This window comes from Flavobacterium gillisiae, from assembly GCF_900107635.1.
Classification (GTDB): Bacteria; Bacteroidota; Bacteroidia; order Flavobacteriales; family Flavobacteriaceae; genus Flavobacterium; species Flavobacterium gillisiae.
Map to the genome: position 1 here is coordinate 57,672 of NZ_FNRD01000010.1, position 113,841 is coordinate 171,512.

The 113,841-nt window shown below is 34.5% G+C and carries 104 protein-coding genes and 1 pseudogene (1 of these 105 cut by a window edge); 91 read left to right on the forward strand and 14 right to left on the reverse strand.

The features are described 5' to 3' along the window. Positions 1-5,194: the 5' portion of an alpha-2-macroglobulin family protein gene (locus BLV35_RS13895; protein ID WP_091091533.1), read on the reverse strand. It extends 1,319 nt beyond the left edge of the window; only the first 5,194 of its 6,513 coding nucleotides appear in the window; its start codon is at positions 5,192-5,194; its stop codon lies beyond the left edge, outside the window. A 283-nt stretch (positions 5,195-5,477) separates the two neighbouring features. On the opposite strand from BLV35_RS13895, the gene BLV35_RS13900 reads away from it, so the two are divergent. From BLV35_RS13900 to BLV35_RS13925, 6 genes are all read left to right on the forward strand, one after another. Continuing rightward, positions 5,478-6,182 (forward strand): tetratricopeptide repeat protein, encoded by a 705-nt coding sequence (locus BLV35_RS13900; protein WP_091091537.1) that lies wholly within the window; start codon positions 5,478-5,480, stop codon positions 6,180-6,182. 50 nt (positions 6,183-6,232) lie between these two features. Next, positions 6,233-7,588, forward strand: coding sequence for a UDP-N-acetylmuramate--L-alanine ligase (locus BLV35_RS13905; protein ID WP_091091540.1), 1,356 nt, complete (start codon positions 6,233-6,235; stop codon positions 7,586-7,588). A gap of 18 nt (positions 7,589-7,606) precedes the next feature. Further along, on the forward strand, positions 7,607-7,957 hold the full coding sequence (locus BLV35_RS13910; RefSeq protein WP_245712063.1) for a GNAT family N-acetyltransferase: 351 nt from the start codon (positions 7,607-7,609) through the stop codon (positions 7,955-7,957). 120 nt (positions 7,958-8,077) lie between these two features. Then, a complete protein-coding gene (gene radC / locus BLV35_RS13915) occupies positions 8,078-8,773 on the forward strand; it encodes a RadC family protein (RefSeq protein WP_091091544.1) in 696 nt (231 codons plus the stop codon). Between the two features lie 11 nt (positions 8,774-8,784). After that, positions 8,785-9,474 (forward strand): YjjG family noncanonical pyrimidine nucleotidase, encoded by a 690-nt coding sequence (locus BLV35_RS13920; protein WP_091091549.1) that lies wholly within the window; start codon positions 8,785-8,787, stop codon positions 9,472-9,474. 80 nt (positions 9,475-9,554) lie between these two features. Then, on the forward strand, positions 9,555-10,223 hold the full coding sequence (locus BLV35_RS13925; RefSeq protein WP_245712064.1) for a hypothetical protein: 669 nt from the start codon (positions 9,555-9,557) through the stop codon (positions 10,221-10,223). 74 nt (positions 10,224-10,297) lie between these two features. Here the strand turns inward: BLV35_RS13925 and BLV35_RS13930 are convergent, their stop codons facing one another. Next, on the reverse strand, positions 10,298-11,575 hold the full coding sequence (locus BLV35_RS13930; RefSeq protein ID WP_091091558.1) for a replication-associated recombination protein A: 1,278 nt from the start codon (positions 11,573-11,575) through the stop codon (positions 10,298-10,300). 224 nt (positions 11,576-11,799) lie between these two features. Between BLV35_RS13930 and BLV35_RS13935 the strand changes: the two genes are divergently transcribed. Continuing rightward, a complete protein-coding gene (locus BLV35_RS13935; protein WP_091091562.1) occupies positions 11,800-12,576 on the forward strand; it encodes a rhomboid family intramembrane serine protease in 777 nt (258 codons plus the stop codon). 36 nt (positions 12,577-12,612) lie between these two features. On the opposite strand, the gene rlmB is transcribed toward BLV35_RS13935, so the two are convergent. The 4 genes from rlmB to BLV35_RS13955 all read right to left on the reverse strand — a co-directional run bounded on the left by rlmB (position 12,613) and on the right by BLV35_RS13955 (position 20,152). Next, the gene (gene rlmB, locus BLV35_RS13940) at positions 12,613-13,347 is read right to left on the reverse strand and encodes a 23S rRNA (guanosine(2251)-2'-O)-methyltransferase RlmB (RefSeq protein WP_091091565.1); all 735 of its coding nucleotides are present in this window, start codon (positions 13,345-13,347) and stop codon (positions 12,613-12,615) included. Between the two features lie 304 nt (positions 13,348-13,651). Further along, complete coding sequence (locus BLV35_RS13945; protein ID WP_091091568.1) at positions 13,652-15,097, reverse strand: SusD/RagB family nutrient-binding outer membrane lipoprotein; 1,446 nt, start codon at positions 15,095-15,097, stop codon at positions 13,652-13,654. Between the two features lie 11 nt (positions 15,098-15,108). Beyond that, on the reverse strand, positions 15,109-18,366 hold the full coding sequence (locus tag BLV35_RS13950; protein WP_091091572.1) for a SusC/RagA family TonB-linked outer membrane protein: 3,258 nt from the start codon (positions 18,364-18,366) through the stop codon (positions 15,109-15,111). 85 nt (positions 18,367-18,451) lie between these two features. After that, positions 18,452-20,152: a BamA/TamA family outer membrane protein gene (locus BLV35_RS13955; RefSeq protein WP_091091576.1), complete on the reverse strand. Its 1,701-nt coding sequence runs from the start codon at positions 20,150-20,152 to the stop codon at positions 18,452-18,454. A 274-nt stretch (positions 20,153-20,426) separates the two neighbouring features. Here BLV35_RS13955 and rpsL point away from each other — a divergent pair, with 274 nt between their 5' ends. From rpsL to ctlX, 37 genes are all read left to right on the forward strand, one after another. Then, positions 20,427-20,810: a 30S ribosomal protein S12 gene (rpsL, locus tag BLV35_RS13960; RefSeq protein WP_022828353.1), complete on the forward strand. Its 384-nt coding sequence runs from the start codon at positions 20,427-20,429 to the stop codon at positions 20,808-20,810. A gap of 73 nt (positions 20,811-20,883) precedes the next feature. After that, complete coding sequence (rpsG, locus tag BLV35_RS13965; protein ID WP_091091578.1) at positions 20,884-21,360, forward strand: 30S ribosomal protein S7; 477 nt, start codon at positions 20,884-20,886, stop codon at positions 21,358-21,360. A gap of 10 nt (positions 21,361-21,370) precedes the next feature. Continuing rightward, a complete protein-coding gene (gene fusA / locus BLV35_RS13970; RefSeq protein ID WP_091091581.1) occupies positions 21,371-23,527 on the forward strand; it encodes an elongation factor G in 2,157 nt (718 codons plus the stop codon). Positions 23,528-23,538: 11 nt separating this feature from the next. Further along, complete coding sequence (gene rpsJ, locus BLV35_RS13975; protein ID WP_011963470.1) at positions 23,539-23,844, forward strand: 30S ribosomal protein S10; 306 nt, start codon at positions 23,539-23,541, stop codon at positions 23,842-23,844. A gap of 153 nt (positions 23,845-23,997) precedes the next feature. After that, the gene (gene rplC, locus BLV35_RS13980) at positions 23,998-24,615 is read left to right on the forward strand and encodes a 50S ribosomal protein L3 (RefSeq protein ID WP_074724346.1); all 618 of its coding nucleotides are present in this window, start codon (positions 23,998-24,000) and stop codon (positions 24,613-24,615) included. Next, entirely contained in the window at positions 24,615-25,244 is a 630-nt protein-coding gene (gene rplD, locus BLV35_RS13985; protein ID WP_091091583.1) for a 50S ribosomal protein L4, read from the forward strand. The genes rplC and rplD overlap by 1 nt, the downstream gene beginning before the upstream one ends. Before the next feature lie 6 nt (positions 25,245-25,250). After that, positions 25,251-25,541, forward strand: coding sequence for a 50S ribosomal protein L23 (gene rplW, locus BLV35_RS13990; protein WP_074724344.1), 291 nt, complete (start codon positions 25,251-25,253; stop codon positions 25,539-25,541). Between the two features lie 9 nt (positions 25,542-25,550). Continuing rightward, complete coding sequence (rplB, locus tag BLV35_RS13995; protein WP_091091587.1) at positions 25,551-26,375, forward strand: 50S ribosomal protein L2; 825 nt, start codon at positions 25,551-25,553, stop codon at positions 26,373-26,375. Positions 26,376-26,381: 6 nt separating this feature from the next. Next, on the forward strand, positions 26,382-26,660 hold the full coding sequence (rpsS, locus tag BLV35_RS14000; protein WP_007136562.1) for a 30S ribosomal protein S19: 279 nt from the start codon (positions 26,382-26,384) through the stop codon (positions 26,658-26,660). A 6-nt stretch (positions 26,661-26,666) separates the two neighbouring features. Beyond that, positions 26,667-27,077, forward strand: a complete 411-nt coding sequence (rplV, locus tag BLV35_RS14005) for a 50S ribosomal protein L22 (RefSeq protein ID WP_007136561.1) — start codon at positions 26,667-26,669, stop codon at positions 27,075-27,077. Positions 27,078-27,083: 6 nt separating this feature from the next. Beyond that, positions 27,084-27,833, forward strand: coding sequence for a 30S ribosomal protein S3 (gene rpsC / locus BLV35_RS14010; RefSeq protein ID WP_026707012.1), 750 nt, complete (start codon positions 27,084-27,086; stop codon positions 27,831-27,833). Between the two features lie 18 nt (positions 27,834-27,851). Continuing rightward, a complete protein-coding gene (gene rplP / locus BLV35_RS14015; RefSeq protein WP_016989325.1) occupies positions 27,852-28,277 on the forward strand; it encodes a 50S ribosomal protein L16 in 426 nt (141 codons plus the stop codon). A 13-nt stretch (positions 28,278-28,290) separates the two neighbouring features. Beyond that, positions 28,291-28,488: a 50S ribosomal protein L29 gene (rpmC, locus tag BLV35_RS14020; RefSeq protein WP_091091590.1), complete on the forward strand. Its 198-nt coding sequence runs from the start codon at positions 28,291-28,293 to the stop codon at positions 28,486-28,488. A gap of 11 nt (positions 28,489-28,499) precedes the next feature. Then, positions 28,500-28,760, forward strand: a complete 261-nt coding sequence (rpsQ, locus tag BLV35_RS14025) for a 30S ribosomal protein S17 (RefSeq protein ID WP_091091594.1) — start codon at positions 28,500-28,502, stop codon at positions 28,758-28,760. 2 nt (positions 28,761-28,762) lie between these two features. After that, on the forward strand, positions 28,763-29,131 hold the full coding sequence (rplN, locus tag BLV35_RS14030) for a 50S ribosomal protein L14 (RefSeq protein ID WP_007136556.1): 369 nt from the start codon (positions 28,763-28,765) through the stop codon (positions 29,129-29,131). An 11-nt stretch (positions 29,132-29,142) separates the two neighbouring features. Then, positions 29,143-29,457, forward strand: coding sequence for a 50S ribosomal protein L24 (rplX, locus tag BLV35_RS14035; RefSeq protein ID WP_091091597.1), 315 nt, complete (start codon positions 29,143-29,145; stop codon positions 29,455-29,457). Positions 29,458-29,459: 2 nt separating this feature from the next. After that, positions 29,460-30,011 carry a 50S ribosomal protein L5 gene (gene rplE, locus BLV35_RS14040; RefSeq protein WP_074724339.1) on the forward strand — a complete coding sequence of 184 codons (552 nt, stop codon included), beginning with the start codon at positions 29,460-29,462 and terminating at the stop codon, positions 30,009-30,011. A gap of 3 nt (positions 30,012-30,014) precedes the next feature. Continuing rightward, a complete protein-coding gene (gene rpsN / locus BLV35_RS14045; RefSeq protein WP_074724338.1) occupies positions 30,015-30,284 on the forward strand; it encodes a 30S ribosomal protein S14 in 270 nt (89 codons plus the stop codon). Between the two features lie 70 nt (positions 30,285-30,354). Then, entirely contained in the window at positions 30,355-30,753 is a 399-nt protein-coding gene (rpsH, locus tag BLV35_RS14050) for a 30S ribosomal protein S8 (protein WP_066081018.1), read from the forward strand. A gap of 15 nt (positions 30,754-30,768) precedes the next feature. Continuing rightward, positions 30,769-31,311, forward strand: coding sequence for a 50S ribosomal protein L6 (gene rplF / locus BLV35_RS14055; RefSeq protein ID WP_091091600.1), 543 nt, complete (start codon positions 30,769-30,771; stop codon positions 31,309-31,311). Between the two features lie 11 nt (positions 31,312-31,322). Further along, positions 31,323-31,673 (forward strand): 50S ribosomal protein L18, encoded by a 351-nt coding sequence (gene rplR, locus BLV35_RS14060; protein ID WP_091091603.1) that lies wholly within the window; start codon positions 31,323-31,325, stop codon positions 31,671-31,673. A 6-nt stretch (positions 31,674-31,679) separates the two neighbouring features. Beyond that, positions 31,680-32,204, forward strand: a complete 525-nt coding sequence (gene rpsE, locus BLV35_RS14065; protein WP_091091607.1) for a 30S ribosomal protein S5 — start codon at positions 31,680-31,682, stop codon at positions 32,202-32,204. Positions 32,205-32,216: 12 nt separating this feature from the next. Further along, the gene (gene rpmD / locus BLV35_RS14070) at positions 32,217-32,399 is read left to right on the forward strand and encodes a 50S ribosomal protein L30 (RefSeq protein WP_073210382.1); all 183 of its coding nucleotides are present in this window, start codon (positions 32,217-32,219) and stop codon (positions 32,397-32,399) included. A gap of 11 nt (positions 32,400-32,410) precedes the next feature. Continuing rightward, positions 32,411-32,863 carry a 50S ribosomal protein L15 gene (rplO, locus tag BLV35_RS14075; protein ID WP_091091611.1) on the forward strand — a complete coding sequence of 151 codons (453 nt, stop codon included), beginning with the start codon at positions 32,411-32,413 and terminating at the stop codon, positions 32,861-32,863. Between the two features lie 13 nt (positions 32,864-32,876). Continuing rightward, positions 32,877-34,223: a preprotein translocase subunit SecY gene (gene secY, locus BLV35_RS14080; protein ID WP_074724334.1), complete on the forward strand. Its 1,347-nt coding sequence runs from the start codon at positions 32,877-32,879 to the stop codon at positions 34,221-34,223. 4 nt (positions 34,224-34,227) lie between these two features. Continuing rightward, the gene (gene infA, locus BLV35_RS14085) at positions 34,228-34,443 is read left to right on the forward strand and encodes a translation initiation factor IF-1 (protein WP_007136545.1); all 216 of its coding nucleotides are present in this window, start codon (positions 34,228-34,230) and stop codon (positions 34,441-34,443) included. Positions 34,444-34,455: 12 nt separating this feature from the next. Further along, positions 34,456-34,572, forward strand: a complete 117-nt coding sequence (gene ykgO, locus BLV35_RS14090) for a type B 50S ribosomal protein L36 (RefSeq protein WP_074724333.1) — start codon at positions 34,456-34,458, stop codon at positions 34,570-34,572. A gap of 2 nt (positions 34,573-34,574) precedes the next feature. After that, a complete protein-coding gene (gene rpsM, locus BLV35_RS14095; RefSeq protein ID WP_074724332.1) occupies positions 34,575-34,949 on the forward strand; it encodes a 30S ribosomal protein S13 in 375 nt (124 codons plus the stop codon). A gap of 8 nt (positions 34,950-34,957) precedes the next feature. Next, a complete protein-coding gene (rpsK, locus tag BLV35_RS14100; RefSeq protein ID WP_007136543.1) occupies positions 34,958-35,341 on the forward strand; it encodes a 30S ribosomal protein S11 in 384 nt (127 codons plus the stop codon). 90 nt (positions 35,342-35,431) lie between these two features. Further along, positions 35,432-36,037 (forward strand): 30S ribosomal protein S4, encoded by a 606-nt coding sequence (gene rpsD / locus BLV35_RS14105; RefSeq protein ID WP_074724331.1) that lies wholly within the window; start codon positions 35,432-35,434, stop codon positions 36,035-36,037. Positions 36,038-36,058: 21 nt separating this feature from the next. Next, positions 36,059-37,051 (forward strand): DNA-directed RNA polymerase subunit alpha, encoded by a 993-nt coding sequence (locus BLV35_RS14110; RefSeq protein ID WP_074724330.1) that lies wholly within the window; start codon positions 36,059-36,061, stop codon positions 37,049-37,051. A gap of 63 nt (positions 37,052-37,114) precedes the next feature. After that, positions 37,115-37,606: a 50S ribosomal protein L17 gene (gene rplQ, locus BLV35_RS14115; RefSeq protein WP_091091615.1), complete on the forward strand. Its 492-nt coding sequence runs from the start codon at positions 37,115-37,117 to the stop codon at positions 37,604-37,606. A gap of 243 nt (positions 37,607-37,849) precedes the next feature. Further along, positions 37,850-38,950, forward strand: coding sequence for a glutamine-hydrolyzing carbamoyl-phosphate synthase small subunit (gene carA / locus BLV35_RS14120; protein WP_091091618.1), 1,101 nt, complete (start codon positions 37,850-37,852; stop codon positions 38,948-38,950). Between the two features lie 349 nt (positions 38,951-39,299). After that, positions 39,300-40,592, forward strand: coding sequence for a phosphopyruvate hydratase (eno, locus tag BLV35_RS14125; RefSeq protein ID WP_091091622.1), 1,293 nt, complete (start codon positions 39,300-39,302; stop codon positions 40,590-40,592). Between the two features lie 154 nt (positions 40,593-40,746). After that, positions 40,747-42,030, forward strand: a complete 1,284-nt coding sequence (locus BLV35_RS14130) for a citrate synthase (RefSeq protein ID WP_091091626.1) — start codon at positions 40,747-40,749, stop codon at positions 42,028-42,030. Between the two features lie 67 nt (positions 42,031-42,097). After that, complete coding sequence (locus tag BLV35_RS14135; protein WP_091091629.1) at positions 42,098-43,012, forward strand: dimethylarginine dimethylaminohydrolase family protein; 915 nt, start codon at positions 42,098-42,100, stop codon at positions 43,010-43,012. 108 nt (positions 43,013-43,120) lie between these two features. Next, entirely contained in the window at positions 43,121-44,056 is a 936-nt protein-coding gene (ctlX, locus tag BLV35_RS14140) for a citrulline utilization hydrolase CtlX (RefSeq protein ID WP_091091813.1), read from the forward strand. Positions 44,057-44,116: 60 nt separating this feature from the next. On the opposite strand, the gene BLV35_RS14145 is transcribed toward ctlX, so the two are convergent. Next, positions 44,117-44,746, reverse strand: coding sequence for a MarC family NAAT transporter (locus BLV35_RS14145; RefSeq protein WP_091091632.1), 630 nt, complete (start codon positions 44,744-44,746; stop codon positions 44,117-44,119). 174 nt (positions 44,747-44,920) lie between these two features. Here BLV35_RS14145 and BLV35_RS14150 point away from each other — a divergent pair, with 174 nt between their 5' ends. Then, positions 44,921-45,286, forward strand: coding sequence for a CoA-binding protein (locus tag BLV35_RS14150; protein WP_091091637.1), 366 nt, complete (start codon positions 44,921-44,923; stop codon positions 45,284-45,286). A 126-nt stretch (positions 45,287-45,412) separates the two neighbouring features. Here the strand turns inward: BLV35_RS14150 and BLV35_RS14155 are convergent, their stop codons facing one another. Next, complete coding sequence (locus BLV35_RS14155) at positions 45,413-46,921, reverse strand: sodium:solute symporter (RefSeq protein ID WP_091091639.1); 1,509 nt, start codon at positions 46,919-46,921, stop codon at positions 45,413-45,415. 143 nt (positions 46,922-47,064) lie between these two features. Here BLV35_RS14155 and recR point away from each other — a divergent pair, with 143 nt between their 5' ends. The 36 genes and pseudogenes from recR (at position 47,065) to BLV35_RS14340 (ending at position 91,887) form a co-directional block, all read left to right on the forward strand. After that, positions 47,065-47,685: a recombination mediator RecR gene (gene recR, locus BLV35_RS14160; RefSeq protein ID WP_091091643.1), complete on the forward strand. Its 621-nt coding sequence runs from the start codon at positions 47,065-47,067 to the stop codon at positions 47,683-47,685. A 70-nt stretch (positions 47,686-47,755) separates the two neighbouring features. Further along, complete coding sequence (locus BLV35_RS14165; RefSeq protein ID WP_091091647.1) at positions 47,756-48,547, forward strand: polysaccharide biosynthesis/export family protein; 792 nt, start codon at positions 47,756-47,758, stop codon at positions 48,545-48,547. 15 nt (positions 48,548-48,562) lie between these two features. Further along, positions 48,563-51,031 (forward strand): polysaccharide biosynthesis tyrosine autokinase, encoded by a 2,469-nt coding sequence (locus BLV35_RS14170; protein WP_091091650.1) that lies wholly within the window; start codon positions 48,563-48,565, stop codon positions 51,029-51,031. A gap of 25 nt (positions 51,032-51,056) precedes the next feature. Further along, positions 51,057-52,040 (forward strand): SDR family oxidoreductase, encoded by a 984-nt coding sequence (locus BLV35_RS14175; protein ID WP_091091654.1) that lies wholly within the window; start codon positions 51,057-51,059, stop codon positions 52,038-52,040. Between the two features lie 432 nt (positions 52,041-52,472). Continuing rightward, entirely contained in the window at positions 52,473-53,864 is a 1,392-nt protein-coding gene (locus BLV35_RS14180; RefSeq protein ID WP_091091658.1) for a UDP-glucose 6-dehydrogenase, read from the forward strand. 573 nt (positions 53,865-54,437) lie between these two features. Beyond that, a complete protein-coding gene (locus BLV35_RS14185; protein ID WP_091091661.1) occupies positions 54,438-54,905 on the forward strand; it encodes a UpxY family transcription antiterminator in 468 nt (155 codons plus the stop codon). Positions 54,906-54,949: 44 nt separating this feature from the next. Continuing rightward, positions 54,950-56,233 (forward strand): nucleotide sugar dehydrogenase, encoded by a 1,284-nt coding sequence (locus BLV35_RS14190; RefSeq protein ID WP_176980627.1) that lies wholly within the window; start codon positions 54,950-54,952, stop codon positions 56,231-56,233. 1,685 nt (positions 56,234-57,918) lie between these two features. Then, positions 57,919-58,330: pseudogene (locus BLV35_RS19515) on the forward strand (adenylyltransferase/cytidyltransferase family protein). Positions 58,331-58,373: 43 nt separating this feature from the next. Next, the gene (locus BLV35_RS14200) at positions 58,374-59,378 is read left to right on the forward strand and encodes a mannose-1-phosphate guanylyltransferase (protein ID WP_091091664.1); all 1,005 of its coding nucleotides are present in this window, start codon (positions 58,374-58,376) and stop codon (positions 59,376-59,378) included. Positions 59,379-60,674: 1,296 nt separating this feature from the next. Next, positions 60,675-63,089 carry an SLBB domain-containing protein gene (locus BLV35_RS14210; RefSeq protein ID WP_091091670.1) on the forward strand — a complete coding sequence of 805 codons (2,415 nt, stop codon included), beginning with the start codon at positions 60,675-60,677 and terminating at the stop codon, positions 63,087-63,089. A 252-nt stretch (positions 63,090-63,341) separates the two neighbouring features. Further along, complete coding sequence (locus tag BLV35_RS14215; RefSeq protein ID WP_091091674.1) at positions 63,342-64,415, forward strand: Wzz/FepE/Etk N-terminal domain-containing protein; 1,074 nt, start codon at positions 63,342-63,344, stop codon at positions 64,413-64,415. A gap of 3 nt (positions 64,416-64,418) precedes the next feature. After that, positions 64,419-65,444 (forward strand): polysaccharide biosynthesis protein, encoded by a 1,026-nt coding sequence (locus tag BLV35_RS14220; RefSeq protein WP_091091678.1) that lies wholly within the window; start codon positions 64,419-64,421, stop codon positions 65,442-65,444. 48 nt (positions 65,445-65,492) lie between these two features. Next, positions 65,493-66,536, forward strand: coding sequence for a DegT/DnrJ/EryC1/StrS family aminotransferase (locus BLV35_RS14225; protein WP_245712065.1), 1,044 nt, complete (start codon positions 65,493-65,495; stop codon positions 66,534-66,536). Then, positions 66,536-67,600, forward strand: coding sequence for a DegT/DnrJ/EryC1/StrS family aminotransferase (locus BLV35_RS14230; protein WP_091091685.1), 1,065 nt, complete (start codon positions 66,536-66,538; stop codon positions 67,598-67,600). Before BLV35_RS14225 ends, BLV35_RS14230 begins: the two co-directional genes overlap by 1 nt. A gap of 3 nt (positions 67,601-67,603) precedes the next feature. Next, the gene (locus BLV35_RS14235) at positions 67,604-68,101 is read left to right on the forward strand and encodes a GNAT family N-acetyltransferase (RefSeq protein WP_091091689.1); all 498 of its coding nucleotides are present in this window, start codon (positions 67,604-67,606) and stop codon (positions 68,099-68,101) included. Positions 68,102-68,439: 338 nt separating this feature from the next. Beyond that, a complete protein-coding gene (locus BLV35_RS14240; RefSeq protein WP_091091693.1) occupies positions 68,440-69,930 on the forward strand; it encodes an O-antigen translocase in 1,491 nt (496 codons plus the stop codon). After that, the gene (locus tag BLV35_RS14245; protein WP_091091697.1) at positions 69,923-70,744 is read left to right on the forward strand and encodes an LbetaH domain-containing protein; all 822 of its coding nucleotides are present in this window, start codon (positions 69,923-69,925) and stop codon (positions 70,742-70,744) included. Before BLV35_RS14240 ends, BLV35_RS14245 begins: the two co-directional genes overlap by 8 nt. An 11-nt stretch (positions 70,745-70,755) precedes the next feature. Next, positions 70,756-71,835 carry an alpha/beta hydrolase family protein gene (locus BLV35_RS14250; protein WP_091091701.1) on the forward strand — a complete coding sequence of 360 codons (1,080 nt, stop codon included), beginning with the start codon at positions 70,756-70,758 and terminating at the stop codon, positions 71,833-71,835. A 156-nt stretch (positions 71,836-71,991) separates the two neighbouring features. Next, positions 71,992-73,248: a glycosyltransferase family 2 protein gene (locus BLV35_RS14255; RefSeq protein WP_091091704.1), complete on the forward strand. Its 1,257-nt coding sequence runs from the start codon at positions 71,992-71,994 to the stop codon at positions 73,246-73,248. Between the two features lie 3 nt (positions 73,249-73,251). Then, positions 73,252-74,298, forward strand: a complete 1,047-nt coding sequence (locus BLV35_RS14260) for an EpsG family protein (RefSeq protein ID WP_091091710.1) — start codon at positions 73,252-73,254, stop codon at positions 74,296-74,298. Next, positions 74,298-75,383 carry a glycosyltransferase gene (locus BLV35_RS14265; RefSeq protein WP_091091714.1) on the forward strand — a complete coding sequence of 362 codons (1,086 nt, stop codon included), beginning with the start codon at positions 74,298-74,300 and terminating at the stop codon, positions 75,381-75,383. The genes BLV35_RS14260 and BLV35_RS14265 overlap by 1 nt, the downstream gene beginning before the upstream one ends. A gap of 4 nt (positions 75,384-75,387) precedes the next feature. Continuing rightward, positions 75,388-76,161, forward strand: coding sequence for a glycosyltransferase family 2 protein (locus BLV35_RS14270; protein ID WP_091091717.1), 774 nt, complete (start codon positions 75,388-75,390; stop codon positions 76,159-76,161). Position 76,162: 1 nt separating this feature from the next. After that, the gene (locus BLV35_RS14275; protein ID WP_091091720.1) at positions 76,163-76,759 is read left to right on the forward strand and encodes a DapH/DapD/GlmU-related protein; all 597 of its coding nucleotides are present in this window, start codon (positions 76,163-76,165) and stop codon (positions 76,757-76,759) included. Positions 76,760-76,761: 2 nt separating this feature from the next. Continuing rightward, a complete protein-coding gene (locus BLV35_RS14280; protein WP_091091817.1) occupies positions 76,762-77,895 on the forward strand; it encodes an NAD-dependent epimerase/dehydratase family protein in 1,134 nt (377 codons plus the stop codon). Continuing rightward, complete coding sequence (locus tag BLV35_RS14285; RefSeq protein WP_091091724.1) at positions 77,895-78,938, forward strand: WaaS/CpsH family glycosyltransferase; 1,044 nt, start codon at positions 77,895-77,897, stop codon at positions 78,936-78,938. The genes BLV35_RS14280 and BLV35_RS14285 overlap by 1 nt, the downstream gene beginning before the upstream one ends. A 5-nt stretch (positions 78,939-78,943) precedes the next feature. Continuing rightward, positions 78,944-79,837: an NAD-dependent epimerase/dehydratase family protein gene (locus BLV35_RS14290; protein ID WP_091091728.1), complete on the forward strand. Its 894-nt coding sequence runs from the start codon at positions 78,944-78,946 to the stop codon at positions 79,835-79,837. After that, positions 79,837-81,030, forward strand: a complete 1,194-nt coding sequence (locus tag BLV35_RS14295; protein WP_091091733.1) for a hypothetical protein — start codon at positions 79,837-79,839, stop codon at positions 81,028-81,030. The genes BLV35_RS14290 and BLV35_RS14295 overlap by 1 nt, the downstream gene beginning before the upstream one ends. A gap of 135 nt (positions 81,031-81,165) precedes the next feature. Beyond that, positions 81,166-81,585 carry a cupin domain-containing protein gene (locus BLV35_RS14300; RefSeq protein WP_091091735.1) on the forward strand — a complete coding sequence of 140 codons (420 nt, stop codon included), beginning with the start codon at positions 81,166-81,168 and terminating at the stop codon, positions 81,583-81,585. A gap of 23 nt (positions 81,586-81,608) precedes the next feature. Beyond that, on the forward strand, positions 81,609-82,157 hold the full coding sequence (rfbC, locus tag BLV35_RS14305) for a dTDP-4-dehydrorhamnose 3,5-epimerase (RefSeq protein WP_091091738.1): 549 nt from the start codon (positions 81,609-81,611) through the stop codon (positions 82,155-82,157). Beyond that, complete coding sequence (gene rfbD, locus BLV35_RS14310; RefSeq protein WP_091091741.1) at positions 82,157-83,014, forward strand: dTDP-4-dehydrorhamnose reductase; 858 nt, start codon at positions 82,157-82,159, stop codon at positions 83,012-83,014. Before rfbC ends, rfbD begins: the two co-directional genes overlap by 1 nt. A 413-nt stretch (positions 83,015-83,427) precedes the next feature. After that, complete coding sequence (gene rfbB, locus BLV35_RS14315) at positions 83,428-84,477, forward strand: dTDP-glucose 4,6-dehydratase (RefSeq protein WP_091091744.1); 1,050 nt, start codon at positions 83,428-83,430, stop codon at positions 84,475-84,477. Positions 84,478-85,136: 659 nt separating this feature from the next. Next, positions 85,137-85,307 carry a GxxExxY protein gene (locus BLV35_RS19745; RefSeq protein WP_091091748.1) on the forward strand — a complete coding sequence of 57 codons (171 nt, stop codon included), beginning with the start codon at positions 85,137-85,139 and terminating at the stop codon, positions 85,305-85,307. Positions 85,308-85,358: 51 nt separating this feature from the next. Continuing rightward, on the forward strand, positions 85,359-86,225 hold the full coding sequence (rfbA, locus tag BLV35_RS14325) for a glucose-1-phosphate thymidylyltransferase RfbA (protein ID WP_091091751.1): 867 nt from the start codon (positions 85,359-85,361) through the stop codon (positions 86,223-86,225). A 45-nt stretch (positions 86,226-86,270) separates the two neighbouring features. Continuing rightward, positions 86,271-87,239 (forward strand): MraY family glycosyltransferase, encoded by a 969-nt coding sequence (locus BLV35_RS14330; protein ID WP_091091754.1) that lies wholly within the window; start codon positions 86,271-86,273, stop codon positions 87,237-87,239. A 1,436-nt stretch (positions 87,240-88,675) separates the two neighbouring features. Continuing rightward, the gene (locus BLV35_RS14335; protein WP_091091758.1) at positions 88,676-89,821 is read left to right on the forward strand and encodes a DegT/DnrJ/EryC1/StrS family aminotransferase; all 1,146 of its coding nucleotides are present in this window, start codon (positions 88,676-88,678) and stop codon (positions 89,819-89,821) included. Between the two features lie 95 nt (positions 89,822-89,916). Further along, positions 89,917-91,887, forward strand: a complete 1,971-nt coding sequence (locus BLV35_RS14340) for a polysaccharide biosynthesis protein (RefSeq protein ID WP_091091761.1) — start codon at positions 89,917-89,919, stop codon at positions 91,885-91,887. A gap of 2,273 nt (positions 91,888-94,160) precedes the next feature. Here the strand turns inward: BLV35_RS14340 and BLV35_RS14350 are convergent. From BLV35_RS14350 to BLV35_RS14360, 3 genes are all read right to left on the reverse strand, one after another. Beyond that, entirely contained in the window at positions 94,161-94,931 is a 771-nt protein-coding gene (locus BLV35_RS14350; protein ID WP_091091764.1) for a hypothetical protein, read from the reverse strand. Between the two features lie 63 nt (positions 94,932-94,994). Continuing rightward, positions 94,995-95,603 carry a hypothetical protein gene (locus tag BLV35_RS19520; RefSeq protein ID WP_245712066.1) on the reverse strand — a complete coding sequence of 203 codons (609 nt, stop codon included), beginning with the start codon at positions 95,601-95,603 and terminating at the stop codon, positions 94,995-94,997. 43 nt (positions 95,604-95,646) lie between these two features. Beyond that, positions 95,647-98,079 (reverse strand): aminotransferase class I/II-fold pyridoxal phosphate-dependent enzyme, encoded by a 2,433-nt coding sequence (locus BLV35_RS14360; RefSeq protein ID WP_091091819.1) that lies wholly within the window; start codon positions 98,077-98,079, stop codon positions 95,647-95,649. 214 nt (positions 98,080-98,293) lie between these two features. Between BLV35_RS14360 and BLV35_RS14365 the strand changes: the two genes are divergently transcribed. The 4 genes from BLV35_RS14365 (at position 98,294) to BLV35_RS14380 (ending at position 101,749) form a co-directional block, all read left to right on the forward strand. Then, positions 98,294-98,683, forward strand: coding sequence for a DUF7793 family protein (locus BLV35_RS14365; RefSeq protein WP_091091767.1), 390 nt, complete (start codon positions 98,294-98,296; stop codon positions 98,681-98,683). Positions 98,684-98,793: 110 nt separating this feature from the next. Next, on the forward strand, positions 98,794-99,723 hold the full coding sequence (locus BLV35_RS14370; RefSeq protein ID WP_091091770.1) for a helix-turn-helix transcriptional regulator: 930 nt from the start codon (positions 98,794-98,796) through the stop codon (positions 99,721-99,723). Between the two features lie 190 nt (positions 99,724-99,913). After that, positions 99,914-101,383 (forward strand): MauE/DoxX family redox-associated membrane protein, encoded by a 1,470-nt coding sequence (locus tag BLV35_RS14375; RefSeq protein ID WP_091091773.1) that lies wholly within the window; start codon positions 99,914-99,916, stop codon positions 101,381-101,383. A 108-nt stretch (positions 101,384-101,491) separates the two neighbouring features. Continuing rightward, positions 101,492-101,749, forward strand: a complete 258-nt coding sequence (locus BLV35_RS14380; protein ID WP_091091777.1) for a hypothetical protein — start codon at positions 101,492-101,494, stop codon at positions 101,747-101,749. A 51-nt stretch (positions 101,750-101,800) separates the two neighbouring features. Here the strand turns inward: BLV35_RS14380 and BLV35_RS14385 are convergent, their stop codons facing one another. From BLV35_RS14385 to BLV35_RS14395, 3 genes are read right to left on the reverse strand one after another with little or no spacing between them, the layout of a single operon-like run. Then, positions 101,801-104,356: an alpha/beta hydrolase family protein gene (locus BLV35_RS14385; protein WP_176980628.1), complete on the reverse strand. Its 2,556-nt coding sequence runs from the start codon at positions 104,354-104,356 to the stop codon at positions 101,801-101,803. 11 nt (positions 104,357-104,367) lie between these two features. Continuing rightward, positions 104,368-105,771 (reverse strand): RagB/SusD family nutrient uptake outer membrane protein, encoded by a 1,404-nt coding sequence (locus BLV35_RS14390; protein ID WP_091091783.1) that lies wholly within the window; start codon positions 105,769-105,771, stop codon positions 104,368-104,370. A 9-nt stretch (positions 105,772-105,780) separates the two neighbouring features. Then, positions 105,781-108,801 carry a SusC/RagA family TonB-linked outer membrane protein gene (locus tag BLV35_RS14395; protein WP_091091785.1) on the reverse strand — a complete coding sequence of 1,007 codons (3,021 nt, stop codon included), beginning with the start codon at positions 108,799-108,801 and terminating at the stop codon, positions 105,781-105,783. A 1,095-nt stretch (positions 108,802-109,896) separates the two neighbouring features. Here BLV35_RS14395 and BLV35_RS14400 point away from each other — a divergent pair. From BLV35_RS14400 to BLV35_RS19750, 6 genes are all read left to right on the forward strand, one after another. Then, positions 109,897-110,175, forward strand: coding sequence for a helix-turn-helix domain-containing protein (locus tag BLV35_RS14400; protein WP_091091789.1), 279 nt, complete (start codon positions 109,897-109,899; stop codon positions 110,173-110,175). A gap of 365 nt (positions 110,176-110,540) precedes the next feature. Next, positions 110,541-110,999, forward strand: a complete 459-nt coding sequence (locus tag BLV35_RS14405; RefSeq protein WP_091091793.1) for a hypothetical protein — start codon at positions 110,541-110,543, stop codon at positions 110,997-110,999. An 831-nt stretch (positions 111,000-111,830) separates the two neighbouring features. Further along, positions 111,831-112,094 carry a hypothetical protein gene (locus BLV35_RS14410; protein ID WP_091091800.1) on the forward strand — a complete coding sequence of 88 codons (264 nt, stop codon included), beginning with the start codon at positions 111,831-111,833 and terminating at the stop codon, positions 112,092-112,094. A gap of 18 nt (positions 112,095-112,112) precedes the next feature. Continuing rightward, positions 112,113-112,529 (forward strand): protein-export chaperone SecB, encoded by a 417-nt coding sequence (locus BLV35_RS14415; protein WP_091091805.1) that lies wholly within the window; start codon positions 112,113-112,115, stop codon positions 112,527-112,529. Between the two features lie 100 nt (positions 112,530-112,629). After that, entirely contained in the window at positions 112,630-113,097 is a 468-nt protein-coding gene (locus BLV35_RS14420) for a hypothetical protein (protein ID WP_143031864.1), read from the forward strand. A 116-nt stretch (positions 113,098-113,213) separates the two neighbouring features. Continuing rightward, positions 113,214-113,348 (forward strand): helix-turn-helix domain-containing protein, encoded by a 135-nt coding sequence (locus BLV35_RS19750; protein WP_394331047.1) that lies wholly within the window; start codon positions 113,214-113,216, stop codon positions 113,346-113,348. Positions 113,349-113,841: the final 493 nt, after the last annotated feature.

Consider the following 113,841-nt stretch of genomic DNA (forward strand, 5'->3'; position numbering starts at 1 on the left):
CTTCATTACCGCCATACCACGGAAATCCTCCTGATGCTTTTTGCTTTTGTTTTAATTTGTCGAAAGTAGCTTCTTGAGCATTTTTCATTTTTTCTAAGTCAAAAAGTGTTGCCAATTGCTGTTTCTTTTCTTCTTCGCTTTGCGCATCATTTACCCATGGGGTTTCAGCAAGAAGTATCGATTTTAGTTCTTCGTTTTCTTCCAGTTTTGAATTGTGTTTTTCGTTTTTTCTCCAAGTTTCAAAAACAACGGCGATTTTAGGATTGCTATTGATGACTTCTCCAGCCAAAGCATTGGCATAGAAACGAGCAAAGGTTTGCTCAGCACCTTCGTGCTCGTATTCCATCAAGTAAGGCAAGGATTGTAATGCAAGCCAAGTTGGATTTGAAGTGTATTCTAGCGTGAATTGATGATTGCGTAAGCTTGTGGATGCATTGTTTCTTAAGTTCTCAAAAGTGTATTCTTTCTTTGAGTTTTCGCGAACCCATAAAGGAATACTCTCCGTAACGAGTATATTGTTAGTCAAAACGGGTATGATGTTTTCTTCCCCATCAGAATAGTTGTCGGCTTTAGCTAAAACCTTGTACTGTACTCCTTGTATTCCTTGCGGAATATAGATGTTCCAACTTACAGTCGTATTTCCAAACGCAGGTATTGAATAATTTTTCAAACTTTTTGTGTTCAGCATCTTGGTGTCTACTGATTCCATTGTGGTAGCGTCAAAAAGTTGCAAAACAGCAATTCCTATTTTGGGTTCGCTGGTCATATTTACAATTTTACTAATAATTTGAATACTGTCTTTTTCTCTAAAGAAACGAGGGAAATTGGGTATTACCATTAGGTCTTTTTGGGTAACAATAATTTTTTCCAGATAACCAGAAACTGCTTTTTTATTGTGGGCGAATAGGCGTAATTTCCAAGCTGTTAATGCCTCAGGGGAGGTAAAATTGAAACTAATTTTTCCTGATTTATCCGTTTTTAAATTTGGATAGAAAAAGGCAGTTTCTGATAGATTAGTTCGGCTTTTAATTTCAGAAAGGGCTTTTAATGCCTTGTTAGTAGTGATTATTACTGCTCCATTTTCTCCTTTTGTTCCATATCTTGTCGTTGCTTGGTCTTTCTCTAGAACTTCGATGGAAAGAATGTTTAAATAGTCTAGCATGATAGCTTGGTTTTTAGACGCAAAGTTTCCATCAATAATATAGATAGCATTTGCAATATCTTTATTTTTTGCAGCACTTTTTATCATTTTTCCCGCAGCACTTCCTTCTAAAGATATTTCTATCCCTGCGGTATTGTATATTTGATTGTCTTCCTCAACAATTCTTTCGCCGGCAGCGCCTCTAATTGTTTCAGCGCTTACTTTTCGATCAAGTGTTTGAGTAGCATAACTTAGTGCTTTTTTTTCTTTATTAATACCGTAGGCTGTCACTACAACTTCTTCTAGACTTCCAGATTCTGGTTGTAAATTAATATTCATTTCGTTATTCTTATCAATTAGAATTGTCTGAGTCTGGTACCCAATATAAGCAATAACTAAGGTTTCTGATTGTGAAGCATTGATTTCAAAATAGCCTTCGTAGTCACTAGTTGTAGCTGTTTGAGTTCCTTTTAGTGTAATACTGGCGCCGGGCAATGGATCTCCGTTTTCATCCGTAATAATACCAGAAATCGAGCTTGTGGTTTGCGGATTTTTATTTTGTTTCGAAAGGAATTTTTGATACTTGGAAATTGTTGCATAGTCTTTGGGGTCAGCGAAATTAAATCCAAACCACAGTAGTTGGGTTCTTTTATCAATAAAAACCGGGCTGTATAAAGTGGTGTTTAGATTGCGTAAAGTGGCGGACGTTTTATTAAAACCAAGTTTGTTTCTATAGGAAATACTATTGTATACATATCGGTCGAGAGTTAGCGGATTCCAAAACCCTTTAGCAAATTGATCTAATGAACTATCGTACATGGAAGCTAATACTTCAGCCTCTAGCACAGTATTGGTTGGAGCTAATTTAAAAGACCAATTTTCAGTGCTTCCTGGTTGTATTTTGTTTCTAAAGCTTTCAACAGTAAAATCTAAGCTGGTTTCTTCCGCTTTTAAGACTACCTCCAGTTCCTGAGTAAAGGATTGGTTTTCAAATATGGATTCTAGGCCAATTTTTATTGATTTTTCAAATTGTCTTTGTAAAGGGATTTTAAGTAGGAGCTCGTTGTTTTCTAATGTTTTGTTTTCATCATAAAAGAGCTTATTCGCATAAGATGCCATTATTTTGAAATAGTGGTTAGGAATGACAGACTTGATGTTAAGTAATACAAAGCCGTCTTTTTTTGGGTTCTTATTAAGTTGCTCAATCGAAAGTAGTTTGTTAAAGTCTAATTTTTCTGAACTTTGATTGATTTTAAATAATACTTGTTTTTCTAACGGAAGCTCATTGATATCTGTTGCCGTAAAAACAAATTTATAATATCCTGATTGGTAATTTGAAATAAAATCAAGCGCAATAGCTTTGTCTTTTTCTGTATCAACCTTTTTAGAATAGACTAATGTTCCCAGCTCTTTTTCGTCTACTGGTTTTTCATTATTTTCGAAGGGGAATAAGCTTTCAAAATCCTGTTTTGAAATGGCTTCAATTTCAGGAATGGGCCATACTCTTGGCTTAATTTTATTTGGAAAACTCTTAAGAAAGTAGAGGTTGACTTCACCCTTAATTGCTGCAAACTGCTCGTTAAGGTTTTTACTGTTAATCTCGACTGCGTTTTTATCTTTGGTGTTGATTTCTTTGGGAATAGTTATGTCAAGATTCATGGTATGATATCCTACGTTGATTGTTTGTGTTGCCGTATGTGTTTCACCGTTACTATCTGTTACATCGGCATCAATATAGAATTTATAAATAGGGCGGTCTTCTTTTGGAAAACGTTGGTTAGCATTGGCTATAAAATCAATATTGAACTTGCCATAGGCATCGGTGGTTGTCTCCCCGCTGCCAGTTGCTCCTCCTTGTCCTTTATATCTATAAGAATTGTCATAGACACTATAAACCATATAGGAAATTCTGTATTTTACCTTTGAATCAGATATAGTCGCTCCCGAAAATGATTTAGCGAAACCTTCAACTCGAATTTTTTGATTGACTTCGTAGCTCTCTTTTATAGGGTCAAAAGCAACTTCAAATTTGGGGCGTTTGTATTCTTCCACCCTAAAGCGAGTACCTGAATTTTCAAAATTCACCGTATCCCAAAATGGATGTTCACCTTTTTTACTGCTGTCCGGCTCCTCTGCTTGAAATGTGAAATTACCGGTTAGCCCATTCTGTGGAAGCTGAAATTCCCCAGAAAAAGAACCAAAGGAATTGGTGGTCACTTCAAAATTTTGGATGTTTTTATTATTGTTGTCTTTAACGATAATTTTCATCAAAATATTGGGGACGATTCTAGTTTCATTTGCTTTTTTTTGGAAAACAATTCCTTTATAATAAACGGTTTGTCCGGGTCGATAAATGGCTCGATCTAGATAAAACTCAATTTTAGCATCAGTACTTTTTTTATAGAAAGTATTGTTTTCATAGCGATTTCTATTAGAAACAGTTAAGGTGTCATTCTCCTTTGTTACTATTATATCAAAGTAGTTTTGAATATTGTCATCCCGTTTAGAACCAGCGTAACCATTTTTGTCAGTGACTATTTCTGTGTTATTAAATTTTATAGAAGCTTTCTCTATCGGTTTTCCCGTTTTTCGATCCAATATTTGATAATAGTTGGTTTCATTTTTATAATCAGTCAGTACGGTAAGGTTAGTTACTGTAATCGTTTCGTATGCAAATGCTTTAGTGTTTTTTATATCTGAATCACTTTCAAAATAAACTAAATAACAGCCGGTTTCAAGTTGGGGCAGTAGGATTTCAGTAGAATAACTGAAGTAGTCATTCTTATTTGGTAATGCTTTTGTAATGCTTTTTACTAAGGTGTTTTTCTCGATTATAGTTGCGGCAATACTATCTTTTTTCATGTGCATTCTCCAGTCTTTGAGTTTTGAGATCGTTTTCTGATCAATTTTGAAGTAAGAAATGCTAAGTGTATTTATGTTTTTATAATTTACGAAAGCTCTTGTGTTTTCGTTATTATAACTTTTCTCTAAAAGTCGAATGTCTAGATTTTTCTTTTCTAATTCATGTTTTCTTTGAAAGGCTCGTTTGTAAGCATTAGATCTGCTTTTTGTAGACAAGATAGTGTCGAATAATGCGATTGCTTTTAGGTTGTAATCAGGATGGCTGTCTTTTGACGCAAGCGTCGTGTATAGATTTGCCTTTTCAATTTGGATATCTTGTAAGAGTAAAAGAGGAATATCCTTGTCTTGTATTTGATCTAAAGCATTTAAATAATCGGTAGCATTTTTGTTTAAATACTTGTAGCAGAATTGCATGCGCGAGAAGCGATTGTCTAAAGAGTTGTTGTTATTTTCTTTTTTTTGATATAGAGTGATAAGCTTTTTTAAATGGTCATCCTTTACTAAATCAAGGTTTAAGGATTGAAAGGTATTTGAATCACCGTATAAAGTATCTTTTGACTTTGCGAAAATGGAGGTTTCTATATTCCAAGAATATAGAGTTTTAGTGAAGTAATTAATGTTTTCATTCAATAGGAACTCATATAAATTTTGTTCGTTTAGTTTTTCTGGAGAATAATAGTCAAATAGAGATTGATAGGACTTCAGAGAAGCTTTTTTTAAAATTGCTTCGTTTGCGATGCTTTTGGCGAATGCAAGGCTAATTTGCTTTTTAAAATTTTTATTTGACCATAATAGAAAATCAGTATCTAAGCTGTCTGTAGTGGTTCTATTGTATATTTTACCGTTGTTCTCTGAATAATAGTCATTCAAGCATTTTGCATAAATCAAATTCAAAATTGCTTTTGACGGCTCTGAAACGGTTTTTATTTGGTGTTTTAGATTGTTTAAAATTTTGGTTTGGGAGTCTTCTTCTACTGTTTGAATGTATTTTGAATTATAAAAGAAACATCGTATCAGCTGTTCTTCATTATTACTGGAAACGGCTTTGTTGTATATTTTATCTACGAGAGTATGTGCTGATTTAATTTTGCCTGCTTTTTCTAATGCGATAACGGCATCCCATTTTTTGTCAAATTGTTGGGCTATTACGGGCAGAGATGTCAAAAGGAAGAATAAGAATAATTTTTTCATGCAGCTTTATAAAAATTAAAATATTTTATCACGTGAATATAAGACTATTTATTGTAAGTTTTTATTTATTTTTCTGTTGCGATTAGTATAACCAGCATTTTTAATAATGAGTAGAATTCTATTTCTTTTAAGTTTTTGGCAAAAATTATTGGAGAGACTACTACCTGTTCTTGAAGAATTAAATCGCATCTCTGTAATAAATGAGGTAGATTTTTTAGTTTAAAATGTCAAAGCTTTCATAATGATACCGGATTACAATTATAAATTTCCTTATTTTTGAGGAATGAAACAAATTGTATATCTCTTTTTATTCTTACCAATGATGATTTGGTCCCAATCCAGTTTTGACAAAGCAGAGAAACTATTCAAAGAGGAGAAGTACGAACAAGCGCAACCTATCTTTGAAGCATTGTTGAAAACAGATCCATCAAATTTAAAAATAATTGAGTATTTAGGTGATATTGCAGGTAGTCGCAAGTCATGGGAAGAAGCTATAGGTTATTATGAAAAACTGAAGGACTTAAAGCCATCAGAGGCCGATTATTTTTACAAATTTGGAGGAGCAACTGGGATGCGCGCTTTGGAAGTAAATAAATTTAGAGCTCTTGGAATGATAGATGATATTAGAGAATCATTCGAAAAAGCAATTAAACTTGATCCAGGACATATTGATTCGAGATGGGCTTTGATAGAGTTAAATATTCAGTTGCCAAGGATTGTAGGTGGCAGTGAAGGTAAAGCAATACGATACTCGAATGAATTGTTGAAATTATCTCCAGTTGATGGTTATATGTCAAGAGGTCGTATCGAAGAATATTATAAAAGGTATAAGGCTGCAGAGCTTCAGTACAAAAAAGCAATTGCGGTAGGCAGTTCGGTAGAGAGTTATAAAATGCTCGCCGACTTATATAAAAATAAGATGAATCAGCCTGAGAGAGCCAGAGTAACCTTGGAAGAATACAAGAAGAAGAATCAGGTCAATAAGTAATAATTTGTCTGGTTAATTTAACATACAAACGCATAATCGAATAAACATAAATGAGAACACATTTCATCGCCATAGGAGGGAGTGCTATGCACAACCTAGCATTAGCATTACATAACAAAGGATATAAAGTAACGGGAAGTGACGATGCAATCTTTGAGCCTTCTAAGTCGCGTTTAGATAAAAAAGGAATTCTACCTGCAGAATTGGGCTGGTTCCCAGAAAAAATCACAAATGATATTGAAGCAGTAATTTTGGGAATGCACGCTAAAGCGGATAACCCCGAATTATTGAAAGCACAGGAATTAGGGTTGAAAATTTATTCCTATCCAGAGTTCTTGTATGAGCAATCAAAAAATAAAACACGTGTAGTTATAGGTGGTTCTCATGGGAAAACAACTATAACATCCATGATTCTTCATGTGATGCATTACCACGATATCGCTGTCGACTATATGGTAGGGGCACAATTAGATGGTTTTGATACTATGGTTCATCTTACCGAAGAAAATGATTTTATCGTTTTAGAAGGAGATGAGTATTTGTCTTCGCCAATTGATAGAAGGCCCAAATTCCATTTGTATCAACCTAATATTGCTTTGATATCAGGAATCGCTTGGGATCATATCAATGTCTTTCCTACCTATGAGAATTATGTGGAACAGTTTGAGATTTTTGTCGAAAAAATTACTCGTGGCGGAATTTTAGTTTACAATGAAGATGATGCAGAAGTGAAACGTGTGTCAGAAGCAGCGATAAATCCAACCCGTAGATTACCCTATACTACTCCAAATTATAAAGTAGAGAACGGAACGACTCTGTTAGAAACTCCTGAGGGCGATATGCCTATTGAGGTGTTTGGTGCTCATAATCTAAATAATTTGGCTGGAGCCAAATGGATTTGCCAAAACATGGGCGTTGACGAAGCTGATTTCTATGAAGCGATAGCTAGTTTTAAAGGAGCTTCAAAACGATTAGAAAAAATTGCGGAAAGTAAAAATAAAGTAGCTTATAAAGATTTTGCGCACTCACCAAGTAAGGTGGCTGCGACGACCAAAGCCGTCAAAGAACAATATCCAGATAGAACTTTAGTTGCTTGTTTAGAATTGCATACGTACAGTAGTTTGAATTCGGAATTTTTGAAAGAATACGAAGGAGCGTTGGAATATGCAGATATTGCGGTTGTTTTCTATTCTCCAGATGCGGTAAAAATCAAACAATTGGAAGAGGTTACCTACGATCAGATTGCTCAAGCTTTTAATAGAAAAGACTTGATTATCTATACAAATCCAAAAGACTTTAAAGAGTACCTGTTTAATTTAAATCTAGAAAACTCAGCATTACTGTTGATGAGTTCAGGAAATTATGGTGGATTAAATTTTGATGAGGTAAAAGGATTGATTGAGTAATTGTTCAATGGATTAAAAATGGATGATAACATAAGGTTCAGTAAAACGACTAGCAAAAATGAAGATTTTATAACTTTGGTAGCAGCATTAGATCAAAGTCTATGGGAAAGTTATCCAGAACTGAAATCTGATTATTGGGGAAATAATATTTTAGAAATAAACCCTAATGTTGTGGTTATGTATCGAGATAACAAGGCGGTTGCTTGTGGGTGCTTTAAGAAAAAGGGAAAAGATGCGATTGAAATAAAGCGTATGTTTGTTTTACCTGAAGCTAGAGGTAATGGTTTTGCACAAAATATTTTACAGGAACTAGAACAATGGGGTGTAGAGTTAGGGTTTTCGTTTTCAGTTTTGGAAACCTTGTATTAGACAGACAGAGGCTATTGGTATGTATCAGAAATGTGGCTACGCGATAGTTGAGAATTATGAGCCCTACCTGGGTTTGAAAAATAGTATTTGCATGCGGAAACAAATTTAAAGAATTAGCCAATGTCTGAAAACGCTTTTTTCCCTATTACTAATTGGTCCGAAGACGATAAACCACGTGAAAAGCTAATGCTTAAAGGCAAAAGTGCGCTGAGTGATGCTGAATTAATTGCTATTTTAATTGGCTCTGGAAGTCGAAATGAATCGGCGGTAGATTTAAGTAAAAGGATTTTAAAGAGTGTCGATAATAACCTCAATGCCTTAGGGAAGTTGTCTATTTCACAGTTAATGGTTTTTAAAGGAATAGGCGAGGCCAAAGCAATTTCCATTATCGCCGCATTAGAATTAGGGAGACGAAGAAGATCTGAAGATGCGGTAGAATTGGTTAAAATCACTTCGAGTAAAATGATTTTCGAGATTATGCAACCTATAATTGGTGAATTGCCGCATGAAGAGTTTTGGATCGTTTATTTGAATAATTCAAACAAGATTCTGTCAAAATCGCAATTGAGTAAGGGCGGAATTACTGGAACTTTAGTAGATGTGAGATTGGTTTTTAAAATGGCACTTGAAATGGGAGCAACTGGATTGATACTATGTCACAACCATCCTTCAGGAACATTAGTCCCAAGTGAAGCCGATAAACAAATAACCAAGAAATTAAGAACTGCCGGAGACAGCCTAGAAATAAAAGTGTTAGATCATTTAATTGTGACCGAATTTGGTTATTTTAGTTTTGTTGACGAAGGAATATTTTAAAAAGAATTAAAATGAAAATTGAGAATATAAAAGATGTCTTTTTTGACTTAGATCATACGCTTTGGGATTTTGATAAAAATTCAGAGATGACTTTTGAAGGGATCTTTCAAAGAAGTCACCCCGAAGTAGAAATTAAGATTTTCATCGAAAAATACGTGCCCATAAATCAGGCGTGCTGGAAATTGTATCAATACGATAAGATTTCACATGAGGAATTGCGATACAATAGGTTGAAACATTCTTTTGATGCAATCAATTATTTCGTTTCTGATGAGCAAATTGAAAGCATAGCGCAGGAATACATCCAATTATTACCAGATAATAACCATCTTTTTGATGGGACTTTTGAGATTTTGGATTATTTAAATGAAAATTATAAGCTGCACATCATTACTAATGGTTTTGCGGACGTCCAACAAAGGAAAATTAAAAATTCTAAGTTGCATGACTATTTTCATACCATTACAAATTCTGATATGGCAGGGGTAAAGAAGCCCAATCCCATTATTTTTGAATATGCGTTAGATTTGGCTAAAGCCAAAAAAGAAAACAGTATCATGATAGGAGATTCTCTTGATGCTGATGTACAAGGAGCTCTAGATATGGGGCTGGACGCCATTTTTTTTAATGAAAACAAAACCCAGATTGGGAATCATATCAAACAAGTAAACCATTTATTAGAATTAAAAAATTACCTTTAAATTATGAGAAAATATATTTTGTTACTGCAGGAAATAGTTACTCGCAGTCTGTAAATGATTATAAAGCGGTGATTGTTCCCGTGAAATTTGATTTCCTGAAAGAGGAAAATCAATACCGTCTTACGACCTTGTCAAAATTCAATTTAAAGAAGGCCGGTTTTGAGGCTTTTTATAACAATGAAACGACGCCAATGGGGTTTGGCGAAAGATGTGATTTGTTGTATTTTGATTTGCAAAAAGAAGGTGGTTTTTTGATTACTAAACTATTCATTACTTTAAAAGACTGCAATGGAAAGATTGTTTTTCAATCAGCTACTGGAAGAAGTAAAGAAAAAGATTATGAAGCGGCTTATACAGAATGCTTGAGTCAAGCTTTCGAATCGGTAGAAGCTTTAAACTATAAGTATAATGGAGCTAAAGCTGAATCTAATATTGGCATGAAGTCAATCAAAGAAGAGATAGTTGAAGTAAGGGAAGTGGTAGTAGAGAAAGTTGCTGTACCTGTGAAGGAAATCAACTCAGAAACATCTGTTAAATTCCTTTATGCACAGCCGGTAGCCAATGGATATCAATTAGTAGATACTACGCCAAAAGTGGTGATGAAAGTATTTAAAACATCTAGCCCTAGTTGTTTCATAGCAATAAAAGGGGATAATCAAGGAGTTTTAATTGCTAAAGGAGCAGATTGGTTTTTTCAATACTATAAAAACGAAAATTTAATTTCAGAAAAAATCGAAGTTAAGTTTTAAATAGATTTATAATTCCGAAAATTAAAAAGGTTCTAAGAAGTACAGCTAAGCGTTACTTCTTAGAACCTCTTTCGTTAATAACCGTATTTTCCTTTCCAACGATTTTTTAAAAAATCTCTGGTTGTATTTTCTCTGGAATTATTTCCAGGAACATATAGCGGTGTGTTTTTGACTGCGTCAGGCAAAAATTCCTGGTCGGCAAAATTATTGGCAAAGTCATGCGAGTATTTATATTCGTCACCGTAACCTAATTCTTTCATTAGTTTAGTAGGTGCATTTCGCAAATGGATAGGGACGGGTAGGTCACCAGTTTGCTTTACTAACTGTTGGGCTGTGCCAATTGCTAAATAGGAGGCATTGCTTTTTGGAGACGTAGCTAAATAGATGGCACATTGACTTAAGATTATCCGACTTTCTGGATAGCCGATTGTTGCAACTGCTTGAAAAGTGTTGTTAGCCATTATGAAAGCTGTAGGGTTCGCATTTCCAATATCTTCACTTGATAGAATAAGCATTCTTCGAGCAATAAATTTGACGTCTTCTCCACCTTCAATCATTCTGGCAAGCCAGTAAACAGCTCCATTAGGATCGCTGCCACGAATTGACTTTATAAATGCCGAAACGATGTCATAATGTTGTTCACCACTTTTGTCATATAATACTGTGTTTTGCTGTACCAATGCAAAAACCCTATCGTTGGTGATGGTGATTTCAGTTTCAGCGGATGCATTTACGACTAGTTCAAATATATTTAATAGCTTACGTCCGTCGCCGCCAGAAAGTCGCAATAACGCCTCTGTTTCCTTTAATTCAATGTTTTTTGAGGCGAGAAGCTCGTCCGTTTTCAAAGCGCGTTGTAATAAGGACTCTAAATCGTCTTTTGTGAACGCATTTAGGATATAAACTTGACAGCGGGACAATAAGGCGGGAATAACTTCAAAGCTGGGGTTTTCGGTTGTGGCACCTATTAAAGTGATCCATCCTTTTTCAACTGCGGCTAATAAAGAATCCTGCTGTGATTTACTAAAACGATGAATTTCATCTATAAATAAAATCGGATTCTTAGTAGTAAAAAGGCCTCCGCTTTGTTTTGCTTTTTCAATTACATCCCTGATGTCTTTCACGCCTGAATTGATGGCGCTTAAAATATAAAAAGGACGTTTTGATTCTTGCGCAATGATTTGTGCTAATGTCGTTTTGCCCGTTCCCGGCGGGCCCCATAGTATTAGTGAAGGGATAATTCCTTTTGCTATTTGTTGGGTTAAAGAACCATTTGGTCCCACAAGATGGGATTGACTTATGTAGTCGTCTAGTTTTTGTGGGCGTATTCTTTCTGCTAAAGGTGCTTCCATTTGTCTTTTTAAATCTGAAATCTAAATTCGTTAATCTTCAATCGTAAATCAAAATAACTTTGAATATTCAAATTTATGATATTGCAACCACCAAATCAACAAATATTCTAATTACCTAGTTAACTTTATGACAAAATAGCACTAGATTTACTTTGGTTCTGTTTTTGAAATCAATAGTTCAGTGTCAATATCAATTCCGATTTCTATAACTCAAAATCTAAAAAATGAACGACAATCAATTCAAGTTTACCAATGCTGTTGTAGGAGTGCCACTTTTTTTCGTGTTGTTCCTTTGGTTTATCTATTGGATGGAAATTCGATTTGGTTTTGATTTTGATAGAAACGGAATCTATCCTCGTACATTCTCTGGTTTACAAGGAGTTGTTTTTAGTCCTTTCATTCATTCAGATTTGAATCATCTTTACAATAATTCGATGCCTTTGCTAGTTTTGTTAGCGGCTTTACAGTTTTTTTATGCAAAACAATCGTACGCAGTTATAGGATATGGTATTTTGTTTTCTGGGATTTTGACCTGGTTAATTGGTAGGTCAAACTATCATATTGGAGCCAGTGGGTTAATCTATGTTCTAGTCGCCTTCATCTTTTTTAAAGGAATATTGACCAGATATTATCGTTTAGTTGCTTTATCCCTTGCTGTGATAATCATATATGGAGGAATGCTTTGGTATGTTTTTCCAAAGGTAGATGATACCATTTCCTGGGAAGGGCATTTGGCAGGTTTGATAAGTGGTTTTGTGCTTTCTTTCGTTTATAAGACACCAGAGTATAAAAAGCCAGTCAAATACGATTGGGAACAGCCTGATTATGATTCCACAGATGATAAATTTATGCAACGTTTTGACGAGAACGGGAATTTTGTGAATAGTCCAGTAGTAGAAGAGGAAGAGGCTGGATTAATGTCAGGTTATTTCACCTCAAATGTAGCCGTGGATTATGAGATTGTTGTAAATAAAAAAAATGAATCAAAACCGGAGTCTTGATTCATTTTTTTTATCTAGAATTCCCTTTAATAAGGCTTAGCTTCTTTGTCTTAGTACTTCGTATAAAAAAGCACCACAAGCAACAGATACATTTAAAGATCCAATAGTTCCAAACATAGGCAGTTTAGCTTTTTCGTCTACAATCTTCAATACTGATGGGTTTACACCACGATCTTCAGATCCCATTATAATTGCTACGGGCTCGTTTAAGGAAACGTTATAAATAGTAGTGTCTGTCTTTTCGGTGGCAGCAATAGTTTTAATTCCGCTCGCTTGCAAAAGAAAGATAGCGTCTTTGATATGTTCTACTTTACAAATAGGTATATTAAATACTGCTCCTGCTGATGTTTTTACAGTATCGCCATTTACTGGAGCTGAACCTGCTTTTTGAACTATAATACCGTTTACTCCAGTACATTCAGCAGTTCTGATGATAGCACCAAAATTACGTGCGTCAGAAATCTGATCTAGTATAAGAAATAATGGTTTTTTTCCGTTTTCAACCACGGTTTCAATCAAGGTCTCTAAATCAAAAAAGGAAATAGGAGAGATACTTGCTACAGCACCTTGGTGATTGTTTGGCGTTAATCGATTTAATTTTTCTACAGGAACATAAGAGAAGTTTACATTGGCACGCTTCATCACTTTCATTAAGTCTTTCATTAATTCGCTGCTCGCTTCTTTCTGAATATAGACTTTGTCTACTGTAGTACCTGCTTGAATAGCTTCGATTATTGCTCTAATCCCAAATATTTGATGTTCTTTTTCCATGGCGCAAAGATATAAAAAAAAAGCACGAGTTTTTGAATGGAAATTTTAATAATATTTAATCGGATAATGTTGTTCTTTTTTTGGTCGTGGCTACTGTAGATAATGGATTGACGTAAGCATATGGACAATGTAGGATAATAGTATGGACACTATTAACAAGTTATTAGATGAGCAACATTTGAAGAAAGGAAGTTGTGTTTTATTCAATTGATAGTGATTTAATATTACATTTTATTCAGATTTGGCAATAAAAAAGGCTACCCATTGGGTAGCCTTTAATAGATTTTAATCTAACAATAGTTTCTTAGTTTTTATCCCAGAAAAGTTTTGTTGTTTGTTTATCACCACCTATTGCTGTAGAAGCAGCAGTATAGTTAGTTTTATTTAAGTTTTGTTCGCTAATTGGATATGTATATCTTGTAGGAACAGGTAGTCCAGATACAGCAGGTAGGTTGAAACCTGGCATGTCATAAGTTCTCCAAGCAGTCCATGCTTCAAAACCTCTGTTGTACATTGCTAACCAAAGTTGATTTCCAATTTTTACTTTCCATGTTCCTGGTGCAGTAGCATAAGCTACTTTAGGATTAAGTAAGTAAGCTGCTAAACCTGTAGCTCCCCATTGTTCAAATGAAGCTGTGATACCTTTAGTGTAAAAACCTGGTGCTGAAACAGGAGTTCCTGAAATAGAACGTTCAGCTGCATCTGCTAAATAGAAGTTTACTTCTGCGTAGTCTAATAAAGAGGCAGGGTTTGTAGGGTCAGTAACGATACTACTTACGTGAGTGTAAGATGAAAAGCTATTGTTTTCACCGTAAGGTCCACCTTTGTATATTCCTGTACCTAAATTTTGATCAAAGTAAACTGATCTCCTTGGATCATCAAGATTGTTCATGAAGTCAACTAATGTGTTAGCTATGACGAAATCAGATCTTCCAGATTGTACTAAGTCAACCCATACTGGATTAGTATTAGGAGCAGCGCTCTCGTATTTCAAAGTTGCATTGTCTGCATTTGAAGTGAAAACTCCACCACTAACGGCAGTTGTGATTGCTGATTGTGCTTTAGCTGACATTGCAGGAACGTCTACGATACGGATACCCATTCTTAATTTTAATGAATTACCAAACTTTTTCCAAGAAGCTGCGTTTCCAGCGTAAATTGGATCTGAAGCACCAAAACCACTATTAGTTAGATTTGGAATTGCAGCATTTAAACGTGTAAGTAGGTCAGAGTAAATAGTAGCTGCATCATCATAAACAGGTAAAACATAAGTACCTGGGTTTAATGATTGAGAATAAGGAATATCTCCAAAAGTCTCAACTAAGTTAGCCCAAGCATAAACACTTAAGATTTCGATTTGTGCTAGTCTTGATTCTTTAGTTGCTTGAGTAAAACTAGGACTGATAGCAGTTGCTTCAGTATTAGTTTTTGCAGTAGATAAATCTAGAATCACATCTCTGTACATTTCAGACCAGTGTGCATTCGTGATGTTACGTGTATTGAAGTCATAATTTGCTTCATCTACGTACGTTGTTTCAGTCCAGTGTTGTCCTAACATTCTAAAAATGTTAGTGTTTACATTGGTACTTGTCATTTGGTCAACTAAACTTTTGGTTGCATTGTTGTATAAAAACGCTGCATCAACCTTAGTTGGATTCTTGGGATCTCTATTTAAGTCTTCGTATGCGTCATTAGATTGACACGATACTAATGCTAGAATAGATAACGCTGTTAATATTATTTTTTTCATAATTTTTTTTTTTAAAACTGTAATTTAAGACTTGCTCCAATTTCTCTAATAGAAGGGTAAGCACCAGATTGGTAACCTTGAACGTTTCCAGAACTTAAACCTGCTTCAGGATCTGAATATGGGGTATTTTTGTCGATAATCCATAAGTTTCTTCCGATGATTGAAAGCGAAGCTGTAGTGAAAGGCAATCTGTCTAATGTTTTAGCACCAAAGTTGTAAGTTAAACTTGCTTCACGCAATTTAATATACCCAGCATCATAAACATGCAGTTTATTAGGAGCTCTTGCGTAACCCCATGCGTTTGCATAGATATTAGCATTAGCTCTTACTGTATTTGTTGTTCCATCAGGAGCAACACCAGGTAAGATTACACCACCTGAATTAGCACCGTAGTTACCAGGAGTACCTGTAACGATGTCTCTTACTGGATTTCCTAGTTCGTTATTTGCAGCAGAGAAATCATACATCCCTGTAGCGTAACCATACCATGTATCAAGAGAGAAAACATCTCCACCTTTTTGCATGTCGATTAAGAAACTTAAATTTAAGTTTTTGTATGTAAAGCTGTTGTTTAGACCAGCTTTCCAGTCAGCATTAATATCTCCAATTACGTTATTACTCTCACCAGTTCTTTGGTATGTACCAATTCTACTAGCAGATCCTGTTTGGTTGATAATAGGTTGACCATTGTCAGCGTAAATAAAATCACTACCTCTTATTGTTCCGTATGGTTGTCCTGGAGTTGCATTGATTGAAATTCCACCTTGTAAACTAGCTAATTGCAAGTTTTCAATTCCGTTTAATAATTCAACAACTAAACTTTTGTTTTGTGTCCAGTTTAAGTTTAAATCCCATCTGAAATCAGTAGTTTTAAATGGAGTAGCATTAAATTGTACTTCAATTCCTTTATTTTCGATAGTTCCAGCATTTAATAAAGCTTGAGAGTATCCAGTTGAAGTAGATAATGGAATAGCTGTAATTTGGTTGATGTTTTGATTATTGTAATATGATACGTCAAAACCAACACGTCTATTTAAGAAAGACATTTCTAGTCCAAGTTCATAACTTTCTTGTCTCTCAGGTAAAAGATTCAAGTTAGCTTGAGCACCAGGATTCGATGCGATTCCAGTTCCGTTAAATGGAGTTCCAATATTGAATGTATTAAATACATTGTAAGGATCTGTAGCACTACCAACTTCAGCGTAATTTGCTCTTACTTTACCAAATGATAACCATGGAGCGTCAACTAGTTGAGAGAAAACTAAACTTCCAGAAACTGAGAAATAATCAAATCTGTTGTTAGCTTTTGGTAATGTAGAAGAACGGTCAGATCTGTATGACCCTTCTAAGAAAGCAAAACCATCATATCCTAAACTTGCTCTAATGTATTCACCGTCAACCATGCTGCTTGAATCATATTCTAACGGAGCATTAATAGGTGTTACACTATTTGAAAGAGAATATAAACTTCTTAAGTTTAAACCACCATTAGTTTGAGCAGCGATACTGTTTCTTACATTGTTTCTTAAGTTGAAACCAATGTTTCCTTCTAAGTTTAATTTTTCAGTTAAATCTTTATTGAAATTTAACATTGCATCATAATTATATTCAGAAACATTACTGTTACGTCTGTAGTATGAAGATACATCAGAACTTCCAACATTGATTCTTTCTTCTTGTAATTCACTGTATGTGTCAAAAGAGAAACGTACCATAGCACTTAACCAATCAGTAATTTTGTTGTCTAATGCAACATTACCAAAATATCTTGATCTTGTATCAGTCTCGTAGTTTTCGTAGAAAGTCCAGTATGGATTGTCTGAATAGATAGGTTTTAGGTTGCTTGGACCATTAGGGTTCCATGTGATGTTATCTCCTGTAAGGAAGTAAGCATCTTTTTGCGCTCCAAAATCAACGTTCATTTGATTCCATTGTCTAAATTGTTGCATTACGTTACCAGCAGAATAACCAGTACCGTTTCTACCTTTACCGTCAGCTTTTATGAAGTTGAAGCTAGCAGAAGCAGTTAATTTATCAGAAAGATCTTGTGATCCAGAAAAAGTGATTGTGTTTCTTTTAATATTACTGTTTGGTAAGTTACCTTCAGCTAATAAGTTAGTAAAACCTAATCTAAATGAGCTCTTGTCTGTACCACCATCTAATGAAACAGAGTTAACAGCAGTACTACTTGTACCCCAAACTGAATTTGGATTGTTTTTACCAGCTACCCATGGAGTTGCTTTTCCAAAAGTTTCAGTTAATTGTGGGTAAATTGAGTTCCATTGGTAAACCATTAAACTCGGGTCGAATGCAGCTCCGTATGAAGCATCTTCAGTAAATGGAGTTGTTAAATCATCAATACCATCTCCGTTGATATCAGCTAAGTTAAAGTAACCATCAGCAGAATCATAATAAGGACCATAACCTGCTCCGTATTTGTTTTGATACTTAGGTAAAGTTTCTTTGTCAGCATTTCCTAAAGTTAAACTAGAAGATATAGTTACACCTAGACCTTTACGACTTCTTCCTTTTTTAAGGACAATCATAACTACACCATTAGAAGCACGAGAACCGTAAAGTGCGGTTGCAGCTGCTCCTTTTAGAACGTTAATAGACTCAATGTCATCTGGATTGATATCAGACGCGGCATTACCGTAGTCATAACCACCTCTACCAGCTTGTTGAGATGCACCGTTTGAATTACCGTTGTCGATTGGCACTCCATCAACAACAAATAAAGCTTGGTTATTACCAGCGATTGAGTTGTTACCTCTAATAACCACTTGAGTAGACCCACCGAAATTCCCCGATGTTTTAATGTCTAAACCAGCAATTTTACCAGAAAGTGAGTTTACAAAATTCGAGCTTTTTACATTAGATACTTCTTCACCACTAACTTGTTGTGTTGCGTATCCAAGTGCTTTTTTCTCTCTTTTAATACCTAAAGCAGTTACTACAACTCCTTCAAGTTCTACTGCAGTTCCAATCATTGTAACATTTACAACCGTTGAAGTAGCAGAAAGGGATTGGGTTTTCATCCCAATGTAGCTAAAAAGTAAAATTTGACTTGGAGCAGCTTTAATTGCATATTTCCCGTCAAAATCAGTTTGTGCGCCAGATTTAGTTCCTTTAACTAATACACTTACACCTGGTATAGGCATTCCTGCATCGTCAGAAACAACACCTGTCACGGTTCTCTCTTGCGCAAAAGTTAGTTGCGCCATCAGTACTACAAGTAGTACTAAGATTCCATTGAACTTTAGTTTCATTTTTAATTATTTTGAATTAGTGACACAAAACTCTTAATAATTTGTTAACATTCCTAATAAAAGAAAAGCTTTTTTATGCGCGCATCTAAAATTTAACATTGTAACTTATATGGACGATTGTGTTATAAAAATTTATTTTTTGACTTTGAGCGCCTCCATTGGCCATTGATATTTTTAGTATTCCGCTAGGTGTTTGTACGCCAAGTCCTATTCCGATACCTAATAAACTTGTCGTTTTTTTGGTTGTTGTAGTGTCTTGAAGCCAGCAGTAGTCTAGGATTGTGTGAAAGAAGACGCTAGGAGAAACGATGTAGCGGTACTCTGTAATGATAGCGGTCATTAGGTTTGCTGACAAGCTGTTTTCTATAAATCCTCTGATGGAATTTACGCCGCCAAAGCGGTATAATTCATTGTTTAGGTAGTTTGAGCTATGTAAATAATAATTCTGAGTTTTCAGGTTAATATTATGTTTCGAGTTCAAGTATAAATTATGCATAGCCTCTAGCTCGATGAAAAATTGCTTTTGTTTTTCGCTGGATTCTGTTTGATTATTTGATTCTCTTTTTCCTAGTCCTGTTTTAATGAAGAGTGCGGATTTTTCGGAAAAAAGGGTGTTACTAATATCTATTTTTGAATAGTCTAAAGTAGCAGTTGTAAATGTATTGTTGTAATCTGTTATTATGGAGTTATTGACGTTTTGTATGTCGCTAGATGTAGTTGATTGATATCCTAAATAGGATCGGGTATTATGATCAATAAAATAACTAATGTCGATTGCGGTTTTAGTGTTTTGGAAAAGGCTGTCTTGTTTGAAAATGTTTAATTGTGCTTTTAATCCAATCGGAGTTTTGAATAAGTAGGGTAGTTCTAAGGAGGTGTTGAAAATTCTTTGTTTGTTTCCGTCGGTTTTCCAGTAGAGTGAAAATTTTTCACCTACTTGTAAGGTGTTTTCTAAAGTTAGATCGAGGTAGCCATTGAGGATTATTTTTTTATTCTCATTATTGCTGAATCCTAGGTAGCCATCAAAAGTGTTTGATTTTTTGTTTTCTAGATATAGGTAAACTTTAGTAGAATCTTTTGTGAATAAAATTTCAGGATATTTTGTTTGAGATACAAAAGTAAATTTTTGAAATTCATTGTAGATTTTAGTTACGATATCTTGATTAAAGGTTTTGTTTTGGTATTTGCGATTAATTTGTGTTAGATAGCCAGCGGGGAAGTTTTTGTTTTGTTCCTTATTTTTATGTTTAATGACAATAGCGTTTAATTGTCGTGCTTTTTCTGATTCGAATTGTAGATCAGTAAAGAGGGTATTTCTTTTCTTGTGAATATTGGTTAGTTTAAGTTTAGCGAGTGAATAGCCTTTTCTTTCTAGGGCAGCGGTGTTTTCGTTTAAAAAGCGTTCAATATCGGTGTATGGTAGAAAAATGCTGTCTTGTGTTGGGGCGGGTGTTAGTAGTTTAGTGATTATGGGATCAGTCCCTACATATATATGTAGGAGTTCTATTTTAACTCCTAGGCTAAACCATGTTATATAGGTAGAGTCATTTTGTCTGAGTTGATCTATTATTCTGTTTTCAATGTATCCTAGTTTTGAAAGTTTCTGAGAGGTGGCCTCGATTTCTTCGGTTATTGATTTTATATTTTTGTGCTTGGAAATGTAGTTTAAGGACTCAATTGTTTTATTTTCTAATAAGGAGTTGGCTTTTAATTGCAGTTCAAAGTTTTGAGCGTAACAATTTATGCTAAAAGTCAGTAGTAAAATAAGAAGTAGGGAATATTTCAATTTATTTCTAAGTTTTCATAAAAGTAGTGCAAATATCGAAGGTTTGTAGTAAAAATCAAATTACGGAGTGGGTGCAGGTGAAATAGCTTCAAAATTGGGAGTGCGTTGCTGCTTCGTAGTGGATAAGCGAGATTCTTTATAACGTTAAATGACAAATGTTTACTTGAAATTAAATTTAATGAATTAACGTTTGTAGAGTGAAAAAGATTTCATACATTTGCAACCCCGTAAAAAGCGGGAATTAAATATACATAATAAATTTTTAGTATTAATTATGCCAACAATTCAACAATTAGTAAGAACAGGAAGAACTCAGATGACTAAGAAGAGTAAATCGGTTGCTTTAGATTCTTGTCCTCAAAGAAGAGGGGTTTGTACGCGTGTTTACACTACAACACCAAAAAAACCAAACTCTGCAATGCGTAAAGTAGCGCGTGTACGTTTGACAAATGGTAATGAAGTAAATGCATACATCCCTGGTGAAGGACACAATTTACAAGAGCACTCGATAGTATTAGTTAGGGGTGGAAGGGTAAAAGATTTGCCAGGAGTTAGATATCACATCGTTCGTGGTGCGCTTGATACGTCAGGAGTAGCAGGAAGAACGCAAAGAAGATCTAAGTACGGAGCAAAACGCCCAAAAGAAGCAAAAAAGTAATTTAAAACGTTATTCTTGTAGTGACACGATTTTTCGTGCTCGTATAGGTGTAGCATTTTATTAAAAAAAAGACATGAGAAAAAGAGCGGCAAAGAAAAGACCACTTTTACCAGATCCAAGGTTTAACGACCAATTGGTAACACGTTTTGTGAACAACTTAATGTGGGACGGTAAGAAATCAACAGCTTTTAAAGTATTTTATGATGCAATTGACATTATAGAGGCTAAAAAGCAAGATGCAGAAAAACCATCATTAGACATCTGGAAAGATGCTTTAGCGAACGTTATGCCTCACGTAGAAGTACGTAGTCGTAGAGTTGGTGGAGCTACATTTCAAATTCCAATGCAAATTAGACCAGACAGAAAAATTTCTATGGCAATGAAGTGGTTAATACTTTATGCAAGAAGAAGAAATGAAAAATCGATGGCTCAAAGGTTAGCTTCAGAATGTTTAGCTGCGGCTAAAGAAGAAGGAGCTGCTGTTAAGAAAAGAATGGATACTCACAAAATGGCAGAAGCTAATAAAGCGTTCTCTCACTTTAGATTTTAATTCATAAGAAATGGCTAGAGACTTAAAATATACAAGAAATATAGGAATTGCTGCTCACATTGATGCTGGTAAAACAACAACAACAGAGCGTATTCTTTTTTATACTGGTAAATCACACAAAATTGGTGAAGTACACGATGGTGCTGCAACAATGGACTGGATGGCTCAAGAGCAAGAAAGAGGTATTACAATTACTTCTGCTGCTACAACTTGTGAGTGGAATTTTCCAACTACACAAGGAAAGCCGTTGCCGGAGACGTTACCTTACCACTTTAATATTATTGATACTCCAGGACACGTTGATTTCACTGTAGAAGTGAATCGTTCATTACGTGTATTGGATGGATTAGTTTTCTTGTTTAGTGCTGTTGATGGTGTTGAGCCTCAATCAGAAACTAACTGGAGATTAGCGGATCAATATAGAGTTCCTCGTATTGGTTTTGTTAATAAAATGGATAGACAAGGATCTAACTTTTTGATGGTATGTCAACAAGTAAGAGATATGTTAAAATCAAACGCAGTTGCGATCACTTTGCCAATTGGTGAAGAGAATGATTTCAGAGGTGTTGTGGATTTGGTAAAAAACCAAGCTATTGTATGGCATGAAGAAGGTTTAGGAGCAACTTATGATATTGTGCCTATTCCTGAAGATATGCTTGAAGAAGTTAAGGAATACAGATCGATTCTTATTGAAGCAGTAGCTGATTATGATGAGAATTTGCTTGAAAAATTCATGGAAGATGAAAACTCTATTACAGAGGAAGAAATCAACATTGCATTAAGAGCAGCTGTTATGGACATGGCTATCATCCCGATGATTGCTGGTTCTTCTTTTAAAAACAAAGGTGTTCAATTTATGTTGGATGCAGTTTGTAAATACTTGCCTTCTCCAATGGATAAAGATGGTATCGAAGGGATTCATCCTGATGATGCTGAATTATTAGAAGAAGATCAAACTAAAATATTGCGTAAGCCAGATGTTAAAGAGCCATTCGCTGCTTTAGCATTTAAGATTGCTACAGATCCTTTCGTAGGACGTTTAGCTTTCTTCCGTGCTTATTCAGGACGTTTAGATGCAGGTTCTTATGTATTGAACACACGTTCAGGAAATAAAGAAAGAATCTCAAGAATATACCAAATGCATGCTAACAAGCAAAACCCAATCGATTATATCGAAGCAGGTGATATTGGAGCAGCAGTAGGATTTAAGGATATCAAAACTGGAGATACATTGTGTGATGAAAAACACCCAATTATTCTTGAGTCTATGAAATTCCCTGCGCCGGTAATTGGTATTGCAATTGAGCCTAAAACTAAGGCTGACGTAGATAAAATGGGTATGGCTTTGGCTAAATTAGCTGAAGAAGATCCTACGTTTACAGTTAGAACAGATGAGGCTTCAGGGCAAACTATTATCTCTGGTATGGGTGAGCTTCACTTAGATATCTTAGTAGATAGAATGCGTCGTGAATTCAAAGTTGAAGTGAACCAAGGTGAGCCTCAAGTTGAATACAAGGAAGCTTTTACAAAAACTGCTATTCATAGAGAAACATACAAGAAACAATCAGGAGGTCGTGGTAAATTCGGTGATATCGTATTTAAACTTGAGCCAGCTGATGAAGTTGACGGTAAAGTTCCTGTTGGTTTACAGTTTGTTAACGCTGTAAAAGGTGGTAACGTACCTAAGGAATATATTCCTTCTGTAGAAAAAGGTTTTAGAGAAGCTATGAAAACGGGTCCTTTGGCTGGTTATCAAGTGGATAGTTTAAAAGTAACTTTAACTGACGGATCTTTTCACCCTGTCGATTCTGATGCACTCTCTTTTGAGTTAGCAGCAAGAATGGGGTATAGAGAAGTTGCTAAGGCTGCAGGTGCTGTTATTCTTGAGCCAATCATGAAAATGGAAGTTATTACACCAGAAGAAAACATGGGAGATATCGTAGGTGATATCAACCGTCGTAGAGGTCAGGTTAATGATATGGGTGATAGAGCTGGTGCTAAAACTATTAAGGCAGATGTGCCGTTATCAGAAATGTTTGGTTATGTTACGACATTAAGAACATTATCATCTGGTAGAGCAACATCTACTATGGAATTTTCACATTACGCGGAAACTCCTTCTAATATTTCAGAAGCAGTAATCAAAAAAGCAAAAGGAAACGCTTAATCTTTAAGAAAATGAGTCAAAAAATCAGAATAAAACTAAAATCTTACGATCACATGTTGGTAGACAAGTCTGCTGAGAAGATTGTAAAAACGGTTAAGAGTACCGGTGCAGTAGTAACAGGACCAATTCCATTACCAACTCACAAAAAACTTTTTACAGTGCTACGTTCTCCGCACGTTAACAAAAAAGCGAGAGAGCAATTTGAAGTAATGTCATACAAGAGATTGATTGATATTTATTCATCTTCATCTAAAACTATTGATGCTTTAATGAAATTAGAATTGCCTAGTGGAGTTGAAGTAGAGATCAAAGTTTAAGGATTTACTTAAGAGTAAAAAGGGCACTTTGTTTAAGTGGAAATTTTTTTTGGATTGTGTGTAAATAAGTTATACTTTTGCACCACTTTAAAAATGAGTTCCACTTAAATGATGTGTTCTATTTTTATATTTAATAATTAATAATTAATATTTATGTCTGGGTTAATTGGTAGAAAAATCGGCATGACTAGTATTTTCGATGAAAACGGGAAGAATATTCCTTGTACAGTAATTGAAGCTGGTCCTTGTGTTGTTACCCAAGTCAGAACCATTGGTGTTGACGGGTACGAAGCGTTGCAACTAGGTTTCGATGACAAAAACGAGAAACATTCCACAAAAGCGGCTTTAGGTCACTTTAAAAAAGCGGGAACTGTAGCTAAGAAAAAAGTCGTTGAATTCCAGAATTTTGCAACAGAACAAAAACTAGGAGATCTTATAGATGTTTCTATGTTTGTTGAAGGAGAATTTGTAGATGTACAAGGTGTATCTAAAGGTAAAGGTTTTCAAGGGGTTGTAAAACGTCACGGTTTTGGTGGTGTTGGTCAAGCAACTCACGGTCAACATAACCGTTTAAGAGCCCCAGGTTCTGTAGGAGCTTCTTCTTATCCATCTAGAGTATTCAAAGGAATGCGTATGGCTGGAAGAATGGGAGGAGAAAATGTAAACGTTCAAAACCTTAGAGTTTTAAAAGTAGTGACTGAAAAGAACCTACTTGTTATAAAAGGATGTGTTCCTGGATGTAACAACTCTTATGTAATCATTCACAAGTAATGGAAGTAAAAGTATTAGATTTCAACGGAAAAGATACTGGAAGAAAGGTTGAACTTTCTGATTCAGTATTCGCAATTGAACCAAATAATCACGCTGTATACCTTGATGTTAAGCAATATTTAGCTAATCAAAGACAAGGAACGCACAAAGCTAAAGAAAGAGCTGAAGTAGCGGGAAGTACACGTAAGATTAAAAAACAAAAAGGAACTGGTACTGCTCGTGCGGGTAGTGCAAAGAATCCATTGTTTAAAGGTGGGGGAACAGTTTTTGGACCTAGACCAAGAAGTTATTCATTCAAATTGAATAAAAACTTGAAACGTTTAGCAAGAAAATCTGCATTCTCAATGAAAGCAAAAGAATCAAATATTATCGTTCTTGAAGACTTTAAATTTGAAACACCAAACACTAAAAATTTCATTAATGTTTTGAAAGCTTTAGAGTTAGAAAATAAAAAATCTCTATTTGTGTTGGGCGATACGAATAAAAATGTATATTTGTCGTCACGCAATTTAAAGGCATCTAATGTTGTAAGTAGCTTAGAATTAAGTACTTATGCTATATTAAATGCTAATAACCTAGTTCTTTTAGAAAGCTCTTTGGAGATAATTGAAGAAAATTTAAGTAAATAATAGGATATGAGTATCATAATTAAACCTATAGTAACGGAAAAAGTAACCAAAGAAAGTGAAGTTTTAAACCGCTTCGGATTCGTTGTTAACAAAAAAGCAAATAAAGTTGAGATTAAGAAAGCTATTGAAGCTGCTTATGGTGTGACTATTTTGAGTGTTAACACGATGAACGTAAGACCGGATAGAACTACAAAATACACTAAAAGTGGTTTAATCAGTGGAAAGACTAATGCAATTAAAAAAGCAATTGTTCAAGTACAAGACGGAGAAACAATTGATTTTTACAACAATATCTAAGATAGAAAAATGTCAGTAAGAAAATTAAAACCTATTACCCCAGGTCAGCGATTTAGAGTTGTGAATGGTTATGACGCCATTACAACTGATAAGCCGGAACGCTCTTTGATAGCGCCGATAAAAAACTCTGGAGGTAGAAATAGTCAAGGAAAGATGACCATGCGTTATACGGGTGGTGGTCACAAGCAGAGATATCGTATCATTGATTTCAAAAGAACAAAGGAAGGAATTCCTGCGACAGTGAAGTCAATTGAATATGATCCAAATCGTACTGCATTTATCGCATTGTTAGCTTATGCTGATGGTGAGAAAACTTATGTTATTGCTCAAAACGGATTGAAAGTTGGTCAGAAATTAGTTTCTGGTCCAGATTCTCAACCGGAAATTGGTAATGCATTGCCGTTAAGCAGAATTCCGTTAGGAACTGTGATTTCTTGTATTGAGTTAAGACCAGGTCAAGGAGCAGTAATTGCTCGTTCTGCTGGAACTTTTGCTCAATTAATGGCAAGAGACGGGAAATACGCAACAATCAAAATGCCTTCAGGTGAAACAAGATTAATCTTGTTAACTTGTGCTGCTACAATTGGAGCTGTTTCTAATTCAGACCACCAATTAGTTGTATCTGGTAAAGCAGGTAGAACAAGATGGTTAGGTAGAAGACCTAGAACAAGACCTGTTGCAATGAACCCTGTCGATCACCCAATGGGTGGTGGTGAAGGACGTTCTTCTGGTGGACATCCACGTTCAAGAAATGGAATACCAGCAAAAGGTTATAGAACTCGTTCTAAGAAAAACCCGAGTAACAAGTATATCGTAGAACGTAGAAAGAAATAATAAGATATGGCACGTTCATTAAAAAAAGGACCTTTCGTTCATTATAAGTTAGACAAGAAAGTTCAAGAAAACATCGCAGGTGGAAATAAAGGAGTTGTAAAGACATGGTCTAGAGCTTCAATGATTACTCCAGACTTTGTTGGGCAAACTATCGCAGTTCATAACGGTCGTCAATTTGTACCAGTTTACGTAACAGAAAACATGGTAGGTCACAAATTAGGAGAGTTTTCACCAACTAGATCTTTTAGAGGTCATGCTGGAGCAAAAAATAAAGGTAAAAAATAAGAAGCAATGGGAGTTCGTAAAAGAGAAACAGCAGATGCGAGAAAAGAGGCTAATAAGTCTATTGCTTTCGCAAAATTGAATAACTGCCCTACTTCACCTAGAAAAATGCGCTTAGTAGCGGACTTGGTAAGAGGTCAGAAGGTAGAGAGAGCATTAAACATCTTAAGATTTAGTTCTAAAGAAGCTTCAAGAAAATTAGAGAAATTGGTTTTATCTGTTATTGCCAACTGGCAAGCAAAAAACCCTGATGCTAATATGGAAGAAGCAGGTTTATTTGTTAAAACGATTACAGTAGATGGTGGAATGATGTTGAAAAGACTTCGTCCAGCTCCACAGGGTCGTGCACACAGAATAAGAAAACGTTCTAACCACGTTACAATCGTGTTAGGATCTATTAATAACACACAAGCAATTTAATACAAGATGGGACAAAAGACAAATCCAATTGGAAATAGACTTGGTATCATCAGAGGATGGGACTCAAACTGGTATGGTGGAAATGATTATGGTGATAAACTTGCCGAAGATCACAAAATCAGAAAGTATATCCATGCTCGTTTATCAAAAGCTAGTGTATCAAAAGTAATCATCGAGAGAACTTTGAAACTTGTAACCGTTACTATCACTACTGCTAGACCTGGTATCATTATCGGAAAAGGTGGACAAGAGGTAGACAAGTTAAAAGAAGAACTTAAGAAAATTACTGACAAAGAGGTTCAAATCAACATCTTTGAAATCAAAAGACCTGAACTTGACGCGTATCTAGTTGCTACAAGCATCTGTCGTCAAATCGAAAGCCGTATTTCTTACAGACGTGCAATCAAAATGGCTATTGCTGCTTCTATGCGTATGAACGCTGAAGGTATCAAAGTTTTGATTTCTGGTCGTTTGAATGGTGCTGAGATGGCACGTTCAGAAGGTTTCAAAGAAGGAAGAGTTCCTTTATCAACTTTCAGAGCCGATATTGATTATGCATTAGCTGAAGCGCATACTACTTACGGTAGAATGGGTATCAAAGTGTGGATCATGAAAGGTGAAGTTTACGGAAAGAGAGATCTTTCTCCGCTTGCTGGAATGGACAAGAAACAATCTGGCGGAAAAGGTGGAGATTCTCCTCGTGGGAAATCTAACTTTAATAAAGGTGGAAAACCAGACGCTCGTAAAAGAAAGTAATTTTTAAATTAAAGAAAAATGTTACAGCCTAAAAGAACAAAATACCGTAAGGTACAAAAAGGTAAAATGAAAGGGAACTCTGGAAGAGGGCATGAACTTTCTAATGGAATGTTTGGTATTAAATCTGTACATGAAGATGGAATGTTTCTAACTTCTCGTCAAATTGAAGCTGCGCGTATCGCTGCAACTCGTTTCATGAAAAGAGAGGGACAATTATGGATCAAAATATTTCCAGACAAACCAATTACTAAGAAACCTCTTGAGGTACGTATGGGTAAAGGTAAAGGTGCAGTTGAGTATTGGGCTGCCGTTGTTAAACCCGGAAGAATTATGTTTGAAGTTGGAGGAGTTCCTTTGTCAGTTGCAAAAGAGGCGTTACGTCTTGCAGCTCAAAAGCTTCCAGTAAAAACTAAATTCGTAGTTGCTAGAGATTTCGAAGCATAATCTATATTATATTATGAAACAATCAGAAATAAAAGATCTTTCTGCAGCGGAGTTGCAAGAGAAGCTTAGTTTGACTAAGAAAACATATGCTGACCTAAAAATGGCTCATGCTATATCGCCAATTGAGAACCCACTTCAAATTAGAGGTGTAAGAAGAACAATTGCAAGATTAGCTACAGAGCTAACTAAAAGAGAATTGCAACAATTGTAATCTGCTGAAAGATGGAAGAAAAAAGAAATTTAAGAAAAGAAAGAGTTGGTGTTGTAACTTCGGACAAAATGGATAAATCTATTGTTGTTGCAGAAGTGCGTAAAGTAAAACACCCGTTATACGGTAAGTTCGTGTTGAAAACTAAAAAGTATCATGCACACGACGAAACGAACGACTGTAACGTTGGGGATACTGTAAGGATTAGCGAAACGCGTCCTTTAAGTAAAACTAAATGTTGGAGGTTAGTTGAAATCCTAGAAAGAGCTAAATAATTATGGTACAACAAGAATCAAGACTAAAAGTAGCAGATAACACAGGAGCTAAAGAAGTTTTAACTATCCGTGTTTTAGGAGGTACCAAAAGAAGGTATGCTTCTGTTGGTGACAAGATTGTAGTTTCTATCAAAGATACAACTCCTAACGGAAGCGTTAAAAAAGGAGCTGTTTCAACTGCAGTTGTTGTACGTACCAGAAAAGAAGTGAGAAGAGCCGATGGTTCTTATATCCGTTTCGATGACAATGCATGTGTTCTTTTGAACGCTGCAGGGGAAATGAGAGGAACTCGTGTTTTTGGACCGGTAGCAAGAGAACTTCGTGAAAAACAATTCATGAAAATTGTATCATTAGCACCTGAAGTGCTTTAATTCGTTTTAAGATGATAAAGCTAAAAATAAAAACTGGAGACATTGTAAGAGTAATTGCTGGTGACCATAAAGGTTCAGAAGGTAAAGTATTACGTGTTGACCGCGAGAAAAACAAAGCTATTGTTGAAGGTGTAAACATGGTTTCAAAACACACGAAACCAAGTGCAAAAAGCCCTCAAGGTGGTATTGTAAAAAAAGAAGCTGCTATTCAAATATCTAATATATCTCTAATTGATCCTAAAACTAAGGAAGCAACTAGAGTTGGAATTAGAGTTGAAGGAGATAAGAAAGTAAGATTTTCGAAAAAATCTAATCAAGTACTATAGTAATGGAGTATACACCTAGACTAAAAGAAGAATATAAGAACAGAGTAATATCTGCTCTTAAAGAGGAGTACGGATACACAAACGTAATGCAAGTTCCAAAATTGGAAAAAATCGTTTTGAGCCGTGGAGTTGGAGCAGCAGTTTCTGATAAAAAATTAATCGACTATGCAGTTGATGAATTAACAAAGATAACTGGACAAAAAGCTATATCTACAATTTCAAAGAAAGATGTTGCATCTTTCAAATTGAGAAAAGGAATGCCGATTGGTGCTAAAGTTACTTTACGTGGAGAAAGAATGTATGAGTTTTTAGATAGACTTATTACTTCTGCTTTGCCACGTGTTAGAGATTTCAGTGGTATAAAAGCTACAGGTTTTGACGGAAGAGGAAACTATAACCTTGGGGTTTTAGAACAAATCATTTTCCCAGAAATTGACATTGATAAAGTAAACAAAATATCAGGTATGGATATCTCTTTTGTAACTACTGCAAAAACAGATAAGGAAGCAAAGTCATTATTGGCTGAATTAGGATTACCTTTTAAAAAGAATTAAGATATGGCTAAAGAATCAATGAAAGCCCGTGAGGTGAAGAGAGAAAAAACGGTAGCTAAGTATGCTGAGAAAAGAAAAGCTTTGTTAGAGGCTGGAGATTTCGTAGGTTTGCAGAAATTACCTAAAAACGCTTCACCTGTTCGTTTACACAACAGATGTAAAATTACAGGTAGACCTAGAGGTTATATGCGTCAATTTGGTGTTTCACGTGTTACATTTCGTGAAATGGCAAATAACGGATTGATACCAGGGGTTAAAAAAGCCAGTTGGTAAAAAATTAATTTTAATTGGTTAAAGGTTCTTCAGAAGGTCTGAAGAAAACCATAACCGCAAATTTATACATATGTATACAGATCCTATTGCAGATTATTTAACAAGGGTTAGAAACGCTGTGGCTGCAAACCACAAAGTTGTTGAGATCCCTGCATCTAATCTAAAAAAAGAAATAACTAAGATCTTATTTGATCAAGGTTATATCTTAAGTTACAAATTTGAAGACAACGCTGTTCAGGGTTCAATCAAAATTGCTTTGAAGTATGATAAAGATACTAAAGAGTCAGTAATAAAAGATATCCAAAGAATTAGTAAACCAGGTTTACGTAAATATTCAAGTTCTTCAACCATTCCAAGAATCCTTAACGGATTAGGTATTGCTATTGTTTCTACATCAAAAGGATTGATGACAGGAAAAAAAGCAAAACAATTGAATGTTGGTGGTGAAGTAATTTGTTACGTATACTAATAAATAGACTATAAGATGTCAAGAATAGGTAAAAGCCCAATTGTAATCCCTGCTGGAGTAACTGTAGAAGTTAAAGATGGTATTATTACAGTAAAAGGAAAAAATGGTCAACTTACACAGGAGTTTTCGGACGTAACTGTTACAGTTGAAGACGGTCAAGTTCAAGTAGACAGATCGTCTGATCACAAAGACCAAAGAGCAAAACACGGTTTGTACAGATCTTTAATCAATAACATGATTATCGGTGTAACAGATGGTTTTACAAAATCGTTGGAATTGGTAGGAGTTGGTTATAGAGCTTCGAATCAAGGACAAAAATTAGATTTAGCTCTTGGATATTCTCACAATATCGTTTTGCAAGTTGCTGCTGAAGTAACTTTAGAAACTATATCTGAAAAAGGTAAAAACCCAATTGTTAAACTTACATCGTTTGACAAACAACTTTTAGGTCAAGTTGCGGCAAAAATTAGAGCTTTTCGTAAGCCTGAGCCGTACAAAGGAAAAGGAGTTAAATTTGTGGGTGAAGTATTAAGAAGAAAAGCAGGTAAATCAGCTTAAAAAATAAGATTATGTCATTATCAAAACCTGAAAGAAGACAGAGAATTAGATTCAGAATTAGAAAGACGATTAGTGGTTCTGCTACAAATCCAAGACTATCTGTATTTAGAAGTAACAAAGAAATTTATGCTCAACTTATTGATGACGTAAACGGAGTTACTATTTTGGCTGCTTCTTCAAGAGAAAAAGAAATAGGAAAAGGTACTAACGTAGAGGTTGCTATTGCAGTTGGAAAACTTGTAGCAGAGAAAGCGTTAAAAGCTGGGATAGAAGTTGTAACATTCGATAGAGGAGGTTACTTGTATCACGGTCGTATTAAATCATTAGCAGAAGGCGCGAGAGCGGCTGGACTTAAATTCTAATATATTATGTCTAATAAATACAAGAATGTAGAGTTGGTAAAACCAAGTGGTCTTGAATTAAAAGATCGTTTGGTGAGTGTTAATCGTGTTACTAAAGTTACAAAGGGTGGTAGAGCTTTCGGTTTTTCTGCTATTGTAGTTGTAGGTGATGAAAATGGTGTTGTAGGTCATGGATTAGGGAAATCTAAAGATGTTTCTGAAGCAATTGCGAAAGCAGTAGAAGATGCTAAGAAAAATCTAGTAAAAATTCCTTTGAATGGACAATCAGTACCACACGAACAAAAAGGTAAGTTTGGTGGAGCTCGTGTATTTTTAATTCCTGCCTCTCATGGTACAGGAGTTATTGCAGGTGGAGCTGTTCGTTCAGTTCTTGAGTCAGTTGGGATTCACGATGTATTATCGAAATCTCAAGGATCATCAAACCCTCACAACGTAGTTAAGGCAACTTTTGATGCGTTGTTACAAATGAGAAGCGCCTATAGTGTTGCAAAACAAAGAGGAGTTTCTTTAGAAAAAGTTTTTAAAGGTTAATTCAAGGAAATTATGGCTAAATTATTAGTAAAACAAGTTAGAAGTAAAATCAACTGTCCTCTTACTCAAAAAAGAGGATTGGAAGCTTTAGGTCTACGTAAAATGGGACAAATTGTAGAGCATGATTCAAACCCTACAATCCTTGGGATGATAAACAAAGTTAAACACTTAGTTTCTGTAGAGGAAACTAAATAACAAATACTGTTATGAATTTAAGTAACTTACAACCAGCTGAGGGTTCAACACACAGTCAAAATAAGAGATTAGGTAGAGGAGAAGGTTCTGGAAAAGGTGGTACTTCGTCAAGAGGTCACAACGGACAAAAATCTCGTTCTGGTTATTCTAAAAAGATTGGTTTTGAAGGAGGGCAAATGCCACTTCAAAGACGTGTGCCTAAGTTTGGTTTTACAAACATCAATCGTAAAGAATACGAAGGTGTGAATCTTGATACACTTCAATTGTTAGTAGATAATGGAATTGTAACTGATGCTGTCGATATGACAACTTATGTTGCAAACCGTTTAGCTACTAAGAATGAAATCGTTAAGATTTTAGGAAGAGGAGAATTGAAAGCAAAATTAAAAGTAACTGCTCACAAATTTACTGCTACTGCAAAAGCTGCTATTGAAGCTGCTGGAGGAGAAGCTGTAACAATGTAATTTTTCAATTAATATGAAGAAATTTATTGAATCAATAAGTAATGTTTGGAAAATCGAGGAACTAAAAAACAGAATCCTAATTACGTTAGGTCTGCTTTTAGTTTATCGTTTTGGAGCACATGTTACGCTTCCGGGAATTGATGCAACACAATTAAATAGTTTAGCGGGACAAACCAAAAGTGGTATTGGATCTATCCTAGATATGTTTACTGGTGGTGCATTCTCTAAAGCGTCAGTTTTTGCTTTAGGAATTATGCCTTACATTTCGGCTTCTATTGTTGTTCAGCTTATGGGAATTGCTATTCCTTATTTGCAAAAGCTTCAAAACGATGGTGAGAGTGGTAGAAAAAAGATTAATCAGATAACTCGTTGGTTGACTATTGTTATTACACTAGTACAAGGGCCAACTTACATCTACAATCTATATAGAACTTTACCTAGTAGTGCATTTTTATTAGGGTTTAATTCTTTTGAATTCTTATTTTCTTCAGTGATTATCTTAGTTACAGGTACAATATTTGCCATGTGGTTAGGAGAAAAAATAACTGATAAAGGAATTGGAAATGGTATTTCGCTTTTAATTATGGTAGGTATACTTGCTAGATTTCCTCAAGCATTTATACAGGAATTTACTACTAGAGTTACGAATAACAACGGTGGACCAATGTTATTGGTTATCGAAATTATTATATGGCTTTTAGTTATTGTTGCCTGTGTTTTATTAACTATGGCAATTAGAAAGATACCAGTACAGTACGCTCGTCGTACTACGTCAGGTGATTTTGAACAAGATATGATGGGTGGTAATAGACAATGGATTCCATTAAAGCTTAATGCTTCTGGAGTTATGCCTATTATCTTTGCTCAAGCTATCATGTTCATTCCTGCTGCTGTGGCTGGGTTGTCTAAATCAGATGCATCGCAATCAGTTGTTGGCGCTTTTAGTAATATGTTCGGTTTTTGGTATAACCTTGTTTTTGCAACTTTAATAGTTGTATTTACTTTCTTTTATACTGCAATTACAGTTCCTACTAATAAGATGTCAGATGATTTGAAAAGAAGTGGAGGATTTATTCCAGGTATTAGACCAGGTGTAGAGACTTCAGATTTTCTTGACAAAGTGATGTCTTTGATAACTTTCCCAGGATCTTTATTTCTAGCTCTAATAGCTGTGTTCCCAGCGATTATTGTAAGTCTTATGGATGTTCAACAATCTTGGGCAATGTTTTTTGGGGGTACCTCATTAATAATTATGGTTGGTGTTGCCATAGATACAATTCAACAAATTAATTCATACTTGTTAAACAAACATTATGACGGTTTAATGAAGAGTGGAAAAAATAGAAAAGCAGTAGCTTAATCTTATGGCAAAACAATCAGCAATAGAACAAGACGGATCCATAATTGAAGCATTATCAAATGCGATGTTCCGTGTAGAGTTAGAAAATGGACATATCGTAATTGCTCATATATCTGGAAAGATGCGTATGCATTATATCAAATTATTACCTGGTGATAAAGTGAAACTAGAAATGAGCCCATACGATTTGTCAAAAGCAAGAATTACTTATAGATATTAAAGGATATTCACAATGAAAGTTAGAGCATCAGTAAAAAAGAGAAGTCCCGAGTGCAAGATTGTGCGTAGAAAAGGGATATTGTACGTTATAAACAAAAAGAATCCTAGATTTAAACAAAGACAAGGATAATTATGGCAAGAATAGCAGGGGTAGATATCCCGAAAAACAAGAGAGGTGTTATAGCACTTACCTATATCTTCGGATTAGGAAATAGTAGAGCTATTGAGATTTTAGAAAAAGCTCAAGTTAGCCAAGATAAAAAAGTTCAAGATTGGAATGATGATGAGATCGGAGCAATTCGTGAAGCAGTATCAGAATTCAAAATTGAAGGAGAATTGCGTTCTGAAGTTTCTTTGAACATCAAACGTTTAATGGATATTGGTTGTTACAGAGGTATCCGTCATAGAACTGGTCTTCCTTTAAGAGGACAAAGAACTAAAAACAACTCTAGAACAAGAAAAGGTAAAAGAAAAACTGTTGCCAACAAGAAAAAAGCAACTAAATAATAAGTAATATGGCTAAAGCAACTGCAAAAAAACGTAAAGTTATCGTTGAATCAACGGGAGAAGCTCATATTTCTGCTACCTTCAATAACATCATTATTTCTTTGACAAACAAAAAAGGTGAAGTTATTTCTTGGTCTTCAGCTGGTAAAATGGGTTTTAGAGGTTCTAAAAAGAACACTCCATACGCAGCCCAAATGGCAGCAGAAGATTGTAGTAAAGTAGCTATTGAAGCAGGACTTAAAAAAGTGAAAGTTTATGTAAAAGGACCAGGAAACGGACGTGAGTCTGCGATTCGTTCTTTGCATAACGGTGGAATCGAAGTAACTGAGATTATCGATGTTACTCCAATGCCTCACAATGGATGTCGTCCTCCTAAAAGACGTAGAGTTTAATAATATATTTAAGTATAACTAGGTAGAATAAACGATTATCGAAGGATATGACCTGAATTCATAATCTCTACCTTAATAAAATTTTTAGAAATGGCAAGATATACTGGTCCAAAAACTAGAATTGCTCGTAAATTTGGCGAAGCAATATTCGGAGATGACAAAGCATTCGAAAGAAGAAGTTACCCACCTGGGCAACACGGAATGGCTAAAAAAAGAGGTAAAAAATCTGAATATGCAATCCAGTTAATGGAGAAGCAAAAGGCTAAATATTCTTATGGAATTTTAGAAAAACAATTCAGAGGTTTATTTAAAAAAGCATCAGCTACTAAAGGTGTTACTGGTGAAGTTCTTTTACAATTATGTGAAGCAAGATTAGATAACGTAGTATTTAGAATGGGTATCGCTCCTTCTAGAAGAGGCGCTAGACAACTTGTATCTCACAGACACGTTACCGTTAATGGTGATGTTGTAAATATCGCTTCTTACCACCTTAAACCTGGTGATAAAGTAGGAGTTCGTGAAAAATCTAAATCATTAGAGGCTATCGAACGTTCTTTATCTAATTCAAGTCATGTTTATGAATGGATTACTTGGAATAATGACGTTAAAGAAGGTACTTTCGTTTCTGTACCGGCTAGACTTCAAATTCCAGAAAACATTAAAGAACAGTTAATCGTAGAGTTGTACAACAAATAATAATTGACTTAGTCGAAATTTATGGCAATATTTAATTTTCAGAAGCCCGATAAAGTTATCATGATCGATTCAACCGATTTTGAAGGTAAATTTGAATTTAGACCTTTAGAACCAGGATACGGATTGACCGTTGGTAATGCACTTAGAAGAGTTTTGCTTTCAGCATTAGAAGGTTATGCAATTACATCCGTTCGCATTGAAGGTGTAGATCATGAGTTTTCTACTATCTCAGGAGTTGTTGAAGATGTTACCGAAATTATTCTTAATCTTAAACAAGTACGTTTCAAACGTCAAATTGAAGATATAGATAATGAGGCAGTTACTATTTCTGTTTCAGGTAAAGATCAATTGACAGCTGGTGATTTTCAAAAATTCATTTCAGGTTTCCAAGTTTTGAATCCAGAACTTGTTATCTGTAATCTAGATCCAAAAATCAAACTGAACTTCGATTTAACAATCGAAAAAGGTAGAGGATATGTTCCTGCAGAGGAGAACAAAAAACAGAACGCTGCAATTGGAACCATTTTTACGGATTCTATTTTTACTCCGGTAAAAAACGTAAAATATTCAATTGAAAATTTCCGTGTAGAGCAAAAAACAGATTATGAGAAATTAGTTTTTGAAATAAAAACTGATGGTTCTATCAATCCAAAAGATGCGCTTACTGAAGCTGCTAAAGTTTTAATTCACCATTTCATGTTGTTTTCTGACGAAAGGATTACACTCGAGGCTGATGAGATCGCACAAACAGAATCGTATGATGAGGAATCATTACATATGAGACAATTGCTTAAAACTAAGCTTGTTGATATGGACTTATCTGTAAGAGCATTAAATTGTTTGAAAGCGGCTGAAGTTGATACACTTGGAGATTTAGTATCGTTCAATAAAAATGACCTAATGAAATTCCGTAATTTTGGTAAAAAATCTTTAACTGAGCTAGATGAACTAGTGGCTATTAAAAATTTGAACTTCGGAATGGATTTAGCGAAATACAAACTAGATAAAGAATAAATTACTTCATATTTTGATCTCCAAAACGGATAGTATCAAGATGAAAGTATAAAAAAACACGTCATGAGACACGGAAAAAAATTCAACCACTTAAGCAGACAAACAGCGCATAGAAAATCTATGTTAGCTAATATGGCTTGTTCTCTTATTGAGCACAAACGTATTAACACTACTGTTGCTAAAGCGAAAGCGCTTAAACAATTTGTTGAGCCTTTAATAACAAAATCAAAAACTGATACGACTCATAACCGTCGTATTTGTTTCGCTTACTTACGTAGTAAATATGCGGTAACTGACTTGTTCAGAGACGTAGCTGCTAAAGTAGGAGACCGTCCAGGTGGATACACTCGTATCATTAAAGTTGGAAATCGTTTGGGAGATAATGCTGATATGGCAATGATCGAACTTGTAGATTTCAATGAACTTTACAATGGTGGTAAAAAAGAAGTTAAAAAAGCAAAAAGCCGTCGTGGTGGAAAAGCTAAAAAAGCAGATGAAGCTACTGAAGAAGCTCCAGTTGCTGAAGCTGACACAACTACAGACGCAGCTGAGTAATTATGAAGATAATTATTCAATAAAATTTAAGGATAAACTAGTAATAGTTTATCCTTTTTTTTTGCTTTTTTTCGAACAAATGAATGTAGGGCTTTACATTTTTCTGCTATTCTGTTTGTTTTGTTACATTCTATTAAGTAAAAGCGCCCATAAGGACGAGCTTTTCCTTTTATTTTATAAAAAATTTTAAAAGTTTGCATCCATTGTATTAATGGATTAAATTTGCACAATATTTAACTACTCATGAAATATACAACACGACAAAGCGCCATACTTTTACTAAGTGATGGAACCATTTTTCACGGAAAATCAATAGGGATCAGTGGAACAACTTTTGGAGAAGTATGCTTTAATACCGGAATGACCGGTTATCAAGAAATTTTTACGGATCCGTCTTATTTTGGGCAGATAATGGTAGCCACTAATGCTCATATTGGGAATTATGGCGTAAATGAAAATGAAGTAGAATCTGATGGTATAAAAATATCAGGTTTAGTTTGTAAAAACTTTAGTTTCAATTATTCTAGAGCAGATGCTTCAGAGAGCTTAGAGGATTACTTCATTAAACAAAACCTTATTTGTATCTCTGATGTGGATACTAGAGCGCTTGTAAGTTACATTAGAGATAATGGGGCTATGAATGCTGTTATTTGTACTGACGGGACTGCTGTAGAGGATTTAAAGAAGTCTTTGGTAAATGTTCCTGATATGAAAGGATTAGAACTAGCGTCAAAAGTTTCTACTAAGGAGGCATATTACTATGGTGATGAAAATGCTACCTACAAAATTGCAGCATTAGACTTAGGTATTAAAACAAATATCCTACGTAACCTTGCTAAAAGAGATTGTTATATTAAGGTTTTTCCTTTTGACTCAACATATAGTGATTTAGCTTCTTTTAGTCCTGATGGTTTTTTCTTATCTAATGGTCCTGGTGATCCAGAACCTCTTTCAGGAGCTATTCAAGTGGCAAAAGAAATTCTGGAGAATAACAAACCATTATTTGGAATTTGTTTAGGTCATCAAGTAATTGGTTTAGCTAATGGAATTTCGACATATAAAATGTTTAATGGGCACAGAGGAATAAATCATCCGGTAAAGAATTTGATTTCTGGCAAAGGTGAAATTACTTCTCAGAATCATGGTTTTGCAGTGAACAAAGAAGAGTTGGAAAACAATTCTGATATGGAAATTACGCATGTTCATTTAAATGACGGAACTGTTGCAGGAATGAAAATGAAACATAAAAATTGTTTTTCAGTTCAGTACCATCCTGAAGCAAGTCCTGGACCTCATGATTCCTCTTATTTATTCGATCAATTTATTGAAAATATTAAAGGATAATATAAATATTTTTTTTTGATAAAAACTATAGGGATACTTTCTTTTTAATTAAAGTTAGTATCCTTTTTTAGTTAATATTGGTTTTGGATAAGGCGATTTAAATCATTGATGATAAATATTGGTAGCATTGTTAATTTATTTTATTCGGTGATTTTGGAATGATTGAGTCAAATTTTTTCTTTTTTACTTAAAAAAGAAGCACGAGTTCTATATTATTTCTATAAAAACAAGGGTAGAATTTTTATTTATATATAATTATAACGTTTTCGTTAATAAGATTCATTATTTTCATATTATCATTAGAAAAGATAGAATATATTTGTGTTATTAAAATTTAAAATAAAGTAATATGAGTATTATTATCAAAATTCACGCAAGACAAATTTTCGATTCAAGAGGGAATCCTACAATAGAAGTAGATGTAGTTACTGAACATGGTGTTTTGGGTAGAGCGGCAGTTCCATCTGGAGCTTCAACTGGAGAACATGAAGCAGTGGAATTACGTGACGGAGGGAAAGCCTATTTAGGAAAAGGAGTTTTGAATGCAGTGAAAAATGTTAATACCATTATTGCTGAAGAACTGTTAGGTACGTCTGTTTTTGAACAAAATGTAATTGATCAAATGATGATTGATTTGGATGGTACGCCAAACAAATCTAAGTTAGGAGCAAATGCTATTTTAGGTGTTTCTCTTGCAGTAGCAAAAGCAGCCGCTAATGAATTAGGTTTGCCATTATATAGATATGTAGGAGGTGTTTCTGCAAATACATTGCCTGTGCCAATGATGAATATCATCAACGGTGGTTCACATTCTGATGCACCGATTGCTTTTCAAGAATTCATGATTTTTCCTGTTAAGGCAACTTCATTTACTCATGCAATGCAAATGGGAACAGAGATTTTTCATAGTTTGAAAAAAGTATTACATGATAGAGGTTTGAGTACGGCTGTAGGTGATGAAGGTGGTTTCGCGCCAACATTAGCTGGTGGTACGGAAGATGCTTTGGATACAATTAAATTAGCAGTTGAAAATGCAGGATATACGTTTGGTGACGAAATCATGATCGCTTTAGATTGTGCTGCTGCTGAATTTTATGTAAACGGTAAATACGATTACTCTAAATTTGAAGGTGAAACTGGTAAAATTAGATCTTCTGCTGAACAAGTTGACTATTTAGCGGAATTGGTTGCTAAATACCCAATTATCTCTATCGAAGACGGTATGGATGAAAATGACTGGGATGGATGGAAATTACTTACAGATAAAATTGGAGATAAAGTTCAGTTAGTTGGAGATGATTTGTTCGTGACCAATGTAGAGCGTTTGTCTACAGGTATCGAAAGAGGTATTGCTAATTCAATTTTGATAAAAGTGAACCAAATTGGTACATTAACAGAGACTATTGCTGCTGTTAATATGGCTAAAAATGCAGGTTATACTTCTGTAATGTCACATCGTTCTGGAGAAACAGAAGACAATACAATTGCTGATTTAGCAGTTGCGTTAAATTGTGGTCAAATTAAGACAGGTTCTGCTTCCCGTTCTGATCGTATGGCAAAATACAATCAATTATTAAGAATAGAAGAAGAGCTTGGTGATACAGCGTATTTCCCTGGAAAGAAAGCATTCAAGATAAAATAATAGTATTATTTTTATTTATATAAAGCCATTCGAGTTATTCGGGTGGCTTTTTTGTTGAATTTAACAATAACATTATCGATTTCGCTTTTTATTTAATGTTATTATCCTTAGATTTGGTAGATTATTAAATATAAAGTTTTATTTTCAAAATATTATGTCAAAAACAGCTATAGTAGAAATTGATGGTAAGAGGTATGAGTTTCCAGTTGTAGAAGGAAGCGAAAACGAAGAAGCTATCGATATTAACAAATTACGAGATTTAACTGGGGTAATCACTCTTGACCCAGGGTATAAAAATTCAGGTTCTTGTACCAGTAAAATCACTTTCTTAGATGGTGAACTAGGAATACTTCGTTACAGAGGGTATTCAATTGAAGAATTAGCTGATAAAGCTGATTTTTTAGAAGTATCTTTTCTTTTAATTTTTGGAGAGTTGCCTACTGCAGTTCAGTTGCAGCAATTTGAAGACGATATTAGAAGACATACATTAGTTAATGAAGAAATGAAAAGCATCATTGATGGTTTTCCAAGAACGGCGCATCCAATGGGTGTTTTAGCTGCTTTAACTAGTGCTTTAACAGCATTTAACCCTAAATCGGTAAATGTTGATAATGAAAAAGAAATGTATCACGCCGTTTGTAAGACGATGGGGAAATTCCTAGTAATTGCAACATGGACGTACAGAAAAAGCATGGGTTATCCTTTAAACTATTATGATAACACAAAAGGATATGTAGAGAATTTCATGAAATTAATGTTTGAAATACCAACAGGACCTTATAAAGCAAGTCCAATTGTTATCGATGCATTAAATAAATTGTTTATCCTTCATGCAGATCATGAACAAAACTGTTCTACATCTACTGTAAGAATGGTTGGTTCTTCTCATGCGGGATTATTCGCGTCAATTTCAGCAGGTGTTTCTGCGCTTTGGGGACCTCTACATGGAGGAGCAAATCAAGCGGTTCTTGAAATGCTAGAAGAAATCCATAACAATGGAGGAGACACGGATAAATATATGGCTAAGGCCAAAGATAAAAACGATCCTTTTAGACTGATGGGTTTTGGTCATAGAGTTTATAAAAACTTTGATCCACGTGCTAAAATTATCAAAAAAGCGGCAGATGAAGTTTTAGAAACTTTAGGTGTTGATGATCCAATTCTTGCAATTGCAAAGAAATTAGAAGCATTGGCTCTAGAGGATGAATATTTCAAATCAAGAAGCTTATATCCAAATGTAGATTTCTATTCTGGAATCATTTATAGAGCATTAGGAATTCCTACTGATATGTTTACCGTGATGTTCGCTATTGGGCGTTTACCGGGTTGGATTGCACAATGGAAAGAAATGCGTGAAAACAAAGAGCCTATCGGAAGACCAAGGCAAATATATACTGGATCTCCTTTGAGAGATTTTAAAACAGTAGATAAACGATAAATTCAATTTTAAAAAGCTTCACTTTCTAGTGAGGCTTTTTTTACCTTTGTCCAAATTGAAATACTATATGTTAAATTTAAATGTAAAGAACGAGAGTTCAAGATTACGAGCAGTAGTTTTGGGAACAGCAATTAGTAATGGTCAAATGCCGTCAGTAGATGAAGCATATGATCCAAAATCATTAGAGCATATATTAGCAGGGACTTATCCGGTTGAAAAGGATATGGTGGCTGAGATGGAAGCTTTTAATAAAGTGCTTCATAAATATGATGTCACAATTTATAGACCCGAGTTAATTGCTGATTATAATCAGATATTTACAAGAGATATTGGTTTTGTAATTGATGGAGTTTTCATCAAATCAAATATATTACCGGAACGCGAGAGAGAGCTAGATGCTATTCAATATGTAATTGATCAGATGGATCCTAAAAAAGTAGTTCGTCCTCCTGAAGAGGTGCATATCGAAGGTGGGGATGTCATGCTTTGGGACGACCATATATTTATCGGTACTTATAAAGGAAGTGATTATAAAGATTATATTACTGCAAGAACAAATAAAGAGGGAGTACAATTTATAAAAGACTTGTTTCCTAATAAAATCGTTAAAGAATTTGATTTGGTGAAATCTAAAATTGAAGCCAGGGATAATGCTTTACATCTTGATTGTTGTTTCCAGCCGGTAGGCCCTAATAAGGGAATTATCTATAAGAGCGGATTTCGTGAAGAAGCGGATTATATGTATCTGGTGAACCTTTTTGGCAAAGAAAACTTATTTCATATCACTAGAGATGAGATGTACACTATGAATTCTAATGTGTTTTCTATTGACTCTAATGTTGTGGTTTCCGAAAAGAATTTTACAAGATTAAATAATTGGTTGCGATCTGAAGGTTTTACAGTGGAAGAAGTTCCTTATGCCGAGATTTCCAAACAAGAAGGACTATTACGTTGTTCTACACTACCTTTAATAAGAGACTAAAAATTTTGTTTCACGATTAAGGTCTTAATTTTGGCTGTTCGCAACTTGATTCGAGTAAGTGAACTAGCTGAGCAAATCTTAAACTTGAAACTTTTAAACAAAAAAAGCATGAAACAAACAACAAATTCTATATTGATGATTCGTCCGGTGGCGTTTAGAATGAACGAACAAACGGCAGTTAATAATTATTATCAAAAAGTATTAGACGACCTTTTACCGGCAACAGTAAATGCAAAGGCACAACAAGAATTTGACGCTTTTGTTGAAAAACTAAGAGCTGTGGGTGTTGATGTCACTGTAGTAGATGACACATTAGATCCAGATACTCCAGACAGTGTTTTTCCAAACAACTGGGTTTCTTTTCATGAAAATGGAGATGTGGCATTGTACCCTATGTTTGCGGAGAATCGCCGTCAGGAACGTCGTGAGGAAATTTTGGATATGTTAGAAGAGAAAGGATTCAAGATTGAAAATATTGTAGATTATACTTCTGCAGAGGAAGATGGTTTTTTCTTAGAAGGTACTGGAAGTTTACTTCTTGATAGAGCGAATGAAAAAGCCTATTGTGCTTTATCTCCAAGAGCTGATGAAGAATTGTTTATTGAGTTCTGTGAAGATTTTGACTATGCACCAGTATTGTTTGAAGCTTTTCAAACTGTAAATGGAGAACGAAAATTGATTTATCACACTAACGTTATGATGTGTTTGGGTGAAACTTTTGCGGTAATTTGTGCTGATTGCATCGATGATAGAAAAGAACGCAAAATGGTTTTGGATAATCTTAAAAAGGATAATAAAGAGGTGATTTTAATCACAGAAGACCAAGTTAATACTTTCGCTGGAAACATGCTGGAAGTGCGAGGTGCAGATGATAAAAGGTATTTGGTAATGAGTGCGGCTGCACATCAGAGCTTAAAGCCAAAACAAATAGAGCAATTAGAAAAACATGCTACGATTCTTAGTTCAAGTTTAGATACTATTGAAGCTTGTGGCGGTGGAAGTGCCAGATGTATGATGGCAGAAATTTTCTTACCGAAAGCATAAAAAAAAAGACCTTCAAATATTTTTGAAGGTCTTTTTTTTTGAATTATCGCGATCTTTTTTTTACATCAAATTTGTTTTGACTATTGTTATTATAGAGCTGATAATATATTGAACTCCTATAGCAATTACAATAAAACCTACAATTCTGGAAATAGCTACAATTCCGGAAGCTCCAAGTATTTTAGCCAGATAATGTGCACTTCTCAAGGTGACAAAAATAGCGATGGCTACGGCTATCATTGCTAAAACTGAAATTATAATTTCGGATGTTTGATGATGTTCACTATAAAATGCAATTAGCAGCGACATAGATCCCGGCCCAGCAAGCATGGGGATTGCTAATGGAGTTAAAGCAATATCATTTCGCTTTTGTGCATCACTTTCTACCTTTTTGCTCACACCTCTTTTTTTGTTAAATTGGCCTGAGAGCAGAGAAAACCCTGAAGTGGCTATAACAATTCCTCCTGCTATACGTAGAGCTTCCATACTAATTCCGAAAAAGGATAAAACATACTCCCCTAAAAAAAAGGAGATAATCATAATCACAAAAACATTGATTGCCGTCCACAGTGAAATACGGGAGCGTTCTTTTTTGTCATCATCCTGTGTGAGTCCAACAAAAATGGGAACTGTACCAATAGGGTTGATAACTGAAAAAAGGGCAGCAAACAAATAAATAAAAAGTTCCATGTTTTTTCGCGAAATTAGTTGTTGTATTGCCTGTTAAAGCATCTTTAGGATTAAGAAAAGGTTATAATATGAAGAATAGAATTGTAATATAATACAATTAGAAATCGAAAGATATTAATTTTAATTAAAACGGACTATAGTATTTTAGTACTTTTACCAAAAAATAATAAAATAATGAAAAATAAAAAAACTTTAGTTCTTGGTGCATCAGCAAAACCAGAGAAATATGCATACAAAGCGATTACTATGCTTGTTGAGAAAGGGCATTCTGTTCTTGCTATTGGTCAAAATGCGGGAGAAGTGGCTGGAATAAAAATTCAGACTAAAGCGATTCCTTTAAAAAACATCGATACCATTACCTTATATTTAAACCCAGCGCGTCAAAAAGATTATTATAATTATATCGTAGAAACTAAACCAAAACGTGTGCTTTTTAATCCAGGGACTGAAAACCCAGAATTTTATCAGCTTTTGGAATTGAATAACATAAAATCAGAAGTTGCTTGTACATTGGTTTTATTGACTACAAATAGGTATTAAGCACCTAAATTTGTTTGTGAATTATCCTAATACTTCATGAAATTACATTATTGTGTTCATTCCGTCTCGTTTTAACAAAGAGACGGAATGCAATTACAAACACTTTCTTAAGACTCTGTATGGAAATTAAAAACGAGTTTCTTCTAAAGCTGGTTTGCTAATCAATAGCAATCCTATGAAAGTGATTAGTCCGTTTATGATAATCAGTTCGTTATCGAATACATATCCAAAAAATAATACTTTTGAATTTTCGCTAAGTAAAAAAGTTAGGGCAGGAGATAATAAACAGATAAACGGTACAAATTGATCCTTAACTGTTTTTGTTTTCATAAATAAACCGAAACTGTACAATCCTAGTAATGGGCCGTAGGTATAAGAAGCAATTCTGAAAATCATCCCCACTACAGAGCTGTCGTTTACAGAATTGAAAAACACAATCACTAAAAACATTAGAAAGCAAAAGGCAAGATGAGTGAAATGCCTTGCTCTTACAGCAGTGGGCTTGTTCCTGTTTTCAGTTTTATCCATTCCAAGGAAATCGACACAAAAGGAAGTGGTTAGGGCAGTTAAGGCTGAGTCTGTTGTTGCAAATGTCGCCGCCGTTAATCCGAGTAAGAATATAACTGACGGAATCAAAGTTAAGTGATGAAAGGCAATTTCAGGAAAAAGCAAATCGGTTCGTGGTTTTCCGGTAACCAAATCCGTTGGGACTTCAATTCCGTTTTTTGCTGCATAAATATAAAGTAAGGCACCTACACTTAAGAAGAATATATTGATCAGTACAAATATTCCGGTGAAAGTAAACATGTTTTTTTGGGCTTCGCCAATGGTTGCGCAACTTAAATTTTTCTGCATTAGATCCTGATCTAATCCTACCATAGCGATCGTTACAAAAATTCCGCCCAGGATTTGTTTTACAAAGTGAAATTTACTGCCTAGAAAATCTTCGAAGAAAAATACTTTAGAATAATTACTATTTTTAACTTCTTCAAAAGCTTCGATAACATTAAGGTTTAAGCTTTGGCAAATAAAATAAATAGTCATAAAAACAGAGGTGACTAAGAAAAACGTTTGCAGGGTATCAGTGATGATAATAGTTTTTAAACCGCCTCGATAGGTATATGCAAATATTAGAGCTAATGAAATCAGTACAGTAACTGCGAATGGGATTCCATAAAAATCAAATACAAATCGTTGCAATACAATGACAACAAGATACAATCTAAATGCAGATCCAATGGTGCGGCTTATTAAGAATATTGTAGCGGCAGTTTTATAAGAATAGGTTCCGAGACGACGTTCTATATATCCATAAATAGAAGTCAAGTTCATTCGGTAGTATAATGGTAATAGTACTTTAGCAATGAATATAAAACCTATTGCGTTTCCAAGAACAAACTGAAAATACTTGAATTGTTCTCCGCTTGGAGCTCCCACTTCTCCAGGAACGGAAATAAAAGTCACTCCGGAAAGCGCTGTTCCTATCATCCCGAAAGCGACCAAATACCATTTAGAGTTTTTATTTGCTTTAAAGAAAGCATCATTTCCGCTGTCTTTTTTACTAGTGAAATGTGAAATAGCAAATAATATTCCGAAATAGATAACGATAAGGGATAGAATGGCGAAGGGTGTCATTTTTTGTATTTTGAAAAGCCAAAATACAAATTTTTAGTTAATCCCTTAATCGATACTTCCTTTATTTATTCGAGCATGAATTTAAAGAAGGGATTAGCTAAATAACCATTTAAACAATTAAACAAATTGCTACATTTGCAGTTATGGAATTTTCTTCAAAATTAATAGAAAAAGCAGTTAACGAAATATCTCAATTACCGGGTATAGGAAAGAGAACTGCCTTGCGTTTGGTGTTGCATTTATTGAAACAACCCAAAGAGCAAACTGGTTTTTTGGCTCAAGCATTGGTAAACATGCGAGAAGATATTAAGTATTGTACAAATTGTCACAATATTTCAGACAGTGCTATTTGTGAGATCTGCGCTAATAAAAATCGGAATCATCAAATTGTTTGTGTTGTGGAAGATATTCGTGATGTCATGGCAATCGAGAATACGGGACAATTTAGAGGAATTTATCACGTTTTAGGGGGTAAAATATCTCCTATTGATGGAGTGGGGCCTAGTCAGTTAAGAATTACAACATTGGTGGAAAAGGTAAAGGCAGGCAGTGTAAATGAAGTTATTTTTGCTTTAAGCTCAACAATGGAAGGCGATACTACTAATTTTTACATCTATAAGCAGATTGCAGATGCTGCTATTGTGATTTCTACCATCGCACGCGGAATTGCCGTAGGAGATGAATTAGAATATGCAGATGAAGTTACTTTAGGAAGAAGCATATTGCAGCGCGTACCTTTTGAAAAGTCATTCAAAAATAATTAATTGTCTTAATAAATAACTAAACTTTTGATATAGTAAATGAAAAGCTATATTTGTTATATAAAACATAAAAATGAACAAACATATATTCTATTTATTACTAGGTATTAGTGTGTTATTTACTTCATGTATTCCAACTCAGGATTTAATTTACTTGCAAAAAAAGGATAATTCTGAAACAGAAATAGGAATTTCTGCTATTGTCGCAAAACCATATCGATTGCAAACTAACGATGTGTTGAGTATCAGTATCAAGGCGATTGATCCAAAATTAGTTGCTATTTTTAGTACCACAAACGAAGGAGTCGCTGGAAAATCAGAATCGGGATTGTATTTCGACGGTTTTACGGTTGATGATCATGGGAATATTAGAATGCCTGTTTTAGGAGAACTTAATGTAATTGGTTTTACTTTGGATGAAATAAGAGTTAAAATTGAAAAGCAGTTGTTATCTGAATATTTTAAAAAGGAAGCTAATATTTTTGTTATTGTAAAATTAGCAGGCTTCAAGTATACTATTAATGGGGAAATAGGAAGTACGGGAACCAAGACTTTATTTCAAGAAAACGTGAATATTATGGAGGCTATCGCAAACGCGGGAGACATTACTATAACAGGGAATAGGAAAGCGGTTACAATTATTAGAAATTCGCCAACAGGTGTACAAATGCATGATCTCGATCTTACAGATATCAATGTAATGAATTCGCCTTATTTTTATTTACAGCCTAATGATTATATTTATGTCAAACCACTCAAACAAAAAACTTGGGGAACTGGAAAAACGGGAATAGAATCGATGGGAACAATTATTACTTTGCTTTCATTGGCCACAACGACCTTTTTCTTGCTATTTAAAAATTAAAACAGAGATCAAAAAATGTTAGATATAAAAGATTTTTCGATTTTTGAAGACCAGGTTAGTTTTGACTTTAAAGGGTTTTTAATAAAAATTGGAAGTTACTGGAAATGGTTCTTATTAAGCTTAATTATCACCTTTACCATAGCGTATCAGGTGAATATTCGTAAAAGCAAAGTGTATAGTATGGAGACGCTTATTTCTGTAAAGGAAGAAAGTAATCCGTTGTTTACTTCTAATACCAGTCTTGTTTTTAATTGGGGTGGTACTTCGGATCAGGTTCAAACTATTTCGACAACAATACAGTCCAGGTCACATAACGAATTGGTAGTAGACAAGCTTCAATACTACATTAATTATTTAGTTCAGGGTAAATATGCGCTTGAGGATGCCTATGGTGCAGTTCCTTTTTATGTAGAGATTGATAAATCAAAAGGACAGCTATCAGGAAGTCTCATAGGAATTACGTTTGTAAGTGAAAATGTTTATGAAATTCGAATCCCATTTGCAAGTCAAAATGTTTCGTTAATTACTTATTCAGATAATTCATATAGTAACACGGCTGTTGCTACAGTGGATTTTGTTAAGAGATACAAGGTTGGTGAACGGGTTTCTTTGCCTTTTTTGAATTGGAAACTGCAAATAAATGATAACCCAGGATTTTATAAAGGCAATGAGTATTTTGTTTCGTTTAGCGATTTTAATGGAACAGTTGCGGGGTATAAAGGAATAAATGTTCGTTCAGATGACAAAGGAGGTTCTATAATTACACTTGGAATGCAAGGGGGAAATAAGGCAAGGATGGTTAAATACCTGAATTCGACCGTAGAAATGCTTATCAAAAGACAATTGGACAGCAAGAACCAATTTGCTACAAACACAATCGCTTTTATTGATAGTACATTAATTGCGATGGAATCTCAGTTGAAAGAAACGGGAAATGAACTAAAATCATTTAGAAAAGGCAAGAATATCTACGATATTGAAGAAGGAGGGGCTAAGTTTTCTGATAAGATGCTTGAATTTGATGTGAAGAAAGATGAAGTAAACCGTAAAATCACGTATTATAACACCTTAAAGTCGTATCTAAAAAATAGTGTGGACTACTCAAAACTCCCGGCGCCATCAGTAGCGGGTATTGACGATCCAAATGTGGTGACTAATGTTTCCAAATTGATTTCGCTTTCAGGTCAAAGATCAGAAATGGCTTATGCTGTAAAAAGCGATAAGATATTTAAAGATTTTGACAATCAGATGGCGGCTATTAAAAATGTATTGTTAGAAAATATTGCGTCTGCAAAATCGTCTTTGCAATATGATTTGGCATTGGTCAATAATAAAATTAGTCAAACAGAAAGTACAATAAAGACGCTTCCGGATGACCAGCAGGAACTAATTAAAATAAAAAGGAAGTATGATTTAAGTGATAATATTTATAGTACTTTTCTTCAAAAAAGAAGTGAAGCGGATATTGTAAAAGCGGCAAATTTGTCTGACATTCATTTTATCGACCCAGCAAAAGATGTAGGTGGGGGGCAAATAGGTCCAAGGACATCCGCTAACTATGTGTTAGCACTGTTTCTGGGGATACTGTTTCCGTTGTTGTTTGTGTTTTTTATTTTCTTCATTAATAATTCGATTCAAAATACAGATGATATTGGAAAACTGACAAAAATTCCTTTAATCGGAGTGGTAGGTCTAAACAAAGAAATTTCTGATTTGGCGGTTTATGACAGACCTAAATCAGCATTGTCAGAATCCTTTAGGGCGATACGTTCTTCACTTCAGTATTTGTATAAAAAACAAAATGTGGATGGTGCGAAAACATTGATGATTACATCCTCTGTCAGTGGGGAAGGAAAAACATTCTGTTCTATAAATATCGCTACCGTTTTTGCGTTAAGCGGAAAAAAAACTGTGATTATTGGATTAGATTTAAGAAAGCCCAAATTATTTGATGAGTTCAATTTATCAAATGAAGTTGGAATTGTTAACTATTTAATTAAGCAAAAAAGTGTTGATGAGATTATCAACCATACTCAGATTCCTTATCTTGATGTAATTCTTTCAGGCCCTATTCCTCCAAATCCGTCAGAAATGATTATGAGTGATGGAATGGGAGAATTGATTGAAGAATTAAAGAAAACCTACGATTATATCATTTTAGATACACCACCAGTTGGACTAGTTTCCGATGCTCTGGAATTATCCCAATACTCTGATGTCACCTTATATATTGTGAGACAGAATTTTTCCAAAAAGGAAATGATTACGTTGTTGAATAATAGAGTGAAACGAGGAGAACTTGACAATGCCAGTATTATTTTTAATGGTTTTGAAAATAAGGCTAAATATGGTGCAGGTTATGGCTATGGTTACGGCTATGGTTATGGATACGGTCCGTATTCAAACGGATACACGGATGAAGGTAAACCACGGAATTTCTTTGATGCAATCAGTAGAAAATTGGGGTTAAAACGAAAAAAATAATGGTAGCATTTTTAAATTAATATAAATGAAAGAGGGAGTGAAAAGCAGAATATTAATTACGGGCGGAGCTGGATTTATTGGCTCTAATCTGTGTGAGTATTTTTTATCCAAAGGGCAGGAAGTAACATGCTTGGATAATTTTGCTACGGGACACCGACATAATTTAAAAGACTTTATCGATAATCCAAACTTTCGGTTAATTGAAGGTGACATACGAAATGCTATTGATTGTCAGAATGCGGTGAAAGGGATAGATTATGTCTTGCATCAGGCAGCGCTAGGTTCCGTACCGCGATCTATTAATGACCCGGTTACTACTAATGACGTAAATGTGTCCGGTTTTTTGAATATGTTGGTAGCGTCTACGGATGCTAAAGTGAAGCGATTTATGTATGCGGCCAGCTCTTCTACTTATGGAGATTCGGCTGGATTGCCTAAAGTAGAGGATGTGATAGGAAAACCGCTCTCTCCTTATGCAATAACTAAATATGTAAACGAACTGTATGCTGATATTTTTAGCAAAACCTATGGTTTGGAAACAATAGGACTACGTTATTTTAATGTTTTTGGTCGGAAACAGGATCCTAATGGAGCCTATGCTGCGGTAATTCCGAAGTTTGTAATGCAATTGATGAATCATGAAACGATTACCATCAATGGCGACGGAAATTATTCACGCGATTTCACTTATATTGATAATGTCATTCAAATGAATGAATTGGCAATGACTACAGACAATCCGGCTGCGGTAAATACGGTGTATAACACGGCTTTTGGAGATAGAAATACATTAAATGATTTGGTGAATTATTTGAAAGAATATTTAGCAAAATATGATCCAGCTATAGCTGATGTAGAGGTAAGCTATGGACCCAATAGAGCGGGGGATATACCGCATTCTTTGGCTAGTATCGCTAAAGCAAAAGAATTGTTAGGCTATAATCCACAATACTCGTTACAGCAAGGACTAAAAGAGGCGATTGATTGGTATTGGAATAATTTGAAGTAGGCGGTTAGTGGTTGTCGATTGTCATAGGATTTGTTTTATGAGTAGTGGATTGTAACTTTTAGGTTTGTAGTGATTAGCAGGGACAATATTTGAATAAAATAATTATGTTTTTACTTTTTTTCTTGATAAAAAAAGTAACAAAAAATTATTCACGCTTTAATATTGTTTTTTTGTATTCATGAATCTTCGATTTCACTACCTGAAAACTCATAACTTAAAAACTACCTCAAAACTATGTTCCGCAGCCCGAGCCGTTCGCCTTTCAGACTCAACTCGCGGACTGCTGCCACTCCGTTTTGTTGTCGTTTTTTGACGTTATTAATTTAAGGGTGGGTTTCGGTTTTGAGTAGTTAGAATTGAGCTGTTTTTGATAGCGATTCACTACTAGTATTTTACGAAAATAAAATATGATAAAGAATTAAAATTAAAGAAATGAAAATTACAAAAATTTGTTGCATTGGAGCCGGATATGTAGGAGGACCTACAATGGCAGTTATAGCACAGAAATGTCCACAGATACAAGTTACAGTTGTTGACTTGAATGAAGAACGAATTGCGGCTTGGAATGACGAGAATTTAGATAATATCCCGATTTACGAACCGGGATTGGATAAAATTGTTGGAGAAGCTCGGGGAAGAAACTTATTCTTTTCTACGGATGTTGAAAAAGCAATCGACGAGGCACAGGTTATTTTTATCTCGGTGAATACTCCTACCAAAACCTTTGGAAAGGGGAAAGGTATGGCAGCCGATTTAAAATATATTGAATTGTGTGCTAGACAAATTGCTAAAATAGCCAAGGATGATAAAATAGTCGTAGAGAAATCAACACTACCCGTTCGAACGGCAGAAGCCATCAAAAGTATTTTGGACAATACCGGTAATGGGGTGCAATTTCAGATTTTATCTAATCCAGAGTTTCTGGCGGAGGGAACAGCGGTTCAGGATTTGTTGAATCCAGATCGTATATTAATAGGAGGAGATTCAACGGAAGAAGGTGCAAAAGCGATACAATCTCTTGTTGACGTTTATTCTAACTGGGTGTCAATCGATAAAATTCTGACTACCAATGTTTGGTCATCAGAGTTGTCTAAGTTGACCGCTAATGCATTTTTGGCACAAAGAATTTCATCAATCAATGCCATGTCTGAGCTTTGTGAGAAGACGGGTGCTGATGTGAATGAAGTGGCAAAAGCCATAGGAATGGACAGCCGAATAGGAGCAAAATTCCTGAAAGCATCGGTTGGTTTTGGAGGTTCTTGTTTCCAGAAAGACATTCTGAATTTGGTTTACATTGCAAAATCCTATGGGTTGAACGAAGTTGCTGATTATTGGGAGCAAGTCATCATAATGAACGATCATCAAAAAAGACGTTTTTCTAGTAAGATCGTACAAACACTTTACAATACCGTTTCCGATAAAAAAATCACATTCTTAGGATGGGCTTTCAAAAAAGACACGAATGATACTAGGGAGTCTGCTGCGATTTATGTGGCAGATGATCTGATTAATGAAAACGCAAAAATTGCCGTTTTCGATCCTAAGGTTTCCAGAAAGAAAATCTTAGCTGATTTGGATTATTTGGAATCTAGAAATGCAGAGAATAATGCAAATGCAATTCTATCATTTGAAGATCCTTATGAAGCTTGCAAAAATGCACATGCTATTGCAGTACTTACTGAATGGGACGAATTTGCTCAGTACGATTGGCAACGAATTTATGACTCCATGCAAAAGCCTGCTTTTGTTTTCGATGGAAGAAATATATTGAATCGTCCAGCTCTGGAGAAAATAGGATTTGTGTATCAGGGTATAGGGTCGTAAGTCCTCAGCCCGGCCCTCTCCAAAGGAGAGGGAGACTAAGCGAAGTTTGTTTATTAAATAAATTGGTACAAGTTAGATGGCTAATAAAATTTGTTTTCGGCTGCGATTCTCGATACATTTTTATAAAAATGCTTTCGCTATTTTATAAAAAAATTCCTGATAGCTATCCGGATCAGATAGTGAAATAGAAGATTAACTAATACCAAAAAAATAATTTTACAAACATGAATATTTGATTGTTATGCCAAGGTGTTTTGCTTCTTATTGCTACGCATTGCGTTATTTTTTTTTTTGATCATGACAAATCATAGATTTAGTGAATACTGCTTAAAATAAAAGTAATTGAGCTAAAAAAGGGAAAGCGTACCATTATAATAAAAATGCAATCAGTACTGAAAGTTGTTTAAATATTAATTTGCTACTTTGCGATTAAAACGGTCATGGGGTAAGTCGAGTAGCTCTAATAATACATGAATTTGTGTAATTCGAGACTAAAAACAAGTAGGGAACAACAAATAGATATTTATATAAAATAAAGGAATAGCACCAAGATGTTATTTCAAAACAAAGCAAATGAAGAACTGGTACGTAGTATATACAAAACCTAAATGGGAGAAGAAAGTAGCGGAGCAATTGACAAAAATAGGAATAGAATGCTATTGCCCTCTGATTACTCAGGTGCGACAATGGTCAGATAGAAAGAAGAAGGTTATAGTGCCACTTTTTAATTCCTATATTTTTGTGCAATTAGCAGACTCTGATCGTAATTTAGTGTTTCAGTCAGCAGGTGCAGTTCGGTATTTATTTTGGTTGGGAAAGCCTGCTATTGTTCGTGATGAAGAGATTGGTACCATTAAAAAATGGTTGGAAACTCCAGATGCTTATGATTTTTCGATAGATTCCATACAAGTGGGCGATAAAATCACTTTAGAGTCTGGTCCGTTCTCTGCTCAAGAGGCCGTTGTTAGGGAAGTAAATAAAACGCATTATGTTCTTGTTTTAGAAAGCTTAGGTTGTGTTTTGAAAATGAAGCATGTATAATAAGATTATTGAAATAGGATTAGATTATAAATAACAGAAAAAGAATGAGCTCTAGCATAAAAATAGCAATTATCGGATTAGGTTATGTAGGTTTGCCTTTGGCGCGTTTATTTGCAACGAAGTATCCTGTTGTCGGATTTGATATAAATCAAAGTAGAATTGACGGGTTACGTTCAGGTACAGATAGTACTTTAGAGGTGTCTGAAGCTGTATTGAAGCAAGTTTTAGTTGCCAATCCTACGGATCTAAATGGGTTGTTCTGCTCTACAGACTTAGATGATATCAAGAATTGCAATTATTACATTGTCACCGTTCCTACTCCAGTCGATAAAAATAACCGTCCTGATTTAACTCCTTTGTATAAATCATCTGAAACAGTAGGGAAGGTCTTGAAAAAAGGTGATGTTGTCATTTATGAGTCTACAGTGTATCCGGGTGTGACCGAAGAGGAGTGTGTGCCGGTATTGGAAAGAGTTTCAGGACTACGATTTAATATTGATTTTTTTGTGGGTTATTCTCCGGAGCGAATCAATCCCGGTGATAAAGAACATACCGTAGATAAAATTTTGAAAGTGACCGCTGGCTCCACAGCTGAAACAGGTCAAAAGGTGGATCAGTTATACCGATCTGTAATTACTGCCGGAACACATTTAGCACCCTCCATTAAAGTAGCCGAAGCAGCCAAAGTAATTGAAAATTCGCAGCGTGATATCAATATTGCATTTGTCAATGAATTGGCTAAAATCTTCAATATATTAAATATTGATACCCATGCGGTTTTAGAAGCAGCAGGAACCAAATGGAATTTTTTGCCTTTTAAACCAGGATTGGTTGGAGGACATTGCATCGGAGTTGATCCTTATTATTTGGCTCAAAAAGCGCAGGAAATGGGGTATCATCCTGAAATCATTTTGGCAGGAAGACGATTGAATGATAGTATGGGGGAGTATGTAGCGGCGCAAATCGTGAAACTAATGATTAAGAAAGGGATTTCGGTTAATGGCGCTACGCTTTTAATGTTAGGAATTACTTTTAAAGAAAACTGTCCTGATGTGCGTAATACAAAAATTGTAGATGTAATTGCTGCTTTGACGGACTACGGAATTACTGTTACGATATATGATCCTTTGGCTAATCCGGCGGAGGTAAATCACGAGTATAAATTAAAAACTACTGCGGTAGTACCAAATCAAAAATTTGATGCCGTAGTTCTTGGTGTTGCGCATACCGAATTTCTGGACTTGGATTTTTCACATTTACAAAACACAAAAAGCGTCTTGTATGATGTGAAAGGTGTTTTAGGAGATGTTGTGGATGGAAGGTTGTAGAAATTCCTCACCCCGGCCCTCTCCGAAGGAGAGGGAGACTGTGTGTGAAGTATTTCTTTGTAAAAAGCATAAAATTAAAATAGGGTGACTTGTAAATTACAAGGTATTATTTTAGTCCCACTAGCTATCGGGACTTTCCCCAAGGAGAGGGAGGCTGTGTGTGAAGTATTTCTTTGTAAAAAGCATAAAATTAAAATAGGGTGACTTGTAAATTACAAGGTATTATTTTAGTCCCACTAGCTATCGGGACTTTTCCGAAGGAGAGGGAGGCTGTGTGTGAAGTATTTCTTTGTAAAAAGCATAAAATTAAAATAGGATGACTTGTAAATTACAAGGTATTATTTCAGTCCCACTAGCTATCGGGACTTTCCCCAAGGAGAGGGAGACTGTGTGTAAAGCATTTCTTTGTAAAAAGCATAAAATTAAAATAGGATGACTTGTAAATTACAAGGTATTATTTCAGTCCCACTAGCTATAGGGACTTTTCCGAAGGAGAGGGAGGCTGTGTGTGAAGTATTTCTTTGTAAAAAGAATGAAATTAAAATAGGAAGACTTTAAATTATAGGGTAATATTTCAGCCCCACTAGCTATAGGGACTTTCCCCAAGGAGAGGAAGACTGCGTGTAAAGCATTTCTTGGTAAAGGGATAAATATAAAATAGGATGACTTTAAATTACAAGGTAATATTTTAGTCCCACTAGCTATCGGGACTTTTCCCAAGGAGAGGGAGGCTGTGTGTGAAGTATTTCTTTGTAAAAAGCATAAAATTAAAATAGGATGACTTGTAAATTACAAGGTAATATTTTAGTCCCACTAGCTATCGGGACTTTTCCCAAGGAGAGAGAGGCTGTGTGTGAAGTATTTCTTTGTAAAAAGCATAAAATTAAAATAGGATGACTTGTAAATTACAAGGTATTATTTCAGTCCCACTAGCTATCGGGATTTTCCCCAAGGAGAGGGAGGCTGTGTGTGAAGTATTTCTTTGTAAAAAGAATGAAATTAAAATAGGATGACTTTAAATTACAGGGTAATATTTCAGCCCCACTAGCTATAGGGACTTTCCCCAAGGAGAGGAAGACTGCGTGTAAAGCATTTCTTGGTAAAGGGATAAATATAAAATAGGATGACTTTAAATTATAAGGTAATATTTTAGTCCCACTAGCTATCGGGACTTTTCCCAAGGAGAGGGAGACTGTGTGTAAAGCATTTCTTTGTAAAAAGCATAAAATTAAAATAGGATGACTTGTAAATTACAAGGTATTATTCCAGTCCCACTAGCTATCGGGACTTTTCCCAAGGAGAGGGAGGCTGTGTGTGAAGTATTTCTTTGTAAAAAGCATAAAATTAAAATAGGATGACTTGTAAATTACAAGGTATTATTTCAGTCCCACTAGCTATCGGGACTTTTCCCAAGGAGAGGGAGGCTGTGTGTAAAGCATTTCTTTGTAAAAAGAATAAAATTAAAATAGGATGACTTTAAATTATAAGGTAATATTTTAGTCCCACTAGCTATCGGGACTTTTCCCAAGGAGAGGGAGGCTGTGTGTGAAGTATTTCTTTGTAAAGGGATAAATATAAAAATGGGGCTTTTTAAATTACTAAGTATTAACCCAGAATGCTTTCGGGCTAAAATTTAAGTTCGTTTGGTGCTCGATATAATTGGTTAATATAAAATAGACAAACAAGTGAAAGTAGGAATAACCTTTAGTGAGTTCTATTTGCTTCATGCGGGTCCTATTATAATGTTAGAAGAAGCCAAAAGGCAATGTGATTATTTAGTATCTACTGTGTAAACAGATTGGACAATTGATCGTCCAAAAAAGGACAGGCCTACACAATCTGCCGTTGGTCGTTATATGCAGTTAAAGGGATGTAGATAGGTAGATGAAATTGTTCCTTATGCAACTTAACAAGATTTAGAGGGCATTTTGCGCTCTTTTAAAATAGATGTACGTATTATAGGTAAAATATATAGAGGCTGATTGTACTGGTCGCGGTCATTGTGAGGAGAAAGGAACTATACTTTATTTCAATGTGCGGGACCATCGTTTTTTAGGTAGTAGTCTCCGTAAAGAAGGAGCTGAGAAAGAATTGTAGAATAATAATAATATAGATGTTTAAATCCCCTAAAAATTACTTTATGGAAAACAATTCAATTACACATGTCATTCTTACCGGTGGGGTAGGAAGTAGATTATGGCCTTTATCACGTAAAAGTAGACCTAAACAGTATCTTGATATTTTTGACGGAAAATCATTATTTGAAATGACCGTGGATCGTAATAAAGATATTGCAACTAAAATAATGGTTGTAGGGAATATTGATAATTGTCACTTAAGTAAGGCTATTTTGGCTAAAACTGCTACAGATTATGTTGACATCATCGAGTCTACACCCAGGAATACGGCAGCAGCTATAGCCTTTGCAGCCTTTGCCTCTGATGATGATGCAATTTTAATTGTTACTCCTTCTGATCATATTATTGGCAATATGGAAAGCTATGAGCGAGCCATGGGAGAAGCGATTGATAAGGCTTCTAAGGGTTGTATAGTGACTTTTGGAATCATTCCTACAAAACCAGAAATCGGGTATGGGTACATAGAGAGAAATGGGGATGATGTTGTTTCTTTTCGAGAAAAACCAAATCAAGTAACCGCTGCCGACTTTATTGCAAAAGGGAATTTTTTATGGAATAGTGGTATGTTTTGTTTTAAAGCATCCGTATTTTTAGAAGAATTGAAATTATATGCGCCAAAAGTATATGAGAAATCCAAAATAGCGTGGGAGAAAAGTGTGGCAGGCGTAATTGATTTTGAGGCTTCGATGCAAATCCCTTCCATTAGTGTTGATTATGCTGTAATGGAAAAAAGTAAAAAAATAAAAGTTGTTTCTTCTGAGTTTATCTGGTCAGATTTGGGTTCTTTTGAATCGGTGTATGAATATTTAGTTTCTATTGGGCATCCAGTAGACAAGCATAGAAATATGGTTATTGGTACGGAAAAATACACGGCATTTATTGGTATGAAAGACACTATTTTTATTTATACTGATTCAGCACATTTAATTCTCCAAAAGGAATTTTCTCAGGATGTAAAGAGTCTGTATGGAACTTTAGAAAGAGAAAATCCAGGGTTGTTAGAATAAGAAATAATTTGTTTTGCCCTCTAGCAGAGTCAAAGCTAAAGGGGAAATAACGTTGAATATTTTAAAAATAATATGTTTTTCCCCTACCCTAAAGGGAGCCAAATGATTTCTAAAAGGGAACATCTCGGTGTATTTGAAGTTTTTCATTTCACCCTTTAGGGAGGGGGAAAAATGAAAAACGGTGTTGTTGCCCTATTTCTAACTGTATGAAATATTTTAAAAATAATTCGTTTTGCCCCGACCCTAAAGGGAGCCAAATTATTTTTAAACGAGAACATCTTGTTGATTGGAAAGTTTTTCATTTCACCCTTTAGGGCGGGGGAAAAATGAAAAACGGTGTGTGGAGAGAATACGACTAAAGAGAATTTAGAAATCATTTGTTTTTCCCCGACCCTAAAGGGAGCCAAATTATTTTTAAACGAGAACATCTCGGTGTATTTGAAGTTTTTCATTTCAGCTGTCATTGCGAAGAATGAAGCAATCTGGCGGGGAAAAAATGAAAAACGGTGTGTGGAGAGAATACGACTAAAGAGAATTTAGAAATCATTTGTTTTTCCCCTACCCTAAAGGGAGCCAAATGATTTTTAAACGATAACCTTTCGGTGTATTTAAAGTTTTTCATTTCATCTGTCATTGCGAAGAATGAAGCAATCTGGCGGGGAAAAAATGAAAAACGACGTGTGGAGAGGATACGACTAAAGTGAATTTAAAAATAATTTGTTTTGCCCCAACCTTAAAGGGAGCCAAATTATTTTTAAAAAGAGAGCATCTCGCTGACTTCCAGGTTTTTTATTTTCCCCTGTGATTAGAAAGAATGAGGTACTAGTGCGGAAAAAAATAAAAAGCGAAATTGAGGAGAGGACAAGCCTTGCTAGATTTTAAATAAAACGCTATAAACTGTTAAATAAACTATTTACCGGCATCACTAAATTAGGTGATTTTTATAGGGATTAATTCTTGGCAAGTAGTTTTTAATTTACTGGTTAACAGTTGTTTGTTTTGGATTTTTTCTTGAGATAGTTTTTAAGTGTGACAATTAGTAAAACAAAATTTAGAATTCAGTTTTTTAAAAGCTATATTTGCCGACTCAAATTCAGTATTGATTTTTAATTAATTTACTGGAATTGGAATAGTAAAGTTTAATAAGAATTAGTGAGCCAGAAATGGGAGTCACGAGGGCTAAGCCATTTATATACTATTACTTTTTCCTGTTTTTATAGGTTTATTCACTCTCCAAAATACTTTTTGATTATTTGCAAATTAATTAATTCCCTTTTTGCATAAAAAATTCCAAATATGAAAAAAACAGTTGCATTTCTATTTATATTATTTGTGCTTTTGCAATCCTCGACTATAATAGCTCAGGACTTGTTAAGAAGTAATGATTTGAGCACGCTAAAAGTAGATAGCTTAAATGATAGTGATATTGCTAAAATACAAGCGCAGTTGCAAAGCAATAATATGACTATTGCCCAGGCAGAACCGATGGCATTAGCGAAAGGAATGCCTGCTTCTGAATTTGCTAAGTTAAAAGCGCGATTAGCGACGCCAGCAGCGAATACTAATACTTCCATTAACGGTAATACCATTGGAGGGGAGATTTCCAGAAAGCAGGAAGAAATTATCAATACTAAAAATAAAGATCATATAAATCCTTTGATTTTTGGTTCGGAGCTGTTTGATAATGCAACGTTAAATTTCGAACCTAATTTGAAATTAGCGACTCCGGTAAATTATATATTGGGACCTGGTGACGAATTGCAAGTAAGTGTTTACGGAGTTCAGGAATTCAGCGGTAATATTCCGGTTTCTGTTGAGGGTAAAGTAAGTATTCAAAATGTAGGTCAGATTTCGGTTTCAGGGATGACAATAGAGGCCGCGACCCAAAAAATAAAAGGAGCAATATCAAGAGTATATAGTACAGTGCCTTCTGGGCAATCGCAAGTGAGTGTGAGTTTAAGTCGTATTAGAACTATTAAAATAACCCTAATTGGCAGCGCCCAACCAGGTAACTATTCTATCTCATCTTTAGCAACCGTATATAATGCGTTGTTCTTAGGTGGAGGTCCTGGAAAGAACGGGAGTTACAGAAATATTGAATTGTTAAGAGATAATAAATTATACAGAACCATTGATATCTATCATTTTTTAGTGAATGGAGATCAATCCGATAATGTAGGTTTAAAAGACAATGATGTTATCAGAATTCCCGCATACAGCCAAAGGGTTACTGTTGAAGGCGAAGTGAAGCGAACTGGGATATTCGAAATGAAAAAAGGAGAAACTTTTGCGGATTTATTGTCCTTTGCTTCAGGATTTAATGAGTTTGCTTATACGGCTTCCGTGAATGTCTTACAGAAAACAGCAAAGGAGTTTAAAGTTAGAGACATAAAAACTGCAGAATTCAATAGCTACAAGCCATTGTCTGGAGATGTATTCAGAGTGACGAAAATTTTAAACCGTTTCGAAAATCGTATTAAAATTGAAGGTGCTGTTTTTAGACCAGATACCTATTCGTTTTATGAAGGAATGCGAATCTCGGATTTGATTTTAAAGGCAGACGGATTAAAAGAAGATGCTTATAGCAAAAGAGCAAGAATCATTCGAGTAAAATCAGATTTGACGACTGAAATTGTTAACGTAGATTTGGACAGTGCTATGAGTGGAAATCTAGAAGCTGATATTGCATTGAATAAAGAAGATGTAGTAACGGTGTATTCTATTTTAGATTTTGTTGAAGAATACAAAGTAACTATTGATGGCGAAATTAAAAGCCCTGGGGTTTACGATTATCATGAAGGTTTAACCTTAAATGATTTTTTAGTGCAAGCAGGTGGATTAACGGGTTCTGCTTCAAAAAGAGTGGAGATTGCTAGAATGATCGTATCGGAGCAAATTGATGATGCTAATCCTAATAAAGCGGAATTGTTTTCTATTGAAATTACGCCGAATAACAACGAGCAGGCTAAAAATTTTGAATTACAGCCTTTCGATGTGGTGAATATTCGTAGAATGGCTGTTTACGAAAAACCAGAAATGGTTACTGTGAGCGGTGCCGTAAATTATGCTGGTAAATATGTTTTAGCGCACAAAACAGATAGAGTGTATGATATCATCCAAAGAGCGGGTGGTTTGACTTCAATAGCCAATATAGAAGGAGTGAGAATTAAAAGACCAATACAAGCGAAACAAATAGAAGACCTTCAAAACGTGAACTTGAATTTGGGAAAAAACGACAGTATCCAGAAGTCATTGGAGAAAAAATTAAAGGAAGAGGTCAAGTATGCGACCATTCCAGTTGACTGGAAATCGATTGTTAAAAATCAAAATAGTAGTACCAATGTGACTTTATTCCCTGGAGATGAAATTGAAGTAGCTACCTTTAATGAAGGCGTGAAAGTTAGTGGAAATGTGTTGTTAACATCAGAGATTCCATATAACAGAGGAAAATCATTTGGTTATTACTTAAATTCGGTAGGTGGAGTTGATCATAAAGGCTGGAAGAAAAAATCTTATATCATTTACCCTAATGGTAAGGCGGCTGTGACCAGTTCGTTTTTATTTTTTAGAAACTATCCAAAAGTTACGCCAGGATCTCAAATTATTGTGCCTGAGAAACCAGAAGTTAAGAAAATGAGCACGGGAGAATTTGTTAGTATAGCGGGAGTATTGGCGAGTTTGGCTGGAGTGATAATTGCGATATTGAGATAGGAGTTTTCGGTTCTCAGTTTTCTGTTACGGGTTATTGGTTTTCGGGAAAGAGCGAACAGGACACCGAAAACTATACGGGAAAAACAGAAAACAACGATAGTCGATTACATCCAGTGTTGTATAAACAGATGAAAACAGACCACAGAAAACCGACAGCCCAAAAATAAATAGAGTGAGTAGCATAGTTTGCCGCAGCAACAGACAACAGAAAACCGAAATCAGACAATGTAAAACGGATAACAGAATAATAATATGAACGAAGAAATCCAAAACGACGAAATATCCTTAAAGGAATTGATAGAGAAAGGAAAGGAGTGGTGTTCGTACTTGCTTTCTCAATGGAAGATTATTGTTCTAGCGGGAATCATTGGTACAGCTATTGGTTTAACTTATTCGTATATTAAAAAGCCAGTATATACTGCAAGTTTATCCTTTGCGCTGGAAGATGAAAAAAGTGGTGGATTAGGTGGTGCTTTAGGTTTGGCGAGTTCTTTCGGTTTAGATTTAGGCGAAAGTGGAGGTAGTGTTTTTACAGGATCTAATTTGGCTGAACTATTTAAATCTCGATTGATGGTTGAGAAGACATTGTTGAGTTCTGTATTAATTAATGGTAGGTCAATATCCATTGCTGAAATGTATATTATTAATAATCGATGGAGAGAACAGTGGGCAAAAAATCCTAGATTTGATACTATTAAGTTTTTGTCAGGAAAACCACGACAGGAATTCTCAAGAGATAAGGATAGTATATTAGGTGTTATTTATGATAATTTATCTGTAAACTCTCTTTCAGTTGGCCAGAGAGACAAAAAAATAGCTATTATAAGTGTAGACGTGGTTTCAGCACATGAACTGTTTTCTAAATTTTTTTGTGAGGGTTTAGTTAAGCAAGTGTCTGATTATTATGTCTCTACAAAAAGTCAGAAATCACGTGAAAATATGCTTATTTTGGAACGACAAACAGATTCTATTCGTAAAGAATTGAATAGTTCTATTACAGGTGTTGCAGTGGCAAATGACAATACTTTTAATTTAAACCCTGCTTTGAATGTGCGCCGTGCTCCATCTGCTAGAAAGCAAGTCGATGTACAAGCTAATACAGCTATTTTAACTGAATTAGTTAAACAAAGTGAATTAGCTAAAGTTACTTTACGTAAGGAGACACCATTAATTCAGATAATAGACAAACCAATATTACCATTAAAGAAGGAGAAGTTTGGTAAGATTAAAGGAATGGTAATAGGTGGAGGAGTTACTGTCTTATTAATCATTCTCGGCTTAGTTATCATAAGGGCATTTAAAAATATATTAAATAAAAAATCATAAAAAATGTTTAAAGACAAAGTATTATTAATAACTGGAGGAACTGGTTCTTTTGGTAATGCCATGTTAAAAGGCTTTTTAAATTCTGATCTAAAAGAGATTCGTATTTTTTCAAGAGATGAAAAAAAGCAAGAAGACATGCGTATTCAATATAAAAATGATAAATTAAATTTTATAATTGGAGATGTTCGTGATTTTAACAGCATCGATAATGCGATGAATGGTGCTAATTTTGTATTTCATGCTGCAGCTTTGAAGCAAGTGCCGTCATGCGAGTTTTATCCTATGCAGGCAGTTCAGACGAACATTTTAGGTGCGGAGAATGTATTAGAAGCAGCCGCCAGAAATAATGTAGAGCGAGTTGTAGTTTTGAGTACAGATAAAGCTGTTTATCCTATTAACGCGATGGGAATATCTAAAGCTTTTATGGAAAAATTAGCAGTTTCGAAAGCCAGAGATACAAGAGTAAGAAATGCAAACGCTATATATACCGCAACTCGTTATGGTAATGTAATGTGTTCTAGGGGATCAATTATTCCTTTGTTTATTAAGCAGATAAAAGAAGGTAAGCCTTTAACGATTACGAATCCAAAGATGACTCGTTTTATGATGTCATTAGATGACTCAGTAACGCTCGTGATGTATGCTTTTATACATGGTAATCCTGGAGATATTTTTGTTCAAAAATCACCTGGGTCTACCATTGCAGACCTTGCACAAGCTTTGAAAGAACTTTTTAATGCTGATAATGAGATTACAATAATTGGGGAACGTCATGCTGAGAAAATGTATGAGTCCTTATGTTCTAAAGAGGAAATGTCTAAAGCGGATGATTTAGGAGATTTTTATAGAGTTCCAGCTGACTTTAGGGACTTAAATTATACGAAGTATGTTCAAGAAGATGGACCAAAATTACTTAGTGATGAGTATAATTCAGATAATACTCATAGATTAAGTGTACCTGAATTAAAAGAGTTGTTGCTGACCTTAGACTATGTAGTAGAAGAATTAGCTTCTCATAATAAACAATAAGTTATGTTACCATTAATAAAAACGAGTATACCTGATCGTAAAATTTTGATGCCAAGGCTTGAAGAAGTACTTTATAGCGGTTACGTTGCACAAGGAGAAGCAGTTGAGTTATTTGAGCGGAAATTTGAGGGTTATATTGGAGGAGGTCATACTTTGTCATTAAATTCAGGAACCGCTGCTCTACATATTGCTTTGATTCTTGCGGGTGTTAAGGAAGGTGATGAGGTTATAAGTACAGCCTTGACAGCCGAGCCAACTAATGTTGCAATTAAAATGGTCGGTGCAAAAATTAGATGGGCAGATGTAGATTATAAGACGGGTAATATTTCAGTGACTACTATTGAGAAGGTGATTAATGCAAAAACAAAAGCTATTATAGTGGTAGATTATGCCGGAATTCCAGTAGATGTAAAAGGAATTAAGGCATTATCTGAAAAATATAAGATACCTGTTATTGAGGATGCTGCTCATGCTCTAGGTGCTAAGTACAAAGGTAAAAAGGCTGGTAACCATTTTCCTTTCACAGTATATTCTTTTCAGGCAATCAAGCATCTGACTACAATTGATGGAGGAGCTTTGCAAATATTGGATAGTGAGCTATACGAAAAGGGTAAAGTAATAAGATGGTTTGGTCTTGATAAGAAGTTAACTCGTATGGATAATAACATCAGCTTTCAAGGCTATAAATATCATATGAACAATGTGAATGCCACAATTGGGTTGGTTCAATTGGAAAATATAGAGAGTGTTGTACAAAGTTATATCGACAATGGCAAGTATTTTGATGAAAAATTAAAGGATGTCAATGGGGTTGAGTTAATAGAGTATTATCAAGATTCGGAGCCTTCTTATTGGTTGTATACCATGAAGGTGGAAAATCGAGAAGGTTTTATAAAAATGATGGCTGATAATGGTATTATGGCTTCTGAACTTCACAAGAGAAATGACTTACATAGTTTTTTAAATGATTATCCGTCAGAATTACCAAATTTAGATTTGTTTTATAGTAAGATGGTTCATATTCCTTGTGGATGGTGGGTAACAAATGAAGATAGAGAAAAAATGATTGATTTAATAAAAAAAGGCTGGTAATGATTCCTATTTATAAGCCTTACATGCCTGAAAAAATTGGTGATGTTGTAACTGAAATCCTTTATTCTGGACAATTAGGTTACGGAAACTACGGGAGAAATTTTGAAAGTAAATTAAAGAGTTTTGTTGGTTGTGAATTTATACTTTCTGTTAGTTCTTATAATGTTGGAATGCAAATTGTACTGTCAACATTAGGTTTACAGTTAGGTGATGAGGTTATCGCTAGTCCAGTGAGCTGTTTAGCTTCTAACCAACCATTTGCCGTAAAGGGATTAAGGGTGGTTTGGGCAGATGTAAACGCATTAACGGGAACTATGTGTCCAGACTACGTAAGGTCTAAAATAACTAAAAATACAAAAGCTATTTTTCATAATCACTTTTGTGGTTATTTGGGTAATATAGATGAAATTAATGCTATAGGCAAAGAATTTGGAATTCCTGTAATAGATGATGGAATTGAGGCTTTTGCATCTAGGTATAAAGGAAAAAGGCTTGGGAATGTAGGTACCGATATAACTGTATTTTCTTTTCAAACAGTTAGATTACCAAATACTATTGATGGAGGAGCTATAGTTTTTAAGGATAAAACGCTTTATGAAAAAGCATTGTTAATTCGGGATTATGGTATTGATAGGACGATTTTTAGAACTTCAAATGGTGAAATTAATCCAAAATGTGATATTAAGATAGAAGGTTTTGCTGGATTAATAAGTGAATTGAATTCTTATATTGGAATTCGACAAATGGAGGATATAGAAAAACTTCTGGGTATACAACATGATAATGCCTTGGTATGGAATAAAAAATTTGAAAATACAGATTCTATGCATTCATTAGTTATAACATCAGAATCTATCCCTAATTATTGGGTATATGGTACTTTATGCAAGAATAAAATCGAAGCTATAAAAGATTTTAAGCAAAGTGGTCTGTATGCCACGGGTGTACATATTAATAATAATGTCTACTCTGTATTTAATAATAAAATTCATTTAAAAGGAGTAGAAGCGTTTATGAAGTATTTTGTAGCCATACCATGTGGTTGGTGGTTTAATAATAAGTAAATTATGGAATTTAAGTTTGTTAAAAATGCAAATGTTTCAAGTGATGATTTAGTAGAAATAGCGACAATTAAACAGTCACAGTGGAATTATCCAATTGAAGATCAGTTAGAATGGATAAAAAGTAACATATTGCCTAATGATATCCATGTTTTGATGTTTGAGAATGGGAATGTTGTAGCATACATGAATTTAGTACAAGTACAAGTACAGGTTAATTCTAAGGAAAGTACATTCATTGGATTAGGTAATGTCTGTGCGGTGGAGAAAGGAAAAGGATATGGTAGAATTTTAATGATAGAAGTTCAAGAGTATATTAAAGCCCAAAATGTGCCTGCAATTCTACTATGTAAAAAAGAGCTAATAAATTTTTACACTAAATTTGATTGGAGGCTGATAAAGAATAGAAAAGATAGTTATATTAAGAATGATGAAATTAATTTTATGATTTATAATTTTAGCGATTATGTAGATGTTCTTAAGTACGACGGAAGAATCTTTTAATTAAGCGCTTTTCATATTATAATCATTATTGAAGTTTAGAAAATTTATCATTTTGGAAGAATAGCCGAAATTTTTCGCCACTTCATAAAGCTTATCGATAAAAAAAAGTGGAGATTACAAAATTTTAGTTATTAACATTAATTAATTTGTTTCTGGAAAAACCCTCCTTTTTTGATGGAGAGTACTGACATTTTTTTTAAAATAATTTTCAAGAAATGACCTTTTGTTAATAATTTTTTTTCAAGAAAAGGTCATGGGTATTATAAAAGTTTTTTTTGAAATTAAATTTTGTGCGAGTTTAGTTTAATAAGTTAATTATGTTTTTAAAGTACGATTAAATGTCAAATGATTCGGGTACATATAAAGAAATATTTAAATCTACATTTCTTTTCGGTTTTGTTCAGGTCCTAAATATTATCTCAAAAGTCGGCATTAATAAAGCTGTTGCTATTTTTTTAGGAGCGGAGGGATTAGGAGTAATTAGTCTATATCAGTCTACTATAAACTTAATTGCATCAGCATCAGGCTTGGGTATTTCACAAAGTGCGGTTCGAGACATTTCTGAAGCCAATAGTGAGTCTGACGGGGTGCGTTTGTCTAGAACTATAGAAATAACGACAAAAATAATTTGGTTTACAGCTCTATTTGGTGCAGTTGTCACTTTATTTATGTCTAAATTATTAAGTAAATGGACGTTTGGCAATGAAGATTATGTTATTCCATTTTGCTGGCTATCAATAGTTGTCTTCTTAAATGTGTTAAGTGAAGGGAAATTAGCTGTTCTAAAAGGAATGCGTGAACTAAGAGCACTGGCAAAAGCAAGCTTACTAGGATCACTTGTTGGGTTAATTTCAGGAGTACCGTTTTATTATTTTTTAGGATATGAAGGTGTGTTACCTTCACTTATTACTACAGCCCTTTCAACTTTGTTTTTCTCTTGGTTTTATGTGCGAAAGATTAAATATACCGCTGTTGAATTATCTTTTAAGAAGTCTTTCAGGGAAGCTAGTGGTATGATAAAAATGGGAGTTGCTTTAATGTATGTTTCTTTTTTGGGATTTATTACTGACTATATTATTCGAATATATATAAGTAATAATTCTAGTTTACAAATGGTGGGCTTTTTCGTTGCGGGCTCTACAATTATATCTAGCTATTTTGGTATAATAATAAATGCGATGTCTACAGATTATTATCCGAGAATATCAGCGATAAGCAATGATGATAGAAGGTTAGCTGAAGAGGTCAATAAGCAGTCAGAAGTTGGTCTGATATTAGTTGGACCACTTGTCGTTTTGTTTATGTTCGTTTTACCTTTGATGATTAAAATACTTTATACAGAAAATTTTCTAGTTTCTATAGATTATATAAGTTACGCTATTTTTGGAACATTAATTTTAGTGTGTTCAAATTCTATGGGTATGGTTTTACTGGCTAAGCAGAGGTCAAATGTTTTTGTCTATTCTGTAACTTTTTCTAGATTACTAGGGATTATTTTGAATATTTTAAGTTTTAAATATTTTGGTCTAATTGGTTTAGGAATAGCTGCAATTATTATGGCTATTATTCATATTGTATTGATGGCAATAATAATGTTCAAGTTATATAAAATAACTTTTAAACCAGAATTAATTGTAATGTTATTTATAACGATTGGATTATGTATTCTAGCTTTTTTTGTAAAAGATTTTTCTAACATTTTTACACGTTATGCTTCAGGTAGTCTATTATTCATTGTAAGTTTATTATATTCAGTTTATAATACAAATAGAGTAATGAATATAAATGTTATAGGTGTTATAACGTCAAAATTTAATAAAAATGATTGATCTGATTAAAAATATTCTTCGACCATGTGTAAGGACTATTAAGTTATTGATAAGGTTAAATTTAAGTAAGACTATCTATTTTAATTTTGCTACACAGCCTTTCAGCGTAGCAGTTAGGTTTCCATTTTTTATATATGGAAAATTCCACATTCATATTTTGAAAGGCCAAGTAAAAATTAATTCTAAGGTAACACGGGGAATGATCAAAATAGGTTATCGAGAATTCGATCTTGCACCAATTTCTTTTTTACCAAACCAATACTTGAATACAGGAAAATTAATTTTTAATGGTCCTGCGATAGTAAGTGGAGGTGTTTCTCTATCGATAAATGGTGGTTTGCTCAATATAGGCTCTTGCTGTACCATAGGAGGCGGTACTTTGATAAAAGCAACAAATGAAATATTTATAGGAGCAAACACTAGAATAACTTTTGGTTGTGTCGTTTTTGACTCTAACATACATTACGTTAAAAACATAACAACAGGTGTTATTAAAAACAATAATGGTCCTGTCTTTATTGGAAGTAATTGTTGGATTAACAGTGGCGCTTATATAGTTAAAGATGCTTTGATACCGGATTATTCAATAGTAGCCAGAAATAGTTTGGTGAATAAAGATTTCTCTAAGGATGGGTATAATTTATTTATTGTTGGGAGCCCGGCTAAAGTAGCTGCAAATAATGTTCAACGTATATTTAGTATTAATGAAGAAGCAAGATTGAGTAGTTTTTTTGATGAAAATGATTTGACAGAATATCAATCTGAACAAGGACTATTTGTGGACCGTAACGAAATATTTGATAAACATTTATAAATTATAAGGCAATGAAAAATTTAATATTATTGTGTGCTTTTGCACTGATTTTCTCATGTACGACTCGCGATGAAAACAGTCCGGTTAATTTACCTAAAGAAATTCTTTCTCCTTTACAATCTGAAGTAGTTTACCGCTTTGATGTAAATGTTAACACATCTAATCCAAATATTATGGGAGATATTGGAGAAGATTATATAGATAAGGGTTTAATTATTTTACCAAAAGGGTATAGTTCTTCAGGTAACCCAGTAAAACTTGTTATTTACGGACATGGTGGCGGAGGTTACGTTAGTGACAATTTCTCTGAATCTGAAAATGATAATTATTGTAAATTTATGTCATCTTTAGGATATGCAGTCTTAGATATGAGTGGAATTCCGGAAGGTTTAGTAAGTAAATTAAAAATTGATCGTGGTAGAACTGTGGGCAGTTTTATTGCTCTGCGTTCCTATATCGCTGGATATGATTTTGTTATGGATAACTTTAATATTGACAGGAGCGGATGTTATTTTTTTGGAAATTCAAATGGAGGCTTAACAGGGATGAACTTAGCCAATTTATCAGAAATTCCTTTTATCGCTCAAGCTGGTATCTGTCCTATGATTAGTATTGAACGTAATCTATGGAGTTATAATGCTGGTACTTTATCATTATCTGGAGGCGAATTTAATTCTTTGCAAAATAGAGCTAATATCATTAGGCTTTTCGGTATGGAAAACGTTAATAATCAAGTAGAATTAAATAAAGCCATATATGAAAAAGACAAAGTTGGAGTATATGATCCTTTCGATTATTTGATTTATCAAAATAATTCTGATTATTCTGTTCCTTTTAAAATTTTTCAAACAAAGGATGACTGGGCAGTCAAATTTTCGCTTACCAAAGAATTTGTTGATATAATGAATAAACGTGGAAATAATATTAGTTTACGTGAATTTGAAAGTGGTGGTCATACTCCTGAGCCTCAAAAAGGATCGGTTGGTACATATATTTACCATTATAACAACTATTCATTAACAGCTACTGTTCTTGAAGTCGCTAAATGGTTTGAAGGTAAGCAAGGTTATCAAGTAAATTATAGAAAATAGTTAAGATTATATAGAACGTGTTTGCTTTTACATAAGATTTCATCTAGAATGTATTTGAACAAAATGTTATTGTTTCTTTAATTTTTTTCAGCCTACCATTATTATAAATATTTTGCTATTTCACAAATATAAATCTTCAAACTTTAATTAAATATCATGCTTGTAAACAATAGTAAGTATCTTTTATCAATAGTCATAGCCACAAAAGATAGGACAATGTATTGTATTGAAGCGATTAAATCGATAGTTGCAATTCAGTCAGATAACATACAAATTGCTATAGCTGATAATAGTGATTCTGAAGAAGTAAAGGAGTTTATACAAAGTATAAATAACCCAAATATTGACTATGTTTATGATAGCTCACCTACCAGCTCAATTGCAAATTTTAATAGAGCATTGGCCTTGGCAAAGGGAGAATATGTATGTATGATAGGGGATGATGATGGCATAACTACTGAGCTTTTAGCAATTACGCAATGGGCTAAAGATAATAATATAGACGCTGTAGTGGGAAGCTTAAGTGCTAATTACAGATGGGAAAACACAGGTGCGAGCAATACTGTTTTTACAAAGATGACTGGTAGTACTTTAACTATTACCAATTTTGATTGTAAAGCACAATATGTCAATTTAGAAAAATCATTGCAGCAGTTAATGAAAGGAGGTTGCACTAATTATCTTGATTTTTTATTTCCAAAGTTATATCATGGATTAGTTAAAAGATCTTTTTTTGATGAAATTAAACACGAAACCGGTCATTATTTAAACGGACTAAGTCCAGATATTTATTCAGCAATAACTTTGGCCTGTAAGATTAATAACTTGGTTTATATTGATTATCCTATTACAATACCAGGGGTTTGTGCTGTAAGTACTTCTATCATTGAAGGGCAAAATAAGTCCAATTCAAAAAAAATTGAAGATATTCCTCATTTAAAAAATAGAGGAGAATACCATTGGAGTGAATTTGTGCCGCGCTTTTATTGTGTACAAACAATCTGGGCCGACTCTGGTTTTGCAGCCTTAAAAGATATGGGGAGAAATGATTTAATCGAAATGTTTAATAAATATGCTCTTTACTCAAAAATTTTAATTGCCGATAAATCACTTAAAAACCTTTTGGAAACTCATTTAACTGCTGATTCTAAAATAAATAACAGCTCGTATACGAGAGAGTATCTGCTCACTTATGTTAATTATATTTGTTTTTTCACACAACAATTTTTGATTCGTTCACTTAGAAGGCTAAAAATAATTTTTAAAATTGGGAAATATGAAGAAATCACTAATTTACCTACTATTAATGAAGCAATGTTAGAACTTGATCAATATTGTGAACGTAATACTATAAACAATGCTGTTTGTCATTTAAAAAACTTGCAAGATAACTCAAGATATATTAAGAATTAAACAATGATTTATTTTCTAATTTGTTTAATTTTTATTGTATTTGCTTATTTAGAGGCTATTGAATTAAATAAAGTTTCAGCAGCTATTTATGGAATTTTAATTTCAGTTATCATGATTGCATTTGTCACGTTGCGTGATAAAGTAGGAACTGATTGGTTAGCTTATTTTAATGCTTATTATGATGCCAATAAAAATATACATTGGGAAGTTGAGCCTGGTTATAGTTTTTTTAATGATTTTTTCTCTAAAAATAGTTGGCATTTTAATGTTTTTGTACTTTTTTTGAACACAGTCTCTTTAAGTTTATATTATTCTAGCTTAAAAAGAAACGTTGGGTTAATAGTTATTGCTTTACTAATATTCTACAGTGATTATTTTCTATACTACAATTTTAGTGGCATCAGGCAGGCACTAGCTATTTCTATACTAGTTTATAGTGTACGTTTTTGCGTGAGTCGAAACTTTTATGGTTTTGTCTTAGCTTTGCTGGCTGCAATGAGCTTTCATGTTACCGCTATTGTTTTTTTTATAGCATATTTTATTCCTTTTAGAAAGATAACACGTAAAGAGGGATTTGTTGCCCTATCTTTCTTTTTTACGGTGTCTTTTCTAATATTTGCAATTGTAGAGTTGCTATCTCCTGATTTAGCATATAAGGCAAAGTTTTATCTAGAGTTACAAGAAAATGCTCCTGATTTAAAGTCGCTATTTGTTGTTGGTGTTTTTAAGCGATTATTGATTATTGGTATTGTATGGTTGTTTGGTAAAAATATCTGGCAATATGATAAAGCATATTTCTTTTTTAATACTTATTTATTTGGTTTTGGTTTATATGTAAGTACCTATTTGTTGTCACCAGATATTGGTGTTCGATTAAGTAGTTATTTTATAATTTTCGAAATATTTTTGGCAGGTTATTTACTTCTGGCAAATCCCAAATTAACAAATAGACTTCTGATTGTAAGTTTTTTTTCGATGATTGCCTTGTATAAAATTTACACTTATACTCAAATGTATTATTATCAGTATAATTTTATTTTTTTGAATTAATGTCTACATCTATTCTTTTTTATTTTAATAGTTTACAGCCGTCAGGAGGTATAGAACGTGTAATAAGTACACTTGCTAACAAATTATGCGAAACGCATATTATTACAATAGTAGTAAAGGATCCTGCGATTTCATTTTATCCATTAGACTCTCGTATTATACTAGTGAGTTTAAATAATGAATTGAATTTTGACATGAATAGTCGCTTTAAACGGTTATTTACAGCAGCTAGATCAGCTCTAAAGAATGCGATTGCACTTCATGCTTTTTTAAAAGAAAATAAATTTGACAATTATTATATAGCCCATCCTCTTAATGCGATGGAGTTTCACTTGGCCAGAGGTTTTCGCAGGACTGACACTATTGTTACAGAGCACGGTGGAGTAGACGCATATAATTTAGTATATAAGAAAATAAAGGACTGGATATATGCTAAAGCTAAAGTCTATGTAGTTCCCACCACGACCGATACTGAGATTTATAAAAAATTAGGTTATCCTACACAATACATCCCGCATTTTAGATCTGATTTAAAATATGAGAAATCAACATTAGAGTTAAATACAGTGCTTACTATTGGAAGATTTACAGATGTCAAACAACATTTACTATTGCTTAAAGTATGGAAACAAGTAATAGATGCGATCCCATCTACTGAGTGGAAACTACAAATTGTCGGAGAAGGAGAATTGCATGAAGACTACATAAACTTCATTAACGTTAATAAGTTACACAGTAGTGTTGCTATCCTTAAACCTAACGTTGATGTCGCACAGTTTTATAAATCAGCATCCGTGTTTGTAATGACATCAAAGTCAGAAGGCTTTGGAATGGTATTACTCGAAGCCATTTCTTTTGGATTGCCTTGCATTAGTTTTGATTGTCCTGCAGGACCTAGAGACATGATTAATGATAAAAATGGTTTTTTGATTGGACCAAATGATGAAATTGCATTAAAAAATGCGCTGATTGAATTAATTAGGAAACCTGACCTACACAAACGCTTAGGAGCACAAGCTTATCTTGATAGTGTTAATTGGCAAGATGAAAACATATTAAAACATTGGTTAAAAATTTTAAATTAGGAGTATGGTTTCAGTTATAATACCTATGTATAATGCCCAGGACTCTATAATAAGATGTCTAGAATCTGTGATAAAACAAACCTACCACGGTGCAATGGAGATTATTATTATCAACGACGGTTCTACAGACGGTTCAGCGGCTTTAGTGGATGATATAATTAAGAATAATAATTCTCTAATTGATATCCAACTAGTGAACAAAGATAATGGAGGTGTTTCTTCCGCCAGAAATAAAGGGCTAGCCTTGGCACAAGGAGAATATATTGCTTTATTAGATTCTGATGATGAGTGGTTGATTGATAAAGTCGAAAAGCAATTAGATGTGTTTTGTCAAAATTCCGAAATTGGCTTTGTTGGAGGCTTAATTAATAAACCTAGTAATGATGAGCCTAAAATTGTATTGGTATCATTGTCAAAATTAATTTTTAAAAACTATTTTCAACCTTCAACTGTTATGTTTAAAAAAGAAGTACTAGATAAAGTGGGCTTTTTTGATGAAACACAAAAATATGCAGAAGAAGGAAACTACTTCATGAGAGTTGCTGATAATTATACATGTGCTTTATTAAACGAACAATTGGTTTTATACGGACAAGGAAAAGTTGGTTTTGGTGTTAGTGGTTTAAGTGCCAATCTCAAAGAAATGGAGAAAGGTGAACTGAAAAATCTATCGTTTGCCTACCAACAAAATTATATTTCCTTATTTACTTATGCAGTGGCAGTTTTTTATTCCGTTTTAAAATATTTCAGGAGAATATTGATTGTAAAAATTAGATAATATGCTAAAGAGATATGGCTTTAAAGGCTTTATAAAACTTATTATATCGTATATAAATACAAAATTGTTTTATAGAAAATCAAGACTGATTCGCTTACCGTTTGATGTTAGAAATAAGTCTAATATAGATTTTGGACATCAATTAACTACAGGAGTAGGATGTAGAATTGAAGCATTTCCAGAAAGCGAGAAAATTGTGTTGAAGTTCGGCAATAATGTGCAGCTTAATGATTATGTCCATATAACTGCGATGAGTGGTGTTACCATCGGAGATAATGTGTTGATGGCTAGTAAAATTTTTATATCGGATTGTACTCACGGGAGTTATTCAGGAGATATTAAAGACAGTAATCCTGATAGTGTACCAATAGACAGGCCATTGTCATCTAAACCAATAATCATTGAAGATAATGTTTGGCTTGGCGAGTCTGTTTCGGTGTTGCCGGGTGTAACAATAGGTAAAGGGACTATTGTCGGGGCTAATTCAGTCGTTTCAAAAGACCTTCCTAAATACGTGATAGCAGTGGGTTCGCCAGCTAAACCAATTAAAAAATTTAATTTTAGTGCCCAAAGATGGGAAAAAATACAACTACAGTAAAAATGAAAAACATATTAATAACGGGAGGTGCAGGATTTATAGGCAGTAATCTAGCGCTTAAATTGATAGATAAAGGACATAAAGTAACGGTTATTGATAACCTTTCACCTCAAATTCATGGAGATAATCCGGAACAAAGCTCGCCTTTGTATAGAAGTATTAAAGATAAAGTGACCTTTATAAAAGGCACAGTAACCTCCAAACAAGACTGGCTTGCAGCAATTAAAGGACAGGATGTAATAGTGCACTATGCTGCCGAGACTGGTACTGGACAATCGATGTATGAAATACAAAAATATGTAGATGTTAATGTTAATGGTACGGCAATCATGTTAGATTTATTAGCTAATGCAGCTCATCAAGTCAAAAAAGTAGTAATAGCATCTTCACGCTCAATATACGGAGAAGGGAAATATATTAATGAAAGAGGTGAAAGTGTTTATCCTAAGCACCGTACTTCTGATTATATGGATGGAGGAGATTTTGAAGTTAAATTTGAAGGTTCAGAGCATTTAAAATTAGTGGGTACCGATGAAGATTCTAAAATTCATCCGTCATCAGTATATGGAATTACTAAGCAAAATCAGGAGCAAATGATCATGACGGTTTGTCCTACAATAGGAATAGCTCCAGTTGCTTTTAGATACCAAAACGTATATGGACCAGGACAATCATTAAAAAATCCTTATACCGGTATATTGTCTATTTTTTCAACACAAATTAAAAATGGAAATGGCATCAATATTTTTGAAGATGGTAAGGAAACACGTGATTTTGTATATATAAATGATGTTGTTGATGCTACCATTTTAGGAATTGAAAAGGAAGAAGCAAACAATGAAGTTTTTAATGTAGGTACTGGTGTCGCTACTGATGTAATAAGTGTCGCTACCAACTTAATCAAAAATTATGGTGTAAATGTTCCAGTAGCAGTAAGTGGTAATTATCGTTTGGGAGATATTCGTCATAATTATGCCGATTTAACTAAAATAAACAGTATGTTAGGTTTTACACCTAAATTTTCATTTGAAGATGGATTAAAAGAATTTACTAATTGGGTAAATACACAAGAGGTCGAAAAAGATAATTATCAAAAGTCGATTGATGAAATGAAAGCAAAAGGATTGTATAAATAATGAATTTAAAAGATAAAATTTCAGGTAAAAAAATATTATTTTTCTCCGTTCAAACTTTTAATCTTGAAAAAGAGATCAAACAAAAAATGGAGGAAAATGGTGCAATTGTAACTTATTATGATGAGAGACCTTCTAATAATAATTTTACCAAAGGAATAATTAGATTAAAAAGAAGCCTTTATCAAAAAAAAATTGATGACTACTATCAAGGTATTTTAAAGGAGACAGGGAATATTTCTTATGATTTTTTATTTGTAAACAGAGGAGAGGTAATTACGGTAGAATTTCTTGAAAAGTTTAAGCAGCAGCAACCCAATTGTGAACTGATATTTTTCACTTGGGATTCTTTTACAAACCATGCGCATCCTACTACAATACTGAAGTATTTTCACAAAAGATTTAGTTTTGATTTAGAGGATGCAGAAAAATATAATATCGGCTTTAGGCCGCTATTCTATTTAGACAAATATAAAAACATCAAAAAAAATGATGTGTGCAAAGAAAAATATGATCTTTTGTTTTTAGGAACAGCACATTCAGATCGTTATTTGATTAGTACCAAAGTTTCAAATTGGTGTTCAAAAAATGAACTTACAGCTTTTACCTTTTATTATATGCATAGCAAAGCTGTATATTGGTATAAAAAAAAATTTGATAAAAGTTTCAAGGAATTTGATTATAAAAAATTAAGTTTTAATAGTCTTAGTACTGATGAAATTGTAAAACTTTACACGATGTCTAATGTTATTTTAGATATCAATCATCCTGGTCAAAAAGGATTGACTATGCGTACATTTGAGGCTATTGGATCTGGTAAGAAAATGATCACTACAAATAGCGAAGTAAAAAAATACCCCTTTTATTCTCCAGATATTTTTTATGTAATTGATAGGGATAAGATTGTTTTAGATAAAACGTTTTTTACTAGTCCAGTTTTAGCTATTCCAGAAAACATGTATTATAATTGCTCTATAGAAGGTTGGTTGGGAGATATTTTTTTAAAGTCTGAAAAAGAAGACTGGAAATCTTTAATGAACTTATAATATTTATGAAAATAGTTATAACAGGAATTTCGGGATTTGTGGGTCAAAATCTGTCAGTGTTTTTAAATGAAAATGGAAACGAGGTTCAAGGGCTATCATTAAGAACTGAAAATTGGTTTTTTGACAAAAAGGCTGATGTAATTATTCATCTTGCAGGAAAAGCACATGATACAACAAATACATCTTGTGAGGAAGAATATTTCAATGTAAATACAGATTTGACCAAAAAACTTTTCGATCAATTTTTGAATTCTAAAGTACGAGATTTTGTTTATTTTAGTAGTGTAAAAGCAACTGCAGATTCAATTGAGGGGGCTTTAGATGAAAACCATATTTCTAATCCGAAAACTCCGTACGGAAAATCCAAATTGGAGGCCGAGAAATATTTACTTTCACAAAAATTGCCTGCGAATAAAAGGCTTTTTATCATTCGTCCTTGCATGGTTCATGGACCAGGCAATAAAGGAAACTTAAATTTATTGTATAAAGTGGTAGAAAAAGGAATTCCTTGGGTTTTAGCGTCTTTTGAAAACAAGAGATCCTTTTTAAGTATTGATAATCTTAATTTTTTAGTTTTAAAGACGATTAGTAATAAAAGTATTTCATCAGGAGTTTATAATTTTGCTGATGATATGGCTTTATCGACTAACGAATTAGTTAAAATTATTGCGAATGTTTCTGGTAAAAACGAAAAACTATGGAAAGTAAACGCTAATTTAATTTCAGGGATGGCAAAAATGGGTGACGTACTAAAGTTGCCATTAAATAGTGAGAGATTAAAAAAATTGACAGAAAGTTATGTGGTTTGTAATTCAAAAATCCTGAAAGCTTTAGAAATTAAAAGTTTACCAGTTTCTTCAAGAGAAGGACTCGCTAAAACCATTAAAAGTTTTCAATAATGGTAAATAAGTACATTCTTTTCTTTTTTTTATTTCTGAGCCAAATCGCTGTTAATGCGCAATCTATCATAGTTTTAAATGATTTCACAAACGAGAATATAAAATACCATTTAGTCCGCCATTGGGAAGATGGTACTATAATGAATGAAGGGAAAGTAGATGGTGTTATTTATATTAAAAAAAACAATTATTATTATAAAAGGAATTATGATACAAATCTCTATTCATCCTGGTTTGGAACCATACCAAATGATACTCTAGATGATGCTGATAGTATGCAAGCTGCTATCAATTACGCCATAAAAACTAGCCAAAATCTGATAGTTCCCTCGGGCAGATATTATATAGACAAAACCATCATTATTCCTAAACATTTTCATTATTCTATGAAAAATGTCAAATTAGATTTTTCAAATGCTACGTTATTAATCAGGAACGATATAACGGTTTTTCAAAGTGATAATTGGGATTCTAAAGTAGATTCTAGAATGTCCAATGGTATAATTTTAGGGAATTTTGAAATTCTAAGTGAAAATGGAGACACAAATAGTTATGCTTTGAAAATTCAAGATTATCATCAAGGATCAAAAATAGAAAATATATCTTCTTTCAATGTAAAGAATCTTTTACATTCTAAAAATAATTTTTATTTAGAATTATATAATATCAATTCTAATTACAATGGAAGGGCAGGCAAAAGGTTTTTATTTGAAGGGTATCATGCTTTAAATAAATTCACAAAGCTAACCGCAACAAATTCAGATGTATGCTACAGCTTTGAAGGAGGTATGGTTGCGGCAATCGATATGAGTAACATTTCTATTGAAGGCTGTGCAGTGGGAATTAATTTTTCTAGTGAAGTGTATAATTTACATTTGCATAGCAGTTATTTTGAAAATTTTGAGACAGCATTAGTTTTTAGTAATTATATTCACTCTGCGAAAGTTGAGAATAATTATGTGAATTTTTTAAACAATGAAAGCAGCTATTTTTTACAGTATAAAGGTTTGCCTGCTAATAATATAACTTTTAACAGCGGCAATACGTATTTAGGTACTTCTATGAAAAATTTGGTAAAAAATAAAGAAGATATTTACGGAGACGGAATTGTGTTTGAGTTTAATAAGCTCGAAGATAAAAGTATACAAATGATGCAGTTGAAAATGGGTAAAAACATTAAAATTAATAAGTAGCTAGTAATTGTCATTATAGTTGCTTTTTAGTTATAAGAATAAGAAAACTATTTGTCATAAGAGATTAAGATCAACTATCATAGAATGGAATGGTGAATTACAAGTGTTTTTTATAAAGATTTAAATAATAATAGTATGGGAGTTCAGGTTATTGAAGGAGTTCGATTTGAAGATCATAGAGGTTCTGTTTCTTTTGTAAATGATTTTAAATTTGAAGGGATTGAACGCTTTTACATGATTGCTAATTCAGATGAAATTCCTTTACGAGCTTGGCAAGGTCATAAATTAGATCAAAAAAATTTTTTTTGCGTAGCTGGTTCTTTTAAAATTGGCTATGTTAAGATTGACAATTGGGAAAATCCATCAAAAAACTTAAGAGTTGAAACAGTTGTTCTATCGTGCTTTGAGTCTAGGGTTTTACATATTCCTGCTGGATTTGCTAATGCTATAGATGCTTTAGAAAAGGATTCTAAATTAATTTCTTTTTCTACCTTACCATTGAGTAATGTACAAGAGGATGATGTACGTTACCCTTCAGATTATTGGAGAATTTAAAATTTAAACTAATATATACTAGAATGAAAATTGAAAAAACATTTATAAAAGACCTTGTCGTAATTGAGCCTACCGTTTTTGGTGATGAACGTGGTTATTTTTTTGAATCATATAGTAAAACGAAATTCGAGGGATTAGGAATTAATATTGAATTTGTTCAAGACAATCAGTCTTTTTCAAAAAAGGGAACTTTAAGAGGTTTGCATTATCAAAATCCACCTTATGCTCAAACAAAATTGGTACGAGTTTTAGAAGGTGAAATTATTGATGTAGCTGTCGATTTAAGAAAAGATTCGCCTACTTATGGGAAAGCTTATGGCGTCTTACTTTCTGCTGAGAATAAAAAACAGTTATTAGTGCCACAAGGTTTTGCACATGGTTTCTCCGTAATTAGTGAAACAGCATCGGTTATGTACAAATGTGATCAGTTTTATAATAAAGAATCTGAAGGAGGTATCAAGTATGATGATCCATCGTTAAGTATTGATTGGGGAATGGATTTGGAAAATGCTATAGTCTCGGATAAAGATCAAGTTTTGCCATTTATTAATGTATGTAATAGCCAATTCTAATGCAAAAAATTTTAGTTACTGGTGCAACAGGACAATTGGGTTCTGAATTTAAAATTCTATCTAAAAATTACCCGCAATTTGATTGGATTTTTGCGGATAGAACGCAAATTTCGTTAGATTATATAAATAAGTTAATAGAGCAATTAGAAAATATTCAACCTAATATTATATTAAACTGCGGAGCTTATACCGCTGTAGATAAAGCAGAATCGGAAACGGAATTAGCCGATGTAGTGAATCACCGAGCGGTCAGCGTAATAGCGACCTATACAAAAGAGCATGATGTGAAATTAATCCATGTTTCTACCGATTATGTTTTTGATGGCACTTCTTCAATTGCTTTGAATGAAGAGGCGCTAACCAATCCTATCAATGTATATGGAGCTACGAAACGCGCTGGAGAATTAGCCGCGTTGGCAGTTAATCCTGATGTTTTAATTATTAGAACTTCATGGGTTTATTCTAGTTTTGGAAACAATTTCGTCAAAACGATGTCTCGCTTAATGCAAGAAAGAGATAGTTTGAATGTTGTAAATGATCAAATAGGTTCTCCAACTTATGCAGCAGATTTGGCGCAAGCCATGATGGATATAGTGAGTAATGAGAATTGGATTCCTGGAATTTATAATTATTCAAATGAAGGAGAGATCAGTTGGTACGAATTTGTATTGGCTATTCAGGAAATTACAGGGGAACAGTGTGAAGTGAAGGGGATTCCTTCTTCGGCATATCCTACTCCAGCAGCACGTCCTGCTTATTCATTATTGGATAAAAGCAAAATTATAGCTACTTATGGTATTGAAGTGCCTGATTATAAGGAGAGTTTGAAAAAATGTATGGGGTTGTTGAAAGGTTAAATGGTTAAAAGGTTTGAAGTTTAAGGTTTAGAGTTAGAAGAAAGAAGTGAAGATTTTCGTTTTTCCCCTTCCCTAAAGGGAGTCGAAAATTCAAGATTAGAGGTGAGAAGTTAGAGATTAGCAGTGGGAGTGAAGATTTTTGTTATAGAAAACGTAATTCTCATGAATTCCACGGTCGTCTCTTCGAGTGTTTTTTGCTGATAAAATAGGAGTAAGACTGGGGGTTTCATTAGCCAAAAATGTATCGAGAAGTTTAGTTTGCACAATTTGTTCTTGATACAATTTTATAAAAATGCTATCGCTATTTTATAAAATCACTTCCCGAAACAAGTTCGGGATAAACTGAACTGACGGGAACTTTGTTGATAGCTTTAAAACACGATAACAGCTGAATAGTTACAAAAAAAATAAAAATGAAAAAAATATTAATTACGGGAGGAGCCGGTTTTATTGGTTCGCATGTGGTAAGACGTTTTGTAAACAACTATCCAGAGTATCAAATATTCAACTTAGATGCCTTGACGTATGCAGGTAATTTAGAGAATATTGTAGATATTGAAAATGCACCTAACTATACCTTCATAAAAGGAGATATTGTAGATGGGGATTTTATCGATGCTTTATTTACTGAGCATCAGTTTGATGGTGTTTTACATTTGGCTGCCGAGTCTCATGTGGATCGTTCTATTACTGATCCGTTATCTTTTGTGAAAACAAATGTGATTGGTACTATGAATTTATTGAATGCTGCCAAAGCGATTTGGAAGGACAATATGGAAGGAAAGCGTTTTTATCATATCAGTACTGATGAGGTTTATGGAAGTCTTGGTGCTGAGGGCTTGTTTACTGAAACTACGGCCTACGATCCAAATTCACCTTATTCGGCCTCTAAAGCAAGTTCAGATCATTTTGTGCGTGCGTATGGAGAGACGTATGGTTTGCCTTATGTTTTAACAAACTGTTCTAACAATTACGGACCATTTCACTTTCCTGAAAAATTGATTCCGTTGTTTATCAATAATATTATTCAAAATAAACCTTTACCTGTTTACGGGGACGGGAAATATACCCGTGATTGGTTATTTGTAGAGGATCATGCTGTGGCGATTGATTTGGTTTTTCACGAAGGGGTGAATCATGATACGTATAATATTGGTGGTTTTAACGAATGGCAAAATATTGACTTAGTTAAATTGCTTTGCAAAATCATGGATGAGAAGTTAGGTCGTGAAGCAGGTACATCCGAACAATTGATCTCTTATGTGAAAGATCGTCCAGGTCATGATTTGCGTTATGCAATTGATGCTAATAAGATTAATAAAGAACTAGGGTGGAAGCCTTCTGTTACTTTTGAAGAAGGGTTAGAGAAAACGGTCACTTGGTATTTGGAAAATCAAACTTGGTTGAATAATATTACTTCTGGGGAGTATGCGAGTTATTACGATAAGCAGTACGCGAATTAAAACTAATTTAAAGCGAATTATCCGAAGTTCATTAATGGATGCAACCAAGGAGGTTATGTTCAACTTTATAAATTAAGGGTTTGTTAATTTTCTTTTAGCTCACTGTACTTTTTTTGTTAGTAGTGTTTGCTTCGCCTGTTCGCTGCGCTCGGGTGTCTGAATCTTCGATTTGCCTTGATGCAAAAGAAACAAAAGATCAAGACTGAAAATTGAAAACTTAAAAACTACCTCAAAACTATGTTCCGCAGCCCTAGGTCGGAAGATTTCGAAGAGTGAGGTAAAATGGTTTTGGTTACTTAGAATTCGAATTGAGTAAGGATTGTTTTTACTTTTTTGCTTGATCAAAAAAGTAACAAAAAAATCAAGTCTGCGCTCCCTCGTCGGTCAAATTAGTTTTCGAAGTCTAAAACAAAAAAACTCGCTTCGCTCAAACAGTTTTTGTTTTTACGACTTCTTCAAACATTTGACGCTCGACTGCGGAAGCTAAGGACGGGAGAGGAGTGGTGTGAAGAGTATTCTGTTAATTTCCGTCACTTCGAGTGATTTTATAAAATAGCGAGAGCATTTTTATAAAATTGTATCGAGAAGTATGAGGTGAAGAGATCCTTTGAAAAAATAAAAAAGCATTTGATTAAAACGAGCCTAAAAGCTTATTTTGTATTGTTTGCTATGATACAATTATTGTAGAAATAAAAGCAGTATCACAAATACCAGTTGCATTTTACGCGCAGTTGACAAATTATTTAAAATTTACTAAATTGGAATTGGGTATGTTGATTAATTTCGGCACGCCTTCATTAACTTATAAGAGAATAATCAATTTGAAGTAATTCGTTTTAAATTCGAAACATTCGTTTTAATTCGTAAAATTCGTGAAAACTATGAAAGGAATTATATTAGCTGGAGGATCTGGCACCCGTTTACATCCCTTAACATTGGCAATGAGCAAGCAAATGATGCCGGTTTATGACAAGCCGATGATTTATTATCCGTTATCTACTTTGATGATGGCTGGGATTAATGAAATTTTAATTATATCGACGCCGCATGATTTACCTAATTTTAAAAAATTATTAGGAGACGGTTCTACTATAGGATGCAAGTTTAGTTATGCCGAACAAGCGATTCCTAATGGTTTGGCGCAAGCTTTTGTAATAGGTGAAGAATTTATAGGAAATGATGATGTTGCCCTAGTTTTAGGGGATAATATTTTCTTTGGTTCTAATATGCAAGAATTACTTCGTTCGAATACCAAGCCACAAGGAGGCGTTGTTTTTGCTTACCATGTTTCAGATCCAGAGCGTTATGGAGTGGTGGAATTTGACAAGGATTTAAAAGCACTTTCAATTGAAGAGAAACCTTTGGAACCCAAATCTAATTATGCGGTACCTGGCTTGTATTTTTATGATAACTCAGTAGTGGAAATTGCAAAGAATATAAAACCTAGCCCTCGTGGAGAATATGAAATCACGGATGTTAATAAAGTATATTTAGCAAAAGGAAACTTGAAAGTAGGGATTTTGAGTAGAGGAACTGCTTGGTTAGATACAGGAACATTTAATAGTTTGATGCAAGCGGGACAATTTGTTCAAGTTTTGGAAGAACGTCAAGGATTAAAAGTAGGCTGTATTGAAGAAATTGCTTGGAGACAAGGTTTTATCAGTAGCGAACAACTAAAAGAATTAGCTGATCCTTTGAAAAAGTCGGGTTATGGAGAATATCTTTTAGGTTTATTGAAACACAAATAGTTCGTTATTGAGAATGGTTTAAATATTCTCTATTAAAAAAATACAATGCCATATATACAATACCTAGTCCTATTTGTAGCTTTAGTTGCTATTGAGCTTTTTTATTTTAAAATAGCCGATAAATACAATATAATTGATAAACCGAACAGTAGGTCCTCTCATACATCGATAACATTGCGCGGAGGGGGAGTTATTTTTCCAATTGCAATACTAATTGCTTTTTTCCTAGATTATGTCTCTTGGGAGATTAGTTTGGCAGTTGTACTAGTAGCATTAGTCAGTTTTATTGATGATATTAAACCTCTGTCACAATTGCCACGGTTTGCATCACATGTAGGAGCTGTACTTTTGGTGTTTTATGATTTGAATTTATTTTCAGAAGTGATATGGTTGCTTCCTATAGTATTTGTCTTACTAATTGGTTGGGTGAATGCTTTTAATTTCATGGACGGTATCAACGGTATTACTGTGTTATATTCGCTAGTGGCTATTGTAAGTTTTGCTTACTTACCAGTAAATGCAGCAAACTTGCCATTATTGATCACGATGGGATTGTCGTGTATTGTTTTCGGAATATTCAACCTTAGAAAAAAAGCGAAGACTTTTGCCGGAGATGTGGGAAGTATTAGTATGGCACTTTTCTTAGGATACTTTATGATAAAGACAATTATTGAATCTGGTCAGTTAGCGTATATCCTTTTCTTTTCTGTTTATGGTATCGATGCAATTATTACTATCATTAACAGATTATTAAAGAGAGAAAATATTTTCCAACCACATCGTTCTCATTTGTATCAATATCTAGCCAACGAAATGGGATATTCTCATGTTGCGGTTTCGATTATTTATGCGGTACTTCAGTTAGGAGTTAACGCTATTATAATTTATTTGGATACAAACGGAAGTTTGTCGCTGTACTTTGCAGGAGGATTTTTACTGCTGATGACTCTTGTATATTTAGGAGTTAGGGCATATATTATTCGTCAACTGCGTTTTAAAAAAAGTATGGTGTAATTCTTTAGCTTGCTTAACTTTATATTTAAGCGGTATCGCTTTGGCTGTTGGTATTTTTGTGGTTATGGAATGGTGGAGTTGGATTTTTTAATTTTTCCCAACCAGATTGCTTCATTCTTCGCAATGACTGGGAGAAATTAAAAAAGAGGACTGATTATTTCAACGAGTTATCTTTCTAAAAAAAAAAAAGAGGTCTCCCTTTAGGGCCGGGGTAAACCGCTGTTTTTTTAATTTTTTCATCGCGAGATTGCTTCATTCTTCGTAATGACTGGGAGAAATTAAAAAAGGGAAAGGAACGGATGCTTCACTTGCGATTGCAAATTGTTTTTTGAATTACTATTTTACTTTTTTCCTTGATGAAAAAAGTAACAAAAAATTATTCATGGGTTAATATTTTTTTTGGTATTCATGAATCTTCGATTTCACTGCCTGAAAATTTAAAACTCAAAAACTACCTCAAAACTCCGTTCCGCGCCCCGAGCCGTTCGCCTTTCAGGCTCAACTCGCGGAGCGCTGCCACTTTTTTTTTTCGTTGTTTTTTACGTTTTTAATTTAAGGGCGGTTCTAATCCATACGTTTTTATTCGAAGGGATATGCGGTTTGTAATGGGGCTGTTTTTTTTAATTTTTTCCGCAACCAGATTGTTTCATTCTTCGCAATGACTGGGAGAAATTAAAAAAGAGGACTGATTATTTCAACGAGTTATCTTTCAAAAAAAAAAACAGAGGTCTCCCTTTAGGGCTGGGGTAAACCGCTGTTTTTTTAATTTTTTCATCGCGAGATTGCTTCATTCTTCGTAATGACTGGGAGAAATTAAAAAAGGGGACTGATTATTTCAACGAGTTATCTTTCTAAAAAAAAACAGAGGTCTCCCTTTAGGGCTGGGGATAAACCTCTATTTTTTTAATTTCCAGTGGAAGTTTATTAAGCAGAATGATAATTGTGTATTGCTTTTTTAGCTCAGCTAACTTTTATTTTAATTGGTGCTTGCTTCGCCTGTTCGCTATGCTCGGGTTTCTGAATCTTCGATTTGTCTTAATTAACCCTGAGACTTCGGTTAGGATGAGAGCAACAGTAAATTATGAATGGTTTACTATTCTTTTTTTGGTATTCATGACCCGAGCCTGAAAGGCGAACGGATGAAATAATCTTCGATTTCACTGACTGAAAATTTAAAACTTACGAAACTACCTTAAAACGCTGTTCCGCAGCCCGAGCCGTTCGCCTTTAAGGCTCAACTCGCGGACTGATGCCACTGTGTTTTTTCGTTGTTTTTTGACGTTTTCAATTTTAGGGCGCATCTGATCCGGACGTTTTTATTGTGAGGGATATTGTTTTAGTAGGTCTTGTCAATCTTTTTGCTAGATCTTCGATTTACGTTATTTAATAAATAATTTTAGGATAATGTATATTCAATGGTGATTAATTCTTAAGAAATGGGTGATAACAAAATTTGGCTTTCGACTCCCCATATGGGTGGGAATGAACAGAAGTACATTCAAGAGGCTTTTGATTGTAATTGGATTGCTCCAATGGGGCCAAATTTGACGATTTTCGAACAAAACTTAGAAAATTATTTGGGTTCAGGGCATGTTGCCGTTTTAAATTCGGGAACGGCGGCTATTCATCTGGGATTAATTCTTTTAGGCGTTAAGTCGGGGGACGAGGTTCTTTGTCAAAGCATGACTTTTTCAGCCTCAGCCAATCCTATTTTATATTTGGGGGCAACCCCTGTTTTTATAGATAGTGAACCCGAAACTTGGAATTTGTGTCCAGTAGCCCTTGAAACTGCTATTATAGATAGGATTGCTAAGGGAAAAAAACCAAAAGCAATTATCGCTGTCGATTTGTATGGTACTCCTTACAAAATTGAAGAAATAAGATTGATTTCAGACCAATATTCTATTCCCATTCTGGAAGACAGTGCAGAGGCTTTAGGAAGTTGCTATAAGGGGCAAAAATGTGGCACTTTTGGAGATGTCAGTGTTTTATCTTTTAATGGGAGTAAGGTTATAACGACTTCTGGTGGCGGAGCGATTGTAACCAATTCTGCAGCGTTAAAGGAAAGAGCCATTTTTTTAGCAACACAGGCAAGAGAAGATGCTCCACATTATCAGCATTCTGAAGTAGGGTACAACTATCGAATGAGTAATGTTTGTGCAGCAATTGGTAGAGGCCAAATGGAAGTTTTGGACGAACACATACTGTTACGAAGAAAAATGCATGAATTTTATCTGGATGTATTCAAAGATATTGAGGGGGTAACTGTGTTTACTGTGGCTAATGAAAATTCATTTTCAAATTATTGGTTAAGTACTGTTTTGTTAGATCCAATAAAGACGTTTGGAATTACGAGGGAGAACTTGCGATTAGTATTAGCAGGAGCGAATATAGAATCACGCCCGTTATGGAAACCGATGCATTTACAGCCAATTTTTTCTGACTATCCTTATTACGGCCATGCTATTGCCGAGACACTTTTTACCAATGGACTTTGTTTACCATCCAGTTCCAATCTCACGGAAGCAGATCGAAGTAGAATTAAAACGGTTATTTTAAATCTATTTAGTAAGAAAGATTAAATTTGTGATTTTATTTGATTAAAATTAAAATGCATAAATAGAATAATTAGTAGTAATTTTGATGTCTTCATTAAAAATAGTTAAAAAGATATATTTTGAGTAATTATACAAATTCAGGTGAAACTTCTTTTATAAGAAATCTTTTTTCCAGGGATAATCTAAAATTTAATATCCATAATCTAAGTTATTTACCTAGATGGATAATAGTTATGATGGATTTTGCAGTTTTGATAATCGCATTCTTTTTTACCTACCTATTGTTTAGAGGTACTGGGTTGGATTATATTGTAACGCCAAATAGTGTATTATATATTAGTTCTCTGTTTGGGATTAATATCTTTTTCTTTTGGTTGTTTAGGACTTATTCTGGTATTATTAGGCATTCCTCTTATATTGATGCTGTTAAGTTGTTATTTTCACAAATGGCAGTTTTAGTAATCTTGTTACTATTGAATTTTGCTTTTGAATTAGTTTACGGGCATAAAGCATTTTTAAACACGGCGCTTTTTATTAATATGGTACTTTCGTTTTGTGGATTGTTTTTATACCGTGTTATTGTAAAACAAACTTTCGAGCATTATCTTTCAGAAAAAAGTGATATAAAATTATCCAGAACGATAATTTACGGTACAGATGCCAATGCGATATCAGTTGCCAAAGCTTTAAAGTTGGAATCGCCTCTTCGTTTTAAAATTGTAGGGTTTGTAGATAGGAATAATCAAAATTCATCCAAGCGAATGTTGGATTTACCGATTCTAATTTTAAAGAAAAAACTACCCACTTTAATGCGTTCCGTTGGAGCTGAAGGAGTTATTATTGCTGATAAAAGTTTGTCAAAAGAAGAACGATTAATCATTGTGGACCAATGTTTAGAGTTTAATTATAAGGTGTACATAGTTCCACTGATTGCTGACTGGGAAAATCAAAAAGAGATATCCCAAAAAGTAAAAACGATACAAATTGAAGATCTTCTGGAAAGAAAGCCCATTGTTTTGGATAATAAATCCATTTCGAAACAATTAAAGGATAATACTATTTTAATTACAGGTGCCGCAGGTTCTATAGGTAGTGAAATTGTACGTCAGGTATTGATTTATAACCCTAAAAAGGTGATTATTTTGGACCAAGCAGAAACGCCATTACATCATTTGAATTTGGAGACTGAAGTGCTACCTACAAATTCAAAAATTAGAACTGTTGTTGCCGATATTAGGAATAAAGAGGCAATGGAAAAGGTGTTTAAATTATATAAACCGCAAGTAGTTTTCCATGCGGCTGCGTACAAACATGTGCCTTTAATGGAAGAAAATCCTTCTCAGGCTATTCTTACCAATATTGGTGGAACTAAAAATCTTGCTGATTTAGCCTGTTTATATAAGGTTAAGAAATTCGTAATGATTTCTACGGATAAAGCCGTGAACCCAAGTAATGTTATGGGAGCAAGCAAACGTATTTCAGAGAAATATGTACAATCTTTACAGTTAAAGATTCAGAATGTAGGAGAGAAAAACGCAACTAAATTTATTACGACTCGTTTTGGTAATGTATTGGGATCTAATGGATCTGTGGTGCCTTTGTTTACAAAGCAAATCGCTGAAGGAGGTCCAATTACGATAACGCACCCAGATATTATTCGTTACTTCATGACTATTCCTGAAGCTTGCCAGTTGGTTCTAGAAGCTGGAGCTATGGGTAAAGGAGGAGAGATTTATATTTTTGATATGGGTAAACCAGTTAAAATCATAGATTTGGCAAGAAAGATGATTAAGTTGGCGGGATACGTACCTGATAAAGATATTAAAATACAAATTGTTGGTTTGAGACCTGGTGAGAAGTTATATGAAGAACTACTTAATGACACTTCAAAAACAATTCCTACGTATCATGAAAAAATAATGATTGCAGAAGAAATTCAAGACGAATATGAAAACTTGCATAATGATATCGAAGAGTTAATCGATAATGCTAATTATTTAGGGAATGATGAAATCGTAATGAAAATGAAAAAAATAGTACCGGAATTCAAAAGCATGAATTCGACTTTTGAGTTGTTGGATGTGAAATAAGTTTTTTTATTAATAGTTTATTAAAAGTTCATAGGGAGTACTCTCTGTGGACTTTTTTGTTTTCAGTTATGTGTTATAAGTTGTCTGTTTTCGGTTAGCTGTTTTCAGTTTTCTGTTGTTTGCATGTGCAAGGCAGTGTGTAATAAATGATAATGATTTTAGATTTTTATCTTAGTTAACTTTTATTTTAAGCGATGTTTGATGAAGCTCACTTCGTATTGGTTTTCACTATCGTGACTGCTGCCGCTCGTCGTTCCTCCTCGACTCGGGGGTAATCCCGCTGGCCAATGTTGAAATGCTTATCGTGATCTTGGAGATAAAATAGTTGGAGGAGTACAGGGTCATTGCGAGGGACGAAGCAATCTCACTAAAAGTGGAATCATTTTTTGAGATTGATTTGAAGTTGTTATTTACAAGGACGAATATTCTCTAATTTATGATTTTACTTTTTTGCTTGATCAAAAAAAGTAACAAAAAAATCAAGCCTGAAAATTAAAAACTCAAAAACTACCTCAAAACGCCGTTCCGCGCCCCGAGCCGTTCGCCTTACAGGCTCAACTCGCGGAGCGCTGCCACTTTGTTTTTTCGTTGTTTTTTACGTTTTTAATTTAAGGGCGGATCTATACATACGATGCTATTCAAAGGGATATGCGGTTTGTTATAGGGGTTGGGTTTCTTTTAATTTTTTCCCCTCGCTAAAGGGTGAAGTTAAAAAAGAGGACTGATTATTTCAACGAGTTATCTTTCTAAAAAAAACAGAGGTCTCCCTTTAGGGCCGGGGTAAACCGCTGTTTTTTTAATTTTTTCATCGCGAGATTGCTTCATTCTTCGCAATGATTGGGAGAAATTAAAAAAGAGGACTGATTATTTCAACGAGTTATCTTTCTAAAAAAAAACAGAGGTCTCCCTTTAGGGCTGGGGTAAACCGCTGTTTTTTTTTAATTTCGCGGTTCATTTTTTATCGCGAGATTGCTTCATTCTTCGCAATTACGGGGTAAATTAAAAAAGGGAAATTGGGTTTGCATTCGAGACTGTTTCATTCTTTGGAATTTGTGGGAAGTGAAAAGATGAGTTTTAGACTGGTGGTTTTTTTAATTTTTTCCCCAACCCTAAAGGGAGAAATTAAAAAAGAGGACTGATTATTTCAACGAGTTATCTTTCTAAAAAAAAACAGAGGTCTCCCTTTAGGGTCGGGGTAAACCGCTGTTTTTTTAATTTTTTCATCGCGAGATTGCTTCATTCTTCGCAATGACTGGGAGAAATTAAAAAAGAGGACTGATTATTTCAACGAGTTATCTTTCTAAAAAAAAACAGAGGTCTCCCTTTAGGGCTGGGGTAAACCGCTGTTTTTTTTAATTTCGCGGTTCATTTTTCATCGCGAGATTGCTTCATTCTTCGTAATGACTGGGAGAAATTAAAAAAGGGAAAGGAACGGATGCTTCATTTGCGATTGCAAATTGTTTTTTGAATTACTATTTTACTTTTTTCCTTGATGAAAAAAGTAACAAAAAATTATTCATGCTTCATTATTGTTTTTTTTGTATTCATGACCCGAGCCTGAAAGGCGAACGGATGAAATAATCTTCGATTTCACTGCCTGAAAATTTAAAACTTAAAAACTACCTCAAAACTCTGTTCCGCAGCCCGAGCCGTTCGCCTTTCAGGCTCAACTCGCGGACTGCTGCTACTGCGTTTTATCGTTGTTTTTCGACGTTTTTAATTTTAGGGCGGATCTATACATACGATGCTATTCGAAGGGATATGCGGTTTGTTATAGGGGTTGGGTTTCTTTTAATTTTTTCCCCTCGCTAAAGGGTGAAGTTAAAAAAGAGGACTGATTATTTCAACGAGTTATCTTTCTAAAAAAAAACAGAGGTCTCCCTTTAGGGCCGGGGTAAACCGCTGTTTTTTTTAATTTCGCGGTTCATTTTCCCAACCAGATTGCTTCATTCTTCGCAATGACTGGGGGAAATTAAAAAAGGGAAATTGGGTTTACTCTCTTAGCAAATGGATATTATTTTTTTGGCACCAGTTTATTTAAATTTGTTTTGAAAATAGGATGGTTAAAGTTTCCTACGGACGCATTCCCCTCTCGAGAGGGCTTAGGGGTGTGTTCTTTTCGTTAATAAAATAATTTAAATTATCTATTATGGCTAAGCGAAAAATCATTCCGTACAATCCAATACATAAGGAGTATGCTCGACAACTTCGAAACGATTCTACTCGAGCAAGGATGTTCCTTTGGTTTTTTTATTTGATAAGTGTTATTGTGTTCAAGGAGTAGTTACTGGAGTGTGGTGGGCTATTAGTGTAGCTGTGTTGTTTTTACGGTGGAGGAATTTGTGTTTTTTGCGTTCTAGTGTTGCAAAGCCGATAAAGAGAAATGTTAGCTGTAGATGATTGCCTGCTGGTCTGGTGGTTGATAGTTTTAGGGTTTGTTTTACGGACTCTTTATCTAATATGATTGCCTCGCTGTAGCAGGTGTTAAAATTGTCATTGTCAAAGTCCCAATTAGTGATGGCTATTGCCAAATGTACCTGTGTGGCTTCTGCGGGCCAAACTAAGTGCTCTTTTACTATGAAGTCAGTCAGTGTTACTGTTTGACTTTCCTGATGCCATAGTTCCTTTATTTTAAGAACTTGGCGTAAGGGTCTTAATTTGTTGCTCTCGAAAAATAATAAGGATGCTATGCCCTCATTGGTTTTTAAACCTTCTGCCAGTGTTCTTTTCCCTATTGGATGGGTAGTGTCTTCTTGAAGAATATCGAAAAGTAATTTATTTGCCCTTCCTGCAAAGCTGCCGTCTTTCGCTAGTTTATTGAACTGTAAAGCAAGTTGACGAAAGATAGCTGATTTTTTTGCGCAGTGCCCGAATTCCGTGCCGTGTTTACGAATTCGATCGTAGATGGGGTTTGCATTGAATTGGAGGGAGGTTAAGGCTTGTTCCCGTTTTGATCGTGCGTAATTCGTTCCGTCTGCTGTTAGTACGAAGTTGAGATCGTCGATTGTGCCTTTGATTGTAAAAGGTGCTATTATTTTCGCCATCTTTTATTGTTTTTCGGTTGTGCAATGTTTTTAGTAAAACTTGAGAAATGTCGTTCTATAGAATTAGGTAGGGGTGAGAATTGTCTTTCTGATCGATACAGGACTGGAGAAGAGAGGAGTTGTCTTGTTTTTTTCTTTTTGATTCAAAATCTTTTGCGGTTGTTTTTTGTTGTTGGGAGGCTCCATTTCTGAAAAGTCGATGAGGTGTACCATACTGCCCTTGTATGGATTGAAAGAGGGTTCGTATTTAAGGAAGCCTTTGTCGTTTAATTCTCTCATGCATTTGTGATAGGTTGCCTTAGAGCATATTTTACTAATGCGCATTACCTCATCTCTTGTTATACTTATTGGATTTTGATATCGATTTATATTCCAAAATTGGAATAGTACGATGTATAAACTGACATGAGTAGGGTTAAGGTTGTGATCCATGATTACGCGTTCAAAGAATTCGGAGAGGTGTTTGTTTGGCTTCATATTTTTTAGATTCGGGTTCGTTCTAATATGGTTGTTTATTCGTAATTGGAGGTTACTGAAATTATGTCTTTTACTCCATTCGATTCTGATTAAGGCATCTTTACTAATCGTTACTTTTATCACAAATTCTAGCTGTTTGATAGCTGTAATTTGCGACATCAACCCTAAGTCACTAGTGTTTATTCTACTGCGCATTTGCTCGCTTAGCTGAATTTACTGGTACTTTATTGATTGAGGATTATTTTAAAGTTTCGTTTTGTAGCATTCCCATTAATTCCATTGAAAAATTATCTCTTGCCTGGATGTAAGCTACTTTTGGATATATTGTAGCGCCCAGCTTTTTCTTTTCGAAAGTGGCTGAAAAGCCAAAGTCAATTTTTTTAAAGTTAGCTGTTCTCGCTCTTTTAATAGTCTGGTATAATAGTTGTCTATAAATTTGGAATTTTGAAGAGTAGGTATAATTCATTCCAATAAGGGCAGGAACGTAGGTGTGATCGGTATTTTTGTAACAAAACATTACCCCAACGATTTCCTGATAATTTTCTTCACTTTCCTTACTAGTTAAATAGAGTAGAATGAATTCCCAGTTAGGATGATTTATCATTTTGTTAAAGATCGTTATGGGATACGTAAAAGTATTAATAGCATGATTATTGTTTTTTACATTTTTATAAAGTTGGTAACATTGCTCCATTTCATCAGCAGTTAATTTTTCTTTAATTACTATATCAAAAGCTTTTTCAAACGGTCGTACCTCTTCAAAGAAATGTCTTCTGGAACGAGCGGAGAGTGTACTTGCAAATTCCTGAACAGATGCCCATTCTAATTTCTGAATTTTAGCTGTTTCTGGCATATTGATTTTTAAAAAGCCATGGTTGTGGAAAACAGTGTCTAACAATATATCTGGGTCAAAATCTCTGAATACTAAAAAGTTTGCATCTAGCTCGTTGTATAGTGTGTCAACTTGATCGAGCAAAAGTTCCATCGCTTGGTTAGCTAATGGATGGGACTCGTTTCTGTAACAATGGGTTCCTTCGGTAAATAAGCAGCCCATTGCCAGCACTTTGGATGTGAGGTAAAGGGGATCTTGTTTTCTTGTTTTCTCCAATTGCAGGGATATTGATTCTGGAGCTAGCATGTCGTCTTTCCAGAGGCCGAACGTAAAAAAAGTAGCTAAAACAGCTGTATTCTCTTCATCTTTAACTATATAATAATAAAATTCCCAGTCATTCTCTGGACTACTTTGATTTGAAAAAGCATCTTCTAAAAATTTCAATCCGTCCCAGTCGAATACACTTTGTTTGCCTAATATTTCATTCCATATGCTTTTGTTGATCTTTTCTATGGAAGTTTCATGTTGCACTTTTAATGACGATTTACTCTTTTGTTTTTCAGGTACATATTTAGTCTCATTCCTGCCGAATGCACGATTTATTTTATAGAGCGTGTTAGCTGTTTCTTCCAGTGCTACTGGCAAGTATTTCACCATCGCTTCTACTAGTGCTTTTATTTCTTCTTTTTGATTGTGCATCGAGAGCGTGATGCGTATTCCTGTGTTTTTTACTGGAACTGCTGGATAAATCGCAGGATTTACAAAAAAACCTTCTTGAAACAAACTTTGAACTAGTTTATAGGTAGTTATGGGCATTGCTGTTCCAAGAAAAAATACGGGTGAGTTATTTTGGACTATTATGGGCAAGGAGGTTTTAGAAAGTAAGTCGTTAAAGTGCTGTATTTTCCCAGCCAGTTCTGCTTGTAATTCCTCAATTTCAGAAGAGAGATGAATGTCAGCAGCGGCTATTGCGGCAGCCACGGATGCTGGTTCTAGTTGGGCAGAGAAAGTAAGTGGACCACCAAAGTTTTTAATTTTTTCTCGTAGTTTTTGATCAGAACAGATTAAAACAGCTCCGCTGGCACCAAAGGTTTTGCTTAGTGTTCCCATAATCATCACGTTATGTGGCAGTTCTTTTAGAATACTTAGCACATATCCGGTTCCGTTTTTTCCTTTCCAACTCATACCGTGAACATCGTCGAAATACAAATACAATTGGGGATATTTTTTGCTTAATTCCATTAGTTGAGTCACTGGTGCAAAATCACCAAACATAGAGTAAACTCCGTCAGCCATGTACCAAATTCTTTTACATGTGGAGGAAAGTTTCTTTATTTGGTACTCGAGCATCTCCATATTATTGTGTCTAATCATCTCTACAGGAATCCCTCTAAGTTTTAGTAGCTGACAGGCATTTTGGACACTCCAATGCACCTGATGATCCAGAATAACCCCATCTTCATCCCTAACGGCCGTGGGGATTACGGCCATATGACCTAGGGTGCTATTTTTAGTTATGATAGGCGGTATGCCATACATTAACTCTAATTTATATTCTAGTTCTGCATATAAAGGATTAGATATGTATGATTTAGACAAAGGAAATTGAGTTCCGTATTTTTGTATTGCTACGATGGCAGCTTCTTTGAGGCGGTGGTCTTGTTCTAAACCGAGGTATCCAGTTGTTCCAAAATGGAACATTTTTTTACCTTTTATGGTAATAGTTCTACCGTTTAAATAATCGTCTTCTGAATAAAGATGCAATACTCCTTCTTTTTTTGCTCCTGCGAATACTTCATCGACAGTATCGATAAAGTTGTTGTGTTTAATTTTTGCCATTTGTTTATTTTTAGTTGACCTATTGTTTAAAGCGCTAAAATTCAACATAATAAATGAAGTTTTTTTCATGTTATTATAGAATGCTCCTGAATTGACAACTAAATATCCCGAATTGACAACAAAATACGTAAATAACAATAAATAATCCTTAATTGACATGTGTAATGAGTGGTAATCTATATATTTTTGTTAATTATTTAAAAATTCGTAAAACATGATTGCAGCCCATGATTTTTATGAGAATCCATCTGCGAAATTTTGGATTACCGATGGGATTCTCTTTTTCCAATATAAGAACAATACAATTATTGATCTTAAAGTCGCTCAACTTGTTGTGACTGATCGCATCCATTTTCAACGTGAACGGGCTTACCCCATTTTATGTGATCTGCGAGGCGTAGTTAGTACAGATAAGGCCGGTAGGGATTATTTAGCACAATTTGGTTCTGTATTAGCGACTGCTGTTGGCTTGGTTGTACATGAAAGACTTCTGTTTGCTATAAGTAATTTTTATTTAGAAGTAAATAAGCCTTCGGTCCCTACTCAGATTTTTTCTACTGATATTGATGCGTTACGGTATTTGCGGGAGTTTAAAGGAGGTTAGTACTTAGTCATTAGTACCTAGTATTTAGTACGTAGTGATTAGCTTTTAATGAAAATTAGAAAGTATGTAGCAGCAAATAAATGGCGAGACAATAAAAAAAAAGACTTATTATGGATGAAATTTATAATCAAAGACGGATTGTTAGTATTCACCAAATGCTCTTTGAAATGGCGAGAGGTAACTTTAACAGTCGGATCCCAGAAAGTAAGGAAAAGGACGAATTAGAAACTGTTGTCGTTTTAATCAATATGGTTGCGGAGGAAATAAAAGGGTCCCTTTTTGAATTTGTTAATACCCATAATACTCAAGATTTTGTTACACAAAGCACTTTGACGCTAGATAGCAATTACATGATTAGCAGTTTAACATCAGAGATTATTCTTTTTTTAGGTTATGGAGAAAACGAATTGATTGGTCAGCCTTTATCTGCTATAATTAGCCGTACTTCATTCGATCACATTCACAAAATTTTTGATGGCGGTATTCAATTACCTGCAGTTGTCGCTGTAGATTTTATTACCAAAACTCAGTTGTCTCTTGTTGTTTCTTGCAGTGTGGGTCAATTGATTCCTCGTTCTGAAATTATATTAAATCTTGTTATTCCACGTCATCTTGATACTTATCACGCCACGGTTGCTAAAAATGGAGATGAAAAACAAATTAAACCTAGAAAAGTTGATGCTTTTTTGATTCAGAAACTGTATGATTATATCTTAGCAAATCTTGATGCACCACTACCTTCATTACAAGTACTTGCGCAAAAATTTGGAACCAATGAGTATAAATTAAAAGCGGGTTTTCGTCATTTTTTCAAAACAAGTATTTATAAATTTTATAATGAGGAACGTTTGAAAAAAGCTTATTTCATGGTTGAACATACGGTAATCCCTTTAAAAAATATTTCAGTGATGAACGGTTTTAATAATTATTCTAATTTTTCAAAATCCTTTAAGAAACGTTTTGGTTTTTCTCCTTATGAACTGAAGCGAAATGAAGATAGTCTTACGTCTTCGAGAGAAGAGCCTGATTGTATTTCTTAAAATATAATGTGATTTAATTGTTGTAGTAAAAGCAGTTTTTGAAGAAAGTAAACCTTACAGGTTTATTAATAATCCCATACGTTCTATAATATTTAAGTAATCCGTTATAGTCAAATTTTGCTCCCGTAAAGACAAGTGTTTTTATTTTGAAATTCAGAAATTTGCTTTATAGAATTTAAAATATAACGCTATGAAACTGAATGTTAGAATGCAAAAGGTGATTTTAGAGCTAATTTGTCTGCTGTATATTTTACTGTTTGTCTATGCAGCGGTAAGCAAGCTATTGGATTTTGAAAATTTTCAGGTGCAGCTGGGGCAATCTCCATTATTGAGTGCGTTTGCAGGTCCGATTTCTTACATAGTTTTGATTGTTGAGTTCAGTATCTCTATAATGTTAGTAATTCCTAAAATGCGACGAACAGGTTTGTTTTGTGCGTTCTTGTTGATGCTTGTTTTTACCGCTTACATTGTAATTATTTTGAATTACAGTTCCTTTGTTCCTTGTTCTTGTGGTGGTATTCTAGAAAAAATGGGATGGACTGAGCATTTAATTTTCAATATCGCATTTACTGTTTTAGCCTTAGTTGGGTATTTGGCAGAACGACGAAACACGAAGACTTATACTTTAGTAATTTCTGGTAGTTTCTTTTCTATCCTCCTTGTTTTTATACTATATATTATTTCTGAAAGAGTACTTCATCATCAAAATCCCTTCGTGAGAAGGTTTGATCGTGGTGTAGTAGAAAAGACGGCTCAAACGGATTTACAAATGTACAACGCCTACTTTGCTGGTTCTGGGAATGGCAAAGTATTTTTAAGCAACACAAATACACCCTTAGTTGTCTATGAATGGGATAATAGATTAAAGCGTCTAATAAAACATATTATCAGCATTGATCACGACAAATATCCATTTCGTTCTGTCCAACTCAAGGTCGTGCCTCCTTATTTCTTTGTTTTTGATGGAACAGTACCAGTGATTTTTCGGGGAAAAGTAAGTGACTGGAAAGCATTTCAAATTATGATTGGAAACTATTATTTTTCAAAAATAGTGGTTATGGATAGTTTAAATATTGCATTTCGGGCTCAAGATCGTTATTCTAAAGAAAATATTTTGGGGAAGTTCAGTTTTTCAAAAGAAATGAACGTAACACTTATTAATAACATTCTGCAGAAACAAAAAGATGGTGTTTTTGATACCGATGGAACTATGTCGTATGACCCGATACTGAAAAATTTAATTTATCTCTATTATTATAGAAATCAGTTTATAGTAACTAATCAGCATTTAAAACTTGCTTACAGGGGAAATACTATTGACACCACCACACGTGCTGCAATCAAAGTCAATTATTTCAAGGAGTCAGGAGAACGTAAACCTTCGACCCCAGCTGTAACGATCAATAAATATAGTGCTTCATATGGAAGGTATCTTTTTGTTAACTCAGGACTTCGGGGGAAATTTGAACCACTTGATTTATGGAAAACTTCATCTGTTATCGATATATACGATCTAAAAAACAAAACCTATGTTTCGAGCTTTTATGCTTATGACATTGGAGAAGACAAGGTTTCTGATATCATGGTAAATTCAGAAGGAATTTATATCATTATTGGTAAAACATTACAAAAATATAGGCTGCATAAGAACTTTAACTAGTCTAGGCCTAATTGTATACTGCAGTATCAGGATAAGATCGAAAACCTGTTAATAGAGTAGATCACAACTATTTAATTTTTATTAATTATGAAATCTTCCATTTTAAGAATGTTGGCCCTTCCAGTGGCCGCTTTCGCTCTTGCTAGTGCAGGAGCCTTGAGTACTAGCTCGACAAGTAGTAGCCCGGTAAAACCACCGATTATTGGCTATGTTCATGCAACCAGTAGCTCATCATGTGAGTCGCGTAATGTGAACTGTTCCAGTAATCCTGGTGCAACCTGTATGTCTGCCGATGCGACACCACTTCCAGTGTGGAAGTACAATGCATTAGGTACTGCCTGCGACCAACAGTTGTTTAAACCATAAACTGTTAGTTTCTAAATGCAAATGCAGTTCGTAAGAACTGCATTTGTTTTTTTAGTATTGTTGATCCATCCATCCACTGGAGGGTAAATTTTTCAAGTAATGATCGAACCAAGCCTTTACCTTTAGGCTTAGATCTTTTTGGTTATCCGGGCTACTTAATACATGTCCTTCGTCAGGATATAGCAGCAAGGTTGTTTGTTTTTTCATCCGTCGTAATGCAAGGTAAAAGGTCATACTTTGTTGCCATGGTACAACACGATCGTTTTTACCAGAATAAGATAACAGTGGAGTACTTACATTATTCACGTTGAGAATTGGCGAGTTAAGAAGATAAGATTTAGGATCAAGATGGTATGGCTTCGTCATCCGAAATTGTTGGTCTTCAAATCGCCACATTTCGGGTTTTTCTAAATCTTGACTCATGCTGTAGTACCAATTTACAGTATCGGAAATACCTGAGCCTGCAATTGCTGCTGCGAATACATTTGTATGTGTAATCGTGAAAAATGTCTCGTAACCACCAAAAGAATGTCCCATCAAACCGATGGCTTTTGGATTGGCGATCCCTTCATCTACCAACATTTTAGTCAGATCTATAAGTGATCGTGCAGCAGAAACACCAGCGTTGTTGGATTCATAGTTCAAGTCAGGTAGAACCACGCAATATCCGTCTGCTGCCTGTGTAGTAATGTTGTATCCTTCTGGGTTCCTCCATGTAGGATTCACGAAATGATGCAGTTCTGGAGACATATCTTCGTAAATATGCACAATTACTGGATATTTTTTATTCGCGTCGTAATTTGGAGGAAGGAATAATGCCGCAGGCTTTTCAACTCCCATTGTGCGATAGGTGATCATTTTGGAAAAAGGCCAGTTGTATTTTTTTATTTTAGGGTTACTTTCAAATAAAACAGTTCGTTTCCCTTTTACCAATGCAATTGCGCGTGTTGGCATATCAAAACTTTGCTCCCTAAAGATATCGATTCCTGATGCATACACTAACTCATCTATGCAATTATTATCAAATATTAACTTTTGTAATTTGTTATCTTTGAGTGTATAATAACCAGATACTCCATCCTTTTCACGGTATGCCTTTAAATATAGTTGTTTATTAATGTCAATAGGATCAGGATCCGTTTTTCCTGGATTGCCAGCTGAAATGGCTAGTCGAAAGCGAATGCCTTTTTCTTTGCCATCGGTAAGCCTTATCGCAAATGATTTTGTAATTCCTACTTCCCATAGGTCGAAACGATCATAAAGAAATACGGAACTATTGTCTGTTGAAAATCCTGCAATGCCGTACACTCTTGGTTCAGAATTATAATCGTTAGGGTCTGATTCCCAAATAGAAAGTCCTGTTGTTGTAAGTGCACTCGAAGAGTCCTTTAAAACATTATAAGCATACCAAGAATTGTTGTCATAATAGATGAGATATTTGCCATCTGGAGTTGCCTGTATATCGTTTGCAGCACCTGGCAGTTGATGAAATAGTAAAGTCCTTTTTTGCGCTTCGATATCTAAAAGGTAATAATCTCGTGGTGCCTCTTCTTTAAATTGTGGCTCGTAACTTTGAGGATTACTAAGCAGAGCATATTTGCCATCACCAAAAACACGTGCATAAGGCAAGATATTATCTCCAATTACACTAGCTTTTTTTTCTTCAAGCATCCATACTGACGCTTTAGGAACGTTTTTCCATCCATCAAGTTGAACTTCTAAGTTATGAGTCCACTTATCACTACTATTCCAAATTTCGACAGCATGGTTTTTAGTGTACGAATTATTTTTACGTTGGATTGCAAAAAAGACCTTCTTACCGTCGTTAGATATCCAGTGACGGTAAATTCCTGCAGTTGTAATTGAAATAGTGTCCGTAACATTAAGAGATTGTTGTGGTATTATGCTACTCAGCTTGTTTTTTACCAAGTCATAATGAAATATTGATGTGAGCCTATCCTCATTCAAATCTGAACCTAAGAAGGAAACGGCAGTTCCTTCTTTGTTCCAGACTAAGTTTTGCAATTCTCCTCTCTTTCTAAAAATTACCGTATTCTTTGTTTTTTTTCCTCGATAATCAACGATACCGACAAAACTGGAATCTTGAAGTTTTCGATTGTATAGCAAAGTGTTTTTAGTTAATGTGTACTCCACTACATCAGGAATTTCTAGTGCTATCTGCCCGCTTAAAGTTCTTACCTTTAAGCTTGACGCCTTATTTTCTGAGCGCGACAAGATTGCAATTGCTTTGTTAGAAAAAAAATTAAAACGTACTCCTGCATCATAAGAAGTACTATTATTAGCTAGATTCATCACCGCAACTTTTCCTTCTGTAATGCAGGCAAAATATTCGCCTTCGAATGCGGGTTCAATACCTTTGGGAAAGGCAAACTGCTTTGTATTATTTGTACTTCTCAGGTATAAAGTATCCTGGCCACTCTCATAGATCATACTTAAGGCTACCCATTTACCATCTTTTGAGATTTTGCCAAGGCGCAACGTACCCCATTGCCCGTAGTCACTTTCGGTCAAGTCAGTTTTTACCAATTGTCCAAAAACTGGATAGGCTACAAGCAGACAAAATAAATTGATCCAAATAAATTTCATTGTACGAGTCATTAATATCCTGAATTTTGTGGTTTAAGATTGGGATTGATAAGGATCTCATTTTCGGGTATAGGAAAGAGAGCATCATTTACGTTCCACCCTAGTTTTACGGTGCTGAGGGCTTCATTTAAATTTCCTGTGCGTTTCAAATCATAAAAACGACTTCCATATTCGCCAAAGAACTCTACACGCCGCTCTCTCAATATGGCGTCTATTATTTCTTGTTGAGTCACTGCATTGGTAACGATTAGTCCTGCGGCTATTCTCACTTTATCTAGGTCTTCTTTTGCTTCGGTTAAACGACCTAATCTCGCATTTCCTTCAGCTCTTATCAGGTATTGTTCTTGTATACGAAAGACTATGGGGTATTCGATTGATACGCCTGTGAACCCATTTTGTGTATACTTTGATGAGTAGTACCATGTCTTGACGTTATTTGTTACTGCTGTGGTCCAATAAAGCTTACGCTGATCATTTTCTTCGAAAGCGTTTATAAGTCCTTCTGTAAGCGCTACGAAAGGTGGTGGGCCTGAATTAAAGATGAAAGTTATCCCAAAGTCAGTGTTATTTCCTTCGAATTTAGGGCCGAATTGCCAAATAGTTGAGGGGCTTTCTTTGAGAAACACCTGAGCAATTGGTAACTCTAGGGAGTATTCGCTTTGATTGAGCACTGCTGAAGCGGTACTTACGGATTCTTCCCATTGATTAGTATATAAATATACTCGGGCGAGCAGTGCATTTACTGTCGCTCGATTTGGCCTTACTCGACCTTGTGCTTGGTAGTTTTCTTGTATTAAGGATGAAGCTAGTTTAAGATCTGCTATGATACTGGCATAGATAGTCTGAATTTCAACCCTTGGCGCTATGCTGTTCACTCTATAATCAGTAGATGTGATATAGGGTACATCACCAAAAGTGTTTGTTAAATAAAAATACAATAGTGACCTAATGAAAAGTCCTTCCGCAATGAGTTGATCGCGGTCGACTTTAGAAATTGGAGCATCTAACATACCGGCTATAATGGAGTTTGCTGCATATATTTGTCCATAAGTAATATTCCATATTTGCATCACATTAGCATCCGTGGCCATTAAGGTATTATTGTATAAACTTCCGCCAGTATCAGTCACAGGACCATAGTAATTTAGTTCGTCAGCATATAGGCCTAAGGAAGTGCTTGTTCCGGTTAGATTACCTGAAAGCAGGCCGGTATCGCGCATCTTGGCATAAATATCTATTAGGGCTGCATTTGCTGTATTTTTGTCCTTAAATACCAAATCGCCTGTAAGTTGAGACGATGGAAGTGCTACTTCAACGAAACTGTCACAAGATGAAAAATAAGTGAGTATTAGGAAAAGGGCTAGAATACGGATACTATTTCCTTTTTTATTGGGATAATTTGTATAATGATTCATATTTTTAAATTAAAAAGTTAGTTGAACGTTGGCTGTATACATTTTAAGTGGGGGTAAATATCCAGCGAACTTAAATTCAGGATCCCCATCATAAGGAGTAATAGTTAAAATATTTTGGCCTTGTAAGGATAGTCTGCACTTGATCTTCGAGGATGGAGGTAGTGGTACATCATAAGAAAGAGATATGTTTTTAAGTCTCAAATAAGAAGCGTCAGTAATGGCACCATCACTTTCTGTGAAGTTGTAATAAGCGCTAATTATGTCATAATTAAGACCAGTAGTCAGTTTTTGCTGTGAACTACTATCGCCTGTTTGTTGCCAACTATTACTAACTGCCTGCAGCTGATTAGTCATGCCGCCTCCAGGTCCTGGAAGGTATTTAACTCCTTGTTGTTTAACGAATTGGAATAGGAAGTCAAATTGGAAATTTTTATAATTAAATGTATTTTGAAATCCACCAAAATACTTGGGAGACAGATTCGCTATTGTTTCTTTATCTTCTGGTGCAGCTATTGCGCCATCACCATTTACATCGTCGAATTCATACATACCAGTCTGAGGGTTAAGACCACTAAAATGATAAACCTTCTGAATTGATAATGGCTGACCAATTTTATAACTATTAGAATAGGGCGAGCTTTGCAGATTAGGGAAGGATAGAAGTTTGTTTTGGTTTGCAGTAATATTAATGGCAGTACTCCATTTAAAATTTACTGTTTGAAAATTTGCTGCTTGAAGAGTGAACTCTAAACCAGTATTTTGCACGGTTGCATTCAAGTTAGCATTTAATACGTTAAAACCGGTGGTTCCTGGCAATGGTATTCCTACGAGTTGATTTCCAGATCGATTGCGGAACCATGCCGCTGTTAAAAAAATGCGATCATGAAAAAAGCCAGCGTCAATGGCGACTTCCAGCTTGCGATTGCTTTCCCAGCCAAAGTTTGGATTGAACAAACGGCTTGGTTGTAGTCCTATAACTCCTTGATAAGCATTTCCAGATGAAACATAGGTGTCGTGAAACTGGTAGTCACCTATCTGGTCACTTCCTGTAACACCATAGCTGCCTCTTAACTTACCATAGCTCATTATTCTGTTGTCTTTTAAAAAGTTTTCATTTGAGAAGAGCCAAGCTGCTCCTATTGCTCCAAAAGTGGCGAATTGTTTGCCGTCACCAAAGCGACTCGATCCATCACGCCTCCCTGTTGCGTTTAAGATATAGCGCTTGTCATAGTTGTAGTTTATGCGCGCGTAGAATGCTTGGTATTTGTAAATATTCTCGTCGCTTGTAAAAACAAGACGTAGCGAAGCTGAGGCCAAATCACTGATTAGAGCGTTACTCGAAAATCCATAACCAATAACGTGCAATCTTTCGGTGGTTGTGCTCTGTGCAGTTGCACCCACAAGTGCTTCAATCTTATGTTTGTTTCTGTGTAGATTGTAATTTAACTGTGGCTCTATAAGCCAGGAGCGACGTGCGGTGTTGTTAGTGTATAGAGAAGAACTGCTACTGGTCATGCCATACGATGGATTGTAAATTGTTGATGGTATGGTGCGCTTCTCGTTATTCTTAGTATCCGTGTATCCAAAATTACTTTTAAGCTCAAGATTCTTTACTATAGAATAGGTTAAAACAGCATTGGAAAAGAGGTCGTAGGTTCTGGATGTGAATTTCTGATTTAGGTTAGCTAACGGATTGTTCCATGTGCCATTCTCCCAATTGAGCTCTGCGTTCTCGGTGTACAAAGCCGGAGCGTTAGGAGCCAATGATCGGGCTGCATAAGTCAAATCAGCTGCGGGCTGGTCATTTTTTTGGGTTGTATAACTTGCAGAAAATTGTGCTTTAAATTTGCCGTCTGATGCTGCATGATTCATACTAAAGTGTGCTGAGCCCTTGTTGTATTGAAAATCACCTGGCATAACAGTTGTTTCTTTACGGTATGTTCCGCTGAGTAGGTATTGTGTTTGGGTCGATCCGCCTGAAACCGATCCTTGCAATGCATTAATTTCGGCTGTACCACCAATAAGTTCCTTCTGCCAGTCAGTATAACGGTTCTTGTTCCAAGTACCATTAATGTCATAGGCAGCTTCTGGATAAACTGCTATCGCATCATTTGCAAAAGCTTGTTCTCGCATTGCCAGGTATTCTTGGGTATGCATCAAATCTAGAAATCGAGTTATTTTTCCCACTCCAGAAGATGCATTTACTGTAAAGGTTGTTTGCCCTACTTTGCCTTTTTTGGTTGTAATTAGAACAACACCGTTTGCTCCTCGTGATCCATAAATTGCTGTTGCATCGGCGTCTTTCAAAACGTCAATACTTTCAATATCTGATGGGTTGATACTATTGAGTGGACTAGTAGCTCCTAATGTTGCCGTTGATGTTTCACTAAAACCTATATTTTCAGAAGAATATGGTACCCCATTGATTATATATAGCGGTTCATTTGCATCACTCCGTAAACTATTTTGCCCGCGGATTCTTATTGTAAAACCGCCCCCTGCAGTACCTGCATCCTGTACAATTGAAACGCCCGCCATTCTACCTTGCATAGCAGCCAGTACATTGGTTACTGGTTGCGATTCGATATCCTTAGCCGTAATTCTGGCAATACTTCCGGTGCGTTCTTTTTCTTTGACGGAATAGTAACCGGCATTGACTTTTACTTCCTGAAGTACTGTGGCGTCTTCCTTGAGTTGGACATTTACTATTTTTTGTGAGCTAATGCTTATCTCTATTGTTTTGAATCCCATGAAGGAGAAGACCAAAATATCAGTAGGATTTGCAGCAATCACATACTCCCCATTGTAATCTGATATTGCGGTTAGGAATCTTCCTTTGACAGCAATAGTCACTCCTGGCAAGGGGCCAACACCATCTGTGATAATACCACTAATTTTTGATGGTTGTTGTTGTACTGTTGAATAAGCCAAGGAGTTATTGGCGCTGATTGAAGAGGAGAGCAAGGATACACCTAAGATGAAGGAATATCCCATTGCCCTTATCCCCTTGCTTAATGAAATCTTTTTCATAATTTTGGTTATTGGTTTGATAAAATGTGAATTTTGTTCTACTATGGTCCTCTATTCGTCCGCCAAGAAGAGTTAGAGGGCCTTTTTTTTCTTGCCACGAAGGCGCGAAGGCGCGAAGATTTTTTATTTAGTCATAGGCGTTTTGAGTTGTTGGTTATGGGTTATCGGTTAACTGTTATGGGTTTTCCGTTATGGGATTAGTCACTAAGTCACAAAGGTTTCTGTTTTCGGTTGTTGTAGTTGTTTTACAAGTTTAAAAACTGCTGCTGCCATAATACCAAAGGCATATAAGTGCTATTAATGCCACTATTAATGCCGCTTTTATTAGTGTGTAGTATTTCATCTTTGTAGGTTAAGGGTTATCGGTTATCTGTTTTGGGTTATCCGTTTATATTACAGTTAAATAAGCTGCATCAATTAATAGTATATACAAATTAAATTAATGAGGTGTTGTGTTCAAAGAACCTTTGCGGTGCGGCTATTTTTTAGTAGTTGTAGTTGTTTATTTCGTCATAGGCTGGTTTTTTAGTTTGTGTTATTTCTTAGTTGCAGTGAGCGATTTTTTTAATTAGGATCTTCCTGGAAAGTTTGTCAAGGAATTTGATGAGTTTTTATGTTTATGTTGCATAGGCAGGTGGATTTAGCATTTTTTTTAAGGAAAGTACACCGCCGTTGCAAGTTGCAGCCTGACGCAGGCAGTGTATTTCCAAACTAATTCAAAAATTGATTGGTATGCGAGACTTTAAATAAGGAAGAAGATTTGCTAAGAATAGAAGCGAGTGACTTTTGCGCATAAAAAATGGCATGGAACTCAGCTTATCGAACAGAGGTACTGGTATACCCACACAACAATAAGTGAGCCCACGCCATGGAACGTGAGCATCTTAACTTATCATCTCGTGTGTTAAAAATTACCAGTTTTCTGTTCGAGATTCAAAGCGAATGCATCAAATATTTTCTATATGAAGTATCGCAAAATTACATTTAATATGCAATTATATTACAAACATAATAAAAAAAGTATTACGGTATGATATATCATACCATTATTTTCATAAATAAATATGAATTTTATCAAAAACTAACAAGAAAAAGGTGACTGAAAAAGAAAAGTTAGGAGACAGATTGAGAAAACTCCGTGAAAAAATACCTAGCTCAGATTATGTTAAGGATTTTATTTCTCAACAAGAACTTGCAGATAAAAACATTGGTTTAACAAAGCATTTAATTGGAACTATTGAAAGAGGTGATGCTAATCCTACTCTAGAAAAATTAATTTTTCTTGGAAAAGCACTAAACCTTAGAACGCTCAATATATTAGATGTAGACATTAACATAGAAAAGTTCATTAAAGAGTGCGAAAAAATAAAATAAAAAAGACAATATTTATTAAAGACCTCGATAAATAGATATAACAAAAAAATGCTTAGGCATCTTTTTTTTTTGTTTTAGTGTTATCGCAATAGTTGTCAATTCGGGAGTAATAGTTGTCAAAAGCGGGTTTTTGATTTACTCCTAAGTGAAATAGTATTAATAAGGAATTATATTTAGCTTTTTATCAATGTCATAAAGGAAAAACTTAGAAGTTTAGAAGAGTAAAATATATTGGTGTTTGTTTATGTTGTTATTTTTGTCGCAAACTTGCTACACTTGTCGCTTTTTTATATACATTTGCTTTATACAATTTTATATAGCAAATTACGTATGTAACTGTATAATAAGCTTTTAAGTCAGATAATATGGAATGCGTAACAGCTAAATCAAAAATTCAGGAAACCTTTAAAGAGGTAACAGAATTAGCAAATCAAAAAAATGTAAAAGCATTAAGAGAAGAAGCTGTAAACAATTTTTTGGATCGAATTTTAGTATTTAGAGATGCTCTTGACGAAAAAACAAAAACTATTACCGATATTAATTCCAAGTTTGAAATACTATCTTGGGTAGAGGGCATAGATGAAGAATGTCTTGAATTAATAAAAGGATTACTTCAAAAATCTAATGCAGTTCATAAAAAACTAATTCGTTCCTATGTAGAGATGATTTGGGTTATTACCAAAGGAATTGCTATCGATACGATGCGTAAATACAAGATAGCTTTAGACGATCTAAAAGAGCACAATCAAGATTTAGAAGATTTATACTTTAATCTTCCTGAGGATGCTGAATTTGCTGACAGAATAAAAATGTTAAGCAAATAATGAATGGATATATATTGTACATAAGAATTCATTACAGAATTTACCAAAATAAATAAAAAAAAGCAATATAAAGATTTTGAAAACTTAGTTCTTGACTATTTTCTTAATAATACATTTCAGGAAATAGCAACAGGAGATAGACTATATGGTCCTAACGAAATCCCTTTTATTAAAAAACGCTTACCCGATCCATCAGGATATCGTCTTTACTTTTTGGCGGATACAATTTCACAAGATATTTATATCAATTTTGCACACCCTAAAAGACCTCCTTTAGGATATGAAAACATTGGTATTATAAAGAAAAAGGAACTGCACGATACCATTTTGATTAACCGAAAAACCAAGCAGGGCTTATTAAAACTTAGCAGATGCCCGTTTAATAATAATGCAGTATTTACCCCATAATAATAACAAAATCCCTAATCGGGGGATTTTTTATGTTTACAAACGAAACCCGAACGTCCTTGATATGTAAATAGATCTCTCGGTTTGAGGCGGAAATGCTTATCACGATAAAGTGCCTCGAAAAAGTTCAGCTCCTTATTGGCGCATTTTTATGGTTATTAGAGGCGGAGTTGTGTCCTTCGACAAGCTTACTGTATTGTTAAGGAAGGATATTAGAAAGAAGCACTAATAAAAAAGTCCATATTTAGGAAGTAGCAATATATAAATAATTGTGTTTGCATCTGGAAATTATTTTACCTACTTTTGCCCCCTGTTAAATTAATACTAAAATAATACTAAATATTATTTGTAAAATGAATTAAAGTATTATATTTGAAAGAAGCAATTAGGGTTTTAAAAGTTCTAATTTAAAAGTATAAAATTATGTACACGAGTTTAATGGATAAATCTTTAGAGTTAAATAGAAGATTTGTCAAAAGTTTATCGGCAACTCAGATTGAGGGTTTGATGAAAGAATTTGATGATTACGAAATCGAAAGATGTGATTCAGGATTCTACAATAATGAAAAACCACAGCAATATTGGCATAGCTTACTTAAATTCGTTGACAAAAACAAAAGAAAGTCGGTAAATTTAGAAGATGATAAAAAAGAGGACCTTAACAAGGTCCTTTTTTGTTACCTTTAATTTAATAAAACCTATATAATGAAATCAGATTTAAAATTCGTAAATTTTGTTGTCCCTAAATTTCTTTTTGAAAAAACCGATATAGATGCAGATGCCAATTTGTTCTCGATCAATCCGCAAGCTGTGATAATTAGATCCGAAAATAAAATTCATATTAATTTTGACATTGAAATCCTTGATGCTGAAAACAATTTCAATCTAAAGATGTTATGCATTGGGGTCTTTGACTATGATACGGAAGACGAAGAATTAATTTTAAACTTCATGTCCTTGAACGGACCTGCCATTGTATTTCCTTATATCAGAAGCTTTGTTTCCTCCTATACCGCTCTCTCGGGTTTTGATACCATTACACTTCCAACCCTAAATTTTTTAAGCCATCAAGAAAAATTACGCAATAATTTTGTTGATTTAGATTCTTTACAGGATGAATAGTTATTGCTTTACTTATCAGCACACTTGCAGCATCAGTCATGATGCCCATATCTTGCTGAATGCCCCATTCAAGTCTGCCATAAAAAAGAGTCCCAACGGAATGTCAAAAATCCCGTTCTTAGGAGAGGGGTGCTATCTCTGGGAGGAAAATATAAATGCTGCAATCCGATGGGGAAAAAAACACTATACCAACAAGTATCGCATTGTAGAGTATGTAGATGTTACCATCAACGTTGATGATTTATTAGACTTGACAAACCGCCGCGATATTGGTTATTTCAAAGAATTACAAAAAACGTACATAGATAAGCGTCCTGCTTCAGCAAAATGGACGATTGGGATATGGATAGAATTTTTTAAAAAAGTAAAGGCATTGAATGAATTGAAATTCCCTTTTAACTATATCAAGGCAGATGAGCATTTACCGGAAAGGGAAAAAGACGAGTATGAAAGGGGGAAGGCCTATTTTGCTGACGGACTACCGTATTACACTTATTTAGAACCGCTGTATATGCTTTGCATCATTGATAAAAAGCAACTGAGTTTTAAAGAGAAACGCCTCCTGTAAAGTATATGAAGATGCATCGGCCTCTTTTTTATAGTTAATTTTCGCAGTAAATCGATAAAATCATATTTTGAAAACTATTTAAGAATCAATTTATCCCAAAGCCCTTTTGTTGTCGAATATACCTTGATAAAAAAACGGCTACAAGTAAAAAGAATGATCCAAACTACAATATGAGCTTTGAAACGATAGAGAAAATATGCGAGGCCAGGAATCTTGAGCTTTCAGAGTTTTTTAAGTTGTTAGAATTGTAAAATATAGAAGATGCTATAAGAGCATCTTTTTTTATGATAATTATTTACAGGTTGTCAATTCGGGAGTAATAGTTATCAAAAACGGAGCATTTCTCTTCTGAGTAGAAGAAAAAGTATTTAGCCATACTATTCTTGAGAGATGGAATGGTATGAGATAATAGGGGGGGTGTAATATGGTTTTTTAAATTTTTTCTTCGCCCAGATTACTTCATTCTTCGTAATGACTGGGAGAAATTAAAAAAGGGAAATTGGGTTTGCATTCGAGACTGTTTCATTCTTTGGAATTAGTGGGAAAAGAGAAGATGAGTTTTAGACTGGTGGTTTTTTTAATTTTTTCCCCCTCCCTAAAGGGTGAAATTAAAAAAGGGGACTGATTATTTCAACGAGTTATCTTTCTAAAAAAAAAACAGAGGTCTCCCTTTAGGGCTGGGGTAAACCTCTGTTTTTTTAAGTTCTAGTAGAAGTTTATTAAGTGGAATGATAATTATATTTT

Coding starts and splice junctions, on each gene's coding strand:
- BLV35_RS13900 (WP_091091537.1), top strand. CDS start 5,478: ATGAAACAAATTGTATATCTCTTTTTATTCTTACCAATGATGATTTGG.
- BLV35_RS13905 (WP_091091540.1), top strand. CDS start 6,233: ATGAGAACACATTTCATCGCCATAGGAGGGAGTGCTATGCACAACCTA.
- BLV35_RS13910 (WP_245712063.1), top strand. CDS start 7,607: ATGGATGATAACATAAGGTTCAGTAAAACGACTAGCAAAAATGAAGAT.
- radC (WP_091091544.1), top strand. CDS start 8,078: ATGTCTGAAAACGCTTTTTTCCCTATTACTAATTGGTCCGAAGACGAT.
- BLV35_RS13920 (WP_091091549.1), top strand. CDS start 8,785: ATGAAAATTGAGAATATAAAAGATGTCTTTTTTGACTTAGATCATACG.
- BLV35_RS13930 (WP_091091558.1), bottom strand. CDS start 11,575: ATGGAAGCACCTTTAGCAGAAAGAATACGCCCACAAAAACTAGACGAC.
- BLV35_RS13935 (WP_091091562.1), top strand. CDS start 11,800: ATGAACGACAATCAATTCAAGTTTACCAATGCTGTTGTAGGAGTGCCA.
- rlmB (WP_091091565.1), bottom strand. CDS start 13,347: ATGGAAAAAGAACATCAAATATTTGGGATTAGAGCAATAATCGAAGCT.
- BLV35_RS13945 (WP_091091568.1), bottom strand. CDS start 15,097: ATGAAAAAAATAATATTAACAGCGTTATCTATTCTAGCATTAGTATCG.
- BLV35_RS13950 (WP_091091572.1), bottom strand. CDS start 18,366: ATGAAACTAAAGTTCAATGGAATCTTAGTACTACTTGTAGTACTGATG.
- rpsL (WP_022828353.1), top strand. CDS start 20,427: ATGCCAACAATTCAACAATTAGTAAGAACAGGAAGAACTCAGATGACT.
- rpsG (WP_091091578.1), top strand. CDS start 20,884: ATGAGAAAAAGAGCGGCAAAGAAAAGACCACTTTTACCAGATCCAAGG.
- fusA (WP_091091581.1), top strand. CDS start 21,371: ATGGCTAGAGACTTAAAATATACAAGAAATATAGGAATTGCTGCTCAC.
- rpsJ (WP_011963470.1), top strand. CDS start 23,539: ATGAGTCAAAAAATCAGAATAAAACTAAAATCTTACGATCACATGTTG.
- rplC (WP_074724346.1), top strand. CDS start 23,998: ATGTCTGGGTTAATTGGTAGAAAAATCGGCATGACTAGTATTTTCGAT.
- rplD (WP_091091583.1), top strand. CDS start 24,615: ATGGAAGTAAAAGTATTAGATTTCAACGGAAAAGATACTGGAAGAAAG.
- rplW (WP_074724344.1), top strand. CDS start 25,251: ATGAGTATCATAATTAAACCTATAGTAACGGAAAAAGTAACCAAAGAA.
- rplB (WP_091091587.1), top strand. CDS start 25,551: ATGTCAGTAAGAAAATTAAAACCTATTACCCCAGGTCAGCGATTTAGA.
- rpsS (WP_007136562.1), top strand. CDS start 26,382: ATGGCACGTTCATTAAAAAAAGGACCTTTCGTTCATTATAAGTTAGAC.
- rplV (WP_007136561.1), top strand. CDS start 26,667: ATGGGAGTTCGTAAAAGAGAAACAGCAGATGCGAGAAAAGAGGCTAAT.
- rpsC (WP_026707012.1), top strand. CDS start 27,084: ATGGGACAAAAGACAAATCCAATTGGAAATAGACTTGGTATCATCAGA.
- rplP (WP_016989325.1), top strand. CDS start 27,852: ATGTTACAGCCTAAAAGAACAAAATACCGTAAGGTACAAAAAGGTAAA.
- rpmC (WP_091091590.1), top strand. CDS start 28,291: ATGAAACAATCAGAAATAAAAGATCTTTCTGCAGCGGAGTTGCAAGAG.
- rpsQ (WP_091091594.1), top strand. CDS start 28,500: ATGGAAGAAAAAAGAAATTTAAGAAAAGAAAGAGTTGGTGTTGTAACT.
- rplN (WP_007136556.1), top strand. CDS start 28,763: ATGGTACAACAAGAATCAAGACTAAAAGTAGCAGATAACACAGGAGCT.
- rplX (WP_091091597.1), top strand. CDS start 29,143: ATGATAAAGCTAAAAATAAAAACTGGAGACATTGTAAGAGTAATTGCT.
- rplE (WP_074724339.1), top strand. CDS start 29,460: ATGGAGTATACACCTAGACTAAAAGAAGAATATAAGAACAGAGTAATA.
- rpsN (WP_074724338.1), top strand. CDS start 30,015: ATGGCTAAAGAATCAATGAAAGCCCGTGAGGTGAAGAGAGAAAAAACG.
- rpsH (WP_066081018.1), top strand. CDS start 30,355: ATGTATACAGATCCTATTGCAGATTATTTAACAAGGGTTAGAAACGCT.
- rplF (WP_091091600.1), top strand. CDS start 30,769: ATGTCAAGAATAGGTAAAAGCCCAATTGTAATCCCTGCTGGAGTAACT.
- rplR (WP_091091603.1), top strand. CDS start 31,323: ATGTCATTATCAAAACCTGAAAGAAGACAGAGAATTAGATTCAGAATT.
- rpsE (WP_091091607.1), top strand. CDS start 31,680: ATGTCTAATAAATACAAGAATGTAGAGTTGGTAAAACCAAGTGGTCTT.
- rpmD (WP_073210382.1), top strand. CDS start 32,217: ATGGCTAAATTATTAGTAAAACAAGTTAGAAGTAAAATCAACTGTCCT.
- rplO (WP_091091611.1), top strand. CDS start 32,411: ATGAATTTAAGTAACTTACAACCAGCTGAGGGTTCAACACACAGTCAA.
- secY (WP_074724334.1), top strand. CDS start 32,877: ATGAAGAAATTTATTGAATCAATAAGTAATGTTTGGAAAATCGAGGAA.
- infA (WP_007136545.1), top strand. CDS start 34,228: ATGGCAAAACAATCAGCAATAGAACAAGACGGATCCATAATTGAAGCA.
- ykgO (WP_074724333.1), top strand. CDS start 34,456: ATGAAAGTTAGAGCATCAGTAAAAAAGAGAAGTCCCGAGTGCAAGATT.
- rpsM (WP_074724332.1), top strand. CDS start 34,575: ATGGCAAGAATAGCAGGGGTAGATATCCCGAAAAACAAGAGAGGTGTT.
- rpsK (WP_007136543.1), top strand. CDS start 34,958: ATGGCTAAAGCAACTGCAAAAAAACGTAAAGTTATCGTTGAATCAACG.
- rpsD (WP_074724331.1), top strand. CDS start 35,432: ATGGCAAGATATACTGGTCCAAAAACTAGAATTGCTCGTAAATTTGGC.
- BLV35_RS14110 (WP_074724330.1), top strand. CDS start 36,059: ATGGCAATATTTAATTTTCAGAAGCCCGATAAAGTTATCATGATCGAT.
- rplQ (WP_091091615.1), top strand. CDS start 37,115: ATGAGACACGGAAAAAAATTCAACCACTTAAGCAGACAAACAGCGCAT.
- carA (WP_091091618.1), top strand. CDS start 37,850: ATGAAATATACAACACGACAAAGCGCCATACTTTTACTAAGTGATGGA.
- eno (WP_091091622.1), top strand. CDS start 39,300: ATGAGTATTATTATCAAAATTCACGCAAGACAAATTTTCGATTCAAGA.
- BLV35_RS14130 (WP_091091626.1), top strand. CDS start 40,747: ATGTCAAAAACAGCTATAGTAGAAATTGATGGTAAGAGGTATGAGTTT.
- BLV35_RS14135 (WP_091091629.1), top strand. CDS start 42,098: ATGTTAAATTTAAATGTAAAGAACGAGAGTTCAAGATTACGAGCAGTA.
- ctlX (WP_091091813.1), top strand. CDS start 43,121: ATGAAACAAACAACAAATTCTATATTGATGATTCGTCCGGTGGCGTTT.
- BLV35_RS14145 (WP_091091632.1), bottom strand. CDS start 44,746: ATGGAACTTTTTATTTATTTGTTTGCTGCCCTTTTTTCAGTTATCAAC.
- BLV35_RS14150 (WP_091091637.1), top strand. CDS start 44,921: ATGAAAAATAAAAAAACTTTAGTTCTTGGTGCATCAGCAAAACCAGAG.
- BLV35_RS14155 (WP_091091639.1), bottom strand. CDS start 46,921: ATGACACCCTTCGCCATTCTATCCCTTATCGTTATCTATTTCGGAATA.
- recR (WP_091091643.1), top strand. CDS start 47,065: ATGGAATTTTCTTCAAAATTAATAGAAAAAGCAGTTAACGAAATATCT.
- BLV35_RS14165 (WP_091091647.1), top strand. CDS start 47,756: ATGAACAAACATATATTCTATTTATTACTAGGTATTAGTGTGTTATTT.
- BLV35_RS14170 (WP_091091650.1), top strand. CDS start 48,563: ATGTTAGATATAAAAGATTTTTCGATTTTTGAAGACCAGGTTAGTTTT.
- BLV35_RS14175 (WP_091091654.1), top strand. CDS start 51,057: ATGAAAGAGGGAGTGAAAAGCAGAATATTAATTACGGGCGGAGCTGGA.
- BLV35_RS14180 (WP_091091658.1), top strand. CDS start 52,473: ATGAAAATTACAAAAATTTGTTGCATTGGAGCCGGATATGTAGGAGGA.
- BLV35_RS14185 (WP_091091661.1), top strand. CDS start 54,438: ATGAAGAACTGGTACGTAGTATATACAAAACCTAAATGGGAGAAGAAA.
- BLV35_RS14190 (WP_176980627.1), top strand. CDS start 54,950: ATGAGCTCTAGCATAAAAATAGCAATTATCGGATTAGGTTATGTAGGT.
- BLV35_RS14200 (WP_091091664.1), top strand. CDS start 58,374: ATGGAAAACAATTCAATTACACATGTCATTCTTACCGGTGGGGTAGGA.
- BLV35_RS14210 (WP_091091670.1), top strand. CDS start 60,675: ATGAAAAAAACAGTTGCATTTCTATTTATATTATTTGTGCTTTTGCAA.
- BLV35_RS14215 (WP_091091674.1), top strand. CDS start 63,342: ATGAACGAAGAAATCCAAAACGACGAAATATCCTTAAAGGAATTGATA.
- BLV35_RS14220 (WP_091091678.1), top strand. CDS start 64,419: ATGTTTAAAGACAAAGTATTATTAATAACTGGAGGAACTGGTTCTTTT.
- BLV35_RS14225 (WP_245712065.1), top strand. CDS start 65,493: ATGCCAAGGCTTGAAGAAGTACTTTATAGCGGTTACGTTGCACAAGGA.
- BLV35_RS14230 (WP_091091685.1), top strand. CDS start 66,536: ATGATTCCTATTTATAAGCCTTACATGCCTGAAAAAATTGGTGATGTT.
- BLV35_RS14235 (WP_091091689.1), top strand. CDS start 67,604: ATGGAATTTAAGTTTGTTAAAAATGCAAATGTTTCAAGTGATGATTTA.
- BLV35_RS14240 (WP_091091693.1), top strand. CDS start 68,440: ATGTCAAATGATTCGGGTACATATAAAGAAATATTTAAATCTACATTT.
- BLV35_RS14245 (WP_091091697.1), top strand. CDS start 69,923: ATGATTGATCTGATTAAAAATATTCTTCGACCATGTGTAAGGACTATT.
- BLV35_RS14250 (WP_091091701.1), top strand. CDS start 70,756: ATGAAAAATTTAATATTATTGTGTGCTTTTGCACTGATTTTCTCATGT.
- BLV35_RS14255 (WP_091091704.1), top strand. CDS start 71,992: ATGCTTGTAAACAATAGTAAGTATCTTTTATCAATAGTCATAGCCACA.
- BLV35_RS14260 (WP_091091710.1), top strand. CDS start 73,252: ATGATTTATTTTCTAATTTGTTTAATTTTTATTGTATTTGCTTATTTA.
- BLV35_RS14265 (WP_091091714.1), top strand. CDS start 74,298: ATGTCTACATCTATTCTTTTTTATTTTAATAGTTTACAGCCGTCAGGA.
- BLV35_RS14270 (WP_091091717.1), top strand. CDS start 75,388: ATGGTTTCAGTTATAATACCTATGTATAATGCCCAGGACTCTATAATA.
- BLV35_RS14275 (WP_091091720.1), top strand. CDS start 76,163: ATGCTAAAGAGATATGGCTTTAAAGGCTTTATAAAACTTATTATATCG.
- BLV35_RS14280 (WP_091091817.1), top strand. CDS start 76,762: ATGAAAAACATATTAATAACGGGAGGTGCAGGATTTATAGGCAGTAAT.
- BLV35_RS14285 (WP_091091724.1), top strand. CDS start 77,895: ATGAATTTAAAAGATAAAATTTCAGGTAAAAAAATATTATTTTTCTCC.
- BLV35_RS14290 (WP_091091728.1), top strand. CDS start 78,944: ATGAAAATAGTTATAACAGGAATTTCGGGATTTGTGGGTCAAAATCTG.
- BLV35_RS14295 (WP_091091733.1), top strand. CDS start 79,837: ATGGTAAATAAGTACATTCTTTTCTTTTTTTTATTTCTGAGCCAAATC.
- BLV35_RS14300 (WP_091091735.1), top strand. CDS start 81,166: ATGGGAGTTCAGGTTATTGAAGGAGTTCGATTTGAAGATCATAGAGGT.
- rfbC (WP_091091738.1), top strand. CDS start 81,609: ATGAAAATTGAAAAAACATTTATAAAAGACCTTGTCGTAATTGAGCCT.
- rfbD (WP_091091741.1), top strand. CDS start 82,157: ATGCAAAAAATTTTAGTTACTGGTGCAACAGGACAATTGGGTTCTGAA.
- rfbB (WP_091091744.1), top strand. CDS start 83,428: ATGAAAAAAATATTAATTACGGGAGGAGCCGGTTTTATTGGTTCGCAT.
- rfbA (WP_091091751.1), top strand. CDS start 85,359: ATGAAAGGAATTATATTAGCTGGAGGATCTGGCACCCGTTTACATCCC.
- BLV35_RS14330 (WP_091091754.1), top strand. CDS start 86,271: ATGCCATATATACAATACCTAGTCCTATTTGTAGCTTTAGTTGCTATT.
- BLV35_RS14335 (WP_091091758.1), top strand. CDS start 88,676: ATGGGTGATAACAAAATTTGGCTTTCGACTCCCCATATGGGTGGGAAT.
- BLV35_RS14350 (WP_091091764.1), bottom strand. CDS start 94,931: ATGGCGAAAATAATAGCACCTTTTACAATCAAAGGCACAATCGACGAT.
- BLV35_RS19520 (WP_245712066.1), bottom strand. CDS start 95,603: ATGCGCAGTAGAATAAACACTAGTGACTTAGGGTTGATGTCGCAAATT.
- BLV35_RS14360 (WP_091091819.1), bottom strand. CDS start 98,079: ATGGCAAAAATTAAACACAACAACTTTATCGATACTGTCGATGAAGTA.
- BLV35_RS14365 (WP_091091767.1), top strand. CDS start 98,294: ATGATTGCAGCCCATGATTTTTATGAGAATCCATCTGCGAAATTTTGG.
- BLV35_RS14370 (WP_091091770.1), top strand. CDS start 98,794: ATGGATGAAATTTATAATCAAAGACGGATTGTTAGTATTCACCAAATG.
- BLV35_RS14375 (WP_091091773.1), top strand. CDS start 99,914: ATGAAACTGAATGTTAGAATGCAAAAGGTGATTTTAGAGCTAATTTGT.
- BLV35_RS14380 (WP_091091777.1), top strand. CDS start 101,492: ATGTTGGCCCTTCCAGTGGCCGCTTTCGCTCTTGCTAGTGCAGGAGCC.
- BLV35_RS14385 (WP_176980628.1), bottom strand. CDS start 104,356: ATGAAATTTATTTGGATCAATTTATTTTGTCTGCTTGTAGCCTATCCA.
- BLV35_RS14390 (WP_091091783.1), bottom strand. CDS start 105,771: ATGAATCATTATACAAATTATCCCAATAAAAAAGGAAATAGTATCCGT.
- BLV35_RS14395 (WP_091091785.1), bottom strand. CDS start 108,801: ATGAAAAAGATTTCATTAAGCAAGGGGATAAGGGCAATGGGATATTCC.
- BLV35_RS14405 (WP_091091793.1), top strand. CDS start 110,541: ATGGAATGCGTAACAGCTAAATCAAAAATTCAGGAAACCTTTAAAGAG.
- BLV35_RS14410 (WP_091091800.1), top strand. CDS start 111,831: ATGTACACGAGTTTAATGGATAAATCTTTAGAGTTAAATAGAAGATTT.
- BLV35_RS14415 (WP_091091805.1), top strand. CDS start 112,113: ATGAAATCAGATTTAAAATTCGTAAATTTTGTTGTCCCTAAATTTCTT.
- BLV35_RS14420 (WP_143031864.1), top strand. CDS start 112,630: ATGTCAAAAATCCCGTTCTTAGGAGAGGGGTGCTATCTCTGGGAGGAA.